The 115,343-nt window shown below is 38.0% G+C and carries 103 protein-coding genes (1 of these 103 running past the window's edge); 49 read left to right on the top strand and 54 right to left on the bottom strand.

The genetic code is table 11. The features are described 5' to 3' along the window. Window positions 1-1,599 carry the 5' portion of a lytic transglycosylase domain-containing protein gene (locus tag ACY10D_RS06380; protein ID WP_486999928.1) on the bottom strand. 327 nt of this gene lie to the left of the window's left edge, so 1,599 of the gene's 1,926 nt are visible here — the first part of the coding sequence; its start codon is at window positions 1,597-1,599; its stop codon lies off the left edge, out of view. 152 nt (window positions 1,600-1,751) lie between these two features. Here ACY10D_RS06380 and ACY10D_RS06375 point away from each other — a divergent pair, with 152 nt between their 5' ends. From ACY10D_RS06375 to ACY10D_RS06350, 6 genes are all read left to right on the top strand, one after another. After that, window positions 1,752-2,531: a sulfite exporter TauE/SafE family protein gene (locus ACY10D_RS06375; RefSeq protein WP_486999927.1), complete on the top strand. Its 780-nt coding sequence runs from the start codon at window positions 1,752-1,754 to the stop codon at window positions 2,529-2,531. 84 nt (window positions 2,532-2,615) lie between these two features. Continuing rightward, complete coding sequence (locus ACY10D_RS06370; protein ID WP_486999926.1) at window positions 2,616-3,926, top strand: sensor histidine kinase; 1,311 nt, start codon at window positions 2,616-2,618, stop codon at window positions 3,924-3,926. 507 nt (window positions 3,927-4,433) lie between these two features. Beyond that, window positions 4,434-6,944 (top strand): phosphoenolpyruvate--protein phosphotransferase, encoded by a 2,511-nt coding sequence (gene ptsP, locus ACY10D_RS06365; RefSeq protein ID WP_486999925.1) that lies wholly within the window; start codon window positions 4,434-4,436, stop codon window positions 6,942-6,944. Next, entirely contained in the window at window positions 6,944-8,683 is a 1,740-nt protein-coding gene (gene nagE, locus ACY10D_RS06360; protein ID WP_486999924.1) for an N-acetylglucosamine-specific PTS transporter subunit IIBC, read from the top strand. The genes ptsP and nagE overlap by 1 nt, the downstream gene beginning before the upstream one ends. 187 nt (window positions 8,684-8,870) lie before the next feature. After that, window positions 8,871-9,584, top strand: coding sequence for a UDP-2,3-diacylglucosamine diphosphatase (locus ACY10D_RS06355; protein ID WP_486999923.1), 714 nt, complete (start codon window positions 8,871-8,873; stop codon window positions 9,582-9,584). A 67-nt stretch (window positions 9,585-9,651) separates the two neighbouring features. Continuing rightward, window positions 9,652-10,140 (top strand): hypothetical protein, encoded by a 489-nt coding sequence (locus ACY10D_RS06350; protein ID WP_486999922.1) that lies wholly within the window; start codon window positions 9,652-9,654, stop codon window positions 10,138-10,140. 155 nt (window positions 10,141-10,295) lie between these two features. Here the strand turns inward: ACY10D_RS06350 and xerD are convergent, their stop codons facing one another. The 5 genes from xerD to rpsP all read right to left on the bottom strand — a co-directional run bounded on the left by xerD (window position 10,296) and on the right by rpsP (window position 13,289). Beyond that, window positions 10,296-11,183 carry a site-specific tyrosine recombinase XerD gene (xerD, locus tag ACY10D_RS06345; RefSeq protein ID WP_486999921.1) on the bottom strand — a complete coding sequence of 296 codons (888 nt, stop codon included), beginning with the start codon at window positions 11,181-11,183 and terminating at the stop codon, window positions 10,296-10,298. 43 nt (window positions 11,184-11,226) lie between these two features. Next, on the bottom strand, window positions 11,227-11,574 hold the full coding sequence (gene rplS, locus ACY10D_RS06340; protein WP_119328117.1) for a 50S ribosomal protein L19: 348 nt from the start codon (window positions 11,572-11,574) through the stop codon (window positions 11,227-11,229). A gap of 36 nt (window positions 11,575-11,610) precedes the next feature. Beyond that, window positions 11,611-12,351, bottom strand: coding sequence for a tRNA (guanosine(37)-N1)-methyltransferase TrmD (gene trmD / locus ACY10D_RS06335; RefSeq protein ID WP_486999950.1), 741 nt, complete (start codon window positions 12,349-12,351; stop codon window positions 11,611-11,613). A gap of 14 nt (window positions 12,352-12,365) precedes the next feature. Then, on the bottom strand, window positions 12,366-12,896 hold the full coding sequence (rimM, locus tag ACY10D_RS06330; protein ID WP_486999920.1) for a ribosome maturation factor RimM: 531 nt from the start codon (window positions 12,894-12,896) through the stop codon (window positions 12,366-12,368). Between the two features lie 135 nt (window positions 12,897-13,031). Continuing rightward, window positions 13,032-13,289 (bottom strand): 30S ribosomal protein S16, encoded by a 258-nt coding sequence (gene rpsP / locus ACY10D_RS06325; protein ID WP_117001349.1) that lies wholly within the window; start codon window positions 13,287-13,289, stop codon window positions 13,032-13,034. Between the two features lie 383 nt (window positions 13,290-13,672). Between rpsP and ACY10D_RS06320 the strand changes: the two genes are divergently transcribed. Next, window positions 13,673-14,848, top strand: coding sequence for a hypothetical protein (locus ACY10D_RS06320; protein WP_486999919.1), 1,176 nt, complete (start codon window positions 13,673-13,675; stop codon window positions 14,846-14,848). Between the two features lie 243 nt (window positions 14,849-15,091). Here the strand turns inward: ACY10D_RS06320 and ACY10D_RS06315 are convergent, their stop codons facing one another. The 4 genes from ACY10D_RS06315 to ACY10D_RS06300 form a co-directional block, all read right to left on the bottom strand. Next, entirely contained in the window at window positions 15,092-16,564 is a 1,473-nt protein-coding gene (locus tag ACY10D_RS06315) for an SGNH/GDSL hydrolase family protein (RefSeq protein WP_486999918.1), read from the bottom strand. Between the two features lie 20 nt (window positions 16,565-16,584). Further along, window positions 16,585-17,019: a hypothetical protein gene (locus tag ACY10D_RS06310; protein ID WP_486999917.1), complete on the bottom strand. Its 435-nt coding sequence runs from the start codon at window positions 17,017-17,019 to the stop codon at window positions 16,585-16,587. 10 nt (window positions 17,020-17,029) lie between these two features. Then, window positions 17,030-18,817 carry a hypothetical protein gene (locus ACY10D_RS06305; RefSeq protein ID WP_486999916.1) on the bottom strand — a complete coding sequence of 596 codons (1,788 nt, stop codon included), beginning with the start codon at window positions 18,815-18,817 and terminating at the stop codon, window positions 17,030-17,032. Window positions 18,818-18,932: 115 nt separating this feature from the next. Then, the gene (locus tag ACY10D_RS06300; protein ID WP_486999915.1) at window positions 18,933-20,396 is read right to left on the bottom strand and encodes a sphingomyelin phosphodiesterase; all 1,464 of its coding nucleotides are present in this window, start codon (window positions 20,394-20,396) and stop codon (window positions 18,933-18,935) included. Between the two features lie 258 nt (window positions 20,397-20,654). On the opposite strand from ACY10D_RS06300, the gene ACY10D_RS06295 reads away from it, so the two are divergent. Beyond that, on the top strand, window positions 20,655-20,804 hold the full coding sequence (locus ACY10D_RS06295) for a hypothetical protein (protein WP_486999914.1): 150 nt from the start codon (window positions 20,655-20,657) through the stop codon (window positions 20,802-20,804). A 64-nt stretch (window positions 20,805-20,868) separates the two neighbouring features. Here ACY10D_RS06295 and ACY10D_RS06290 read toward each other — a convergent pair whose 3' ends face one another. Both ACY10D_RS06290 and ACY10D_RS06285 read right to left on the bottom strand, forming a co-directional pair. Further along, window positions 20,869-29,433 (bottom strand): hypothetical protein, encoded by an 8,565-nt coding sequence (locus ACY10D_RS06290; RefSeq protein ID WP_486999913.1) that lies wholly within the window; start codon window positions 29,431-29,433, stop codon window positions 20,869-20,871. Window positions 29,434-29,443: 10 nt separating this feature from the next. Next, the gene (locus ACY10D_RS06285; protein WP_486999912.1) at window positions 29,444-29,608 is read right to left on the bottom strand and encodes a hypothetical protein; all 165 of its coding nucleotides are present in this window, start codon (window positions 29,606-29,608) and stop codon (window positions 29,444-29,446) included. Between the two features lie 413 nt (window positions 29,609-30,021). Between ACY10D_RS06285 and ACY10D_RS06280 the strand changes: the two genes are divergently transcribed. Continuing rightward, window positions 30,022-32,499: a beta-1,3-glucanase family protein gene (locus tag ACY10D_RS06280; protein ID WP_486999911.1), complete on the top strand. Its 2,478-nt coding sequence runs from the start codon at window positions 30,022-30,024 to the stop codon at window positions 32,497-32,499. Window positions 32,500-32,502: 3 nt separating this feature from the next. On the opposite strand, the gene nadC is transcribed toward ACY10D_RS06280, so the two are convergent. Continuing rightward, window positions 32,503-33,369, bottom strand: a complete 867-nt coding sequence (gene nadC, locus ACY10D_RS06275; RefSeq protein WP_486999910.1) for a carboxylating nicotinate-nucleotide diphosphorylase — start codon at window positions 33,367-33,369, stop codon at window positions 32,503-32,505. Then, on the bottom strand, window positions 33,366-34,403 hold the full coding sequence (gene nadA, locus ACY10D_RS06270) for a quinolinate synthase NadA (protein WP_486999909.1): 1,038 nt from the start codon (window positions 34,401-34,403) through the stop codon (window positions 33,366-33,368). Before nadA ends, nadC begins: the two co-directional genes overlap by 4 nt. Before the next feature lie 313 nt (window positions 34,404-34,716). Here nadA and ACY10D_RS06265 point away from each other — a divergent pair, with 313 nt between their 5' ends. From ACY10D_RS06265 to ACY10D_RS06250, 4 genes are all read left to right on the top strand, one after another. Further along, window positions 34,717-35,604, top strand: coding sequence for an NAD(+) kinase (locus tag ACY10D_RS06265; RefSeq protein WP_486999908.1), 888 nt, complete (start codon window positions 34,717-34,719; stop codon window positions 35,602-35,604). Between the two features lie 120 nt (window positions 35,605-35,724). Beyond that, window positions 35,725-36,183: a protein-export chaperone SecB gene (gene secB, locus ACY10D_RS06260; protein WP_192484056.1), complete on the top strand. Its 459-nt coding sequence runs from the start codon at window positions 35,725-35,727 to the stop codon at window positions 36,181-36,183. A gap of 159 nt (window positions 36,184-36,342) precedes the next feature. Then, the gene (locus ACY10D_RS06255) at window positions 36,343-36,927 is read left to right on the top strand and encodes a 5-formyltetrahydrofolate cyclo-ligase (RefSeq protein WP_486999907.1); all 585 of its coding nucleotides are present in this window, start codon (window positions 36,343-36,345) and stop codon (window positions 36,925-36,927) included. A 4-nt stretch (window positions 36,928-36,931) separates the two neighbouring features. After that, window positions 36,932-37,192: a BolA family protein gene (locus ACY10D_RS06250; RefSeq protein ID WP_486999906.1), complete on the top strand. Its 261-nt coding sequence runs from the start codon at window positions 36,932-36,934 to the stop codon at window positions 37,190-37,192. A gap of 209 nt (window positions 37,193-37,401) precedes the next feature. Here ACY10D_RS06250 and ACY10D_RS06245 read toward each other — a convergent pair whose 3' ends face one another. Beyond that, window positions 37,402-38,748 (bottom strand): alanine/glycine:cation symporter family protein, encoded by a 1,347-nt coding sequence (locus ACY10D_RS06245; RefSeq protein ID WP_486999905.1) that lies wholly within the window; start codon window positions 38,746-38,748, stop codon window positions 37,402-37,404. A 102-nt stretch (window positions 38,749-38,850) separates the two neighbouring features. Between ACY10D_RS06245 and ACY10D_RS06240 the strand changes: the two genes are divergently transcribed. From ACY10D_RS06240 to ACY10D_RS06225, 4 genes are all read left to right on the top strand, one after another. Next, window positions 38,851-39,600 carry a TatD family hydrolase gene (locus tag ACY10D_RS06240; RefSeq protein WP_486999904.1) on the top strand — a complete coding sequence of 250 codons (750 nt, stop codon included), beginning with the start codon at window positions 38,851-38,853 and terminating at the stop codon, window positions 39,598-39,600. Between the two features lie 128 nt (window positions 39,601-39,728). Continuing rightward, window positions 39,729-40,376, top strand: a complete 648-nt coding sequence (locus tag ACY10D_RS06235) for a YfgM family protein (protein WP_486999903.1) — start codon at window positions 39,729-39,731, stop codon at window positions 40,374-40,376. Window positions 40,377-40,390: 14 nt separating this feature from the next. Next, window positions 40,391-41,560 (top strand): outer membrane protein assembly factor BamB, encoded by a 1,170-nt coding sequence (bamB, locus tag ACY10D_RS06230; RefSeq protein ID WP_486999902.1) that lies wholly within the window; start codon window positions 40,391-40,393, stop codon window positions 41,558-41,560. Between the two features lie 19 nt (window positions 41,561-41,579). Continuing rightward, window positions 41,580-42,785, top strand: coding sequence for a multidrug effflux MFS transporter (locus ACY10D_RS06225; RefSeq protein WP_486999901.1), 1,206 nt, complete (start codon window positions 41,580-41,582; stop codon window positions 42,783-42,785). Window positions 42,786-42,795: 10 nt separating this feature from the next. On the opposite strand, the gene ACY10D_RS06220 is transcribed toward ACY10D_RS06225, so the two are convergent. The 6 genes from ACY10D_RS06220 to ACY10D_RS06195 form a co-directional block, all read right to left on the bottom strand. Next, the gene (locus ACY10D_RS06220; RefSeq protein ID WP_486999900.1) at window positions 42,796-44,007 is read right to left on the bottom strand and encodes an MFS transporter; all 1,212 of its coding nucleotides are present in this window, start codon (window positions 44,005-44,007) and stop codon (window positions 42,796-42,798) included. A gap of 51 nt (window positions 44,008-44,058) precedes the next feature. Further along, window positions 44,059-46,038 carry a bifunctional tRNA (5-methylaminomethyl-2-thiouridine)(34)-methyltransferase MnmC2/FAD-dependent 5-carboxymethylaminomethyl-2-thiouridine(34) oxidoreductase MnmC1 gene (gene mnmC / locus ACY10D_RS06215; RefSeq protein WP_486999899.1) on the bottom strand — a complete coding sequence of 660 codons (1,980 nt, stop codon included), beginning with the start codon at window positions 46,036-46,038 and terminating at the stop codon, window positions 44,059-44,061. A 1-nt stretch (window position 46,039) separates the two neighbouring features. Continuing rightward, on the bottom strand, window positions 46,040-46,462 hold the full coding sequence (locus tag ACY10D_RS06210) for a hotdog fold thioesterase (RefSeq protein ID WP_486999898.1): 423 nt from the start codon (window positions 46,460-46,462) through the stop codon (window positions 46,040-46,042). A gap of 83 nt (window positions 46,463-46,545) precedes the next feature. Beyond that, entirely contained in the window at window positions 46,546-47,595 is a 1,050-nt protein-coding gene (locus tag ACY10D_RS06205; RefSeq protein WP_486999897.1) for a PDDEXK nuclease domain-containing protein, read from the bottom strand. A 149-nt stretch (window positions 47,596-47,744) separates the two neighbouring features. Next, window positions 47,745-48,047 (bottom strand): RnfH family protein, encoded by a 303-nt coding sequence (locus ACY10D_RS06200; protein ID WP_486999896.1) that lies wholly within the window; start codon window positions 48,045-48,047, stop codon window positions 47,745-47,747. Further along, complete coding sequence (locus ACY10D_RS06195; protein WP_486999895.1) at window positions 48,044-48,487, bottom strand: type II toxin-antitoxin system RatA family toxin; 444 nt, start codon at window positions 48,485-48,487, stop codon at window positions 48,044-48,046. The genes ACY10D_RS06200 and ACY10D_RS06195 overlap by 4 nt, the downstream gene beginning before the upstream one ends. Before the next feature lie 74 nt (window positions 48,488-48,561). On the opposite strand from ACY10D_RS06195, the gene smpB reads away from it, so the two are divergent. From smpB to ACY10D_RS06175, 4 genes are all read left to right on the top strand, one after another. Next, window positions 48,562-49,056, top strand: coding sequence for an SsrA-binding protein SmpB (gene smpB, locus ACY10D_RS06190; RefSeq protein WP_486999894.1), 495 nt, complete (start codon window positions 48,562-48,564; stop codon window positions 49,054-49,056). A gap of 5 nt (window positions 49,057-49,061) precedes the next feature. Further along, complete coding sequence (ttcA, locus tag ACY10D_RS06185; protein ID WP_486999893.1) at window positions 49,062-49,850, top strand: tRNA 2-thiocytidine(32) synthetase TtcA; 789 nt, start codon at window positions 49,062-49,064, stop codon at window positions 49,848-49,850. A gap of 94 nt (window positions 49,851-49,944) precedes the next feature. Beyond that, window positions 49,945-51,201 carry a C4-dicarboxylate transporter DctA gene (gene dctA, locus ACY10D_RS06180; RefSeq protein ID WP_486999892.1) on the top strand — a complete coding sequence of 419 codons (1,257 nt, stop codon included), beginning with the start codon at window positions 49,945-49,947 and terminating at the stop codon, window positions 51,199-51,201. 139 nt (window positions 51,202-51,340) lie between these two features. Then, window positions 51,341-52,537, top strand: coding sequence for a Bcr/CflA family efflux MFS transporter (locus ACY10D_RS06175; RefSeq protein WP_486999891.1), 1,197 nt, complete (start codon window positions 51,341-51,343; stop codon window positions 52,535-52,537). 65 nt (window positions 52,538-52,602) lie between these two features. On the opposite strand, the gene mpl is transcribed toward ACY10D_RS06175, so the two are convergent. The 5 genes from mpl to ACY10D_RS06150 all read right to left on the bottom strand — a co-directional run bounded on the left by mpl (window position 52,603) and on the right by ACY10D_RS06150 (window position 61,788). Beyond that, the gene (gene mpl, locus ACY10D_RS06170; RefSeq protein WP_486999949.1) at window positions 52,603-53,973 is read right to left on the bottom strand and encodes a UDP-N-acetylmuramate:L-alanyl-gamma-D-glutamyl-meso-diaminopimelate ligase; all 1,371 of its coding nucleotides are present in this window, start codon (window positions 53,971-53,973) and stop codon (window positions 52,603-52,605) included. Between the two features lie 15 nt (window positions 53,974-53,988). After that, window positions 53,989-55,404, bottom strand: coding sequence for a bifunctional D-glycero-beta-D-manno-heptose-7-phosphate kinase/D-glycero-beta-D-manno-heptose 1-phosphate adenylyltransferase HldE (gene hldE, locus ACY10D_RS06165; RefSeq protein WP_486999890.1), 1,416 nt, complete (start codon window positions 55,402-55,404; stop codon window positions 53,989-53,991). A gap of 293 nt (window positions 55,405-55,697) precedes the next feature. After that, a complete protein-coding gene (locus ACY10D_RS06160; protein WP_486999889.1) occupies window positions 55,698-60,536 on the bottom strand; it encodes an NAD-glutamate dehydrogenase in 4,839 nt (1,612 codons plus the stop codon). 337 nt (window positions 60,537-60,873) lie between these two features. Next, window positions 60,874-61,602, bottom strand: a complete 729-nt coding sequence (locus ACY10D_RS06155; RefSeq protein WP_486999888.1) for a glutathione peroxidase — start codon at window positions 61,600-61,602, stop codon at window positions 60,874-60,876. Window positions 61,603-61,632: 30 nt separating this feature from the next. After that, complete coding sequence (locus ACY10D_RS06150; protein ID WP_486999887.1) at window positions 61,633-61,788, bottom strand: hypothetical protein; 156 nt, start codon at window positions 61,786-61,788, stop codon at window positions 61,633-61,635. A gap of 249 nt (window positions 61,789-62,037) precedes the next feature. On the opposite strand from ACY10D_RS06150, the gene ACY10D_RS06145 reads away from it, so the two are divergent. Further along, entirely contained in the window at window positions 62,038-64,203 is a 2,166-nt protein-coding gene (locus ACY10D_RS06145) for an anthranilate synthase component I (RefSeq protein ID WP_486999886.1), read from the top strand. Window positions 64,204-64,275: 72 nt separating this feature from the next. Further along, a complete protein-coding gene (locus ACY10D_RS06140; RefSeq protein ID WP_486999885.1) occupies window positions 64,276-65,631 on the top strand; it encodes a DUF2971 domain-containing protein in 1,356 nt (451 codons plus the stop codon). A 51-nt stretch (window positions 65,632-65,682) separates the two neighbouring features. Here ACY10D_RS06140 and fic read toward each other — a convergent pair whose 3' ends face one another. The 4 genes from fic to ACY10D_RS06120 form a co-directional block, all read right to left on the bottom strand. Then, window positions 65,683-66,297, bottom strand: a complete 615-nt coding sequence (gene fic, locus ACY10D_RS06135; protein WP_486999884.1) for a protein adenylyltransferase Fic — start codon at window positions 66,295-66,297, stop codon at window positions 65,683-65,685. A 43-nt stretch (window positions 66,298-66,340) separates the two neighbouring features. Further along, complete coding sequence (fmt, locus tag ACY10D_RS06130; RefSeq protein WP_486999883.1) at window positions 66,341-67,294, bottom strand: methionyl-tRNA formyltransferase; 954 nt, start codon at window positions 67,292-67,294, stop codon at window positions 66,341-66,343. A gap of 24 nt (window positions 67,295-67,318) precedes the next feature. After that, on the bottom strand, window positions 67,319-67,738 hold the full coding sequence (gene fvfA / locus ACY10D_RS06125) for a Francisella virulence factor A (protein ID WP_486999882.1): 420 nt from the start codon (window positions 67,736-67,738) through the stop codon (window positions 67,319-67,321). Between the two features lie 85 nt (window positions 67,739-67,823). Beyond that, window positions 67,824-68,822, bottom strand: a complete 999-nt coding sequence (locus tag ACY10D_RS06120; RefSeq protein WP_486999881.1) for a FecCD family ABC transporter permease — start codon at window positions 68,820-68,822, stop codon at window positions 67,824-67,826. 195 nt (window positions 68,823-69,017) lie between these two features. Here ACY10D_RS06120 and minC point away from each other — a divergent pair, with 195 nt between their 5' ends. From minC to ACY10D_RS06070, 10 genes are read left to right on the top strand one after another with little or no spacing between them, the layout of a single operon-like run. Next, the gene (gene minC / locus ACY10D_RS06115; RefSeq protein ID WP_486999880.1) at window positions 69,018-69,701 is read left to right on the top strand and encodes a septum site-determining protein MinC; all 684 of its coding nucleotides are present in this window, start codon (window positions 69,018-69,020) and stop codon (window positions 69,699-69,701) included. Between the two features lie 49 nt (window positions 69,702-69,750). Continuing rightward, the gene (gene minD, locus ACY10D_RS06110) at window positions 69,751-70,605 is read left to right on the top strand and encodes a septum site-determining protein MinD (RefSeq protein WP_486999879.1); all 855 of its coding nucleotides are present in this window, start codon (window positions 69,751-69,753) and stop codon (window positions 70,603-70,605) included. A 1-nt stretch (window position 70,606) separates the two neighbouring features. Continuing rightward, a complete protein-coding gene (minE, locus tag ACY10D_RS06105; RefSeq protein WP_486999878.1) occupies window positions 70,607-70,903 on the top strand; it encodes a cell division topological specificity factor MinE in 297 nt (98 codons plus the stop codon). Continuing rightward, window positions 70,903-71,700: an ABC transporter ATP-binding protein gene (locus tag ACY10D_RS06100; RefSeq protein ID WP_486999877.1), complete on the top strand. Its 798-nt coding sequence runs from the start codon at window positions 70,903-70,905 to the stop codon at window positions 71,698-71,700. Before minE ends, ACY10D_RS06100 begins: the two co-directional genes overlap by 1 nt. Window positions 71,701-71,715: 15 nt before the next feature. Next, window positions 71,716-72,486 (top strand): lipid asymmetry maintenance ABC transporter permease subunit MlaE, encoded by a 771-nt coding sequence (gene mlaE, locus ACY10D_RS06095; protein WP_486999876.1) that lies wholly within the window; start codon window positions 71,716-71,718, stop codon window positions 72,484-72,486. 1 nt (window position 72,487) lies between these two features. Beyond that, entirely contained in the window at window positions 72,488-72,985 is a 498-nt protein-coding gene (gene mlaD / locus ACY10D_RS06090) for an outer membrane lipid asymmetry maintenance protein MlaD (protein ID WP_486999875.1), read from the top strand. Continuing rightward, on the top strand, window positions 72,982-73,677 hold the full coding sequence (locus ACY10D_RS06085; protein WP_486999874.1) for an MlaC/ttg2D family ABC transporter substrate-binding protein: 696 nt from the start codon (window positions 72,982-72,984) through the stop codon (window positions 73,675-73,677). Before mlaD ends, ACY10D_RS06085 begins: the two co-directional genes overlap by 4 nt. Next, window positions 73,649-73,954: an STAS domain-containing protein gene (locus ACY10D_RS06080; RefSeq protein WP_486999873.1), complete on the top strand. Its 306-nt coding sequence runs from the start codon at window positions 73,649-73,651 to the stop codon at window positions 73,952-73,954. Before ACY10D_RS06085 ends, ACY10D_RS06080 begins: the two co-directional genes overlap by 29 nt. A 20-nt stretch (window positions 73,955-73,974) precedes the next feature. Further along, complete coding sequence (locus ACY10D_RS06075) at window positions 73,975-74,226, top strand: BolA family protein (protein WP_486999872.1); 252 nt, start codon at window positions 73,975-73,977, stop codon at window positions 74,224-74,226. Between the two features lie 22 nt (window positions 74,227-74,248). Beyond that, complete coding sequence (locus ACY10D_RS06070; RefSeq protein WP_486999871.1) at window positions 74,249-74,683, top strand: MAPEG family protein; 435 nt, start codon at window positions 74,249-74,251, stop codon at window positions 74,681-74,683. Window positions 74,684-74,692: 9 nt separating this feature from the next. Here ACY10D_RS06070 and ACY10D_RS06065 read toward each other — a convergent pair whose 3' ends face one another. Together ACY10D_RS06065 and ACY10D_RS06060 are read right to left on the bottom strand one after the other, a co-directional pair. Beyond that, window positions 74,693-75,019, bottom strand: coding sequence for a helix-turn-helix domain-containing protein (locus ACY10D_RS06065; RefSeq protein WP_486999870.1), 327 nt, complete (start codon window positions 75,017-75,019; stop codon window positions 74,693-74,695). Between the two features lie 200 nt (window positions 75,020-75,219). Further along, on the bottom strand, window positions 75,220-76,143 hold the full coding sequence (locus ACY10D_RS06060) for an ROK family protein (protein WP_486999869.1): 924 nt from the start codon (window positions 76,141-76,143) through the stop codon (window positions 75,220-75,222). 251 nt (window positions 76,144-76,394) lie between these two features. Here ACY10D_RS06060 and rpsA point away from each other — a divergent pair, with 251 nt between their 5' ends. From rpsA to ACY10D_RS06025, 7 genes are all read left to right on the top strand, one after another. Further along, the gene (rpsA, locus tag ACY10D_RS06055; protein ID WP_486999868.1) at window positions 76,395-78,056 is read left to right on the top strand and encodes a 30S ribosomal protein S1; all 1,662 of its coding nucleotides are present in this window, start codon (window positions 76,395-76,397) and stop codon (window positions 78,054-78,056) included. Window positions 78,057-78,148: 92 nt separating this feature from the next. Further along, window positions 78,149-78,697: a hypothetical protein gene (locus ACY10D_RS06050; protein ID WP_486999867.1), complete on the top strand. Its 549-nt coding sequence runs from the start codon at window positions 78,149-78,151 to the stop codon at window positions 78,695-78,697. A gap of 100 nt (window positions 78,698-78,797) precedes the next feature. Continuing rightward, window positions 78,798-79,118, top strand: coding sequence for a TusE/DsrC/DsvC family sulfur relay protein (locus ACY10D_RS06045; RefSeq protein WP_486999866.1), 321 nt, complete (start codon window positions 78,798-78,800; stop codon window positions 79,116-79,118). Continuing rightward, window positions 79,118-80,401, top strand: coding sequence for an MATE family efflux transporter (locus ACY10D_RS06040; protein WP_486999865.1), 1,284 nt, complete (start codon window positions 79,118-79,120; stop codon window positions 80,399-80,401). Before ACY10D_RS06045 ends, ACY10D_RS06040 begins: the two co-directional genes overlap by 1 nt. Before the next feature lie 446 nt (window positions 80,402-80,847). Next, on the top strand, window positions 80,848-81,825 hold the full coding sequence (locus ACY10D_RS06035; RefSeq protein WP_486999864.1) for a calcium/sodium antiporter: 978 nt from the start codon (window positions 80,848-80,850) through the stop codon (window positions 81,823-81,825). 108 nt (window positions 81,826-81,933) lie between these two features. Next, on the top strand, window positions 81,934-82,467 hold the full coding sequence (gene msrB / locus ACY10D_RS06030) for a peptide-methionine (R)-S-oxide reductase MsrB (RefSeq protein ID WP_486999863.1): 534 nt from the start codon (window positions 81,934-81,936) through the stop codon (window positions 82,465-82,467). Between the two features lie 2 nt (window positions 82,468-82,469). After that, entirely contained in the window at window positions 82,470-82,718 is a 249-nt protein-coding gene (locus ACY10D_RS06025; protein WP_486999862.1) for a hypothetical protein, read from the top strand. A gap of 19 nt (window positions 82,719-82,737) precedes the next feature. On the opposite strand, the gene ACY10D_RS06020 is transcribed toward ACY10D_RS06025, so the two are convergent. Together ACY10D_RS06020 and ACY10D_RS06015 are read right to left on the bottom strand one after the other, a co-directional pair. Continuing rightward, a complete protein-coding gene (locus ACY10D_RS06020; RefSeq protein WP_486999861.1) occupies window positions 82,738-83,685 on the bottom strand; it encodes an acetyl-CoA carboxylase carboxyltransferase subunit alpha in 948 nt (315 codons plus the stop codon). Between the two features lie 12 nt (window positions 83,686-83,697). Continuing rightward, a complete protein-coding gene (locus tag ACY10D_RS06015; RefSeq protein WP_486999860.1) occupies window positions 83,698-84,990 on the bottom strand; it encodes an MFS transporter in 1,293 nt (430 codons plus the stop codon). Window positions 84,991-85,164: 174 nt separating this feature from the next. On the opposite strand from ACY10D_RS06015, the gene ACY10D_RS06010 reads away from it, so the two are divergent. From ACY10D_RS06010 to ACY10D_RS05990, 5 genes are all read left to right on the top strand, one after another. Further along, window positions 85,165-85,464: an ArsR/SmtB family transcription factor gene (locus tag ACY10D_RS06010; RefSeq protein WP_486999859.1), complete on the top strand. Its 300-nt coding sequence runs from the start codon at window positions 85,165-85,167 to the stop codon at window positions 85,462-85,464. Window positions 85,465-85,490: 26 nt separating this feature from the next. Next, window positions 85,491-87,677: a heavy metal translocating P-type ATPase gene (locus ACY10D_RS06005; protein ID WP_486999858.1), complete on the top strand. Its 2,187-nt coding sequence runs from the start codon at window positions 85,491-85,493 to the stop codon at window positions 87,675-87,677. A 99-nt stretch (window positions 87,678-87,776) separates the two neighbouring features. Further along, window positions 87,777-90,173, top strand: coding sequence for a family 20 glycosylhydrolase (locus ACY10D_RS06000; protein ID WP_486999857.1), 2,397 nt, complete (start codon window positions 87,777-87,779; stop codon window positions 90,171-90,173). A 97-nt stretch (window positions 90,174-90,270) separates the two neighbouring features. Beyond that, window positions 90,271-91,428 carry an iron-containing alcohol dehydrogenase gene (locus tag ACY10D_RS05995; protein ID WP_486999856.1) on the top strand — a complete coding sequence of 386 codons (1,158 nt, stop codon included), beginning with the start codon at window positions 90,271-90,273 and terminating at the stop codon, window positions 91,426-91,428. Window positions 91,429-91,586: 158 nt separating this feature from the next. Continuing rightward, window positions 91,587-92,042 carry an excinuclease gene (locus ACY10D_RS05990; protein ID WP_486999855.1) on the top strand — a complete coding sequence of 152 codons (456 nt, stop codon included), beginning with the start codon at window positions 91,587-91,589 and terminating at the stop codon, window positions 92,040-92,042. Window positions 92,043-92,046: 4 nt separating this feature from the next. Here ACY10D_RS05990 and ACY10D_RS05985 read toward each other — a convergent pair whose 3' ends face one another. The 3 genes from ACY10D_RS05985 to pyrB form a co-directional block, all read right to left on the bottom strand. Then, window positions 92,047-92,910, bottom strand: a complete 864-nt coding sequence (locus ACY10D_RS05985; protein ID WP_486999854.1) for a class I SAM-dependent methyltransferase — start codon at window positions 92,908-92,910, stop codon at window positions 92,047-92,049. A 78-nt stretch (window positions 92,911-92,988) separates the two neighbouring features. Next, window positions 92,989-94,464 (bottom strand): peptide MFS transporter, encoded by a 1,476-nt coding sequence (locus ACY10D_RS05980; protein WP_486999853.1) that lies wholly within the window; start codon window positions 94,462-94,464, stop codon window positions 92,989-92,991. Between the two features lie 154 nt (window positions 94,465-94,618). Further along, window positions 94,619-95,551, bottom strand: a complete 933-nt coding sequence (gene pyrB, locus ACY10D_RS05975) for an aspartate carbamoyltransferase (RefSeq protein ID WP_486999852.1) — start codon at window positions 95,549-95,551, stop codon at window positions 94,619-94,621. A 97-nt stretch (window positions 95,552-95,648) separates the two neighbouring features. Here pyrB and coaE point away from each other — a divergent pair, with 97 nt between their 5' ends. Beyond that, on the top strand, window positions 95,649-96,254 hold the full coding sequence (gene coaE, locus ACY10D_RS05970) for a dephospho-CoA kinase (protein WP_486999851.1): 606 nt from the start codon (window positions 95,649-95,651) through the stop codon (window positions 96,252-96,254). Here the strand turns inward: coaE and truA are convergent. From truA to ACY10D_RS05945, 5 genes are all read right to left on the bottom strand, one after another. After that, window positions 96,218-97,015 (bottom strand): tRNA pseudouridine(38-40) synthase TruA, encoded by a 798-nt coding sequence (gene truA, locus ACY10D_RS05965; protein ID WP_486999850.1) that lies wholly within the window; start codon window positions 97,013-97,015, stop codon window positions 96,218-96,220. The two genes, coaE and truA, sit on opposite strands and share 37 nt — an antisense overlap. A gap of 45 nt (window positions 97,016-97,060) precedes the next feature. Beyond that, a complete protein-coding gene (locus ACY10D_RS05960; RefSeq protein WP_486999849.1) occupies window positions 97,061-97,591 on the bottom strand; it encodes a M15 family metallopeptidase in 531 nt (176 codons plus the stop codon). Continuing rightward, the gene (locus ACY10D_RS05955) at window positions 97,581-98,090 is read right to left on the bottom strand and encodes a DUF4823 domain-containing protein (protein ID WP_486999848.1); all 510 of its coding nucleotides are present in this window, start codon (window positions 98,088-98,090) and stop codon (window positions 97,581-97,583) included. Before ACY10D_RS05955 ends, ACY10D_RS05960 begins: the two co-directional genes overlap by 11 nt. A 161-nt stretch (window positions 98,091-98,251) precedes the next feature. After that, on the bottom strand, window positions 98,252-98,827 hold the full coding sequence (folE, locus tag ACY10D_RS05950) for a GTP cyclohydrolase I FolE (RefSeq protein WP_486999847.1): 576 nt from the start codon (window positions 98,825-98,827) through the stop codon (window positions 98,252-98,254). A 13-nt stretch (window positions 98,828-98,840) separates the two neighbouring features. Beyond that, on the bottom strand, window positions 98,841-99,617 hold the full coding sequence (locus tag ACY10D_RS05945; RefSeq protein WP_486999846.1) for a type III pantothenate kinase: 777 nt from the start codon (window positions 99,615-99,617) through the stop codon (window positions 98,841-98,843). A gap of 329 nt (window positions 99,618-99,946) precedes the next feature. On the opposite strand from ACY10D_RS05945, the gene ACY10D_RS05940 reads away from it, so the two are divergent. Beyond that, on the top strand, window positions 99,947-101,137 hold the full coding sequence (locus tag ACY10D_RS05940) for a Bcr/CflA family efflux MFS transporter (protein ID WP_486999845.1): 1,191 nt from the start codon (window positions 99,947-99,949) through the stop codon (window positions 101,135-101,137). On the opposite strand, the gene ACY10D_RS05935 is transcribed toward ACY10D_RS05940, so the two are convergent. The 3 genes from ACY10D_RS05935 to ACY10D_RS05925 all read right to left on the bottom strand — a co-directional run bounded on the left by ACY10D_RS05935 (window position 101,134) and on the right by ACY10D_RS05925 (window position 103,031). Next, complete coding sequence (locus tag ACY10D_RS05935) at window positions 101,134-101,766, bottom strand: hypothetical protein (protein WP_486999844.1); 633 nt, start codon at window positions 101,764-101,766, stop codon at window positions 101,134-101,136. The genes ACY10D_RS05940 and ACY10D_RS05935 overlap by 4 nt on opposite strands. 394 nt (window positions 101,767-102,160) lie before the next feature. Further along, the gene (locus tag ACY10D_RS05930) at window positions 102,161-102,691 is read right to left on the bottom strand and encodes a rhodanese-like domain-containing protein (protein ID WP_486999843.1); all 531 of its coding nucleotides are present in this window, start codon (window positions 102,689-102,691) and stop codon (window positions 102,161-102,163) included. Window positions 102,692-102,752: 61 nt separating this feature from the next. Then, window positions 102,753-103,031, bottom strand: coding sequence for an ArsR/SmtB family transcription factor (locus ACY10D_RS05925; protein WP_486999948.1), 279 nt, complete (start codon window positions 103,029-103,031; stop codon window positions 102,753-102,755). A 308-nt stretch (window positions 103,032-103,339) separates the two neighbouring features. Between ACY10D_RS05925 and ACY10D_RS05920 the strand changes: the two genes are divergently transcribed. Beyond that, a complete protein-coding gene (locus ACY10D_RS05920) occupies window positions 103,340-104,074 on the top strand; it encodes an SDR family oxidoreductase (RefSeq protein ID WP_486999842.1) in 735 nt (244 codons plus the stop codon). 56 nt (window positions 104,075-104,130) lie between these two features. Here the strand turns inward: ACY10D_RS05920 and ACY10D_RS05915 are convergent, their stop codons facing one another. From ACY10D_RS05915 to ACY10D_RS05890, 6 genes are all read right to left on the bottom strand, one after another. Then, window positions 104,131-105,297, bottom strand: coding sequence for an acyl-CoA desaturase (locus ACY10D_RS05915; RefSeq protein ID WP_486999841.1), 1,167 nt, complete (start codon window positions 105,295-105,297; stop codon window positions 104,131-104,133). A gap of 108 nt (window positions 105,298-105,405) precedes the next feature. Continuing rightward, entirely contained in the window at window positions 105,406-106,416 is a 1,011-nt protein-coding gene (glk, locus tag ACY10D_RS05910) for a glucokinase (protein ID WP_486999840.1), read from the bottom strand. Between the two features lie 48 nt (window positions 106,417-106,464). Then, complete coding sequence (locus tag ACY10D_RS05905) at window positions 106,465-107,346, bottom strand: SGNH/GDSL hydrolase family protein (RefSeq protein ID WP_486999839.1); 882 nt, start codon at window positions 107,344-107,346, stop codon at window positions 106,465-106,467. Then, a complete protein-coding gene (locus ACY10D_RS05900) occupies window positions 107,333-108,052 on the bottom strand; it encodes a glutamine amidotransferase-related protein (RefSeq protein ID WP_486999838.1) in 720 nt (239 codons plus the stop codon). Before ACY10D_RS05900 ends, ACY10D_RS05905 begins: the two co-directional genes overlap by 14 nt. Window positions 108,053-108,076: 24 nt before the next feature. Beyond that, window positions 108,077-108,985, bottom strand: coding sequence for a ParB/RepB/Spo0J family partition protein (locus tag ACY10D_RS05895; RefSeq protein ID WP_486999837.1), 909 nt, complete (start codon window positions 108,983-108,985; stop codon window positions 108,077-108,079). Beyond that, a complete protein-coding gene (locus ACY10D_RS05890; RefSeq protein WP_486999836.1) occupies window positions 108,982-109,623 on the bottom strand; it encodes an AAA family ATPase in 642 nt (213 codons plus the stop codon). Before ACY10D_RS05890 ends, ACY10D_RS05895 begins: the two co-directional genes overlap by 4 nt. A gap of 182 nt (window positions 109,624-109,805) precedes the next feature. Between ACY10D_RS05890 and ACY10D_RS05885 the strand changes: the two genes are divergently transcribed. Continuing rightward, window positions 109,806-110,408, top strand: a complete 603-nt coding sequence (locus ACY10D_RS05885) for a UPF0149 family protein (protein WP_486999835.1) — start codon at window positions 109,806-109,808, stop codon at window positions 110,406-110,408. Window positions 110,409-110,457: 49 nt separating this feature from the next. Here the strand turns inward: ACY10D_RS05885 and ACY10D_RS05880 are convergent, their stop codons facing one another. Genes ACY10D_RS05880 through ACY10D_RS05870 form a run of 3 tightly spaced genes read right to left on the bottom strand, consistent with a single transcriptional unit; the run spans window position 110,458 to window position 115,282 of the window. Then, complete coding sequence (locus ACY10D_RS05880) at window positions 110,458-113,559, bottom strand: efflux RND transporter permease subunit (RefSeq protein ID WP_486999834.1); 3,102 nt, start codon at window positions 113,557-113,559, stop codon at window positions 110,458-110,460. 14 nt (window positions 113,560-113,573) lie between these two features. Further along, complete coding sequence (locus ACY10D_RS05875) at window positions 113,574-115,112, bottom strand: efflux RND transporter periplasmic adaptor subunit (RefSeq protein ID WP_486999833.1); 1,539 nt, start codon at window positions 115,110-115,112, stop codon at window positions 113,574-113,576. Window positions 115,113-115,138: 26 nt separating this feature from the next. After that, entirely contained in the window at window positions 115,139-115,282 is a 144-nt protein-coding gene (locus ACY10D_RS05870) for a cupredoxin domain-containing protein (protein ID WP_486999947.1), read from the bottom strand. Window positions 115,283-115,343 lie beyond the last annotated feature (61 nt).

Here is a 115,343-nt window from a genome sequence, read left to right as displayed (position 1 = left end):
CATACGATATTTTTTTGCTAGAAATGCCGCTGTTGTTGGCAAAAGCTGCATGAGCCCTGTCGCACTTGCCGAAGATACACCATGCACACGAAAAGCAGACTCTTGACGCATCATTGAAATAATGACGTCCGGTTGTATATGAAACTCTTTACCTGCCTTTTGCACATCCGACCAAAATGCTAGTGGATATAAGCCTTTTATATTATTCCAACTTCCCGCATTAGCATAGGCACTGGTTGATATCTGGTAAATTTTCTGTTTCGCTGCAAGCTCAGCAATGGCTAGCTTCTCCTCGTTAGTGAAGCCATTTCGACTAAAGCGCCATAAGGCAAACGATAAACCATATTCTTTGATCTGATATAAATCAAAGATCTGCAAAACAGTCTGATTATTTGCCATCTCGTCCAAGGTTTTTTGATCCACCTTAACGGGTTTATTATTTAACGCATAAGGCAAACCTAAATCATCGGCAGCTAAAAAACCATAATAACTCGTCTCTTTTGCCAGCGCTGTTAAAATCGGTTTAGCTTTGTCATCTTGCTTTAAGGCTTGATAACTTTTCGCCTGCCAATAACGCCAACCATCTTCTGATTTGAGTGATTGCGGCAACTTGTTATACCAGTTTAAATAAGCATTATAGTCATTCCAATAAATTGCTGTCCGTAAACGCCACTGCCACAATAAGTTTGTGGCATATTCATCTTCGATATCCTTTAGCCATTGAATCGCTTTTTTATTATGCGCTCTGGCATAATCAATCGCAATTTCTGCATTGATTAGATTAATCGTTTTATTATCGAGCAAATGTTTTTGTTTGAAGGCAAGCCAAAAATCTTCAGCATAATGTGTATCTTTAGCCGATAAGTTCGCCATGACACTGATAACAGCTGATGAGAAACCATTAATATGATGGTATTGAACCGTCCAATCATCCATGTATTTTTTAGGGTTTTGTGTAGCCTTTAACCATAATTCATAGAAGCCTTGAAGTTCCTTATTAGTTGTTTTATCAATCCATTTCAGAGCCTCTTTAACACGACCTGAAGAAGCTAGCGCATAGGCTTTGAGCCTAATTTGACGCTCACTTAAATCAGCTTTACTTTCCCAAATAGATTCAAAGTCATCACAAGCTCGGGGCAAATTAGCGCGCGATAGCCACAGATTAGTGAAATCATTAATCGCTTTTTCTTTATCACCAACGTTATACTCGGCAACAACAGCATAACACTTACCCGTAAAGCCCAAGTTATTGTCATAATAATCTAAAAACTTCTGCCAATCTTTTTGCTTAAGGTAGTAATTTGCTAAATCCTGCTTCAATTGACTTGCCCAGAAGCTGCCTTGATTTTGCTTTAAATAAGCGTCGATGGTTTCTTTTTTAAACTTATCAGGATCAACAGAGATCTCTTGATATTGTAAGAAAGGATATAATGGTGTTTTAGTGAGTTTTGCTTTGACTTGATAGTAGTCTTTATAATTTTTTGCCTGAAGCAGGCTTTCCGCTTTATTGAAATTAGCTAGATCTGTTTTATTCATCGCAACACTGCTCAATGACATCAGCATCGATGAAGTCAATAACATTAATTTTCTAAATTGCATCTATATATACCTTTTACATATCTTGAAGAACCACATCAACAATCCATATTAATAAAAAACATGGCATAAACTCAATAATTGCAGTCACCTTTGTATTGCTTTAGCTAAAAAAACTCTACAATAAGTTACTTCAAATAACCATGCTAACATATATGATCATCTTATATTCAGCATTAGTTGGATTTTTTGCAAGCTGCTTATCTAGTATCTTTGGTGGTGGCTTTGGACTGCTATCAGTACCTGCCATTTTCTGGATTATTAGCCATTTCTATGCCGACATGCCCCAAGCGATGCAAATGACTATTGCCACTGGCTCATTATGCTCGATCCCCCTAGGCATTATTGCCAGTTATAAGCAGATCGTAAAATACAAAAATTTTGATGCTGACCTTTACAAAAAGAGTATCATTTTCATGACATCAGGTGCATTAATCGGCGCCTTTATTGCCTCGATCATTCATAGTGATCAAATAAGGTATACCTTTGCCATTGTCGTATTGATCGCTGCTATTTGGTTGTTGTTTTTCAATAAAGAAAAAGGCATTGAACGTAAGGTCCCCCGATCGTTATATCGTGCTCTATCAAGTTTTGTCGGAGGCATCTCAACACTCACAGGCGTCTCGGTATTTACCGTGCCCTTTTTTGTGCTATGTGGCATCAAAATCAAAAAAGCCATCGGCACATCAACCGTTATTGTATTTACCTACTCGTCCATTGCTGGCATTTGGCTTATTTGTCTTGGTATTCCGACAATGGGCATCAGCTGGCATAACTTTGGTTACGCTAATTTAGTGATCTTTGCCTCGGCATTGATTCCCTGCTTAATTGGCGGATTGACGGGCGCTAAGCTTGTGCATATTCTACCGAGTCAGTTTTTACGCAAGATCTTTATTTTAATGATGTTTATCGTTGCGATTTCTATGCTTGTTTAGCCATTTCTGTATTTTTTGCATTATTGCTTTGGCGCTCTATACTTTAGATTCAAAAGGATCTGATATGTAATTGATGGAAAAAGCATGCCGAACCAATTCACACAAAGAATAAATACACACTTCACAACACTTTTTCTAAAGAACTATATCAGCTTCCCCAAACTGATTAGCGTTATGCTGATTCTAGTCATTCTCAACAGCTTTTTTATTACCGCAATTCACCTGCACTATCACTCAAAATATGAGGATTCATTAGTGCAAAACTCACTGTTTAGTTTACTGCGTATTCGTAATCAATTTCTAACGCAAGCTAATGTTGAGCCACGTTTTGTTTACTTTCAAACAGAAGTCGACCGAAGTACACAGCTCAATCAATTTAATATTATCTTTCAAAAAGTTTCTGGCGCCTATGAAGTAAAGAATACCTTTGTTAGCAACGAGTTATTTGATCAAATGCATTCTGATCTATTGACGCATCATGAGTTATTTATCACTAGCCCGATTAATGATGATAAGGGTCATAGAATTGTGACTTTTTATGTTTTTTTAAACCCCGATGATGATTTACCTTATCTTTTAAGTAGTAGTATTGGTATTAGCATTGCGATTATTCTTTTACTATTTTTTATGTGGTATTTAGCACGCTTTGTTCTGCCTAAATTATTATTAAACTCAGCAACTGCTGATAGACAAACCAATAAATTACCAAAATACCTCAATAAAGATGTATCAATTCTTAAACAGCAAATTCAATTATTATTACAAGAAAAAACGATTATGTTATCGTCAATGTCTCACGATATGAAAAACTCGTTGACCAAATTAAAGCTCTTAAAATACGTTATTGATAACGAGAAAGCGCAAGCAATCCTAAGTCAAGAAATCGATGAGATGCAAATGATCATTGACTCCTCTTTGGCCTTTGCTGAACGTGGTAATAACAATACCAAAGTGAATTTTGATTTGTGTGCATTTCTCGATAACGTATATCAGCAACTTAGCCAACGTGGCTATGTCTTCACTTTTGATAATCAGCTAACAGCACATACTTTTTTCTTGGGATACCCTAATTTACTAAAGCGCGCATTACTAAATATCATAAATAACGCGGTAAAGTATGCACCTAATTACACATTGAATGCTTACATCGAAAATGATCATATTGTCATTGATGTTAAAGATAATGGTCCTGGCATTTCAGAGAACGACTTACAAAATATTGCTCGCGCATTTACACGTGCGCAACACGACGCCCATCAAAATATTGATGGTCATGGTTTGGGGCTGGCTATTACTCGAGTGGCTATTGAGTTTAATTCCGGGGAGCTTAGTTTTAAAAACTTACAACCCAATGGATTGCTTGTCCGCATACGTTTAGCAATCAATGAAAGCTAAACAGTACGAAAGGGTTCAGGCTAAGACTAATATTCACCCATTAAGTGCTCTCACCGTACCCTGAGCGTAAATTGAAGCGATGCACTGAGCATCCGTCGAAGTGGTTCACACTTCATAAAGGTTTCGACTGACGCTCAGCCAATGCTTACACAATCGCAAGAATATGGTCATAGCCAGAATTCACATCCATACTTAATACTACACCCATGGTATACATCACAGTAAATAATACATATTTATTGAAAATAAACTACATAAGATGTATTTTATAGCTACTTTTGATTTGGCTAAACATTGTGAAATGTTAGTAATTAAAGTTACGCGCTTTAGAAAAAACTATAATTTTAATAAACACCCTGACAGTCTACGGCTAGCACCTCTCTTTGCAAGAGAGATGCTTAAGCTTGCGAGTCGGGGTGTTGAGGTAGAAAAAATTGCGTAATTCCAGTTAGTACAAAGCCAAGTAAAATTACGGGGTATAAAAAAAATGAGAGTGAGGGATAGACAATGGGATTAACATTATACGCGCCCGTTAATGGGTTTATTGTTGAATTAGATCAAGTACCAGATCCAGTATTTGCACAAAAAATGGTTGGTAATGGCTTTGCAATTGAGCCTTTGGATCAAAATATCTACTCGCCAGTAAAAGGCATTGTTAAAAATATAGCTAAGACCAAGCACGCCATTACCATTGCTACTGAATCAGGCTATGATGTCCTTATTCACTTAGGGCTTGAGAGTGTTGCCCTTAGTGGTCAAGGAATTGATCTACATGTATCAATCAATGATCAAGTTGATATCAACACACTGCTACTTAGCTTTGATCTATCCACCATAAGTAAAAAAGTTAAATCTTTAATTACACCGGTGATTATTACTGATTATCAAGAAGATGATCTTTTATTGAAGATAAAAGGAAGATGCTCGGCTCAAACGCCCATTATTACCTTAGATAGCACAGCACATAATGATAGTAATAAGCCATTACCAAAGACACAAGAGCAGATTTTTGTGACACGTAGTATTATTATCAACAACCCACATGGCCTGCATGCACGCCCCGCGGCATTATTAGCACATACTTTAAAATCATTTGATGCTACTGCAGTGATATATAAAGGTGATATCAGTGCTGATGTTAAAAGTCTTGTCGCTTTGATGGGACTAAATGTGCAATTCAATGACAAAATCACATTGACTGTCAGCGGTGAAGATGCGGAAAAAGCAGCTTGCGCATTAGAACATGCACTTGTTAACTTTGTCGATGATCACATAGCCGAAGTACAACCCACACAATCTGAACTTAATCAGGCTAAAGTTAACGGTAATCAATACCTTGGTATCTCCGCTGCTAAAGGGCTTGTTATTGGTCAGTTACAGCAGATTAATGAAGAGCACTTTAACTATGCCGATGAGACAAATGAGCCAGAATCACAAGAGCTTAAGCGCTTTACATTAGCGAAAGAAACACATGAGAAGCAACTATCAGCACAAATGACTACTTATGCACATGATAAAGCAAAGCATGCAATGCTTGGCGCGCATATAGAACTTTTAAATGATGCAAATATTAATAACAGCGTCACTCAATTTCTAGCTCAAGGCAAAACAGCAGAATATGCATGGGATCATGCAATTTTAGAATCAATCACCATTTTAGAGAAGACACAAAGCACCCTACTGCAAGAACGTGTTGCCGACTTAAAAGATATTCGCAAACAAGTACTCTATCTACTGACCAATAGCTCACCGACTAAAATACACTATACCAAGCCAACCATTCTTATCGCAGATGAGTTTACCTTATCGGATATTTTAGAGGCAGATCAAAATGTCATAGGCTTTATTTCAACTAAAGGCGGACGTACCTCTCATGTTGCAATTATTGCTAATAACAACAACCTGCCTTTGTTAATCCAAGTAGATAGCAGTTTATTTAACCACTGTGCTCAAGACGTTATCTTAAATGCAACGGATGGTTATGCCCTTATTAATCCTGATCTTGATACAGTAACGCAATATCAAGCTAAGATTGCTACTTTAAATGATACCTTAGCAGTAATACGCGCTAAAGCAACAGAACCGGCTAAAACAAAGGATGAACATACAATCCATTGTTATATGAATATCAAATCACCTGAAGGATGTCTCAACTTCGCGCAATCAGGGGCTGAAGGTGTTGGACTCTTTAGAAGCGAATTTATTTTCTATGACCGCGTATCAGCACCAACTGAAGATGAGCAATTAAGTATTTATAATGAAGTATTAGATGCAACCAATGACACACCTATTATTATTCGCACCTTAGACGCAGGTGGCGACAAACAAATCGATTATTTAAATATGCCACATGAGATGAACCCCTTTTTAGGTGTTCGCGGCATACGCTTATGCTTGAAGCACCCCGAGATTCTACGCACACAATTGCGTGCAATCATTCGCACACAAAATCCAAACGCACATATTATGCTGCCAATGATTACAAATATTGCTGAGTTTCGTCAGGTCAAAACCATCTATGAAGAAGAACGTCTGAAACTTGGTATTAGCATAAAGCAGCCCTTGGGCATTATGGTAGAAGTGCCAAGTGTTGTTTTTCAAGCTGAGCTATTTGCCAAAGAAGTTGATTTTATGTCAATTGGCACCAATGACTTGACACAATATCTTTTAGCAATGGATCGCGAGCATGATGCGCTTGCCGCTGAGATTGATCATTTGCATCCTGCTGTTATTCACGCTATTAATATGGTCAATATTGCTGTACAAAAGCACAATACTAAGCTTTCCATTTGCGGCTTAATGGCTGCAGATCAAGAAGCACTTGCGATACTTATTGGCCTAGGCATTGATCATTTATCAATGCGCAGCAATATGCTTGCTGAGAACAAAGCTTTGATTCGTGGACTTAACTTGGCTGATTGCCAAAAGTTAGCGCAACACGCTTTGACACTTGACTCAGCTGAAGCTGTAAGAGCACTTGTGCGTCAACAAATTAGTTTCAATGAGGGGGAAAACTAATGGCTAAGAAATTTAACTTTCAAAATTTGCAACAACTTGGTCGCGCTTTAATGCTGCCAATTGCAGTATTACCTGTTGCCGGTATTTTACTGCGATTTGGACAACCCGATCTACTCAACATCAAAGCCATTGCTGATGCTGGTAATGCAATCTTTGCTCACTTACCACTTTTATTTGCTGTGGGTGTAGCCTTGGGCTTTGCTAAGAAGAACCATGGTGCCGCCGCCCTTGCTGCTGTCGTTGGCTTCTTTATTATGAATAGTGTTATCAATACCATTGATACCGGCGTTAATACCGGTGTGCTTGGTGGTATTGTCATCGGTATTGTTGCTGGTATGCTTTATAACCGCTTTTATGAAATCAAACTCCCCGAATACCTCGCATTTTTTGGTGGTAAACGCTTTGTGCCGATTATTACAGGACTTACTGCAGTATTACTGGGATTTCTCTTTGGGTTTATTTGGCCACCAATTCAAGACGCTATCAATGCCTTTGGTAATTGGTTAATTGGTTCAGGCTCGATTGGTTTGTTTTTATATGGTGTTTTTAACCGTATTTTATTGATGTTTGGTTTGCATCATATCTTAAACAACCTCGTGTGGTTTCAATTTGGTTCATTTCATGGTGCTGCAGGGGTTGTTCATGGTGATATTGCACGCTTTATGGCAGGGGACCCAACAGCGGGTGCGTTTATGGCAGGCTTCTTCCCAATCATGATGTTTGGCTTGCCTGCAGCTTGCTTTGCGATGTATCGCCATGCGCATAGCCATAAGCAAAAGGCTGTTGCTGGTATGTTATTTTCTATCGCCTTAACTGCCTTTTTAACTGGGGTGACCGAGCCGATTGAATATAGCTTTATGTTTTTAGCACCTGTTTTATACCTGATACATGCATTACTCACTGGTATCTCAATGGTTGTTATGTATGTGCTAGGTGTCAAACTCGGGTTTACCTTTTCAGCAGGACTCATTGACTATGTGCTTTTCTTTAAGATGGATACACATCCGTGGTTATTGCTACCTGTGGGTGCGGTGACTGCTGTTGTTTATTACTTCTTATTTAGTTTCTTTATTAAGAAATTTAACCTGCTAACGATCGGTCGCGAGGTCGATGAAGTGGTTGAAGAAGATGAAAAGGAAGCTCCACAGTTAACCGATTCACGTGCGCTTAACTTTATTGGTGCTTTAGGTGGTAAAAACAACTTAGATAATATCGATGCATGTACAACACGCTTACGCTTACAAGTCAAAGACAGTAGTAACATCAATCAAGCATTGCTGAAGAAGCTCGGTGCACGCGGCATTGTTGTGCCTGATAGTAAAACCGTTCAAGTGATCCTAGGACCTGAGGCGGATTTAATCGCAGGTGAGATGAATGAAGCGTTACCTCATTCTGCTGATATCTCATTTATAAGCATATCCCAAGATATACTAGGCAATCACACCGAGACAACTGCAAAAACCGTAAAAACAGTGACCGAAGACACCAAGTACTATGACATCGATGCAATTGTTAACGCACTGGGTGGCAATGATAATATTGTTAATGTCAGCATGTGTTCATTAACGCGCCTTAATATCGAACTAAAAACGGCTGATAAAGTTAATACAAGCACGCTATTTACGCTTGGTATTGATGGTTGTATTACTCTAGATAAACAGTCAGTGCAGCTCTTGGTAATGCAATCCCCTGAAATGCTGCTCAATGAGTTAAACGCAATTTCAAATCATATTTCTTGACTTACCTTGCTATCTGCCATCATGAGGCTTGTGCCGTCAATTAATTTAACCTCTCGACTGTAAAATGGTTTGTGGTGCGTATACACCTTTTTCAAAGTTTCTAAACAAAAATAATGCAAATCTAAAAAAGCACTTACCAAGTGACTCAAGAACCTTTATGATTTGTACATGACTAAGCTTTCGCTTTATGATGATAACGAATTACTACATTATTGCTGACTTGCATTTAAATGAATCACGGCCACAAACTATTGATTTGTTTAAGACGTTTTTAAACAACATTAGCCACGAAGGTAATGCCCTTTTTATCTTGGGTGATTTTTTTGATTACTGGGTTGGTGATGATGTAATAAGCCATATGCAAGAAGCTATTATCAAGGCACTTCTTGATGCGCATGAGAAAGGTTTAACGATTTATTTCATGCATGGCAATCGTGACTTTTTAATTGGCAAAACCTTTGCACAAAAATCAAAAGTCACGCTTATTAACGATCCTTATCTTTTGCAATTAAAACATCAAGACATCGTACTCATGCATGGTGACTTATTATGCACTGATGATAAAAGCTATCAAATTTTTCGCTATATTGCCCGCAATCCATTGGTTAAAAAACTTTATCTGTCTCTATCAGTAAAAACACGCCAACGCATCGCACAAAAAATTCGCGCTAAAAGCAAACAGAAAAACAAAAAATACAAAATAATCGATGTAACGCCAAAAGGCATAAAACGATATTTAGATGATAATAAGTTATTAATTCATGGGCATACCCATTTGTTTAATACGCATCATGAAAAAAACTATACACGTTATGTTTTAGGTGACTGGTTTACTACAGGAAGTTATATTCATATCGATCATAATGAAAATATTAAGCTTTTAAAGCTAGATGCAATTTGAAAAATAGCAAGACTTTGCCATACTTGCAATGCAATAACTATTTAAAAACACATGGAGCTAACATACGATGAGTCAGGAAAGCATTACCAGCATTACTACCCAAACCACTACTTTATCAAGCGATCCACATGCCATTTTAGGCATGGGCATTGCACTACTTATTATGATCGTTGTTTTCTATATTTTTTCGATTGCCTTTTCATGGAGCGTTTATAGGCTCTTAAAAATCATCGATAAGGATAAGCAAGTCACCAAGCCATGGTTTGCTTGGCTTTTTCTTATTCCAATCGTCGGTTATATTTTCCAGTGGATCGTCTTACCCTTTGGTGTTGGCAACGCACTTAAAAAATATCAAGATATGACCATTAAACTACGAGGTGATACTTTATTTATCTTGGGGCTAGCTTTGGTGATACTACCCATTGTTACCTTTATCCCAATCATATCGCCGTTTGCATCTGTGGCTTGCATGGTGATCTATATTATCTATTGGGTTAAAATTGTTAAAGTACGCAAATTACTTGAGGCATCACATCTTAATACAAACGAAGTTTAATAAATGCTTATTATCTACTACGTAAGCGTTGGCTGAGCATAAGTCGAAGCCTTTATACGCACACCCTTCGACTTGCGCTCAGGGTACGTGCTTTTGAGCAAATATAACTGCAGTCCATACATGCTACTTTTCTTTTTCCCAATTATTTAAACAAGTTAAGCACGCGGGTGATGCTCTTTATATAAATTCATTAATCGCACTTGTGAGATATGCGTATAAATCGTCGTTGTCGATACACTACTATGTCCTAACAGCATTTGCACTGAGCGCAAATCCGCACCATGAGTTAACAGGTGTGTCGCAAACGCATGACGCAAGGTATGTGGTGAAATCTCTTTTTTGATGCCGACAAGATCAGCGTAAAACTTAATACGGTGCCAAAAAGTCTGACGGGTAATACCTTTTCGATGATGCGATACAAATAATTTATCAAGCTTTAAGCCCTGTAGCCAACCATCACGCACTTCATCAATGTACTTATGTAAATACTCCAAAGCATATTCACCAGTTGGCACTAATCGCTCTTTTGAGCCTTTACCCATCACGCGCACAACACCTTGGCGTAAATTAACATCATCCAAGGTTAAATTAACCAACTCACTCACGCGCAATCCTGTGGCATAAATAAGCTCTAATAGTGCCTTATCGCGAATGCCGATATCTGTTGTTAAATCAGGTGCATCTAGCAATTTCTCAACATCTTCTTCAGATAGATCTTTAGGTAGACTTTTCGGTAATTTCGGTAATATTAACTTCTGTGTTGGATCTGTTGTAATCTTTTGCTGCGCATAACACCAGCCGTAAAATTTATGTAAGGTTGAAATCATCCGCGCATTAGATCGGGCGCTATAGCCCTCATTTAAACGCTTGGCTAAAAAGACTTGTAGCTCTGAAAGTTTCAGATTAACTACATCATGCTTTTGATAGAATTTAAGCAGATGATTTAAATCCGTTTTATAGGAGGATAAAGTATTTTGGCTTAAGCCTTCACTTAGCCAGATATCATCGATAAATTGATTAATGATGTCAAAATTTGACTGCATAAAATATAAAAACAAAAAAGGTTGGCGATGCCAACCTCGAAAATTATACTTTTTCTTTGATTCTTGCGGCTTTACCAGTCAAGCCACGCATGTAGTAAAGCTTAGCGCGACGAACTTTAGCACGTCTTTCAACAACAACACTGTCAATAATTGGGCTGTGTGTTTGAAATGTACGCTCAACGCCTTCACCAGATGACATTTTACGTACAGTAAAGGCTGAGTTGATACCACGATTTTTAATCGCAAGTACGAAGCCTTTAAACGCCTGAATACGCGCCTTATCACCTTCTTTTACCCATACATTAACCGTTACTGAATCACCAGGATAAAACGTTGGTAAGTCAGTACGTAGTTGTGAATTTTCAACCATTTCTAAGTATTTATTCTTCATTTTTTTCTCCTAATTGTGCATTCTCTATCACATTTATTATTTTTCATCTTGCGCTAATTGCTCAAGATATTGCTTATCTTCATTCGATAGACATAGGCACTCAATCAATTCTTTACGTCGCAAAAAAGTACGTTTTAACTTTTGTTGATGTCGCCATTGATGAATTTTTTGATGATCTCCAGATAACAGTACCGCGGGTACATCACCTGCATCGACATGTGTTGCAGGGCGTGTGTAATGCGGACAATCTAATAAACCATCGTAAAATGAATCCTCAACAGCTGACGCTTGATCATTTAACACACCAGGCAATAAACGCACGATGCTATCAATCAATGCCATCGCCGGTAGCTCGCCACCGCTTAAGACATAATCACCTATTGAAACTTCTTCATCAACATGACGCTTAATCAAACGTTCATCGATACCTTCATAACGACCACAAAGCAAGATTAAAGCATCTTCACAAGCAAACTCTTTAACTAAGTTTTGAGTTAAGGGTTTTCCTTGCGGCGACAAGTATACAACTTTAGCGGGTTTGTTCAATCTTTTTTTGGCTTCAAGAATGGCTTTTTGCAGTGGATCATACATCATTACCATACCTGGCCCACCACCAAAGGGGCGATCATCAATCGTCTGATATCGATTGGTTGCGAACTGACGTGGATTGATGGTCATAAGCCTCGCTTTTTCAAGCTGAAATGCGCGAGCTGAAACACCATACTGGGTAATCGCATCAAACATTTGAGGAAATATCGTAATCGCTGCAAAGTCAATCATTGTGCTTTCTCTTAATAGTCGTATTGCCAATCAACGGTTATTAGCTTCTGATCCTTATTGACCTCAATAACATAGTCATTCACAAAAGGGATTAAATACGATTGATCTTTATGTTTGCAACAAAGCACCTCATTGGCACCTGTATCTAAAATATCATCAACCTTGCCAAATGACTGCCCTTCTTTGTTGACAACCTGCATACCGATTAAGTCTACCCAGTAGTATTCATCGTCTGCTGTCTCTTTTAACACCGATCTTGGCACAGCAATTAAAGCATTGGTATATTTCGCTGCAATCTCTTTAACATTGGCATCAGCAAATTGAATTATAATCTTATCACCGATGCGACTGACAGACTCACCTGTTAACACTGCCCACGTGCGATCACTTGCTTTTTTGATATACCATTGACCATAAGACAACGCCGTTTCAATCGAATCACTTAAGACATATAGCTTTAACTCGCCTTTTAAGCGATATGTTGCACCTACTTTGGCAATGACGATCATCTCATCACTTTGTACATTATCTTGTTGTGACATGTTAACAACCTTATTACGCAATCAGTTTTAAAACAAATAAAATACATAAAACAAAAACGCCAATCAACGATACGAGCGTGATTGGCGTTTCTTAAAAACTTAATTAAACACTTAAGCGTGCTTTGGCTTTTATACTTAAGCTTGTACTGTTGCTTTACGCGCTTCTTTAACGATAGAAGTTACACGATCAGACATCTTAGCACCTGTGCCTAACCAGTAGTCAACACGCTCAAGATCAACACGTACTTTCTCTTCATGTTCTTTTGCCAATGGATTAAAGAAACCAACGCGCTCGATAGGGCGACCATCACGCGCTTTACGGCTGTCTGTTACCACGATTCTATAAAAAGGACGCTTCTTAGCGCCGCCTCTAGCCATACGAATTACGACCATTACTATTCTCCAAATTTTTTATATTAATTATTGTTGCTCTAGAATTTGTGCTAAACACAAAAACGGGCGCATTTTAACTTACTTTTGACGTAGGCACCAGTGATTTTCGAGCTTAGTTTTGATTTTTATGTCATTCGAATTGAATCAAATTAAAAGTTACCGAACTAAAAATTGATCTGTGCAAAAAATGACTCATTAAATCATAATATAATAGAAGTTACCCATGTTTAACAAATGGAGTGTATCAACATCAATCTACAACCTAAAAACATTAGGAAAATCACTAGTTATTATAAAACCAAAAAAGAAGCAAAATATTGATTCTGACTGTTGTCCTGCCACTATAAAACCCGCAGCTTATTTAAATTTTTGAGAGGTTATTTATGCCATTTAATTATAAAAAGATTTCACCGGAATGGCTACACTGCACAGAAGATAAAAAGACTCGTGATGCGTACTACTATCATATTACTCGCTTATCTACATTTAGAGAATTCATAGAACACTCTGGACTTACTACGTCATACAATCGCACTTTCAAACTTCATGAAAATGAAAATGGTGCGTTGGCTGAGGGTAAAACTAGGCGAATTCAAGAAAGCTATAATCGATTATTGAAAGAATGCAGTCAAATGCTTATGGATGCAGATATCCCAACAAATGAGCTAAGTCATAAAGTATCTGAATTTATTAACAACCCTATATTTGATAGGATGGTTAAAAACTATCAAACCTACGACTTAAATCTGCAAAATTTAGCAAAAGATGGGCTATATTGCTCAGACTTTGTAGCAGATCTTAATTGTGCATTTAAAAATGACATTAAACAAACCATTATCAATAAACAAATACATACCAGACAACACAGGAAAAAACCAATTAATTTAACTATTTTTTACCAACTTCCTACTGATTCATTTGAGAACTTTCAATTAGCATTTGACACCCTTTCCATAATTGAAAAAAATAAAATTAAATATGCCAGCATTAGCACCATGGCTTTGTATGAAATGATTCAAGCAAATAAACAGCGCAAAAGTATATTACAAGCCTTAATATTTGATAACCCTACCTCAATGTTTACTTCAGCTTGTATGGTCTTAGCTAAATTAAACTGGAATGCAGAGGTTTATATGTGTTCCTCGCATATATATTTTTTTGATCTATGCGGATTAAAAGATAATTTTTTCACCTATGCAACAAACCATCTTCAAGGTAATGATATTGTGCTGATACGCGTCAAGAAAAAAGATACACTTGTCATTCCTGATCCCCAACAGTTTAATGCCTTTATCTCGAGCCAAAACTTGCCATCTTGCTTACTTGAATATTGTATTTTTAGGGGACAAAACATAGGTAATAACATTGCCAATAACATCCAATGGATTCATACTGCAGCAAGATTAAATAGTGTAAACATGGATTTTGGTGAGGAGCCATCTTATGAACAAGCTCAATTAATTTATAGCCAAATGAAAAAAACTAATAATGATATAAACCCTGTTTTAAAATTTTATCATCAATTCACGCTTAATAAAGCGCGATTCCGACTAATTTAAAGCATGCTCATTAAAACAAATCCATCACATCAAAACCAAAGTAATCATTGATTTTTGATGTGCATTTTTAGCATGATGCCAGTTAAGCTTACTGTGGCTCCATTGCTCAATCTTCTGCTGGTTTGGTTTGCCAAAATTATTATTACTTGAATCGCAATACATTGCTAAATAAAAGGCTAGCTAGCCTTCTTGCTTAGCATTAGGCAAGTATGGATAAAAAGCCTGATAAGCATTATTCTCAAGTTATTTAACCCCAATCTGATGCATTACATACTGATACAGTGCTTTTTGTACCTGATACGTTGGATGAGCATGATCCCAGAAAGCATAGCGCCACGGGTCATTACACATTTGTCCACTGGTTGAAGCCATAATCGCTGCTTTGATATCAGCAGATAACGGTACTTTATTAATGTACTCTAGATTGTTTTCACCTGTTGCATTTTTCATGAGCAGCATTCGATAAAAAGCATTTGGATCCTCAGATTTGGCATTTAAATGTGTTGCAAAATACCCACCTTGCCAACAAGATTGCCCTATCACCTTGGGATCTAGTCGCGTATGATAGGTTTGATTGAACTGCTCTGGGTCTTTTAACATTGATTCAAACATCGCATCAATACCAATAAATTTAACATTGCTTTGAGATGCTGCAAACTGCTTTAATAAAGTGTTGTGTAGGTTGCTCATATAACTTAACACAGCCTCATTGCCCAACTCTTTTGATTCAATGGTTAATGCTAAATTTGGCAATCCAATAATTAATGCATTATCTGCACCAACTTCGCCAATTGAGGAAATAATCTTACCAACAACCTGACTCACCGCATGATCCATTGCTTCTTTGCTCATCGATTTATCAGCTGTAAGATAATCATTGGCACCAATAAAGAAGATTGCCAGTTTATTCTCACCTTGCGGCCAGCTTTGCTTATCTAACTGATACAGTTTAACTTCTGCCGCTAGATTATAAGGTAAGCCAAGGCTCGCCCAGCTTGGTGACAATACAACCGTGGCACCACCAACCGAGTAGTTGCTCACTTCAACGCCATAAGGCTTAAGCATATTTTTAAGCTGCACTGCCCATACATTGCCATTAGAAAACATGCCAGTATAGTAAGGGATAGATTTTGGAATTAATCCGCCTGAGAACTTATAAATATTGCCTTGATCACTTAAACTATCGCCAAAAATTAAGACACGATTGACATGTTCAAGCGCACTTCCCTTGATAGCTAATGCACTTGAGCAAGCGGACACGGTAAAGCTTGGAATATTATAGTTACCTGACAAGGTATAGCTATGCCATGATTTTTGATAATCCTGAGCAAGATTACCATGTTCAACCTCAATCTCACCATTGAGCTTCTTAAAGATTGCATTATTGCTTGTCCAATCATTACTTAACAAGTATTGAACGCTACCGGATCGCGCCTTGGCATCTATAGAAGGCACAAAAGATATATGAATATCTGAAGTCGTATGACTAAACGTATTGCTATTGGTATATCTACCCGCTAAGTAATATTGATTGGGTAAAATTTCTGTACTGAAACTTGATCCGGCATTATCGCCATCTAACTTAAAAGTCACTGGATAAGGGCAATTATTCTCTAAGAATAATTCTGATCTTGCATCTGCATTGCTTAGTGCTGCACATCCGATTAAAGATAATGCCATAACGGCTGATAATGATTTTTCATTTGTACGAAACATATATGACTCCTTCCTAGGTTTTAACAAACATTGATGCGTACTTTTGGCGTGCCACTTGGACGGTTCCACCAAGTTGATGTCTCATTGAGATTTTCTGTCCACCAATCATAAACAGACATCGTCAGCGCACCTTGTAAAGGGGCAACATACATGGTATTAGTCCACAGCCCTGGCGTTAATGTCAAGCGGATTTTGCCGATAATATTGACAATGGAATCCCCTGATTCTTTAACCGTAATTTCTTCATTTAACGGTGGTGAATTATAACTTGCTGTTGCGATCTGCCCTAATGACACCTCACTATCTTGCGCAATAACTTTTTTTAAATGCGTTTCTTTTGCCGTCACCTCAATCGGGTTAACGCAATTGTTTTTAACCGTGACATCAATACCAACATTTGCCAAGGCTGTCACAGGTAACAAACAGCCTAAACTATATATATATTTCATCTTCATTTTGTTCTCCTTAACTAACGATATGCTCGATAATATCCTGATAATCACTATTGTTTTTGATGTAGTGATAATTAAATGATAGCAGTCCTCCATAGCCATAAGTATTGTAAGGATCCCATAAATAAACCGTGGCACTCTTTGTTGGAAGACCATTGATACCCAAGCTTGGCGCCTCAAATTGCAAACCATCTTGTGATAACTGATCAAAGGTTAAATAGTAATAATGACCATTGAAATTAAATTCATCTGCATTCTGCGCATAGAAATCTTGGTTATCATAACGTTTGCCAAGCTTAGCAACAGGTGCGATCCCTTGATAAATATAATTACTCTGTGTACCAAAATCCCCGGATAATAACACTCGTTTTTGAGCACTTGCATCGGCTTGATCAACAGAATTTTTCACGGCCACAATCCAGCTTTGATTACTTGGTAGTAATGATGTCCATGGATAAAGTGCATATTGTTTGAAGTTATTTTTTAACACACCGACATGCTTAAATAGCTCTAGCGCACTAAGGGAGGACTTATCATATGCGGCAAGCTTCACATCTGCATTACAATGATCAAAACCTGATTCACCCATACATTGATTTAAATTGTGCTCAATGGTCGTCATATTAGTTTTGGCAATCTCTTTAAAATGGGTCAATATGCGACGCAGATCACTACCATCCTCTGTGAGATTTGATAAACTTTGTGCTGCCGAATAAATGCTTGCCTGCGCATTGTATAAATCAAAGAGCTTTTTTGATTTCTCATCAAAATACTCTGGTGCTTTGGCATCCTCAACAATACTACTACTGTCAATCTCTGAAGGTAACCCGATATTAACTGCACCAGCTGATTTTAACTGTGAATACGTTTTTGCTTTGTCAATTTGCTGTAACTGATACGAATAACCCGTGGTTGCTTTATCATCAGCAATATACTCCATAATCGCATTGGCAACCCCAATACACTTATCCATGTTATCGGCATTACAATATAAAAATCCGTCTTTAACGCCCGCTTTATTTAGAATCGAATTAATTGATGATGGATTGCCGCCAACTTGCTTAATCGTAATGCTAATGCTCGTCTTAAGACCAAGATTTTTTGATGCTGCTTTAACACTCATCAATGCATCAACAAAGGTGGCATAGCTGATATTAAGTTGCGATTTAAACTCACTCATAGCAACAGAAGATTCCATATCAATATTGATTGACGCTAACAAATATGAACCTAATGACTGCCCAACGACAAGGCTACTACCACAACGCTTTGCAAATAACTGCGGTGTCTGGCGATACATCTGACCATCTTGATTGAGTTTCACGCGTGAATTTAAACGCACTTTGCGATAGGTTTTTGATAAAAAAGTAAGCCTTAATGCATTACTTTTGTTTTGCTGTGAACTCAAATAGGAAGCCTGCAAACTGCCTGATAGTAATCCGTAATTACCTTTAATTGTTGAGTTGATATTAAGCTCCTGGGCAAGCTCTTGTTCTTCTTTTATAAACTTCAAGCTCAGACTCCCCTCAGAAACACCAAAAGAAACCTCATCATCTTTGGGTAACTCGATACAATTAACCGCCGCTAATGCATTATCTAGCGGCATGACACCAACACCAAGCTCAGCATAGTCAATCACCGCCAGTGGGCTGCCCACAAGTGATTTGGACTGCATGATATTAGTTTGATCACCCTCTATATGATGACTGATCGTTTGATATTGTTTAATAAGCTCAGTCGCATTGCTAATACTTATACCTGAGATCATTGCTAATGTAATTAATGCCATATTCCTTATCATTTCCACTCTCCTTTTATAACGATATCTTATTTACTATTACCCCCCTATTGCTCTCTCCTGAGAAATTCTGAGAAACTACTTCTATTAGTCTGATATTTAGGAAATTATAAAATCATTAATAAACAAGCTGGCTTTCTAGGGCAAAGTGATCCGATAAATCAAGCATCCCATAAGGTGCATACGGCACTTTAAGCCCACCATCATACATCGCATTCTCATCTGGCGCCCTTAACACCAAAATTTGTGAGGTTTGTGTTATTGGCTGCTCGTAATCCTTGATTGCTAAAACATAATCCAACATTTCACGGGAGTCATCGGTATTCATCTTATTCTTAGTGAAGTCAGATGAGTAAGGTACTAAGGCTTGATTAATCCAATGTACTGCTTGCAATACATGCGGCATGATATTGCGATTATACTGCACTTTACCTTTTTCCCACCAGTTTATATTTAGGTCTCCTGCCAATAATACTGGATCAGTATTTGGAATATTTCTACTTTGAATAAAGCTATATATTTGTTGAAATTGTCGATCTCGTGCGGCAATCGCCTTTTCATCATTCCATGCTTGAGTATGCGTACCAAAAACATTGTAAAGCTTACCTTTTTTACTGATTTTAACCCACTGAATCGCCTTGTGAGCACCACAATCTGAGCCAGTACAATCACTATAGATCAGTGCATCGTTTTGCACAATTGGCCAACGGCTAAATATAACCACACCACTGGTTAACCTTGGATCAACCTCACTGGGGTAAACTGGACCATAATGGTAAGGATAAGATTTGCTCATTGCGGCAATAAAGTGCTCACGATGTGATTTGTCAAACAACTCCTCAGCAACAACAACATCATAATGCTGGATTTTAGTCGGGATAATCACTGCCCTTTTACTAGCCATATTCATACGTGTATTCCCTACGGCAAAGTAAAAAGGGTTTAACTGCACATTATAGGTTAAAACGTTTAATACATTAGCTTCTTCATTAACTTCAGATGCCAATGCTAGCTGTGGCGCATCAAGCACAAAGAAAATATCATCGGTACTTTGCACACTAGCGCCGTGATGTACAATGCCTACATACAAATTAAAAGCTTGTCCATCATGTGTAAATATCTCTTTTTTGCTGATAAGCTGAGTATTATAAGGGAAATTACTCGGTGTTGGTTTATGATCAAAAAATGTTATTTTGCTACGCCCATCATCTGTGTACACTGCACTATCAGAAGACATAACACTAGAGCCAATCCAATCCCCTCTAACACACAGATTAAAATCAATGCGATTAAATGCTTTTTGATGACTTAGATCCGTTAATGTGCTGACAAAACAATATGTCTGACCATTTTTAATCCCTTTGTTATAGTTGATATCAAACAAAGGTGCATATCCATAAGGTGAGATATCATTACCATATCCCTTGTATGCATTAGTAGAAATTGCTTGTGATGATGCACCTGTATTGAAAGAAGACTGCGCTTTTAATGCTCTATTTGTATTATTAATAAACTCAATATGATATTCCGCATATGACAGACCACTACATAACAAACTAAGCATTAAGATAGATTTTTTCATCATAGTTTCCTTTTATCCTTTTTTATTTTCAACCCATCATTGGTTTAATAAAACTCTAATCACTTAAAAAATTTTAAATAACTAGTAAAAGTACTCAATAGTTATATCTTAGGGTTTTTCCCTGTTAACCATTTATCGGTTTTTGGCTATCTTAGCACTGCCCCCATCAAGCCCATGAATTGCTTATGTGCTTGATGGCATATGCAGCTACAAACAACATATGGCATTTATAAATTAATAAAAAAGGAGAAAAGTGTAATGCACTATTATGCATGGAGTATATTAAGATCAAATAGCGACCTTAATCAAAAAATGACAAAACCTGAGATGAAAGTAATTTGGACTATTGGTGGTATCTGTGCCATATCTGTTATGGCAGTTTCAGCTATTGCTATTTTTTTGTTGTAGTCATCTTGTGTTACCCCTCTTAAAAACCCTCATTCCCAAGCAATAGAAAATCAAGTTATACGCTTTAATTTTGATTGCATTTTCCATCATAACCATAAGAACCTGCACATACATTTAACCATACATTAATAGGATTCCCAAAATTATCACTGCCACTTAATTTGTGTGATTGAGCAGCACCCCAATTTCCACTACCACCTGGTCCATGCCACGTAGCTATATAAAACACACCATTAACTCCTTTGCTATAGAATTTTTCCCCTTTATCATAGATGTGTGCATTATATAAGGTAAGCCAAGAGCTGCTATCATGATATCGTACTTGTGTTTTATCACTCAATGCACCTTCACCATAATTCGTAGAGTTAGTTAAGCCATTATTGACCCCTCCCATTCCTTCAGCAATATTATAATTGGAGCCACCAAGATTCCAATCCATAGCATTTCTTCCTGTCACATCAGTCATTGCATGCAATAAATATCCAGATTTTTGTAACGAATCTATTAATCTAAACTCATTAATGTTATACATCCAACACAATCCAGCGGTCCAACTATAATATGTAGTATAATTCGCCCGAGTAAAGAACTGATCTGATTGATAGTGTTTTGAGGGTATCGCGTTAATATATAAAGGTTTGTTAGTCCCATCCTTACATGTTGATATTACTTTCCCATCAAATTGAGTAATTCTCCCGCAAACAGCATAAGACCCCACTTGCTTTGTCATAAAATAATCTATACCGATCTCACTATCACCATTATTATTTGTTTGATCAGAAGCTCCTTTAAACTCTGGCATCGCTAAATTAAATCCATTATCCACATTCCAATAAAACGCCCCCATATATCCATTGTCAGAGCTTGAACTCTTCCAATACAGTTTGGTGTCCGTATCATAATTATATAACGTAACATGATCTGTTATTTCTTGAGGCGTCAACCTTTTTGAACCAGATTCAAATGTTAGCTTCATATAAATAGGCGCTTCATGTAGCCCATTAGCAAAAATGGGATATCCACTTGCTAAAGCACCATTTGTCGTAATCTCCATATGGGTCACTATTAGTAAATTGCTCTTATCTTTGACTTTATAACTTACAACTGCTGGTTTACTTCTCACACCAGCGCTATCTTCAACTTCTACAGATATACTATAATTGTTGGAGTGGTGAGAGCTATAAGCTGGTGCTGTAAACACTGGATTATAGACATTGCCCGCACTTAAACAATTACCACAGCTCGCACTCCAATAATAATTATTACTCGGGATACTGCGCCCTTTTCCGGCGCTTGCTTGCGCATTTAAACGCGTATCCTGACCTTCAAGAATATCCTGATCTGCGCCCAAAGTAACATTTGGCGCTAGTGCGGGATCTGGTTTAATTGCGATTGAATGCTGTGCATTTGCTTTAAAACCTTCACTATCTGTCACCTCTACAGAGATATTAGCACTTTGCCCTGCTGATTTATATTGAGGTGCTTTAATGGTAACCTGCTCTTGATCAGCACCACTAATGATTTGCCAAGACGAGGGAATATGCCAAGTATAATGGCTTATACTTCGCCCACCTTTAGCTTGTGCGCCAGCATTTAAGGTAAGCTCATGAGACTCTATAATACCGCTCACACCACTAATACTAACTGTCGGTAAAAAATCATCATTAGGGGTTACTTGATAGGTCACCTGCCCAGTTGATGATTTGCCATAAGCATTTGTCACCGTTAAAGTGAATGTATATTGATTGTTACCATTAGCATGATAAGCTGGCACATCAAAGCTTGCGTTTAATTGATTCGCATTATTGATTATGACATGAGCATTTGATGCCTGCCAATGGTAGCTAAGAGTCTGATCTGGTGCGCTTGTATCGCCCTGAACCGTAGCACTTAACGCTTTATTGGTTTGCTCAATGATATTACCATTATCTGGCATTGTAATGCTTGGGGCTTGATATATTATGATGGTTAAAGCCACATCGTATATCAACTGATAACCAAAGTCAGGACCTTTAACACTCATTAATACATGTCCTGTATAACGACCTGAGTGTGCTTGATCATAAGCAGCTGTTTTGACTAACTGAAAAACCATTTGGTTTTTATCTAACATTTGATCAATTACCCTATTTAATGGGAACCAACGACTGCCATCGATAAGACTTCTATAACCTTTAAAATTAAAGCTGACAACTTTGCCTTGCGCATTTTTAAGCTCGGCGCTAAAAGCCGTGTGATCAGGATTACCAGTGGCTTCTTTATCGGTCAACTTACTTGGTAAACCAGATACCTCTGTATTTGTAGTTGCTTGCAAATCCGCTACATTTACATAGGCAAGTAATTGTGCATTATCATTGATAAACTTATCTTTATAGCCCAAAGTAGCACCGGAAAAACGCCTGTCACCTTCTTTTGCAAAGTCCCAATGTAAAGCTTCAACTTCAGTAGCCACAGTACTTCCAGCACTTGCCATCATCTGTGCCTTATTTGTATAAACTACTTTTATCGTAGGCGTATACGCACCTTTAGTCGCTGTTTCAAATACAGCAGTAATCTCACACGAGTTACCGATGCCTAAGTCTTGAGAGCAAGTACTACTACTTTGCTGCAAGCCATCAGAGAAAATAATGCTTCCTAAGCCTTTGGCAATTCGATTGCCTTGATTTATTAAGCGGAACTGCACTTTATAAAGTTGATTAATCATAATATTTTCAGGTAATGGTTTTGTTGCGACTATTTGTAATTGCACATTTTCAAGTACATTAATTATTATCGATTGTTCAGTTTGCACTCCGGTATTATCGGTCACGGTTAATTTAAGCATATAGCTATTTGTACCACCTTGATTAAACATAGGTGCAGTAAACTGTTTATGTGTATCGTCTCCTGTTGTATGCATCATAGCAGTTCCTGACCATTGATAGTCTTCAATATTTCGTCCAACACCTGCATTAACTATTGCATTAATATTTACCTTCTCTCCTTCAATAACACGATGGTTTCCGCCTAATATCACCGTTGGCGCTAGAGCACTATCCGCACCAACTGATATAGTTAATATGACGTGATCACTACTTACCCCTGTGCTGTCTATAACTGTTAATCCTATTTCACCTTGTTGATCTGACCCACTATATGCAGGTGCTTTTAAAGTAATATGCTTTGCGTGTTGATCTCCTATCAACGCCCAACCCTTAGGGATAAGCCAATGATAATTATCCTCTGGAATATTGCGCCCACCCTTTGCTTGTGCATTAGCATTTAAGGTGATCTCTTGGTTTTCTATAACCTGTTTATTTCCTTGGATTGTAACCGTCGGCTTTAAACTGCTATTTGCTTTTACTGTATAATTCACCGTATTAGCAACACTTTTAACCCCTGTATTATCGGTAACAACCAAAGATAAATGATAGCTATCTGAGACGCCATTATATGCGGGTGCTGTAAATACGGGTGTCGCTGTTTCTCTTCCTGATGTTAAATGCTGCGCACCACCACCGCTCCATGTGTAAGATTTAATATATCGATTACCCTTTGGATTCCCTAAGCCTGATACTTGGCGAGATTGACCTTCCTCTATTATTTGGTTACCTCCAGCATTGGCCGTTGGCTTAAGTGCATCATCAGGATCAACGGATATGCTCAAGGTTGTTTGATCACTACTTACCCCTGTATTATCAATAACGGTTAATGCAACCTCACCTTCTTGACCCAGTCCGCTATACGCCGGTGCTTTTAAGGTAATGTGTTTTGCTGTCTTATCTCCGACAACCTCCCATCTCTGTGGGATCAGCCAATGATATTTATTCTCTGGGATATTGCGTCCACCTTTGGCTTGTGCGTTAGCATTTAAGGTGACCTGTTGACTTTCTGTAACCTCTGTAGCGCCTTGGATTGTTACTGTGGGCTTTAGACTGCTATTTGCTTGAATTGTATAAGTCACTGTACTAGCAGCACTGTTAACACCTGTATTATCAGTAACAACCAAAGATAAACGATAGCTATCTGCGCCACCCTTATATGCTGGGGCTGTAAATGTAGGTGTCGCGGTATCTTTCCCTGATGTTAGATACTTTGCACCATTACCACTCCATGTGTAAGATTTAATATATCGATTACCCTTTGCCTTGCTTGATCCTAATACTTGATAAGACTGTCCCTCCTCTATTGTTTGATTACCTCCTGCATTCGCTGTTGGCTTAAGTGTATCATCAGGGTTAACAGATATTGTTAATATTGTTTGATCACTACTTATCCCTGAGCTATCAATAACCGTTAACGCAAGCTTACCTTCTTGACCTAATCCACTGTATGCCGGTGCTTTTAAGGTAATATGCTTTCCTTCTTTATCTCCTACAATTTCCCAGCCCTTAGGAATTATCCAATGATAATTACTCTCTGGAATATTGCGCCCACCTTTGGCTTGTGCATCAGCACTTAAGGTGATCTCTTGATTTTCAGTAACCTCTTTATTGCCTTGAATTGTTACTGTGGGCTTTAGAGCGCTCTTAGCTTCTACAATATATTTAAGTATTTTTGTTGATATCTGCCCTGTTGAGTCAGTCACTGTCAGCTCCAAATGATATTCATTACCGTTTAATTGATAAGCTGGCGCTGTAAAACTGGGACTTAAGGTGTTTGAACCGTTTAACTGAATACCACCGCTAGCTACCCATTTATAGCTGGTAATTTGACGCTGCCCTTTTGCTTGTACCGTAATGTTATCAACATTTACTAACTGCCCCTCTGTTACTTTTCTTAGAGGGTTAACCATGATAATTTCAGGCTTCAATTTTGAATCAGGCATAACAATAATAGTATGACTGACTGTCGCACTTGATTGCTGTGTGTTATCGGTGACAAATAAGCTTACCTCAAGCTCATCTTCAGAGGAACCACTATAAGCAGGAGCTTGTAAATGAAGCTCACTTTTATCACTTTCCCCATCTATTTTCCATGCCTTATTTTTTATTAGCCAATGATAAGCATTGGTAGGAATACTTCTACCATTACTAGCTTGTGCATGCGCTATTAAAGTAATGTCATCACCTTCAATTACCTTACCATCCTTATTGTCACTAATACTATTTATAATCGGATCTTTACTGCTATCAGACGTCACAATGATATGAATAGATGCGGGTTCACTTTGAATTCCGGTATTATCAATTGCGATCACTTGTAATTGATATTTATCGTCACCACCTGAAAAGCTCGGTGCTGTAAAGACCCTTTCTTGGTCTTGTCCTTTCAAATGTGCTACCGCTGAACCAGAAAACTGATATTTACTAATTGATCGGCCATCACCTGCTTGAGCAAGTGCTTTAATAGTAATGCTTTGCCCTTCAATCACCGTGCGATCACTACCTAAACTTACCTTTGGCTTTAAACCTTCATCCGCCATGATTTCAATACTATGATCTGCTTGAGCACTCTTGGCACCTACGCTATCAATCACCGAAACTTTAAAGCTGCTTTTAATACCTTTTGTTGTATATTTAGGCACTTTTACTGTTAATTGTTTATGATTGCGATTGCCTATAACCTCCCAACCTTTGGGTATTATCCAGTGGTAGTTATCCTCAGGGATACTGCGCTGACCTTTTGCGGTTGCTTTTGCTTCTAATGTTATCTTTTGCCCCTCTGTTACCTGTGTATCTGCTATAATCTCAACACTTGGTTCTAATAGCGCATCTGGCGTTACCGTATAAATAACACTACTAGGCTCACTAACAATGCCTGCATTATCTATCACATTCAACGTTAGTTCATACTTATCTTGCAAAGCTCCCTTATAAGCAGGTGCTGTGAAAATTGGTTGTAATACATTGGGATCACTTAAATAATTTGCACCATTGCCATGCCAATGATATGAGCTGATAGACCTACCTTCTCCAGCAATGGCACTAGCAAGTACTTGGTGTATTTTACCTTCCTCTACTGACTGAGCTAAACCGGCATTTGCTGTTGCTTTCTTTTTACTATCAGGCAGCACCTCAAGTGAGGAGAAAACAGTTTGTTTATTGCCTTTGCTATCGGCAACGACTAATTTAAAGTCGTAGGTATTATGATCTTTATGGTATGTCGGTGCTGTTATCTGTACTGTTTTTTGCGCACTATCTACATTATATACCTCTTTTGCAAAGTCCCATTGATAATGCAAACTTTTATCCTCTGGGAAAATAACCGGTGTTAGTGAGTGATTTTGCCCTTCTTGCAATGTGATTTTTTGCGGTAAATAGACTGCATAATCTTGTGTCGAGATGACACTTTTTTTCACTGACTGCATAAACGCAGGGTTATTGCTCAAAGACATCAGTACTTTATTGCTTTTAGTCTTTTGCTCTTGAGCTGGCGATAGTTGACTAATATCATAGGTTCCACCATGGTTTTTGGCGCTATAATAAACCCCTTGGTTTGCCAAGGTCATATGCTGATAATTACTCGCACTTTGATAAACCTCTTTGACACTATTGCCTGCGGTAAAATAAAGTAAATATTTACCAGATTGAGAACGTAAATTACTGATATAAAACGCATCATCAATGCCCGTAATTGCACTTAACAATCCATATGGCAGAATATTGCTGACTTCAATTAAGCGCGATATTAACTCACCTTTTTCTGATAATTGATACCATGTTAACTGCCCCATCAAATTAACAAGAATATTAATCAGCCCATTCTGACTTGATAACGCCATAATATAGCGCGTACTATCAAATAAATGTATCAGTGGCTCTATATGCGTTTTGCTTGCATCCTGCACTATAGTAATGTACCGCACCCCACTGTTACTTGATGTGTTAATCGCAAGTAACGCTTGCTCTTTACCAACTAAAATCAATGATTGAATAGAGCCTGTGAAACTTGCAACTTTGGTAACGCTACTAAAGTCACTGGCAACCTGATAAACATTATTTAACTTAGTCACAGGGTTATAACTTGTAACAAGTATTGCTTGCATACTATCAACATAAAGTAAGTGTTGCAGAAATTGTGGATAGGTTTGGGAGAGTGTTAATGGCAATAATTGCTCATTACTATACTTAAATAGCGTATTACTTATATCGTCACTTGCAAAATAAATATCTCCATGCTCATCTGCTATGGCACTATGTATTGATTTGATCTTAGGATCTAACTTAGCGACATCTATCGTCTGACTGTCTTGCGAGCCTTGTGATAACAACATATGGATTTGACTACCCATATTTGCCAACACACCATGTATAGGGAAAATATAATCTCTGGTGTTAAATAAATTATTTTTGATATCTAACGTTGCCGATTCACTGCCAATTTCTACCTTAAACTGACATACCCCATGACTTGCTAAAGTAACGCTTTGATTTACAAACTCACAGGCATGCCTTTTTAGCTGACTACTCATATCAACGCCCTTACTTAGTATCTTAGTACTAACAGCTGTGTCGCTGCCATTGTAAAGTGTGTACAAATAATCAGTATCGTTTATTTTATGATAAAAGCGCCAAAACTTTTGCCCAATGGGTTTAACATAAACAGGAATCTCAGTATCAGCTTGTAAATTGCTATCAAGCGCATTAATTTTTAGATAATAGGGCTCACTATCTTGCTGCTCTTTTTGCGGTGGTACGTAGCTATAATATATCTTACAGGCTTCGTTTGGTTTAAGTGATGTCAGGTGCAAGCAATCCTGTGGCTGAGAAAGATAAGAAAAGCGCTGATCTTTTACAAACTCACTATCATCAAAATTGACTTGAGAAAATCCCTGCCAAGCAAATGATGAATCATTATATATTGTGAAATAATATGACTTACTATTGCCTGTAAATATTGGTACGTCCGTTTGTAGTTTTATTGGCGCCACCATAATGTTACCCATATATACTTCAGTTTGCTTATCAAACTGTCCTGTTACACTGACAAAGCCTGAACCAAAGCTATCGGTATCAGCAACAAACCATAGACTATAACGTTGATTTGCTTGCAAGATACCACCAACAACTAAAGGGTTATAGCCATCAATCCTCACACCCTTTGGCAGCATGATATTCACAGCACTTACTTTTAAGTCATGCTTAGGGATAATCGTCATTTCATAGCGTTGACTCGGCTGACTAATATAAACATTATTAAACGAAAATGCCTGACTGTTATAAGTTTTCAACTGAATATCATCACGCATATTTGAAGCGCTAATCGTAAATACATCTTGGCTTAATGATGAGCTTAAATGACCTGTATTAAGCGAAATATCTACAGTAGCTAATGCAGGGATGACCTGCTGCCTTGAAACAACTTTACCATTATACGATAAAGCAACATTGTTTAAAGGGATAATACTTGGATTAAATAGTGTCACGCTCTGTGTATCATGACTTAGAAAAATATCATTATTATGTGCAGATAAAAAATTGAGTATTGGTTCATCTAATAGCGCATCACCTTGCGGCTTAACGGTTGTCGAAAAATGCTTATCGAAAACTTGATTTGTTGTCGTGCTGACACTGACATCAAAATTAAGCGCACCTAACTGGCTTGCCGTAACATAAAGAGGGATTGTACACTCATGTGTAAAACGTTCAAAAAAACCTTGATCATTAAAGCAAGTTTCTGCACCTGCCAAATCTTTGGCTAAACTCACTCCTTTATTATTAATAAATATTATTAATAAAAATATTTGTGATTTTAACGTCATGGGTTGCATCTGAATGACTGCCGATAATTAAGGGATCACCATTATCATTGGAGAGTTTCAAGACGACTAGGGCTTTACTATGCTCTTTGATATAGTGTGGCAAACTAACATTCGTACCCATGGACACCCTAGTTTCATCCGTCCCGTCACCTTTTACGCCACACCCAACAATAAGTAAAAGATATGCTGCAAAACATAAATATCGCACATAGTTAAAACAAAACATGTTAAAGGCTACCCCATCGTATCTTTTTTTAATCAAATAGTTTCTTCAAACAGATTATATCGGGCTAAATATTTGATCATACCTAGGTTTTTTACTAATGCTGCTATGATGAATATTTCAATCAAAAGATATATAAAGTTAGTCATTTTTAGTCATTTTAGTTTCATTGTCTTAGTATCTTTCTGAACATAAGATAACCATCAATGAACTTCTGGTTTGTAAACAGCAGCTAGTGATTCATTAATAATCAGCAGAATAAATAAGACACTGCTCCCCCTTGACAACCATCTTATAAAGAAGGATAAGTTATGAAATATAAAACTTTAAGCATTCTTGCCAGTTCATTACTACTTTGTTCAACAAGCTTTGCGCTTACACAAACATCAACCACCCCTGCTATTTCTACTAAACTACAAACACTGGTTAACACACCTGTTACTGCCGATAACGGCTATTTTCCTTTACAAATTGTCAATAATCTAAAAGATAGCAGTAACATCAATCATGCTTATCTCCTAATGGTTGCACAAACATTTAGTGATCCAGCAAATACTTGTGTGATGCAATTCTCAAGTAAAACAATTGGCTCAGGTTTAGATGCTCATACGATCACTGTTGGAAAGTGTGAAGTACCGACCGCCGGAGAAAACATTGGTGATATGGCACAGAGTATCCAATCACTCCCAGGCTATAATGCAGCAACAAACAGTGTTGTTGTTTATATCCCGCATGTTCAAAGTGGGCGTGCTTTTGTATCACTTAATCATAAATTAAGCATGATGAGTTTAAAGCAACCCAATGGCACGATGACATACCAAGCACCAAATGATAGCAATGTAAATGATCCAAGTTATGATATTATTTATGATAAATTTGAATTTACCTATGATCAAAAAAATACCTTTTGGATCAACCCTACTTCAGTAGACTTTTTCTCCTTACCAATTAGCTTAGTTAAATATGGCACATCAGCTAATCAAGATGGACTGATTGAACCTTATTCTGGTGCTCCTTTGTATCAATTAAATAATGGCAGCTATACAGGTATTACACGCACTGAGATTATGAATAAAATTTCACACACGTTACAAACTGCTGAAACCAGCGATAATGACTGGAATAAGCTTATTCACAACTATCAGAATACACTGATTCGTATTGCCGCCCCTCATATCGCACCTGATTTTCCAAAAGGAACTTACCTTGATAATTTTGTAAAATTCATCACAACCTATTATAAAACACATGCCATTACCATTGATGCACGTGAGCTTGTTGGTGATGCTAAAAACCCTATGCCATTAGGTGAAAAATATGGTTATATTCAAGACGGTCCTGCTAAAGGACAGGCTAAATATCCTGTAAACACATATCCTGAGCTTTATCAATTTACTGGCAAAGTTAATAGTGATAATCAGTTTATATTTAGCAATCAGTTAGGTGTTGATGCAGTGAATGCAACATTATCAACTCATCTACAAGCCATTACTTATTCAATTAATATGACTGATACCGCAGCTATTGCTAAAGGTTTCTTTGAGCCCGGAGAAGCAAATACACCTTTTGCCACACCCAACAAAACCTTGCAAAGTGTTTTAATTAAAAATCTTGCAGCTGCGTGGTCGGTTGGCTTATTACCAGCCTATGGTAGCTCTTATACCGAAACACCAGATGGTAGTGATAAAGATGGTGTTAGTTGCACAGCCACTCAAACAACAAGTGGCGTAGGCACATTATTAAATATTTGCTATTTCAAAATGAATAAGGCAAATAGCAATTTTTACAACCCAACCAATCCAAGTATCTCAAGCAATCATAACAATCCATGGTATGATGTTTATGCTGCAGCCATTCACAACATTATGCCTAATACCTATGCGTATGCCTATGATGATGTTGCCAAACAAGACGGAACATTGACAGGTAGCAACAATACCCAACCAGTGACTGTTGTTCTTGGTGATATGAGTGGCGTTAATATTCCAACACCTCCAGTGCCAACACAATTTCAACCAGCATCCATAACAGGTGTTAATAATAGCCAATCACAAGCTAATGCCTTATATTGCGATGGTACAAATTGCACAGCAACCGTCTCATTTACAGCACCTGCACAAGCTGGTGTCAGCTATTATGCGATGCCTAATAACTTATACAGTGGCATTTCAGCTTCAGATTTGGCTCAGACTCAAAGTATTGTTGCAGGAACTAGCAACGGTAATGGCACACAAAACTACACTGCAACCATCACGATACCACAAATAGACGTAACAACAGCACCAGCTCAAACAGGTAATGTTGATGGTTTACAAGTGCAAGTTTTTGCCTGTTCAAATGTTGCAGGTGGTAACTGCCCAGGACAAGATAATTATGAAACAACACCACCAACAGGATCAGCAATCTATCCTCAACCTACAGTCAATGTATTGCCTGCAACAATTACATCACATTCAGGTTATACCTGTTCAGGCAATACTTGCAATGTAACACTTAACTGGAGTATTCCACAAGGTCAAGGGCAAGGTGTACAATACTATGTTGGGCTACAAGGTTATACTTTAGGCACTCAAGCGGGTTTCCAAAATGATGTTTACTCGCTAACAAGTGCTGATGCCACAACTCAAACAATTACTGTTGCTAAGACCAACTTAAAAGATACTTTACTTCAAGCACAAGTCTTTGCCTGCTCAACAGCTACTAATAACTGCCCAACATCTGACAATGATTACAACCCAGAAAATCCAGCGCCTGGTAGTACACCAGTTGACCTAACTAAGCCAAACTAAGGCTTATAAAAATCGCATCGACAAATCAATCGCTTGAATGTTTTTAGTCAATGCACCAATCGAGATAAAATCAACGCCGGTTTGTGCAACTGCATAAATCATATCAAGCGACATATTACCAGAGGCCTCAAGTTGCGCTTTACCCTTAGCAATACTGACGGCCTTTTGCATATCTCTTAATGAGAAATTATCAAGCATAATCACATCAGCATGTGCTTTAAGTGCTTCATTAAGCTCATCAAAGTTTTCAACCTCGACTTCAACCATTTTCTGTGGCGCGATTTCTCGCGCTTTTTCAATCGCCTTGGTAATGGAGTGATCACAAGCTGCAATATGGTTTTCTTTGATTAAAAAGGCATCAAATAAACCAATGCGGTGATTCATTCCTCCACCACAGGTGACGGCATATTTTTGCGCCAAGCGAAACCCTGGAATCGTTTTGCGTGTATCAAGTATTGCGCACTCAGTGCCTTTAATCACTTTGACATATTCACGCGTTTTTGTAGCAACAGCTGAGAGCATCTGTAAGAAATTAAGCGCATTGCGCTCAGCAGATAAGATACTGCGTGCTAAACCCTCAACTTCAAAAAGTGTTTTATTGGCAAGAACTTCATCACCATCATGATGATACCAATGGATTTTTAAATTAGGATCAACTTGTCTGAAGACTTCATTAACCCAATCATAGCCGCACATCACCATCGGTTCACGTGTGATCACACGTGCACAAGCTTGTTCATCTTCATTGATCAATAATGCATTAATATCACCTTGATCAATATCCTCAGCCAATGCTTGTGTTACCATGGTTGTCACAAGCGCTTTTGGGACTTCGGTAATTTGTTCGGTTTGTAAGTGTGTATGACTCATTTATTGTTAAACTCCACCATTCGCGTTAATGGCACCATTGCACGCTCACGCACATCATCTGGCACGATAATCTCATTATCCCCACTCTCTAAAACTTCAGCGAGATTCTTTAAGGTATTCATCCCCATCCACGGACAATGCGCACAGGATTTACATGTCGCACTATTTCCCATAGTTGGCGCTTCAATAAATACCTTATGCGGTGAGGCTTGCTTCATCTTATAGAAAATACCGGCTTCCGTTGCCACGATAAAAATAGGATTTGCTAAGTTTTTTGATGCTTCCAATAATTGTGAAGTAGAGCCCACCGCATCAGCTAATGCAACAATCTCTTGAGGTGACTCTGGATGCACTAACACAGCAGCTTCTGGATATTGCGTTTTTAAATCAAGGAGTGCACGCGCCTTAAACTCTTCATGTACAACACACGCACCATTGTAATGCACCATATCCGCCCCAGTTTGCTTCTCAATCCAGCGCCCTAAGTATTTATCTGGTGCCCATAGAATCTTTTGATCTTGTTCATCCAAATACTCACAAATTTGCAAAGCATTAGATGAGGTAACCGTCCAATCAGCCAAGGCCTTAATACGCGCTGAGGTATTAACATAAACAACAACTGTGCGATCAGGATGCTTAGCAATAAATGCTTTAAACTCTTCTTCCTGGCAACTTACATCAAGTGAACACTCGGCCTCTAATGTCGGCATAATAACTTTTTTATGAGGTGACAAAATCTTTGCACTCTCGCCCATAAAGCGCACACCTGCAACGACAAGTGTATCTGCTGAATGATCCTTTCCAAAGCGCGCCATAGCTAATGAATCGCCTAGCATACCACCGGTTTCTTCAGCCAATGCTTGAATATCTGCATCAACATAGTAGTGCGCAATTAAACAGGCATTTTTTTCTTTTAATAATCGTTTTATTTTCTCACGATAAAAGGTTTTTTCTTGTTCATCCGTTACCTGTAAGCTTTCGGTTTTTGGCCAAGCTTGAGCAACACGCGATTGAAATTCGACATCACTGATCATACTAATATGACTTTAATATACTAATAAAAGGTTTTCGGAGTGTACCACAGACCATCAAAAATAAGAAAAAATAGCAGCACTTTTCTTATTTTTCACGCTTTCTTAGCACCTTAAAATATTTAACAATGCCATTTATATAGATGACACATACAATTTTAGATAAAAGCATTTGGTAAAGAATACTTAACTGATATATGATACGTAACAACTTTTAGTGACAATAAACCAATCAATTAACAATGATAATGCGCTTTAGTTTGTAGCGTTGGTGTATCATTTTGTGGTTTAAAAAATTAAGGACAATCTATATAGTATGGGTTTTATTTTTAAAAAAATTGCCATTATTGGCACACACGATAACCCAGCGGTTTCTGAGACCGTTGAATATCTAGCACATACATTGATTGAGCACTCAGCACGTATTTATCTTGAAGCTGAAACAGCGGAGAGTTTAGATCATCGTTTTGGTGAAGGTTATGACTTAAAAGCAATTGCTAAGCACTGCGATGTTGCTGTGGTTGTTGGCGGGGATGGTAATTTCTTAAATGCGGCAAGAAGCTTATCTTTGCTAAGTAGTATCCCCATTGTCGGGATTAACCGTGGCAAATTGGGATTTTTAACCGATGTTAATCCCGATGAACTAAATACACGTTTGTTTGATGTGCTTGAGGGGAATTACCAACAAGAACAACGCTTTATGTTACAAGCATCAATCAAAAGCGACATCTGCCCACCTGAAAAAACCGTTGCATTAAATGATATTGTCATTGCCGCAGGTCAACATAGTCGTTTATTTCAGATGCATGTCCACATCGATGGTCGCTACGCTTTTGACCAACGTGCTGATGGTATGATTATTGCAACCCCTACCGGTTCAACCGCGCATGCACTATCGGCAGGAGGCCCTATTATGCATCCTGGACTTGACGCCATCGTTATGGTGCCGATGTTCTCGCACTCCTTAAATAGCCGCCCGATTGTTTTAAATGCTAATTGTGATATTCAAATTACTGTTGGCGAGTATAATAATCCAGAACCAAGCTTAAGTTTTGATGGCCATATGAAATTACAACTCTCGCCAGGGGATACTATTAAGCTTAGTCGCTGCCCAAAATCAGTAACGATATTGCACCCTCTGGATTATGACTATTTTCACTCATTACGTTCAAAACTTCATTGGGGCAAAATGCTCTTTCCTTAAATTCTAATCAATGCCTTTGTTTGCCAGTAAAACTATTGTATTTGGGCTTTGATCGGGCATAATAACGGCTTAAATTTGACAAGAAATGATAATGAAAACAGTAAAATAATAGGATTAAACATGGAAAACACGCAAAACAATCAACCTAACTTCGTTATTCAAAAAATTTATACCAAAGACATTTCATTTGAAGCGCCAAGTACACCTGATGTTTTCAAAGCACAATGGCAACCTGAGGCTAATGTTAACGTCGATACGACATCATCAAAGCTTGATAATGATGTATACGAAGTTGAATTAAGCTTAACTGTTACCGTTAAAAATAGTGACAACAATGCTTATTTAATTGAAGTTTCACAAGCAGGTATTTTCACTTTACAAAATATGCCAGAAGATCAAATTGCCCCAATGCTAGGTGCTTTCTGCCCAACCACACTATTCCCATATGCCAAAGAAACCATTGATAGCCTAATTAATCGTGGTGGATTCCCACAGATTAATCTAGCACCTATTAACTTTGATGCACTTTATATGCAACGACTTGCGCAACAGCAATCAGGTGAGCAAACACAACACTAAATCTGAAAAACAGCATATGCCGTTTTGCTGATATTGAAAATATTTTTAAGCAGATTTTATACACGCGGCTAAATTTATTTTTACAACCTGCAATTTTGCATCGACTTATTTGTATTTTTTCTCATACAATGAGCTTTATTTCTAATAGTTATATTTGCTATGCAACAAAGTATTCGTAAAACTTTACGCCGACAACGGCAAGCAATTCCTAAGACACAAAAAATAGCATATTCTCAAGAGCTGCAAAGGATTTTTTTTAACTATTACGAGTCTTTATTAACTTCAAGTCCGAAAAAAATAGCAAGCTATTATGCGTCTGATGAAGAAGTCTCACCACGATGGATTGATGAGGTTTTAAGTGAAACTCACGCGCTTTACTATCCGGTATTGCACCCATTTAAAAAGCGTCAACTTTTTTTTGCTCGACAAACAAAGAACAAACGACTTAATAAATATCACTTAGAAGAACCATTATTTATTGCTGAAGACATTTTAGCCCCATGGGAACTTGATATGATTATCGTGCCACTGGTTGGATTTGATTCACATAAAAATCGCATTGGCATGGGTGGTGGATTTTATGATAGCGCATTAGCATTATGCAAAGCTTGTAATAATACTGAGTTTGTTGGTATTGCCTTTGATGAACAACAATTTGACAAATTTGAACATACGCCCATTGCAATGAATGATTGGGATATTAAAATGGACACCATTATTACACCAACACGAATCATTCGCTGATTATATGAATATATTAGAGAAAGAAATTATTGATAAACTTGAGAAAGCGTTCTCACCTTCTAGATTAGAGCTTATTGACGAGACCCATAAACACCATAAACATAAACAGTTTCAAGCTGGGAAATTGCATTTTAAACTGCGCATTGCCAGTGACAAGCTTAATCCATTTAGCACACTCAAAGCACATCAAGCAATCTATGCTTGTTTAGGTGAGCTCATGCAAACTCAAATCCATGCGCTATCGATTCAGATTGATAAAAGCTAAATGAGTGATTTACGAGTAATATAACGTATTGGCTAAGACTAAATATTCACCCACAAGTACTCACCGTACCCTGAGCATTAGCCGAAGCGATGCACTGAACATTAGTCGAAGTGTGTAAGCTTAGGAAAATCATACTTCATAGAGGCTTTGACTTACGCTCAGCCAACGTTTACGCAATCAAAGTGAGCGGAAATATGGTCATAGCCGACTTATTTTTTACGAAAATAGGCATAAGATAACTTAAATACCACTGGGCTTAATAGCAACAATGCAATCAAGTTAGGTAGCGCCATTAAGCCATTTAAGGTATCTGCTAATAACCAGACAAAATCAAGCTTTAGCACTGCACCAATTGGAATTGCAATCACCCAAATTATCCGAAAAGGAATAATCGCTTTCACACCGAATAAAAACTCAACACAGCGCTCACCATAGTAACTCCACCCTAGAATGGTCGTAAATGCAAATAAAATCAAACCAAAGGTAATTACCCAAGCGCCAAAATTTGGCATTAAGGTATTCATCGCCTCTGACGAGAGACTTGCACCATTTAAGCCACCACTCCACTGCCCAGATAGGATAATAACAAGACCTGTCATCGTGCAAATAACAATCGTATCGATAAATGTGCCAAGCATCGCAATTGTGCCCTGCTTGACGGGGCTATTGGTTTTAGCTGCAGCATGGGCAATAGGGGCAGATCCCAAACCCGCTTCATTAGAAAATATGCCTCGGGCAACACCCATTTGGATAGCAAGCATCACACCCGCACCTGCAAAGCCACCAGTAGCAGCAATGGGATTAAATGCATGGTTTAAAATCAAAGCAAAAGCATCTGGCAAAGCGCTGATATTTAAGATAATCGCAGTAAGACAACTAACAAAATAGACCACTGCCATAAAAGGGACAATCTTACTGGCAACCTCAGCAATTCGCTTGATACCTCCAAGCAATACTAAGGCAACTAATAATGCGACAAATGTGCCAGTGATATAACTGGGAATATATAAGTTTTGACTCATGACATCTGCCATTGAGTTAATTTGCACCATATTACCAATACCAAATCCTGCAACAGAACCGAATATAGCAAAAAGTATACCAAGCCAGACAAAACGTTTACCTAAGCCATTTTTGATGTAATACATAGGACCGCCAACATAGGCGCCCTTTTGATCTACCTCACGAAAATTCACCGCTAATACCGCTTCGGAGTATTTCGTTGCCATGCCGACTAATGCCGTGCACCACATCCAGAATATTGCACCTGGCCCACCAATGGCAATGGCAGTTGCAACTCCTGCAATATTACCTGTTCCAATCGTTGCCGAGAGTGCTGTCATTAATGCTTGAAAAGGTGAGATCTCTCCTGCTTTTTCTTTACTATCACTTCTTTTACGCCCAAATAATAGTTTAAAACCAAACCCTAGTTTTCTTAATGGCAAGAACGCCAATCCCAACATCAAAAACAAGCCAACGCCTAAGATAAGCACCAACATGTATGGACCCCATACATAGCCATTGATTGATGCTACTATACTATGAATAAACTCCATTATTCTTTCCTCCACTGAACATCCAAACACTATTGACTATAGCAATAAAACATTTATTTGCATTACAATATTGCACATGATTTGTAAATAACACTGACTTTTATGCTTATAGATAGTCATTGCCATCTTGATTTCCCTTGTTTTGATGGCATGCGCAACACGCTTTTAGATAATTGTGTTGAAAAAAATATTACTCACTTTATCAATCCGGCTATAGCGTTTAGTAACTGGCAAAGAGTGATTGATTTAAGTATACAATACCTATCAATTACATCGGCATTGGGCTTACATCCATGCTTTGTTGAACAGCATCAGAAGGAACACCTTAGTACGCTGAAACCGTGGCTTCTAACACATCATATTCCACTGATTGGTGAAATCGGTTTAGACAAGCGCTATTTAGAAAGTTTCGATCAGCAACTGTTCTTTTTTAATGAACAACTAGCGATTGCTCAAGATTTACAAAAGCCTGTGATTATTCATAGCGTTAAAGCACATAATGAAGTCATCGCCACATTAAAACATCATCATTTTACACACGGTGGTATTATTCATGCATTCTCTGGTAGTTTTAATATTGCAAAAGCCTATTGCGATTTTGGTTTTAAACTAGGTATTGGCAGCATTTTGCATTACCCTAATAGCAAATTACCGAATGTCTTAAAACGCATAGGCATTGAAAATATCTTACTGGAAACCGATTCACCTGATATGCCAATACCAAATAGTGAAAACAAAATAAACACACCATTATCTCTATTGCAAACACGCGATCTTTTGGTTGACATTTTTAATCTTTCTAAAGATCAAATACATCGTATACTGCTACAAAATGCACAACAGATTATTTAGAGCAACCGATATCACTTATCCCAAATATTTTGCCGTTTTTATCTAGCAAAAGCCAATAATACACTACTGTGACACCACGCTTTGTGATATATTGCCACACAATGTTTTGATCAAGACGAACAATAAATATGGCTGAACAATTGGATAATAATGAGTTAGATAAAATAAAGCTTTTATGGAAAAAATATGGCTCAAAGCTAGTAACACTAATTTGCGTTATTTTAATACTTATCATCGCTTGGCAATATTGGCAGAAAAGAAAGCTTGAAAACAATGTGCAAGCAGCTGAGCTTTACCAAAATTTAGCCCTTATTGCTGATAATGCATCAAGCAATTCAGAGGCAATTTTAAATCAAGCACAAAACCTGATTACGCTTTACCCTAAATCAATTTATGCTGATTTCGCGCGTTTGGAAATTGCTAAACAGTCCGTTTTAAAAAATCAATTAGACCAAGCAGTAGTGAGTCTTAAGCAGGTTGCTGATAGTACGCTTAATCCAAATCTGCAAGCAATTGCCAAGCTTCGCCTTGCACGCGTTGAATTAGCACAAAACAAAACAGCTGATGCCATTGCAACACTTAATAGCATCACATTGGCGGGCTTCGCTCTCTCAAGCAATATGCTATTAGGTGATGCTTATTTTGCCAACAAAGACTATGCCAAAGCGAAAACATACTGGCAAAGCGCATTATCTGAAGCCGACAAGCCAGAGTTAGCAAATATTAAAAGCTTATTACAAATGAAAATCGATAATCTTGCTGCATTAAGCAAATGATAACGGATAAACATATGACAAAGTTAACAATCAAAAATACTAAAAAAATTATTTTAAGCACCGCATTGATTACTGTATTTGGTGGTGCTTTAGTTGCTTGTGGTAATAAAAGTAATGACACACCACCTAAGCCACTTGTAGAGTTTAAATCAAGTTTAAATGCTAAATACGTCTGGGATACCAATATTGGCAATGGCAATGATGGACAAATCGATGTAACCCTAACACCTGCGATTGAAAATGGTGTGATTTACACATCAAGTTATGACGGATACATTTCAGCAGTAAATGCAACAACAGGCAAACGTTTATGGTCAGCCGATACTAAATTGCAGTTAAGCTCAGCGGTTGCGGTTAGTGGTAATGTTGTCGTTGCCGGTAGCCTGCGTGGTACATTAGTGGCAGTAGATACTAGCTCTGGCAAAGTACTATGGCAAAGCGCATTACCAAGCAGCTTATTCTCAGCACCCACTATTGTTGACAATATCATCTACACACAAACACATGATGGCAGTATCTCAGCATATAATCTCAAAGACGGCAAGCAGCTATGGACACAAAGCATTGCTACGCCTGATTTAATGTTAGTTGGCAACAGCTCACCTATCGTTTATCAAGGCCTAGTAATTGCTGGCACTTCATCTGGGAGTTTATGGGGCTTAAAAACAGCCACGGGTGAAAAACAATGGGATAACCCGATTGCCTTACCTCAATCTGGATCACCTGCGCAACAAATGGTTGACATTACTGCCACACCACTTATAGATAATGACACACTTTATGTCGCGACATTCCAAGGAAACTTGATTAGTTTCAACACCAAACTAGGCAGTATGAACTGGCAGAAAAAAGCGTCCATTTATCGCAATATAGCATTGGGACAAAAGGCTATTTTCACAACTGATACTAAAGGTGACATTACCGCTTATAATCTCAAAACAGGTGATAAGCTCTGGCAAGCCACTGAACTTGAAGGACGTAAGCCATCAGCGCCTTTATATATTAACGGCATGATTGCCGTGGGTGATTATGAAGGCTATGTGCATATTTTCAATGCCGACACAGGTAAATATCTCACTCGTGTTGAAATTGGTGGTGATGGTATTAGTGCCACACCTATTGCTGCAGGCAAATCAATTATTGTCCAAACCAACAGTGGCACACTTGCTGCTATCCAACTATAAAAACATATTGTAAATGTAAATGTCTAGCACAAACACTTCACAGAAAATTGCGGCATTTATTGCCCCTTCTTTGTTTATTCTGGTGCTAATGATTTCAGTGGGTCCTTTTGGCGATACGATTTATGCACCCTCTTTGCCAAGCATTGCTGAAGCCTTTAATACACCTTATCATAATGTTCAACTAACCATTACCTTTTATCTCTTAGGTTACTCTATTAGCCAGATACTGTATGGCCCTTTTTCTGATCGATTTGGACGTAAACCGATTATGATTATTGGTGCAGTTATTTTTCTTATCGGCTCAATTGTGTGCCTCATCAGCCCAAATATCACCCTACTGATTTTCGCACGCTTCTTACAAGGGTTTGGCGCCTGTGCTGGTGCTGTTATCTCAAGTGCCGCCGTACGTGATGCATTTTCCTTAAAAGATCAAGGCAAAGTATTTGCCAAGATGAATGCCGCTTTTGCTATTGCCCCAGGTGCTGGTGCGATTGTCGGCACCTTTATCTCATGGCAGACAAATTTTATTGTGTTATTTGTATTAGCCATTATATTGCTGATTGCAGTGATTTTTCTCTTCCCTGAGACACTGCGCCAAAAGAACTATGGTGCAACACGTCCCAAGAAGCTAGTTATTAACTATTTTAAGTTATATCAAGCACGCGGTTATTTTGTTTATCTATGCTTATTAGGGCTTAATATCGGTATGGTTTATGCCTGTTTGGTTGAAACGCCAGGCATTGTCATTAATATACTACACTTAGACAAAATCTGGTTTATTGTGATTGCTGCAGGGATTGTATTGGCATTTATGATTGGTTCGGTGTTATGCACCTACTTGGTACATAAGATGAGCCAAAACGGGATCTTACTCATTGGCATGATTATTAGTCTCATAGGTGCGATTATGCTCTTGTGTTTTATGTCGCTTAATATCGTTCATTTATACAGCTTATTAACACCAGTGATCATCCTCTTTACTGGGATATCCTTTGTGATTCCAATCGCCACCGCCAAGGCACTTGCTCCTTTTACCCTAACAGCGGGATCTGCTTCAGCAATGATGGGCTTTTTTCAAATGGGGGCTGCTTCACTCATTACAGCGATTGTGACGGTATTACCCTTTAGCGATATACTGTCAATGCCGATTGCTTTCACCTTTCTATCGACTTTAAGTATTGTGGTTTTAATTATTTATATGCTTTGGCTTAAGCGAGTAGCTTAAATAACCAATGTTACCGTAAGCAACGCTCAACAATGATCAAACAAATTAAAGCTAATACGATCCCAAGCATGCCTGTCACACCAAGCTCATAAACCGTATCCAAAATATGCCAAGCACCCAGCGCGGTAAATACAAAACCACCAATAATTTGAATGAAACTGAATATAGCAATTGTTGTGCCTCTATATTCTGGATAAACCGATGTTGCAATGGCAATCATATTAGGATAAACCCAAAGATAGAGCAGCCAAAATATAGATAGACATATAATATCAGTAATATAAGTACTAGTATTTGACGATAAGGTCACACCGACCATGCTAATAAACATGACAATAAGTGCTACTTTAACCAACGTCATCATTGTATATTTCTTAAGAAGCATGCTATTTAACCATGCGCCTATAAGCATACATACAATGACTAATGCAACCACCCAACCAAATGCCGATACGGGCATATGATACTCTTGGACAAAAATATATGGGTAGGTTAAAAGCACACTAGCTGCGACACCATAAACGAAAAACATCACCAACGTAGCACTTAAAAAACGTAAGTTAAACATGATTTTTATTACTTGAGCGATATTTATTTTTACATGTGACGTATTTGATTTAATGGTGCTTCTACCAACAATCAAGCCAAAACCGACGATTAACGCAATAATTAAAGCATACCAGAACATAAAGCTAACAACACTATGCCACCCTTGGTATTGCATTAAATAGCCTGAAACTACTGGCGAAATTGATACGGTGAATACTGAAAACGCAGTAAGTAATGCATAAATTTTTGAAAACGCCTTCCCTTGGAAAGAATCCGCAACGATAACACGCGCTAATACTGCCGCCATCCCAGCACCAATGCCTTGAAAGATACGCCCAACAAGCATCCACTCGATTGTGTGCTCGACATGACACAAAGCACTACCTAACATCGTAATAAGTAAGCCTAATATTAATATGCGCACACGCCCAAAGCGATCAGATAGCACACCTGAAATAAGTTGTGAAATCGCACTACCCAATAGAAAAAGTGCCACTGTATATTGCACCATTTCTCTTGATGTATTTAATGCCTTATCCAGATACGGCAATACTGGCAAATAAATATCCATCATTGCTTGTGGGTAAGCCAAGACAAATCCTGCGGCAATAAATAGAATAACCGATATTACTTTACTTGGTTTAATTATCTTTGACGGTTTCACTATTGCCATGATCTTTTAATATCCATTTCCTGTCCCTACATTATCAACCGTTATTATAGATTAAAACTCACAAAAATCAGCTCTCTTTTTAAACTTTCTGACGTTAAACCTCAATGGATGAAGTCCTTCAAATAAATGATTTAATATTGGCGCTTGGCATCCATTGCTCATCAATTGACTTAAGAGTTTAGCACCATATATCATTGAGCATAATCCTTTTGAACCAAAACCTGTTAATAAATAAATTCCCGACAAGTATTCTGCTTGAGGTAATGCCTTTAAAATAACGCCGTTTTGTAACCGTTGGTAATACTGCTCAATGAACTTTACGTTATCAGCAATTGTCCCTATCATTGGCACATGATCCGCAGTGACACAGCGCAATGATACACGTCCTAAGATGATTTTAACATCTACTGACGGATCAATAATATGACCTAGCTGTGCTAAGTTAACATTGTGATCACTCTTACGCACTTCAGCCATTAAATCATTATTATCACGAAATGTCGCACCAATAAGCTGCTTGCCATTAACGCTTGGCAAAATATAGCCTTTATCAAGTAGGATTGTTTTATTATTTAATAAGGTTTGCACTTGAGTGATTTGTCCATATGACGGATAAACCGCTATATGTTTAAATGCCTCAAGGTCTTTTGCAAGCGAAGCGTTGCCCGCAAAAACCACCACATCGTATGCTAACGATTTTTGATTGTTTTTGTTATCAGTGAAGCTCAACTGCCAAGTATTATTTGATCTGACAAACTCATCTAAGCGATGTGATAACAACAAATTCATACTTTTGCTATTACGAATGAGGCTCTGACATAACGAATAAGGATTAACCATCATTGCCGTTGGATAATAAGCACAGCTTGATGAAATCTCACAATCTGCTATGTCAGAAGCTGTTGCTGCATCAACGATTTGCAGCAAAGCATCAAGAGAACCACGTTTTTTAATAATATTATCAAAACGTAACTGTGTTTTTTTATCACTTAATAACTCCAAAGCACCACATTCTCTAAAATCAATCTCGCTTTTATGCTTCAGAATATAGTCTCTGGTATGTACAAAGCCTTGGGTATGAAAGCTATCAGAGATATTAGCATCGGCTGTAATATAAGGTTTTAATATCCCATAAGGATTACCTGAGGCACCTTGCGCAATATCATCATATTGATCAAATAGATCAATCTCAAAGCCTAATTGGCTTAGCTCATAGGCTAGCGCGCACCCCGCCATTCCGCCACCAATAATTGCAACTTTCTGTTTCTTATCAAGTGTTAATTGCGGCTTAGCAAAATACGGTTTAATCTTGGTTTGCGCTAATTTTTTTGTGTCTTTAACAACAGCACAAATCATTTCCCGCTTATGACCAAAGCCTTTTCGTTTTTCCACTGCAAAACCTTGAGCTTCTAGCGCCCGTTTAACAAAACCCGCCGCAGTAAAGGTAGACAAGCTTGTTTTGCCATGACTTAAACGATAAATTTCTTTAAATAAATCATCCGACCACATATCTGGATTTTTAGCAGGCGCAAAACCATCCAAGAACCAAGCATCTACACTGATATCGATTGTTGACAAAACATTTGCTGCATCATCGATTAATAAGGTTAAATTGATATTTTCAGCAATATTTAAAGATGTTGCACCAATATAAAAGCTATTTGGATAAGTCTGAAGTAATTGATCAGCGTGGGGTTTAAGCTCATGCCATATCGATAATGCTTTCTCTAAATCACCATAAGTTAATGGATATTTCTCACAACTAATAAAGCTTAATTTGGCCGTTTTTGGTGCATATTTATCCCAAATTTTCAGTGTCGCAAGGAAGTTCAGCCCCGTACCAAAACCTGTCTCAGCAATCACAAAATGCGCATTTTCATCAAGATTTTCAAGTCTTTGCTTCAGTTGATTGCCATCTAGAAAAACATATTCACTCTCGGCAAGCCCATTCTGTTTTGAGAAATAAACATCAGCAAATTCATCTGAAAATGGTTCACCTGTGTCTTGCCATTTGAGTTTTGCATGTTGCAATTTAGCGATCCTTGACAGCCATGGTTAAACGGTTGATTGAAATCAAACGCCCTTTTTCATCCACAACTTCAATTGCCCACACTTGTGTGGTGCGTCCAATATGATGCGGATAGGCTTTAGCCGTCAAAACCCCTTCTGATGCTGGACGAATATGGTTGGTATTGATATCTAAACCAACACAATATTGTTTTGTCAAATCAACGGCATAATTCGCGGCAGTGCTACCAACAGTTTCAGCAATACCACAAGAAACGCCACCATTCATTATCCCTAATGGCTGCTTGTGTTTTTTTTGCAATGGCATTTCTGCTAACAAATAATCATCGCCTAACTCAGTAAAGCGAATACCCAAGGTATCCGAGAATAAACCAGCTCCTCGCTCATTCATTTGATCTAGTGTTACAGATGTTTTCCAAATGCTCATGTTTTTCTCCAATGTTTAATTGTTAATTTTCTCTCAAAAATATTTAGTGAAAAGCCTTTTAAGCAGTCTTTTGCAATAATTCTTTATTCGCTGGTGTTTCCTCTTATTTGGCTCAGCTTTATCAGCGCTTGTACCCGTTCGCGCTCAAGCTCTCTTATCAGCTCTTCCTCTGTCGGTAAGTAAGGCAAATATTTTGCAGCAAATAGCTGCTTTTGATCGGACAATATCGAGTATTTAACAACTGCTTCACTTTTTTCACTGCATAACACTAAACCGATGGTTGGGTTATCATCTTTGCCTTTTTTTTGCTCATCATACAAACGCACATAAGTATCCATTTGTCCAATATCTTGATGCTTAAGTTTACCTAGCTTTAAATCAACCAATAAAAAACACTTAAGCTTAAAATTGTAAAACACTAAATCAATATAAAAATCTTCATCTTCAAAGCGAATACGTTGCTGACGTTCTACAAAAGCAAAGCCTTTGCCTAGTTCCAGTAAGAATTGTTGTAAATTACTAATAATAGCTTCCTCAAGATCACTTTCTTGATAAGTCTTATCTTGAAGGTTAAGAAAGTCTAGAATATAAGGATCTCGTAAAAAGTCTTTAGCATCTTCTGCCAAAGGTTTTGTTGCTTGTGTCGCCTCTGACTCCACGAGCTCTTTGTCTTTACTTGATAACAATCGTTCATAATATAATTTACTGATCTGACGTTCTAATGCTCTGGCACTCCAGTTGTGTATAATTGCTTCTTGCAAATACCACTCGCGAGCAGCCAAACTATCTATTCGCATAAGAATACGATAATGTGTCCAACTCAATTCACTACGCACTGCGTAGCGAATTGGAAAAGTAATATAAAATTGGCGCATATTACGTAGATTCCCTGCATCAAAGCCCTTTCCCAAGCGCTCAGTCAATTCTTTGGAAAGTAACTGTAACTGCTGCTTACCATAAGCGGCTCGACTTTCGCCTTTTTGTTCATGTTCAACTATTAGCCGACCAATTTCCCAATAGCTTTGAACCATCGCATGGTTGACCGTTTGACGTACTTGTTGCCTACTGCTTTCAATAATAATAGCAATATCATTAATTAGGCTCATAAATTGAGTATTTTTAGGAAGGCTCATTTACTTGTTCTCTCAATAATATTTATAAAGATACCCATTGCTTGCAAACATCCTACAAAATAACAGTTCATACTTAACTGTAGCTCATCACAACTTGCCCATAGGGATGAATATAACTGAGATTTTTTAATTGCCATCTTTATTCTCTTTTAAGCCCCAAACAGTTTTAATCCATCTTTCTTGCGTTTCTCTTCAGCGCGAATTCTTCTGGCATCTTTGGGGTCAATGGTGAGTTTTCGATAAATTTCAATACGATCATCAGGTTTTACAATATGATCAAGTGTTACAACTTCACTATAAATGCCCACTGATTGCACATTTAAATCAATCTCAGGAAAATCACTTAACACCCCGCTTTGTGTAATCACATCATTGACAGTTGTATTTTCATTACACTCCAGTTGATATAGCTTTTGCGCTTGAGGATTAGCATAAATCACTTCTACTTTCATACAGCTTCTGCTCCATACACGGTTTTTGCACGTTTACAAAAAGCATCAAGCATCGTATTAGCCAGTGTATTAAAGACAACACCTAATGCTAATGCCATGACTTTAGAGGAGAATTCAAACTCTAAATCAAGTGTCACTTTACAGGCTTTTTCATTTAAAGGAATAAAATGCCATACACCCAATAGACGTTTAAAGGGGCCTTTAATTAATCGTATCTTAATCTCTTTGCCTGGGATCATGTCATTGTGCGTACCAAAATCAATCTTAACACCACCTTTAGCAATTTTGAGTGTCGCTTCAGCTTCGGTTTCGGTATGCATGTGCACCTCTACTGCTTGGCACATGGGTAAAAATTGAGGATATTTATCAATATCATTTACAAGGTCATACATCTCTTTAGCACTGTATTCAACCAATGCCGTTCGATGAATTGTTGTCATAGTGTTTCTCTTATGTCATAAGTTCATGTTAGAATCTTGGCTATTGTAACGCTTATGCACTATTTTGCAAAACAATGGCAAAGACAAAAAATACCAAAAATACAAAATCAACGGCAAACAGTAGTACGATTGCCAAAAACAAAAAAGCTTTTCATGAGTACCTAATCGAAGAGCGCTTTGAAGCAGGTATTGTGCTTCAAGGTTGGGAAATCAAAAGCATCCGCGCAGGTCGTGTGCAATTGACTGACAGTCACATTCATGTAAAAAATAATGAAGCTTGGCTTTTTAATGCATTAATTACACCTTTGCACTCTGCATCAACTCATGTTGTACCTGTTCCTGCAGGCACACGTAAGTTATTATTACACCGTAGAGAAATCAATAAACTCTTAGGTAAAGTCGATATCAAAGGCTATACAATTGTGCCATTGGCAATGTACTGGAAAGGCTCACGCGTTAAAGTGGAAATTGCAATTGCCAAAGGCAAACAACTACACGACAAACGCCAGGCCTCTAAAGAGCATGATTGGAAACGTGAAAAAGAGCGTTTATTTAAAAAGAGTCTATAAACACGATGACGCAAACAGAAAAGAAACTTCATTTTTATATCACCAAAGCAATCGCCGATTATAAAATGCTGCAAAAAAATGACAAGGTGATGATTTGCCTTTCAGGTGGTAAAGACTCTTTCACACTGGTTAAAGTCATGCACGATTTAGTCGCTAATGGCACTTATGAGCTTGATTTAATTGTCTACACTTTAGATCAAACCCAACCAGGTTGGGATGACTCTGGATTAAGACAATATCTTGAAGATCAAAACATTACATATATTATTGAAAAGCGTGATACTTATTCTGTCGTGATTGATAAAGTGCCTGAAAATAAAACCTATTGTTCATTATGCTCGCGCTTACGTCGCGGTAATATCTATCGTTTCGCACGCGATAATAACATCGATAAAATCATGTTAGGACATCATCGGGATGATGTAATTGAGTCGGCATTAATGTCGATGTTTTATCAAGGCAAAATTAAATCAATGCCTGCCAAGCTATTAACTGAAGATAAGCAAAATGTGGTGATCAGACCGATGATTTATTGCCAAGAGCGTGATATCGCCCGCTTTGCCAAAGAGCAAAACTTTCCAATCATCCCGTGCAACCTATGTGGCACACAGGAAAACCTAAAGCGTCAGCAGGTAAAAAATCTCATTCACGAGCTGGCTCAAAAAAATCCAATTATTCCACAGAATATCTTTGCCTCACTTAGTAATGTTGTGCCTGGCCATTTATATGATCAAAACCTGTTTGATACGCGTGAATGTGATCAACCTCGAATCGACACTAGCATCATCACCTAATAAAGCTACGAAATCACAATAAAAGAATTTAAGTTGACTTTCGCTACTCCATGATACATCTTGTCACATAAATTTATAGTAATGGAAAGAAGGTATGCGCCTATTTAAACACTTGTATGCACAAGTTATTTTAGGGATTATTATTGGAATTATTTTGGGTGCAGTATCTCCTGAGTTTGCTGTTAGTTTGAAACCATTTGCAGACATATTTATTAAGCTCATTAAAGTTTTAATTGCACCAATTATATTTTTAACAATTGTTTCAGGCATTGCCGCAATGAAAAGCTTAAAAGCTGTCGGCAAAATAGGTGGTGCGGCTTTACTTTATTTTATTCTTACCACACTTATCGCATTAACCATAGGTCTTGTCGTGGCGAATTTTATTCCTATGGGGCAAGGTATGCATATCAACCCTCACTCTTTAGATATCAAGAGTGCACAAGCATATATTGGCAAAGCAGAACAGATGGATAGCATTTCTGGATTCATTTTAAATATTATACCGCACACATTTGTGAGCGCTTTTAGTGATGGTGAAATATTACAAGTTTTGTTTATTGCTATTTTTTTTGCAACGGGACTTTTAATGTATGGTGAGAAAGGTCAGCCAATCGTTGAAGCAATACAACACTTATCTAAAGTTTTCTTTAAAATCATTCATAGCATTATGTATTACGCGCCATTGGCTGCATGTGCCGCAATGGCATTTACAATAGGTAAATATGGACTTAATACCTTAGCAGGACTTATCGGGCTTCTGCTGTGCTTTTATCTTACCTGTATTATATTTATCATTGTCATACTTGGTTTAGTTTTGCGACTATACTGCAAAATTAGTATTTTCGATGTGATCCGTTACATTAAAACCGAAATCTTAATTGTCCTTGGCACCTCATCTTCTGAAACCGTTTTACCAAATCTTATTGAAAAACTCGGCAGATTAGGCTGTGACAAATCAGTTGTCGGATTGGTTATTCCAACGGGATATTCATTTAACCTTGATGGCACAGCAATTTATCTATCCTTAGCGGCTATTTTTATTTCACAAGCATTAGATGTTCCTTTAACCTTAGAGCAACAACTCTTCATGCTTGGTGTAATGCTTATTAGCTCAAAAGGAGCAGCTGGAGTCACCGGCAGTGGTTTTATTATCTTAGCAAGTACATTAGCTGCGATTGGTACCGTGCCTGTTGCTGGCATCGTTATTATTCTTGGTATTGATCGTTTTATGTCTGAAGGACGCGCCATAACCAATATGATTGGCAATACTGTTGCTACTATTATCATTGCAAAATGGCAAAGAAAATTGGATTTGACAGTTGCTAAAACAAACTTGAGAAAAATCAAGTAATTACAACTGGTGTATTTTATTTATTACAATTTCACTACAAACTTTCCCTGAATCCGGCTAGCACAAAAAAACGTATTACTTTATACTGAACTGGCGTTCATTTTACAAAGCAACAATATACATTTTTTGGGCAAAGTTCATGTTACATATTAAAGCATCTACATCGGCGAAGGTTATTTTCGTTTTTATTATTATGGTTACCTCGATGCTAGGTATTTTTGTCTCTGATATTTACGTGCCTTCTTTACCAAGTATTAGTGAAGACTTTGGTACAGGCGCTCATTTATTAGCATTTAGTGTTACCTATTATTTTATTGTTTTTGCCTGTGCGCAGCTTATTTATGGTCCGCTATCTGAGCGCTTTGGGCGACGCAAGATTTTTCTTACAGGTCTTGCTATTAGTATTGTTGGCACACTGATTACCGTGTTTAGTCTAAACTTTAGCATGCTGATGGTTGGGCGTACACTTGAAGCCATTGGCATGGCAGCACCGATGTCATTAGGTCGCGTCATCTTGCGTGATGTTATTCCTGATAAGGTTAAATATGCGCGTTTTATGTCATTTATGGGTATTGGCACTTTAATGGCGCCGGTAATTGCACCAATCGTTGGTGCGTTCTTAGCACACGTTTATCATTGGCGTGCAGACTTTATATTCATCTTAATTTTAAGTGTGATCTGCTACATTGGTGCTTATATTTATCTGGTTGAGACTTTACTGAACCCCAAAAAGCGCCTATCGGCCAAACTATCCGTTAAAACCTATCTATGGGTTATGAAGAATAAAACGTTTATCAAAAACATGATAATCTCAAGCACCATTATGGGTGCTATCATTGCCTATTTATCCATAAGTGCTTTCTTGTTTCAACAATATTTTGGTCTAAGCGAAATCCACTACGCCATTGTGTTTGGCATTGGTGAAATCTTTATTGCCGTAGGCATGTTTGCCAATGGTATGGCACTTAAATATATTTCTATTGAACGCTCTCAAGTTATTGCTGTGATGCTTTTCTTGCTTTCAGGCATTCTCATTACCATTCAAGCTGTGTTCTTTAGCCATAGCCTTGAATTTATCATGTTGGCAGTGATTGTCTTTAAGTTTGTCGCAGGTGTCATTTTCCCAACCAGCAGCACATTGGCTATTGTCACCTTTAAAGCACGTTTGGGTGCAGTGGGCAGTTTATATGGCTGCATTAGCATGCTTGCGGCGGGCCTTATCAGTGGCTTTGCTTTATCTTTACCTTTAGCGCCTAACTTGCTGATTGCCTTATTAATACTTGTTATGGCGATTATTGCTGCTATTGTTTTAGTTGGCATTAAAGACAAAGCATGATTTCAAGTGATTATAATAGTTTTGCATCTATGGGCTTAAGCCTGCCCAAGGATACCAGATTAAATTCATGATCTGACTTGATTTCGCCTCGCAAGTGCACCTAACTCTTGATGCAACCCATCAAAAGCACCATTGCTCATAATGACATAATGGGTAAAACACCTTGGCTGTGATTGTTTAAAATGCTCAATAATATCGGTAACCTGATCAAATACTAGAAAATTGTCTTTGGCATACGATGCTGCTTGCCATTGCATCACACTGTTTTGATAAAACCAGATTTCATCGGCGATATTAAGCGCATTAATTAATGCTGATTCTTGCGCACCCATTTTCATTGTGTTTGAGCGCGGTTCCAAAATTGCGATGACTCTTTCCTTATCTGTCGCACGTGCTTTTATGGCTTTGAGTGTTTGCGCTACTGCCGTTGGATGATGAGCAAAATCATCATAAATGGCATAGTGATCGTTTTGCACAATGCATTCAAGGCGGCGCTTAACCCCTTTGAAGTTTTTAAAGCTCTCTGTTACTTTGTCCAACGAAACACCTAGTGTTTTTAAAACTGCATACGCTGATAATGCATTTTTGGCATTATGCTCACCTAATAGTGCCCAGTTAATCTTAAGTGTTTTATTGTGATCTATGATCTCAAACTGGCTATAGTCTTCAAGTATAGGCTTGATATCAAGCGCCTGCTCATCACCTTGAAGCGGACAACGTTCAGACCAACAACCTATCGTTAGTAGCTTATCAATATGTTTATCCGGCTTGGGATAAATCACCATTGCTTTACCAGGTAACAGGCGCATAAGATAGTGAAACTGGCGATAAATATCCTCGATTGAGTTAAAAATATCGGCATGATCAAACTCAAGGTTATTAATAACCAATATGTCTGGATGATAATGCATAAACTTCGAGCGCTTATCAAAAAATGCCGTATCATATTCGTCGGCTTCAATCACAAAGTACTCTGAGTTTGTTAAACGCGATGACACGCCAAAGTCCTGAGTAATCCCACCAACCAAAAAACTTGGATTTAACCCCACATCATCCATCAGTTTAATCACCATTGAGGTAGTGGTTGTTTTGCCATGTGTTCCGGCAATCGCAATAACCTTTTTATCTTTGAGAATTTCTTGATAAAGCCACTCAGGACCCGAAAAATACTTAAGCTCGCTATTTAACAAATACTCAACAATCGCCATGCCACGGCGCATCGTATTGCCAACAATCACCTGATCCGGCTTAAGTGATTCAATATCGTACTCATAACCGGATATCAGCTTTATGCCTTGAGACTCAAGATAGCTGCTCATCGGTGGGTAAACATTTTGATCACTGCCTGTAACCTTATAACCTTTTTCACGCGCTAGTAACGCTAAAGCACCCATAAAAGTGCCACAAATCCCTAATATATGAATGTGTTTCATAATCTACTTTTGATTTTTTTACTTTTGATTTTTTATTTTTTCAATAATCGACGTACTTGAGTGACTTGGCTTTAAGGTAATGGTTTTAACCTCACCACCTGCGGCTAACACCTCTTTGGCTCCTGCAATTTGCGCGATTTCATAATCAGCACCCTTAACCAGAATATCCGGTAATAGCTCACTGATAATCCTCTTAGGGGTATCTTCATCAAAGGCTACCACCCAATCAACACAGCCTAATGCTGCAAGCACTTCCATCCGCGATTGCAAATTGACATATGGTCGAGACTCACCCTTTAAGCGCTTAACTGACTCATCGGTATTGACAGCGACAATCAAGCGATCACCCAAAGCGCGCGCTTTTTGTAAATACTCAACGTGCCCAGCATGCAAAATGTCAAAGCAACCATTGGTCATAACGACTTTTTCACCTTGTAAATGGACTTCGCTCATTGCTTTTTTAAGCTCAGTTTGACTTAAAATTCCTTTGTGCACTATAGCTTGTGCATGGAGTGAATCATGCAACTCTTGAGCATTTAGTGTTGCCGTGCCGACCTTACCAACGACAACTCCTGCAGCAGCATTTGCCAGACGCATCGCTGAGATATAATCATAGCCACATGAAATCGCCATCGCCATCACGGCAATGACCGTGTCACCTGCACCTGTAACATCAAAGACTTCTTTGGCAACAGTAGGAATCGTTGTTACCTCACCGCTTTTTAATATCAAAGTCATCCCTTCTTCGCTACGAGTAATTAACAGTCCACCTAAATGGCAGTTTGCTATTAATTGATGTGCTTTCGCAATTAGCTCATCTTCAGTGTGACATTTACCAACTACTGCTTCGAATTCCTTGCGATTAGGTGTTATTAAAGTCGCGCCTTGATAAATACTAAAGTCATTTCCTTTGGGATCAACTAATGTTGCAACCTTTTGCTTATTCGCAAGCTTTATGAGTTTTTGCACATCATGTAATGTCCCCTTACCGTAATCTGATAATACCATCACATTATAGCATTTAAGCACTGCCTCAACACTGTTGAAAAGTACACCTTCATCAACTTGCGCAAAACCTTCTTCAAAATCAAGACGCAATAATTGCTGTTTTTGCGATAGAACGCGCAACTTCGTAATCGTTGGCAAATGTGTTTCAATCAAATGACTATGAATTGATTGATCCGCTAAAAAGTTTTTTAAAATATGTGCTGGTTCATCCTGCCCAATCATCGCACATATTCCTGCCTCTCCTGCGAGGGATGTAATATTTAAAGCGACGTTACCTGCGCCACCTGCACGATCTTGGATATTTTTAACATGCACTACAGGAACCGGTGCTTCAGGTGAGATACGCTCGGTTGAACCGTAGTAATAGCGATCTAACATCACATCACCCACAACTAAAACGCGTGCTTTTTGTAAATTGCTTTGCATTGTCTGTCTTATTAACCCTGATAAGAATGGGCACAATACTACACTAAAGCTTAATAAAATTACAGTTTGTCGTTAGTGGTATTTGTAAGATAAATATTAGAGAGAATAGGGTATGACCATATTCCTGCTCACTTTGATTGTGTAAGCGTTGGCTGAGCGTAAGTCGAAGCCGCTATGAAGTGTGATTACCCTTCGACTTACGCTCAGGGTACGGTGAGCGCTTGTGGCTGAATATTTAGTCTTAGCTAGAAAATATAAGACTTGATAGCGTTGAACGCTATCAAGCGTAAAGGTTAATGAGAACGTGCCAAATCACTTAAGCTTCTAAAGGCGATATTGACTGATTCAAAGTTTGGCTCGTCTGTACGCATATCTTCAATAAGTCCATTCCAGCGCGCTAAATAACTACTGTTGGTACTCAACCAATACTCGACTTTGTCATTGACGTCATCGATATCTTTGGTGAATTCAATGACACGTCTGACTAAGCGGTATTGCAATTTATCAAGATCATCACGTAAGGCCGATGTTGATAAGGTACCCCAGTATGACTGCTTACCACCTAAGTGATTAATGCAACTTCTAAACCAAGATAACCATAGCTTTTGATTAAGCAGTATAGCAATCTTTTCAAATGACTTACTTTCTTTGGAGACCTCTATACTATGCGCTAAGTCCATCACGGATGTTGCCATCTTAAATGATAACACCTGATCAACAATTGTTTTTGGCACACCGGCATTAATTAAAGCTGTCGCTTTATCTTCAATTTTTTGCTTCTCTGATAGAATTAAAAGTCTTGGAAATACCTTTAATGCACTAGGCGCTGTATGTCGATACTTAGCAATCACCTCAGCAATTGGGAAACCTTTAGGCTCATTACGTAAAATCCAACGACAATTGCGACGCACGAATCTGAATAAGATCTGTAAACATTTCTGAATGCTTTCAGCGCTTATTTGCCCGCTTAATTTCTCAACCTTTTGCCATAGCTTATCCAAAGAGAAAATCTCAACCACAGCAATAAATGCTTTGATAATATCAGCAACTGATGCCCCTGTTTCATCGTATAGACGCTGAATAAAGGTAACGCCCATATGCAACGTAACCGCGTTAGTGATCTGTGTGGCGATAATCTCACGTTTTAACTTATGCCCTTGCATTAAATCCGCGTATTTCTCACGTAGTACTGTTGGAAACTCCCACAATAAGAAAAAGTTAAAGTGAGGATCATCTGGTAAGTCAGATTTCAAAATCTGCTGTTTAATCATCGTCTTGGTATACGCCATAATCACAGAGAATTCTGGTGCTGTTAAGCTTTTGCCCGATAACGCACGTGATTGTAGCATCTTGTCGGTTGGTAAATACTCAACTTCACGATCAAGCTGCATCTTACGCTCAAGCTCACGCATCAAACGTGCATATGATTCGACAAAATAGCGTTCTTGTGACTGCAACTCATTAGCAATCGTGCGGTTTTGACCATAGTTATTTTGTAACACCAAATGCGCGACATCATCCGACATCTCAGCCAACAATTTATTGCGGCTACTTTCGGATAATTCACCGTTTTCAATCGCCATATTTAGTAGAATTTTGATGTTTACCTCATGATCTGAACAGTCAACACCTGCGGCATTATCAATCGCATCAGTGTTGATTGAGCCACCTTTTAAGGCATACTCAATACGCCCTAACTGTGTACAACCTAAATTACCGCCTTCACCAACAACCAAGCAGTTTAAATCACGCCCATTAATACGCACTGGATCATTGGCACGATCACCAACGGCTTCATTACTTTCAGTATGCGCTTTGACATAAGTACCAATACCACCATTCCACAGTAATTCATAATCTGCTTTCAATAATAACTGAATTAATTTGTTTGGTTCCAATTCATTCGCATTAGTCTTCAACAGTGCTTTCATTTCAGGACTTAATTGAATGCTCTTAGAGTGACGGCTAAATATACCACCTCCTTGTGAAATAAGCTTTTGATTGTAATCTTCCCAGCTTGAACGCGGCAAATCAAACATGCGTTTTCTTTCTTTATAGCTTGAAGCGGCATCTGGGTTTGGGTCAATAAAGATATGCATATGGTTAAATGCACCCACTAAGCGAATATGCTTGGATAATAGCATACCATTACCAAATACATCACCAGCCATATCCCCTATACCGACGACCGTAAAGTCTTCAGTTTGGGTATCTTTGCCTCTTTCTCTGAAGTGACGTTTCACTGATTCCCAAGCACCGCGCGCGGTAATACCCATTTTCTTGTGATCATAACCATTAGAGCCACCTGAAGCAAAGGCATCTCCTAACCAAAAATCATACTCCATCGCCACACTATTAGCGATATCAGAGAAGGTGGCCGTACCTTTATCTGCCGCAACCACTAAATATGGATCATCTTCATCATAGCAAACGACACTTTGTGGTTTAATGATTTCATTATTTTTAATGTTATCGGTAATATCTAACAATGAGCCAATAAACATACGATAGCAGCTAATCGCTTCTTCCATCACCGCTTCACGCCCTTCTAGAATGGGCAATCTTTTTGGTAAAAAGCCACCTTTGGCACCCAATGGTACAATAACCGCATTTTTAACTTGCTGTGCTTTAACTAATCCTAATACTTCGGTACGGTAATCTTCTTTCCTGTCTGACCATCTTAGTCCACCACGCGCGACTTTAGCACCACGCAAGTGAACCCCTTCGACACGTGGAGAGTACATGAAGATCTCAAACATTGGTACAGGTTTTGGCATTTCGGAGATTTTCGATGGAATCAACTTAAACGAGATATATTCCTTATGCTGATTATGCGCATCTTTTTGATAAAAGTTCGTTCTTTGTGTTGCTTCAATCGTCTCTTGTAAACGACGTAATAGCTTATCTTGATCAAGGCTTGCAACATTAATGAGTTTTGCAGCCAATATCTCACGAACATCTTTTGCTATAGCCTCACGCTTTTTTTGTTCATAAACAGGGTTAAAGCGTGCATCAAATAACGACACCATCAAGCGAACAATCTCGGCATATTCGATATAAGTATCTTCAATATACTGCTGGCTCAAGCGTACACCAATCTGTGTCATATAACGCGTATAAGCGCGCACAATCGCCACTTCACGCCAATCAAGACCTGCATAAACAATGAGTGAATTAAATCGATCATTCTCAGCGACACCTGCCCACGTAACCGCAAATGCTTCTTTCAACTTATCGGTTACTTCAGCAATTTCAACGGGCTTACTGGTCAATAAGGCAAAATCCGATAACCAAACAAAACCACCAGATTTAGGCTTAATCTTATAAGGACGCTCTTCAGCTACGGATAATCCAAAGTTTTCTAAAATCGGCATCACCTGACTTAATTGTACTGCCTGATCTTTTAAGAATAACTTGAAGTGCAAACGGTCACCAGATTCTTCAAGCACTTGATACAAACTCATCGATAAGCTATTTTTGCGCGCCTGTTCAAAATGCACAATATCAGACACCGCTTTACGTGGAATGTAATCATCTTTATAAGCTGAAGAAAAAGCTTGTGCATATTCTTGGGCATAAGATCGCCCTTTGTTCTCGCCAAACTCTTCAATTAAGTCATCAAATAGATAATCGCTCCATTGACGCTCAACATTCTTGATTTCATCTTCCAGTAATTCTAAATCAACCTGCTCTACTGGATCATTACCGTCAAGATAAACCGTAAAGTCAATTCGGCACAATACACTTTCTAAGAAGTTTGTTTTAAACGTCGTACGTTGACCATTTAATGTTTTTAACAAAATACGCTCAACACGTTCTCTAACTTCTGAGTTATAACGATCTCTTGGCATGTATAACATACAGAAATAATAACGGCTAAACTGATCCTTGCGTACAAACAACTTCATGACTTGACGTTCGCGAATATGATAAATACCAAGAGCCGTGTTAAACAACTCCTCATCTGAGCTCAAAAACAACTCGTCACGCGGGTAGGTATCGATGATATTACTTAATGCCTTATAAGCATGACCAAACTGCCTAAAACCCGATTGCTTTAACACCATTTCTTTACGCAAACGCAAAAAAGGAATATGTTGCGGTGATGAATGATATGCCGTTGATGTATACAAACCAAGTAAGCGTTTATAACCAGTAATTTCACCTTTTTTGTTATAAATTGCCACTGAAATAATATCCATATACGCAGGACGGTGAATCGGAGAAACCTCATCAGATTTAGCAACCGTTAAAATAGCATCAACATTCTTATTGATATTTAGATTCTTCTCATAGATATCATTTAATGCGGTAATATAATCATCATTGACTGAAAACAAACCCAGTGCCGAAGGTTTCTCAGCAACAAATGCCTTTTCACCTTTTACCGTTTTTGCATTAAATGCGCAATAGCCCAAAAAGATAAAATGATCTTTCTTTAAGAACTCTAAAAAATCGATCGCTTCTTCATAATAGTTTTGCGCGACTTTATCTTTAGGTTGATGTACCTCTTTGATCATCGTTTGCAACTCTGCCTTCATTGGCTCGAAATCGCGAACAATTGCTTGAAGTTTTTCATAGTTTTCAGCAATTTTTTGCTCAATCGCCTTAAGTGTAACTTTATCGTCTGTTTGACGATCCACTTCCATGATGACCAAACAGGTTTTATCCTTATTGACCACACTCTTATCATCTGCCACATTATCCGTCAATGCGACCAAATTGCCCTTGGCATCACGCTTTAAGTCAATACCACCAATATTCATCATAAAATGGATACCAAGCCCCATGGATGACATCAACATCATTAACGTATCTACGATAAATGGAGAATCCTGACAACTTAGCTCGATAACCGTATGACGTGACACCCAGCCATTTTGCTCATATACTGGGTTATATGCACGAATCAGTGCTTTTCCTTCGGAATTTTTGTAGATAAATTTCCAAAAAGAAATAATCGAACCATATAAATCTAATAGCTCACGCTGATGAAGCTCATCTTCTGATATCACGCGTATATAAGCTTTTAATAGGGATTCGAGTATTGAGGCATCCTGCGTTGAAAATTTCTCCTTGAACATGCTTGTTAACTTCTGAATAACCGCTTGCGTTCTCTCGTTGTAGTGCATTTTTAACCTACTGTTTTGTTTTGACAAAATACGCATGCATGATAAGCCAGTTTTGCCTGTCCCTCAACAGTAAGTTCTGCCTAAAATAGAGTTTTTTTACCTATCTGTTATATATACCCATCACAAACCATTTTACAGAATTTTTTGCTTTGTATTTTGCGTGCTTTTTGCAAGTTAAGCTTTGATAATAATTCTAGCTATTACCTGCAATTTAACTTGCAAAAAATCTTCACAAACTACGTTACAACCAAACACCGCAAAATGATTTACGATGGGTATATTTTAAATTTACTTGACTGTTAGGGAAAACTCAGGGTAATGACACGCTCAATACAGGTTAACTATAATATTTCTCCAAATCATCGGCACCACCGATATGCTGACCATCAATATAAATTTGCGGTACAGTTTGGCGATTAGTTAACGCCTTGACGGTACGTATTGATGCGCCATGACCCAACACGACTTCTTCATAGCCTTGATTATGATCATTAAGTAGCTTTTTGGCACGTTTACAATGTGGACATCCAGGCTTAGTGAAAATTGTCACCTCTTTCGGCAATTGTGCATTAGGTGCAACAAACTTAAGCATCGTATCCGCATCAGAGACTTCAAACGGGTCACCTGCCTTATTTGGCTCAATAAACATCTTGGCAATCACGCCATCTTTTACAAGCATTGAATAACGCCATGAGCGCTTACCAAAACCTAAAGCTTCTTTATCAACTAAAAGTCCCATTTTTTCGGTAAATTCACCATTGCCATCAGGGATAAACTCGATATTCTCAGCCTTTTGTTCTTTCTTCCATGCATTCATCACAAAAGTATCATTGACTGATATACAAACAATGCGATCAATACCATGCTCTTTAAATACTGGAAATAGCTCATTAAAACGCGGTACATGTGCTGATGAGCACGTTGGCGTGAAAGCACCTGGTAATGAGAACACAATAACATTTTTACCTTTAAAAATATCATCTGTTGTCACATCTTGCCATTGACCATCTTGCATGGTTTTAAACGTAACATTGGGTACTTGTTGATTTTCTAAATTTGGGAACATTTATTGACTCCTGTTTTATTGATTGTTTCGTTATTCGTTAATATTAATTGATGCATTTAGACTATGTATTTGTGTCTTATGCACTTGTTTTGCCATGGTTGATGTTGAATAAAAATCTGTTCCTGCTAAAGCAAGATTACTACCTAACAACATAACACTGATTGCGATGCTTATACTCTTTTTCATGCTCTTTTTCCTTAGTGCTCTTTGTGATGTCAACACTATAACAAACGTTCAAGCATGTGATAAATATATTATATTTTAATTATTGATCAGTTTTATTTATCAACCCACCCTTTACTAACTGAAGTTACTAAAACAACGATCATCAACAATATCAATAAAAATACACAATAAACTATCGACAGCATCAATATACTCATGTATCGTTACAAAAATACAAAGTTAAGACAGTTTAACATTTAAAGGATGACTATGGATACCCAAAACTTTACGAGCAAGCATGGCATTGAAGTACAATATCAAAAAATACCGTGCCAATATACAACCTTGAATCATATTACTGAAGCCTTGCATCAATACAAAGGCATGATGCTTTCTTCAGGGATTGAATATCCAGGGCGTTATAATCGTTGGGAGCTTGGGTTTTATAATCCACCTGTTGAAATTATTGCCTATAGCGATCATGTTGTCTTTAATGCACTTAATCCGCGCGGTGTTATCTTATTACAGCTTTTAAAGCCAATTTTTGCGGGTAACACACATGTCAGCTTAGAAAAGCACAATGAACTCACCTTGACATTATCAATCCATCTATCCAACGAAACATTCAGCGAAGAAAACCGCAGCTTACAACCTTCTGTAGCTTCCGTGTTACGTATTATTAATCAAGAATTTGCACCATTAAAAGATAATATGCTTGGACTTTTTGGCGCATTTGCTTATGACCTTATTTTTGCGTTTGAAGCAATGCCTCTAACGCAAACACGTGCTCAGAACAGTAAGATTTATCACTTATTTTTCGCTGATCACGTTTATGCTATTGATAAACAGAAGGATCAAGCTTTTGAGTTAACCTTAGAGTTTAGTCAGCATCAATTGACCACAAAAAACAGCTCAACTGATGCTTTTAAACTGTTAACTACTGATCAAGCAGACTTCAGCGCACAATCAACAATTGAGACCTCAATCTCTGATGAAGAGTATGCCCAACTTGTTGAAAATGCCAAAGAAGAAATGAAAAAAGGCAATATCTTTGAAGTCGTCTATAGCCGCCTATTTAAAGCGCGTGTGTCAGGCTCGCCTGCGCAATTATATACACGCTTAAAACAAATGAATCCAAGCCCTTATGAGTTTTTCTGTCAATTAGGCGACGAGCAAATTGTCGGCACCTCTCCTGAGATGTTTGTACGCTGTGAAGGCAAAGATGTTGAATCTTGCCCAATTTCTGGTACCATCCGTCGCGGGAATAACGCAATGGAAGATGAGCTTAAAATTCGTGAACTCCTGAATTCCTATAAAGATGAAGTCGAGCTAACGATGTGTACCGATGTTGATCGCAATGACAAGGCGCGTATTTGTGATCCTGATAGTATTGATCTGATATCAAGGCGCACGATTGAACGTTATGTCGGACTTTTCCACACCGTTGATCATGTAAAAGGCGTCTTACGCGATGGTTATAATGGTCTTGATGCTTTCTTAAGTCACATGTGGGCAGTCACCTTGACTGGTGCGCCTAAAAAGCGCGCGGTAAGTCTAATTGAACACAATGAAAAGCAACCGCGCAATTGGTATGGAGGCGCAATTGGCTGTTTGGGGTTTAATGGTGATATTAACTCAACTATCACTATTCGCACCGTACACTTAAAAGATAATATGGCATATTATCAATCAGGCGCTACTTTAGTATGGGATTCAAATCCGCAGGAAGAAGCACAAGAGACAATCACCAAAGCCACGACTTTTTATAAGGCTCTAGGGCAGTTTAATCCCAAAGCAAGTCAAGACACATGGCAAGCGCAACGCTTTGATCACATCAAAGCGATTATGATCGATCATGAGGATTCTTTTGTGCACACATTGGCAAGCTATTTTCGTAAACTGGGTGTTAAGCTTACCACCTATCGCGCGGGTGCCATTACTGCTGATGAGATCATCAAACAAAAACCTGATTTAGTGATTTACTCACCAGGCCCTGGCACACCAGATGATTTTAAGCTGCCGCAAATGATTAGAGCCATCACCAAAGCAGGCATCCCACAATTTGGCGTGTGCCTAGGCTTACAAGGCATGTTTCAAGCCTTTGGCGGCAAACTTAGCTATCTTGATAATCCACATCATGGCAAAACTTGGAAACTCACACATCACAGTGATGTTTTTAAAGGCGTACCACAACATGCTGAGGTCGCTGCTTATCACTCAATCATCGCTGATCCAGCTACCACACCAGATTGCTTGAACGTCATTGCCAGCAATGAGCATCAACATATCATGGCAATACAGCATAAAACCCATCCTGCTATTGCTGTGCAGTTTCATCCTGAATCAATATTGACTTTAAAGGATAATAGCGGAATTAAGATTGTGCAGAATGTGTTGCAGTGTTTAACAAGCACTAATCAACTGCTACTCCCATAAAATATTCTTATAACCAGCTTTTAGTTTATGGTATAGTGAGTTTTATCACTATGACAAACTATCAAATATAAAATGAGTGACTTAGTAATAAAATTTTTTCCTAATCAAGACTATGTTGTTAATTTTTTTGAAAATTATGAAGTAGCCTTTTCCGCTCCTTTTGTTTTCAATGACTGCTTTGAGTCCTACATTCTACCAAGCAAAGAAAATCGAATCATAAGCTCTGACCTGCAAATACTAGCCCAATCCAAAGAGTCTGCTTTATGCTTTTGTTGCTCTAGGCTAAACGATATAAATGAACTTGTAGGTGATCATTTTGAGCTTATGTGGGCACACTACGCATCTAGTCACTGCGGTATTGGTGTTATTTTCAAAGGAGAAAGTGCATTCTCTTACTTAGAAAAAGATGCCGTCAACGCTAGCGAAACAACCAATAACCCAATGCGCTATGCTGCTGCAAAATACTCATATTGTTATAGCGGAATAGAAATCCAATATGTCAATAGCGATCAAATAGATCATAATCCCAGCGACAACTTTAAAGAAAGTAGTCGGTTCACAAATAATGGTAGATTCGGTGAACTCGTTGCTAACCCAGTAGAGTTTAGCATAAATGCTGAAAACACCATTAACAAAAGGCAACCTGTCAATTGGTCAGCTATATTTGCCAAGAATAGCATTTGGTCATATGAGCAAGAAACCAGGTTTATTATTCAGCGAAATCCAAATTTTAAACCAGTTAGTAATACACAAAAGTTTCTGGTAAAACTCAATAAAGACTCCATAAACGGCATTGTTTTTGCCAATAGATTTTATAATGATGAAGATCTATGCTTTGCCTGCCAGATAATTAAAGCAATACTTAAAAATCCCGACACTATTAACTGGGGATTTTATCACTTAAGAAAGTCAATCAAATACAAAAAATTAGAACAAATAGACATAAGTGACTTAATTCATAAAATAGTCCAATATTACCACGCTAATACAAAAGAGCTTGAAGAAATAACTCAAGATTTAATGGCTTTTTTTAAAGAGCAGAACGAGAGTTACTTTGAGTCAACCAGTGATCCACAACATGCTTTTAAGCAAGCAAAGAGAGAGCTAGGTGCTGATGCAGTATTAAATATTTCAAACGCTCGCCAAAATATAGGATGCAGTTTAAATATTGACTCGAGCTTTAACCCAATTCCTGATTCATTACCTGAATCAACAATATCCAAAATTATTTCAGACCCTATCATCGATAAATACCCTTTAGCTTTTTTTAGAATTCTAAAGGAAATTGATCCAACGAATAAATTAACCTATGAAACCAGATCGAAAAATAAACTAGAACTCAAGAATTTTGGTATTGAACTAAGATATGCTAAAGAAGATGCAAAATGGAATACAGTTTTTACAAAAGTGCCAACTTTTCAAAACTAATACCCATTTTGCTGAATGCTTAAATTCTGCCAAACGGATAGTTATGCCCCTTTACAAATCCTCAGTCTTAAACTCGCTATACCCCTCATAATAGTAGCTAATATCGATACCTTTCATAAAGAGCACCCTATCATTTATTTGCGTGGTTAATGCTTGTTTGAGCAAAACTTTGATTTCAATATCCTTAACCACACTGCGTTCCATTGCCGATAGATACTCGTCTTTTTCTACTTGATTCCAATCAATCACATGCTGAATTTCGTTTTTTAGGATCATATCTAGCCAAATGCGTGTTGCACGACCATTGCCCTCTCTAAATGGGTGTGCAATATTCATTTCAACATATTTTTCGATAATCTCATCAAAATTGGTTTGTGGCATGTCATCGATATATTCTAATGATTGCTCAAGATACATCAAAGGTGCAAAACGAAAGTTACCTTTGGCAATATTCACCTCACGAACTTTTCCAGCAAAATCATAGATCTCTGCAAAAAGATAAGCATGGATGTATGATAATCCCGCGAACTTGCCAACTTCAACTTGATCAATATCACCACTGATAAATAACTGTTTGGCCTTCTGCTTACTTATTTTCTCTTCTGCTTTAGCCAATTCTAATTGATTGGTGATATTCAATTTATTTGCCTTATTTGACAAAATCATTTTTGAATTTCTCCAAGTTAATCACCTCAGTCTAAGCATCCTGTTAAACTATTTTCCCTATAAGATAACTTAAATCTTTACCATTAAGAATACTTGCTACAGACAGCATTTTTTTGCCTGGGAATTGTAACGAACCAATATTGACAATACCATCTTGTGCCTGAATTTTAAGTCCCTCTTTATCTACGCCAATAATAGTGCCCACCGCCGAATTTGACATCTGATGCATAATATCAATATCAGCAAACTTGACTGCTTCGTTGTCAATCATCATATAAGCACTTGGCCAAGGACTAAAGGCACGAACTTTGCAATCAATTACGTGACAAGGATTATTAAAGTTAATCAACCCTTCTTCTTTAGTCAGCTTATGAGCATAGGTCGCACCCTCAGGCTGCACTTGTGGGTTTAATGTATGCTCTGCCATTTCTTTAAGCACAGTGCAAACAGCAGGGACTGATAACTCTGCCAAGCGATTATGTAAGCTCAAACTAGTGTCATCAGCCAAAATAGGCGTTTCTAGCACATGTAAGATATCACCAGTATCTAAACCTTCATCCATCTTCATAATGGTAATACCACTCTTCTTGTCCCCTGCTTCAATCGCGCGCTGAATGGGCGCGGCACCTCGCCATTTTGGTAAAAGCGATACATGAATATTAATGCATCCCTGCTTAGGGGTTTCCAGCACCACCTTTGGCAATAATAAGCCATAAGCAATTACCATCATCACATCGGCATTTAAATCCGCTAGTTGCTTAATTGCCTCTGGCTCTTTTTTGAATGACAGCGGTTGAAATACAGGGATTTCATGCGCCAAAGCGCAAGTTTTAACTGGTGAGTATTCCAATTTCTTACCGCGCCCTTTGGCACGATCTGGTTGCGTGAAAACGCCAACAATATTGTAATTTTCTTCAAGTAAGGCACTTAGTACATGTGCGGAGATATCTGGCGTGCCAGCAAAGACGATACGCAACGATTTAGGATTATTTGACATATATTTTGAAAAGGCTCAATAAGATTAATGATAAGCGTAAGCGTAAAGGTTAGCACCATCCAACGGTCCAGTATTACCCGAAGCCACACAATTGCCAATCACTTTGGTCGCACCATACTGCGCTGCTACTTCTTTGGCTTTTTGCACATTTTGCTCACACGCTGCTTGGATTTCTTTTTTGCTGGTATAATGCGTATCAACGCGGATAATACCAATTGGAGATTCATTAAGCCCGTTAACCACAGGTACCGCCTTTCTTAAATTCATATCTTCTGAGGCATAAAACTGCACATTCTGAAGCTTCACCGGCGAGTAGATTTCTTTGGTTTGCGGCAAATACACTGCATGCGCTTCGTATTTTGTTTTAGGGACAATCGCCCAAAAAAAGCCAATCACGGCAATTAAAATCCCTGCATAAATAATATTTTGTTGAAAACGACTCATAGCAATCAATAAATCAATACTCTAGGTTTTAGTTAGCGGGTATCATAGCACAGTCAGCTTATGATAAGCTATACCACTTACTGCGCTATTTGCCTGCCAATGCGCGAATCACTAAAAAGATTAAAAATGGTGCACCAATTAAAGCAGTAATTACACCAACAGGAATAATCATTGGATAAAGCAAAGTTTGTGATAAAAACTGGCTGATTAGCATTAAAATCGCACCACACAAAAAGCTGCTTGTCAGCAAATACTTCATTTTATTCGTGCCAATACACATTCTGGCAATATGGGGTGCAACAAGCCCTAAAAAGGCAATAGGACCGGCAACTGAGACAATGGCAGCAATTAAGAATGCCAATAATACAACCAATTGAATCAGTAATCTTTTGACATCAAGCCCCATCATCATTGCTTCAGATTCACCCAAACTCAATAAATCAAATGCCTGATGTCTATAATAGGCAAAACTGCAAAATACCAAGGTAATAACAGTTAATAATATCACCTGTTGCCACGTTATGTTGACAAAGCCGCCAAACTGCCACAAGGTGATTTGCTGCAAAGTTTGCGCTTGGCTAAAACTCATAATTAATGCCGTTAACGCGCTAAAAATCGCTGAAACACCAACACCAAGCAAAATCACTATGGCGATATTAGCAAGGCGATCTTGGAAGCTAATCACCAACAAAAACACAATAAGCACAATAAATGCACCAAACACACACGCAAGGAAAAAAAGCAAATACGAATAATGTGTCAATGTCACAAAATAAGCAGGCAAGATAAATAACAGCATCAACCCAACAAATTGACTTCCCGAGGAGACGCCTAAAATACTGGCATCAGCTAAGGGATTACGCAATACCAATTGCAAAATAGCGCCACTGACACCCAAGCCACCACCCACAAGCGTTGCTGCAACCCAAATAATTAACTGATATTGCCAAAACAACTGACTCGCCAACGAACTATTTAAACGCACATTATGACGATAAGATAGTGAGCTTACGATAACAAACAGTACGAGCAACAATAAGCCCAACATGATATTAAAGCCAACAACTCTACTTGCCTGTTTCATTTTTTTGTTTTTCTCATTTTATTTATCTGTGTTTGCATCTTTTTCGCCCTTTCATCATAATTTACCACCTAAAGGCATAATTAGCCTTGCCAATTATCATGATATTCGTTATAAAATCGATATATTTTAACGATGCAATAATGCATTTGCGCTACCATTATTGGTAAAGTGCGACAAAATAACAAGGGAAACAAAATGCCGGCAGCTTTTCAAATCAAGGGAAGTCTCTTTACGTTGAGCGTATTACAGATATTGAGCACGGATCTTGAAGATATTGAAAAACAAATCACGACCAAGATAAAGCAAGCGCCGCAATTCTTTAATAACACCCCGATGGTCATTGAGTTAACTGCTTTAACAAGCGGGCTCACAATCGAATTTATCGAAAGCTTAACTGAAATGTTAAGAAAACACACACTACTTACCGTAGGCTTTAGATTACCCGATCAGACGCTAACCGACGCCTTACAAGCGAAAGGGTTTCCAATCTTCAAAGAAGGTAAAAACATTCCCGCGCCGACAGTTTCCTTTAATAAGGTTTCAACGTCACAACACAAAATTATCAGCTCACGCGTGCGCTCAGGTCAGCAAGTGATCTCACAAAATGGTGATTTGATTATTTTATCGTCCGTAAGCTCAGGCGCTGAACTGTTAGCCAGTGGCAATATTCATGTATATGGCACATTACGTGGACGTGCCATTGCTGGATTAGATGGTGATACCAATGCGCGCATTTTTTGTCACAAATTAGAAGCAGATCTTGTATCAATTGCTGGCCAGTATAAAATTTTTGAAGAGCCTGTTGAGCCGCTTGGAAATGACAATAATGGCTATCAAATACAGCTAAAAGACGGTACAATCATGATCAGCCAAATTTAGGCTCCCCCATTTTTTAAGAAAATAACAATTGAATCAAGGATTAAATACTGTGAGCACAGATTCCAAACAAACCAAACAAAATGCCAAGCCGCGCGCCACAACCGTGGTCATCACCTCAGGTAAAGGTGGTGTTGGCAAAACTACAACAAGTGCCGCGATATCATTAGCATTGGCCATGAAGGGCTTTAAAACCGTTGTTATTGATTTTGATGTCGGTCTTAGAAATCTTGATCTTGTCATGGGCTGCGAACGCCGCGTTGTCTATGATCTAATCAGCCTTATCAATAAAGAAGCGAATATCAATCAAACATTGATTAAAGATAAGCGCTCTGAGAACCTTTATATTCTACCTGCGTCACAAACGCGCGATAAAGATGCGTTAACCGAAGCTGGCTTAGAAGGCATTATGCAAGAACTCAAAGAGAGTTTTGACTATATCATTTGTGACTCTCCTGCAGGTATTGAAAAAGGCGCATTAATGGCAATGCTTCATGCTGATAAAGCGATTGTTGTTACCAATCCAGAGGTTTCCTCTGTTCGCGACTCAGACCGCATTATTGGTGTGCTATCCAGTAAAACACGTAAAGCCAAAGAAAATGGTCAAGCCGTTGATACTAAGCTTTTGATCACACGCTATGACCCAACACGTGTTTTACAAGGTGAAATGTTGTCTCTTGATGATGTCAAAGATGTATTATCTATCCCATTATTAGGTGTTATTCCAGAATCCAAAATGGTATTACAAGCATCAAACTCAGGCGTGCCCGTAACCGCTTATCAAGACAGTGAAGCCGGTCAAGCTTATATTGATGCTGTTGAGCGCTTTTTAGGTCATGATAAACCTCTACGCTTTATCACCGCAGAAAAACCTAGTCTTTTAAAGCGACTATTTGGAGGAAAGTAACATGGGATTGTTTAATTTTTTTAAAAAGCCTGTCGCGAAAAATAGCGCGCACATTGCTAAAGAACGCCTACAGATCATCGTATCACATCAGAGAAATGAAGCTCACTCTGGCATTAAAAAACCAGACTTTATCAATAAGTTGCAAGATGACATTCTTGAAGTTGTCAAAAAATACGTCCACATTGGGCATAATGACATTAAAATTGACATCGATAGCCAAGGTGACAGATCCGTTCTTGAGCTTAATGTCACCATTCCTGAAGAGTCAAACCAAGCCAAGAAAGCATTAAACGCCTAATGTCTCACGATCACCTTGCTGTAAGTTTTGATAAAGTCGCCTTTTTCCGCGGTGAAAAGTGCATTTATAAAAACCTAACATGCAGCATCCCCAAGGGAAAAATCACCGCAATATTAGGTCCATCAGGCACTGGCAAAACCACCCTTTTGCACCTAATTGGTAGACTAATAAAAGCTAAAAGCGGTGATATTCGTGTACTTGATCACAAGCTTAATTCATTAGATAAGAAAGCATTACTCGATTTACGTAAGAAAATGGGGGCTTTATTCCAATCAGGCGCCCTTTTCACACAATTATCAGTATTTGATAACGTTGCCTTCCCTTTGCGTCAAAACAGTAACCTAAGTGAACGCCTCATTCATAACTTAGTATTAATGAAGCTGCAATCTGTTGGCCTGCGCGGCACAGCCGACATGTTGCCTAGTGAGCTATCAGGCGGCATGGCTCGACGCGTAGCCCTTGCCCGCGCCATTGCATTAGACCCTGATCTTATGCTTTATGATGAACCATTTACCGGTCAAGATCCTATTTCTTTAAAGGTAATTTTAACCTTAATCAAAGCACTTAATGACGCACTACATATGACATCCGTAATTGTCTCTCACGATATCGATGAGGTAATGAGCATTGCAGATCATGTCATTATCATTGCCAATCAACAAGTGATGCTTGAAGGATCACCTGAATTTATTAAAAACAGTAAAGATCCATTTGTTTCACAGTTTCTATCCGGTAGCGCAGACGGTCCTGTAGCATTTGATTATCCTGCGCCTAACTTCTTAAGCACATTGCAATAAATGAGGAAGTGATTCATGCTAAAAATAATCCAAGTGCTTGGTCGCAACACCTTAAATACAATAACTAATCTCGGTGAGTCTATATTACTGGCATTTGAGATGACGTTTGGTCGCTGCAATCCACGTAGCATTATTACGCAAACCTATCACGTTGGCATCAACTCGGTTTTGATCATTCTGGTTTCAGGTTTATTCATTGGTTTTGTCTTAGCACTACAAGGCTTTTATACACTTGCTAAATTTAGTGCTGAATCAGCATTAGGCCCAATGGTTGCCTTAAGTATTATTCGTGAGCTTGGACCTGTCGTTACTGCTTTATTATTTGCTGGACGCGCAGGCAGCGCACTAACCTCTGAAGTGGGATTAATGAAAGCCACTGAACAACTTGCCAGCCTTAATATGATGGGCGTTGACCCCGTGCGTTTTATCTTAGCACCCAGATTCTGGGCATGTGTTTTAAGTGTGCCTATTTTAAATTTGTTTTTCTCAACCATATCCATTTGGGGTGGATATCTTATTGGTGTCAAACTATTGGGTCTTTTTAGTGGTACATTCTGGGGAAACATGCAAGCTTCAGTATTATTTTATGATGATGTGATGAATGGTATTTTAAAAAGCTTGGTATTTGGTATTGCCGTGGCGATTGTCTCGCTTTATCAAGGCTATAATTGTCGCGCCAATTCGGCAGGTATTGCCCAAGCAACAACAAAGACCGTTGTCTATTCCTCTTTAGCAATTTTAGGTCTAGACTTTCTAATGACCGCCTTAATGTTCAAAGGAGTTTAAAATGTATAAGAAATCTTACGAGCTATTAGTAGGTGTTTTTGTCCTTCTTGGCATTGCTGCACTTATTTTTATGGCGTTAAAAGTCAGTGGACTATCACTTTCTGGCTTTGATAATAGCTCTTATCAAGTCAAAGCGCAGTTTCAAAACATTGGCAGCTTACGCCCAGGTGCTGCAGTACGCATTGCTGGTGTTGAAATCGGCAAAGTAAACAGTATCACGTTAACACCAAATTATAATGGTTTTATTGCTGATGTGACTTTAAACATCAATAAACGCTATAACAATATACCAAGCAGCTATGGTGCAGCTATTGATACAAGCGGCATTTTAGGTGATAGTTTTATTGCCTTGCACCCATCCAATATGGACATACCTGGGTTATATAACAGTAAATACTTAGCAAATGGTAGCACGATAGAGTTGTCAAACACCTCTTCAGCCATTAACCTAAACTCACTTATCAATACCTTTGTATCAGGTTCTGGAGACAAAAAATGATCCACAAAACCAAGAAAATAATAACCTTTGCAAGCGCCACTTTAATGCTTGGCAGCATGCCACTAAACTTTGCAACTGCAAGCACAAAACCGGCAGCCAAGATTAGCAATGCTTCAACAAAAACTGATCCGGTCACATTGTTGCAACAATCCATTGTTGAAACACAAAAAACGCTAATTAAATCAAAAAATGAGTTAAGTAAAAACCCCAAAGAACTTATCCAATTAATTGACACGCATGTGATGCCACTTTTAGCGACAAATATTATCGCTCAACTATTGGTTGGTAAGGAGCGTTGGCAAACTGCTGATAAAAAAGAACACCGACAATTTATCGCTGAAATTACACAAATGTTAGCTTACTCATATGCTGAGAATATTGCTCAAGCGGGTAATTATGATATTCAAATATTTCCTTTGAGTAATAACTCATGGCAAGGGCAACGTCTTATTGTAGTAACTGGCAAAATCATTAATTTGCAAAACCAATCCTCTTCTGACTTGAGTATTAAAATGTTAAATGAAGCAGGAAAAGATGCTGTAGCTAAGTGGAAAATCTGTGATCTAGCGGTTGCTGGGGTCAGCATATTAGACAACTTCAGAGCACAGTTTAAAAACTATAAAACCCTTAAAGATATTAACCTTGCCATTGAGAAAAAAAACAATGAGCTTATCAATAAAAAATCCAAATAGTTTTGCCCTACAAGGTAACCTTAATTTTAGCAATGCTTCAAGCATTGAGAAAGAGCTAGGTCATGCGCTTGAATCCGTAACATCAACACTAGAAATTGATCTTAATGATACTCAAGAGATTGACAGCGCTGGCATCTCCCTTCTTATGCATATCATCCATCACTGTCAAAATAATAACATTGATCTGCGACTTATGGGTCTCGTTTCAGAAAATGCTAAATCATTGATTAACATCCACGGTTTGGATAACCTATTTTCACCTTTTATTAAACAGTAACAAATAAGAGATTATAAATCATGAATACAATCGAATTAAAAACCTTAATCGAAACCAAACTAGGAGCTAACACCACCGCATTAATCAAAAGCGATGATAATGTACACTTTAATGCAACGATTATCAGTGATGTTTTTAATGGGGTTTTAAGTAAAGTCAAACAACAACAGATGGTTTATGCCGCAATCAATGAGCACATTGCTTCAGGTGAGCTACATGCTATCGCTATGAAAACATATACACCTGAAAAATGGCAAGCATTAGCTAAGTAAACTTAATAATTGGAGTATCACAATGTCAACAACCGCTTGGTCAATACCGATTATTGTGATGATGATTCTTACCATCATCAGTGTTTTTATTACCCTATTTAGTCGCATTCAAGCCATTCGTAAAAGCAAGATTACATTAAATGACTTACGGACAATGGATTTCTGTAAAAAAGAACATCCTTGGCTTGAAATCACATCAAGGCACCTTGATAATTTATTTCAAATGCCGGTACTTTTTTATATCTGCTTTATCATTATCTTGCTTAATCCAGAGCTCATGCACATCAATTACTTTCTCATCCTTGGTTGGCTATTTGTCAGCTTTAGAATCATCAACTCAATTATTCATCTAACAACGAATAATTTAAGTTTAAGGCTTTGCGCGTTTCTATTATCAACGGCTTTCTTATTTACAATAATTCTAATGCTACTGATCGAGTTGATTAAGCTGCATTAATCATCGAGCTTAATTTTTTCTATCAACCGCAAAGTATTGGTGATCAATTGACCAAGAGCGATACAGAACGTTATAAGTATTGACAGAAACAGCATTAAGACTGGATTGATAAAGCGTTTCATAAGCCTTTGCAGCATTACCATCTGTAGGACCCAAGAGCTCAATGTTGTATTTGCGACACCATTTACGCACAGTAGTGGTTTTAAACCCAAATTTACCTGCAACGTCCTCATAACTTAAGCCTTCGCTTGAGTAACCCTTTAGCACTTCCTCTGCCGGTCGCCCATACTTCTTTGATAGAATGATTTCAAAGCTCTGAGAATATTGATTTGCCATTATTTTACTACTCCTTCCTCCATCTAAACATCGTGTTCATTTTTAGCTTCATGCTGATAGTCACCTTAAGACGTTTAAATTTCTGTTTACTCTGGTTACTTCTGTTTGTTTTCGTTTTTAATTACTTTATGTAATTTAACTTCGGCTATCATTGATAACCAAAGTTACGGCATCCGTCAAGCATTTCACGCAAATATTCATTAACACTCCCTTGATTTGCTCAATAAACAAGCAACCCCATGCACTCCAGCATGATTACCGAAATGCGCTGGCATAATTTTGACCCCTTTATAAAAAGGTAATACGCTCTCATGAAAACGCTGCCTTAGTGCTTCGATAAAAAATGACTCCTCTGAGATCGCCCCACCAATAATAATCAATTCCGGTGCTAATACATGTGTCAATGAAACAAGTCCGGCAACAACCTGATGCAAATACGCTTCAAAGACCTGTAATGCAATAGGGTTTTTATTAAATAACTGTTCTTTAAAATGTGCTATGCTTACCTCCTTACTTTGTGTTGCAGCGCAATATTTTTCTAATAAAGCTTTGGCTGAAGCATAACCTTCCCACGCTCCTGGCAGCATATTTTTTGCTTTGTCATTATTTTGTTGATTACCTTGTGCATTTGTCAGCAGATAGCCAAACTCACCTGCCGCATTATTAAACCCACGATACAATTGACCATTAATAATAATCGCACCGCCAATACTGGTACCCAATGTTAAAAAGAGATAATTCTGACAGTGATTATTCCGCCAATAGGTTGCTTCACCGATAGCCGCAGCATTAACATCATTTTCAATCACGACAAGCTCAACACCTGCTTCTTGTTTAAAGCGCTCAACTAACGGGTAATTTTCTAGCGCTTTGACATAAGGCGAACCAAAGGCAACACAACCTCTTTGAGGGTCTACAATTCCATGACACGAAAAGCCAACACCTATGATGTGATATGTCTTCTTTAATTCTATAAAACGCAGCATAAATTGCTGAAGCAGCGCCTCAGGATCGATGATTTTTCCTGTGTGATATTTATCTGATACAACGATATTCCCTGCTAAGTCAATCAATGCATATTTAGTATAAGTACCCCCTAGGTCAAAACATAAATAACTCTTCATACTATTAGTGATCTTTACTTAAGAATTTATGGCATTAGCATATACCGCTTCAACTATTTCAGCCAATAGAAAGCAGAGAAACCATTTAACTTTTGACTTTTTTGCACAAAACAGCAACAACTGATTGAAAACACCAAGACAATCCTTTAAAATCTTGCCACCTTTTAGGCTGAGTTTATGCAGTTTTCCAGTGAATGCAGTAAACTCAATGTATAACTAACCACTGGCTTAAGATATATTGGAACTAAACCATGACTGAAAATTTTAAAGACCTCTTTGAAGCTTCACTAAAAGAAACTGAAATGCGTGTTGGCAAGATCATTAAAGCAACTATCGTTGCCATTGATCGTGAATTTGCTTGGATTGACGCAGGTTTAAAATCAGAATCTATTGTTTCTCTTGATCAATTCAGAAATGATCAAGGCGAAATTGAAGTTGAAATTGGTGACCAAGTAGATGTTGTACTTGACGCATTAGACAACAGCAACGGTGAAACACGCCTATCTCGCGAGAAAGCAAAACGCATTGAAGTTTGGGGTGCGCTTGAGAAAGCATGTGATGACCAAGAAACTGTATTGGGTCGAATTACAAACCACGTTCGTGGCGGCTACACAGTTGAAGTGAAAGGCTTACGTGCGTTCTTACCAGGATCTCTTGTTGATGTTCGTCCATTACGCGATATCTCTCACCTAGAAGACAAAGATATCGAGCTTAAGATCGTTAAGCTTGACACTAAGCGTAACAATATCGTTGTTTCTCGTCGCGCGGTTATCGAAGCTGAGACGCAAGAAGATCGTGAAGCATTGTTTGAGAAATTAAGCGAAGGTTCAGTTGTTAAAGGTATTGTTAAAAACATTACTGACTTTGGTGCATTTATCGACCTTGGTGGCGTTGATGGTTTATTACACATTACTGATATGTCTTGGAGCCGCATCAAGCACCCAAGTGATATGTTAGCACTTGGTGATGAAATCGATGTTAAAATCATCAAATTTGATAACGACAAAGGTCGTATTTCTCTTGGTATCAAGCAATTGGGCGAAGATCCTTGGGCGAGTGTTGCTGAAGAGCTTGCTGTTGGTACTAAGCTTATGGGCAAAATCACTAATATTACTGACTACGGTTGTTTTGTTAAGCTTAAAGAAGGCATTGAAGGTCTTGTTCATACATCTGAAATGGATTGGACAAACAAAAATGCTAACCCACACAAACTAGTTTCTTTAGGTCAAGAAGTTGAAGTGATGGTATTAGAAGTTGATGCTTCACGTCACCGTATTTCTCTTGGCATGAAGCAATGCATCATCAACCCATGGCAAGCATTCGCCGATGCACACAAACCAGGTGATAAAGTTAATGGTAAGATCCGCTCTATTACTGATTTTGGTATCTTCATCGGCTTAGATGGTAATATCGATGGTCTGGTACACATTTCTGATGTTGCTTGGAACAAAGCTGAAGATGTTGTAAGCCAATTGAAGAAAGGTGAGGAAATCGAAGCAGTTATGCTTTCTGTTGATATCGAGCGTGAGCGTATTGCCCTTGGTATAAAGCAGCTTTCTGATGATCCATTTACACAATACACCTCTGCAAATGACAAAGGTGCTAAAGTAACTGGTGTTATCACTGCGGTTCAACAAAACGGTGCTAACGTTGAGCTTGCACCTGAAGTAGAAGGCTTCATCCGTGTTGCTGATATTTCACGTGAGCACGTTGAAGATGCCCGTCATGTTCTTAAAGTAGGTCAAGAAATTGAAGCGCGCGTTAGCAATATTGATACTAAGCGTCGTAGCATCAATCTTTCTATCAAAGGCCTAGATGAAGATATGGAAAAAACAGCTAAAACAAATTACAAAGCTGAACAAATGGCGCCAACAACCATTGGTGACTTAATCAAAGAAAAATTGAATAAATAAGAATAAGTAATACCTTAAGGCAATGACTACATTGCCTTTCTCTTTTTACTTACTTTACATTGAATTAAAGGACTTAATTTATTTTGCGAATCATGTCGACACTTTTACCCAAAAAATTTGCAACACCTAGAAAAGCGTCAAGATGGTTTGTACTACTTCCTACTCTTTTTATTTTATTAATCACTACATTATCATTAGGTTCTTGTACACATCATTCCTGTAAAGAAAATGATAACTCTACACGCTATATTTCACTGCTATTAAATCAATACATTAACAGCAACTATCTTGAGCTATTAGAAGAAATTCGCCATAAAAAAGGCATTACAGCAATTTATTTTGCCTCACGCAACAGAGTTACCCTACCTTCACAAACAAAAATTCAACAGTGTTGGGTCTCAACAAATAATTCAGAGCATTCACAACCTGCTTTTAAAACAATGTCTGATAACTCATTTTACACCTTAAGCAATAACAGTAACGCACCTTGCTATTTAAACATGGTTATTGACTACAATCCTTCAAATAAGCTATGGGATGTTCATGTTTACAACTTCAACCCTGATCAATTACCGTTTTCTTGGGTGTACAAACAGGTGCTAGGCAATATTGAAGTCGGGTTATATAACCTAACCGTTTAACTTGATTCAATTCGCTTTACAACCAAACACCGCAAAATGATTTACGATAGGTATAAATTCCTCTACTATATGGCGATTGCAAATTCCCTTTTCTGCATTAATGACTCAATTTACTATACTGCTTGATGAGCACGGCTTTTTAAAAGACCACACACATTGGTCAGCTGATATTGCTTATGCTTTTGCCAAAGAAGAAAATATTATACTAACCGAGGCACACTGGCAGGTTATTAATTTCTTGCGTGAATACTATGAGATACATACAACAGCACCAGCGATTCGTCTTTTGGTTAAATCACTCAAAGAGAAATATGGTCATGAGATTGGTAATAGTCTTTATCTACAGACTTTATTTCCTGTTTCCCCTGCACGGCAAGCCGCCAAAATCGCAGGATTACCTAAACCTAAAAGATGCATTTAATGATGTTAACCGTAAAAATTAAAAAATTACTTCACAATGAAATTCTCATTAAGTCTCTGGGCACCATGTTTGTACAAGGCTTAGGACAAATGACTGCTTTTGCCTCGGCCATTTTATTGGCACACTATCTAACTGTTTCTGAATATGGGCAATATATGTTTGGTGTGACCATTGCCACTATTTCTGCAGTGATTGCCACATTAGGCGCTGATGGGATTTTAGCTCGCAGCTGGGGCTGGTCTAGCAACAATGGAATTACACGCACTAAAGAGGTTTTCCAATTGCACAACTGGTTTTGGCGTCGTGGAATAATTATTCTGATCTTTGCTTGTATTGGCTGTTTTAGTTATATCTATTTATTTGATCCTAATGCCAGTTTTATTGAGGTTTTTGCTTTCTTATTTGCATTGCCTTTTTTTATTGCTAATCTTTTGCAGTCTTTTTATGTTGCCAATAGAAAAGTGATTTATGCCAACTTAATCCAATTTATCATGCGCCTGATGATGTTACTGATCATTGGCATCTATATTATAATCGAAATTCATAATGCCCCCTTACTTGTGGGCTCAATGTTTGCTGCGATTACCCTTTATATGCTTATATTATGGTTGAAAATTAGCATTAAATACGGATTTAAAAGTCATAAACCACACGGTAGCAATCTCTCTTTTATGCTACTAAAATGGGGGAATTTATTACTAAGTCAAATCGACATTGTTTTACTGAAAATATTCTCTAGCAATGAAAGTATTGCTTATTACGCCGTAGCACTGCAATTAAGCGCTTTAGTTGTCTTTGTTTTAAATGCCGTTAGCGCCAATATTATGGCGCAAGTAGCCAATGACTATAAAATGCTGTCACGTGATGCATTTCAGACCAAAATCACTGAATATACACGTATTATCTGCGGGCTTTCAGCGCTTGGTATGGTGGTTCTGATTATTGCAGGCTACTGGATCACTATGCTTTATGGTCAGGCGTATACCCAAGCTTATTCATTGTTTTGTGTCTTGATGATTGGCCAAGCGGTTAACGTGCTCTGTGGTAGTGTCTTTACTATCCTAAATATGGCAGGATTTGAGAAAACAACATGTCGTGTCTTTTACATTGCACTTGTTATTAATATTGCCCTAGGCATTGCACTTATTCCAAGCTTACATGCTTTTGGTATCGCGATTGCCTCAGCAATTGCAATGATTTTCTGGAATCTGGTATTAACTTATTTAGTGATCAAGAAACTTGGTATTAACCCAACCATCTTTACTTTTTTCCATAAATCATAATAGTTGTGGTTATAAATACAATTGCGACTGAGCTTGTAATGAACAAAACTTGATATATTCTTTTTTGATTTTTTGCCAAGTTGATGCTTTTTGTTGTGTTTCTTTTGTTACGGTCATTTTCTGCTCCTATTACTTGAATTTCAAAATATTATTTCTCATGATCATGCGATCGAATTGAGTGCATTATACTCAGTTGAGTGTAAAAAAACCGTTTCAAGCAAGTATTGCAATGTAAAAAAACTGTTACATATAGCCTACCCTTTTATGCTTTATAGTAATTGCTCTATTAACATCACTCAACACCTCAACTGTTACATCCAATTTTCTATGGCATATACCCACCCAAACTCACCAAAAATTATAATCTATCACACGCTAACCTATTAGAGAGATACAAAATCAGCTAGATTATTCTATGAATTTTTCAGAAATCATAGATACTATCAATGATAAAAAGCCTAACCAATAGAAGTAAGTATATGCTACTAAATACTTTCATTGTCATTATCAGTTTGATAGTGGTTATCTATAGTGCCGAGAGACTTGTGCATCGCACCGCTGAAATTGCAAACTATTTCAATATATCACCATTGATTATTGGGATGGTTATCTTAGGCTTTGGCACATCAAGTCCTGAAATAGTGGTTGCCATTGTTGCTTCTTTAAATGATCAAAGTACATTAGCAATTGGTAATGCTATTGGCTCTAATGTTGCTAACATGGGCTTGATTCTTGGATGTGTACTGTTAATCAGACCAATCAAAACACCTCAAGATAATACATTTATAAAGGAATCTGCAATATTATTAATAATTACTATCTTTTTGCTAGCAATTATCTATAACCTATATTTATCAAGATTTGATGGCATCATGCTTTTGATTATCTTACTGTTGTTATTTGCTATAAAAATATTTAACACAAAACAACCATCTAATAGCACAGTAATCAAAGAGAGAAATCATTCCATCAAACCATTCAAATCAGGTTTATGGATTGTCTTTTATTTGCTATTACTTATTCTTGGATCAAAACTACTTGTTTTTGGGGCAACTCATTTAGGTCAGCTTTTGGGAATGTCAGATTTTGTTATTGGACTGATTATTATCGCAATTGGGACATCAATACCCGAGTTAGCAGCCTCTGCTGCTGCAGTTCTTAAAAATCAAGGAGATCTAGCTATTGGCAATATCATTGGTTCTAATATATTTAACATACTTGCTGTAATTGGTATTGCAACGCTTATTAGACCCACTGCAGTAAGTAGCACCATTATTTATCGAGATATGTCTTATATGGCTTTATTGACTATTTTTCTAACCTACCTACTTCTTGTTAAAAAAGGCAGGGTTATAACACGACCTTATGGTGCAATACTGATTATATCTTATGTCCTTTATATCGGCACGATTGGCTTGCTGTAGCTATTTAATATTAACCAAAGGTGAAACAAAATCCATCTGACTTTATTTATCACTTCACAGCAATTGCCCTGCTAGAATATACTCATCACAATAAATAGGAGAATTTCGATGCATCTACGCAATATTGGCATGGGTCTTATCTTAATGTGCACAGGAGGTATAGCAATGGCAACTGATTATCAACATTTTAATGCAGATATAAAACAGCAAAAGCTAAGCACATTATCGACATTGCAATATCAGGTAACACAAGAAGAAGCCACAGAAAAACCCTTTGACAACAGCTATTGGAATAATAAAAGCGAAGGTATTTATGTTGATATAGTTTCTGGCGAGCCGCTGTTTAGTTCAACAGATAAATTTGAGTCAGGCACTGGTTGGCCAAGCTTTACAAAACCGATAGACACCAAATATATTCAGGAAAAAGAAGATCGTAAGTTCTTTTTTATCGTGCGCACGGAAGTCCGATCTTTGGTAGCTGACTCACATTTAGGACATGTTTTTAATGATGGGCCAGAACCTACAGGACTTCGCTATTGTGTTAACTCAGCAGCACTTAAGTTTATCCCAAAAGATGAAATGGCTAAAAGCGGCTATGGTGCCTACCTTTATCTATTCAATGATAACAATCCATCAAAATAATCATGCGCGTTATCTTTAAAAAAACCTTACTCATCGTCATTGTCATCATTTTATTTGCATTGGCATTACTTGGTGCGATTCTGCCAATCATTCCGGGATTTATATTCTTTTTCGCTGGAGTGATTGTACTTTCGTGGATTGTCCCACCCGTACGAAGATGGCTTCACAAACTATTGCATCGCTTTCCAAAATTAGAGAAACATGTGTTAAAAGCAGAAGATAAATTGAAGAAATGGTTTGGGCATTCTTAATGGCTACCCTTTAAAATGATTACCCCTCAAATGCACCAAAAGACATTAATTTGTCATAGCGTTTTGCTAAGCGATCATCATTAGATAAGGCATTTAAATCACTCAATAAACGCTGCAGCGTCAGTTTGATTTCTTTTGCAGCTTCAGTAATATTGCGATGCGCGCCACCTAAAGGCTCTTTAATGACTTCATCAACAATATCATGTTCTTTTAAACGCTTAGCAGTAATACCCATAATCTCAGCAGCATCAGCAGCTTTTTCGGCTGTCTTCCATAAGATTGAAGCACACCCTTCTGGTGAAATTGTCGCAAAATAACTGTACTCGAGCATTACCAACTTATCGCCCACACCAATGCCCAAAGCACCACCTGAGCAACCTTCGCCAATAACAACACAAATCACAGGTACATTTAACTTAGACATCTCAAGCAAATTGCGCGCAATCGCCTCACTTTGTCCGCGTTCTTCAGCTTTAACACCTGGATAAGCGCCTGGTGTATCGATAAACGTAATAACAGGCACATTAAATTTCTCAGCAAGCTTCATCAAACGCAATGCTTTGCGATATCCTTCCGGATGCATCATGCCAAAGTTATGGCGCAGTTTATCTTTTGTTTTGCGCCCCTTTTCCTGACCAATCACCATTACTGCTTGATCGCCTAATTTAGCTAAACCACCAATAACCGCCTTATCATCCGCAAAAGCACGATCACCATGCAATTCTTGGAAATCAGTAAAAATCTTATTAAGTAAATCTAAAAAATATGGGCGTTCAGGATGGCGTGCTAATTGAATTATCTGCCAATCGCTTAATGAGTTATAGATCTTCTTCATTAAATCGGTCGTTTTACCTTGTAACTTCTCGATTTCCTGTTGAACATCTTCACTATGCGCATTTGACTTAGCTAGCGCTTCAATCTTTGCTTCTAATTCGGCAATTGGTTTTTCAAATTCAAGAAATTGCATATTTTCCCTTACTTAGTCCACTTGACGCTTACAATACGTCTCTTTAATAAATAAAGCAAATATAATACTAATGATAAAGCCAATTAGCAAAATCCCCATGCCAAAATTAAGCCCAGGCGCTGCCATATCATCCAAACCTTTGCTGTGATTAAACCATGTTGTCATCACGCCAAATAGTGGCATAGCGATCACACCACCCCATAATAATGAGTTCATGGATACAATGCTTGTTGCAATTGCATTATTTTTCATCGGATTGGTTTCACCCACAAATGGATAAGCGACGGTTTGCGCGCTGGTGACAAACCCTAATAAGAAAAATAGTACTGATAATTGTGCGACACTCACCGTGCAAAACATAATAATCGCAATAATGATAACCGATGTAACACCACCTAGGATTAAAGGTTGTTTGCGGCGACGCATACGCTCAGTCAACCACCCCCAAAACGGATAAGCAAAAATCATACCTAAAAAGATATACCCTGTAATCGAACGTGCTTCTAACATACTCACATCATGGGTTTTCATCAGATATTCATTTGACCACATCCCACCCAACATCCATGTGCCAATATTAATCAAACCAACATAAATACCAGCACACCAGTTTTGCGGCTTAGATAAAACTAACTTTAACGTTGCTAAGATAGACTCCGATCTTAAGGCTTTAGTTTGCATCGTGCGCGCTTCTGTTAAAGCTTTTGGTGCATTACGCACAACAATAAAAATAAGTGCTGCTAAAACCAAACCAAACAAGCTAATGACATGTAATGTATGCTCTAAGCCAAATGCATCAAGCAAATAACCAACGGGCGCTTGTGCTGCATAGCCACCCAACATACCAATGGCAATAATAATACCAATAACAAAACCTAAGCGGTTTGCTGGAAACCAATTTGTTGCAATGCGGATACAACCAACAAGACTAAAGCTTGCACCCATCCCCATAAGTAAGCGAGAAACGCCCATCACATAAACACTTGTTGTTAATGTCATTGCAAAAATACTCAACGCACAGACTAATAAAGCTATTGATATGGCTAGACGCGGTGAGAACCTATCTAGAATATACGCAGCAGGAATCAAGCACGCAATATTCGTATAAAAGTATAAGCTGGCAATGAAACTCACACTCACTGGTGTCAAGTCTGGATAAGCCTTTAAAATGGCAGGTGTTAATGTATTAAAAGCATTGCCTAAGCCAAATTCAAAGAAAAAGAAAAATGAAATTAAAATTACGACTGCCCAAGATTTTGCCAATGGCACTTGGGCTAGTTTTTCCTGATACGAGGAGGAAGTCATAACACTCCGAATTGCGAACTGTATTTTCAAGGGCGACAAATATAACAAAAAAATAATTTTTTTACAGTAAAATTTTAATTACAGGCATCAATGAAGTATTAACCACTTTACATCATTGATCTTTTGATCTAAATTATATAAAGTATTTTTTATATAAAAATTTATGGATTTGTAATGAGCGATATTGATGAACTTATTTTGACGAGAATTGCTGATGTGTGCCAGATCATGGGTGATGCTAACCGTATGCGTATTTTATTCTTATGTGCTAAAGAAGTAACGCCGGTTAATCACTTTGTCGAACAACTTGGAATCTCTCAACCTCTGGTTAGTCACCATTTGAAATTAATGAAACAACAGCGTCTGATTAAAGGTGAACGCCAAGGAAAACAAGTGCTCTATTCCTTATACGATGAGCATGTGCATTGTATTTTACAAGATATGTATAAACACTGGTCGGATGAAACTCATTAATCAAACAAAGGAAAAAGGCAAACAAAATGTTTGAATATAAAATTTATGGCATGGACTGTTTGGATGAAGTTTCCGTGGTAAAACGAGAGCTTCTACCTTATGTCAAAGATGAGAACCTTTTACAGTTCAATCTATTGAAAGGCAAGCTCATGATCCACAGTCAAACACAACAATTTACACAAGCTGAAATTGAAAAAAGACTCAAAGCAACGGGCTATCAATTTATCAGTTGGCAACAATATGAAATTAAAAAACAAACCAATAGTGAAAGCTTTTGGCAAAAGCATATACGCAGCCTATTAACAGTGATCTGCGCATTGTTTTTAATCATAGGTTTTGCCATCCATGGCAGTCATCATGGCTTTTTAGATGCCCTTATTGGTGAGCATGGAGCAGCAACTGCCCAGCCTGTTAGCTCGATTGTTTTCTATGTTTTGGCATTAATCGTTGGTGGCTTTTTTATTTATCCTAAAGCATGGGCAGCATTAAAACGTATACGTCCTGATATTAATCTTTTGATGAGCATTGCTGTAATTGGTGCGATATGTTTAGGTCAGTGGCTAGAAGCAGGTATGATTGTCTTTTTATTCTCGATCGCTTCATTGTTGGAATCATGGAGTGTTGGCAAAGCAAGAAAAGCGATTCAATCATTACTAGAAATAGCACCCGATACGGCTAATGTTTATTGTCCACATCACAAAGATATCGATATTAAAAAAGTTGAGGAAGTTAATATCGGCGCCACAATCGTCATCAAACCTGGTGAGCGAGTCCCTTTAGATGGCGTTGTTAAAGAAGGTGAAAGCTTTATTAATCAAGCACCTATTACCGGTGAGTCATTGCCTATTGAGAAAAAGCAAGGTGATCCTGTATTTGCTGGCAGTTTAAATGAAGATGGTCTTTTGTATGTCAAAGTAACAAAACTTGCTACTGAATCAACACTATCAAACATTATCCGTCAAGTGGAACTAGCGCAAGCGAATAAGGCAAAGTCGGAGATGTGGGTTGAGCAATTTGCCAAATACTACACGCCTTTGATGATGCTATTTGCTTTGCTAGTTGCGATTATCCCGCCATTATTATTTGCTGGCAGTTGGTACAACTGGATTTATGAGGCTCTGGTTATTCTTGTTATTGCCTGCCCTTGCGCTTTAGTTATTTCAACACCTGTGAGCATTGTCTCAGGCTTAAGTGCTGCGGCTAATCATGGCATTTTAATCAAAGGTGGCAGCTTTCTTGAGTTACCGGCAAAGCTTAATGCGATTGCTTTTGACAAAACAGGGACGATTACCCAAGGTAAACCCATCATTCAGTCAATTATTAATATCTCAAAAGAGTATAGTGATCACGAGTTACTACAACTTGCTGCTACACTTGAAGAAGGTAATAACCATCCCTTGGCACATGCTATTTTTGATAAAATGGCTGCACTCCAATTAGCAAAAACCTTTAATGCTTCTGATGTTCAAGTTGTTAAAGGCAAAGCGATTACAGGACGAATTAATGAGCGCAATTACTGGATTGGCAGTCATAAATATCTACATGAGAAAACTGAAATTACAGCACATTTAAATGCCTTTCATGATCAAATTCTTGAATTAGAAAAAACAGGACACTCACTATTAATCTTCGCTAATAGCAATCATATTCTTGGCTTATTTGCTGTTGCTGATAGCATCAAAGACAATGCCAAAGAAACCTTAGCCAAACTCAACGCCCTTGGCATAAAAACCGCGTTATTAACTGGTGATAATAAAGGAGCCGCACAGTTTATTGCACAACAAGCTGGACTTGATGAAGTTTACTCTGAGCTTTTACCTGAAGATAAAGTAGCAAAAATCAAAGCCTTACAAGCTCAATATCAAACAGTTGCGATGGTTGGTGATGGTATTAATGACGCCCCTGCTTTGGCAACAGCTGACTTAAGTCTTGCTATGGGTGATGCAGGTAGTGATGTTGCGATTGAAACGGCTGATATTGCATTGATGTCCGATGATCTAGCTAAATTACCATGGTTAATTAAACATGCCAAACGTGTTAAAACCATTATTCAGCAAAATATCACCTTTGCTTTAGGGCTTAAAGTAATCTTCATGGCATTGGCCTTACTTGAACTTGCCAATATTTGGATGGCCATTGGTGCTGATATGGGTGCGTCCTTACTTGTAGTATTTAATAGTTTGCGCTTATTAAAAAGCAAGAATCAAGGTTGATTTTGTAACAAAACTGAAACGTCGGTTTCTTTTGACTTTATTGGCTTTTCATGTACAACTATATTGCTTTATTTACACCTCTGATGGAGAGCTCACTTTATGATATTTAACCTACGCAAAGCGTCTATTGCGACTGGATTACTAACAACAGCCGTTTTAGTCAATGCCACATTTGCTCATTCCACTAATATTAATATCAACAGCATTCAAACCATTATTAAATCTGAAAACACTCAAGTTTTTGACACGATTATCCAATTTAAAGCATCTGCCGATTTACTTAACTGGTCAATCGGGTTTTATATGCCACGCACGTTTAATGCATTAACTGTTGCCGCAACAGGTACGGATATTAACCCGAACCTTCACATGCAAATTTGCGATGATCAAACAGATACTTGCAGTAAACTAGTTTATGTAAAAGAGGACAGCAGACAATATGTTTATGCCGATGGCTATACCAATGTATTAGCACCTGAATCAGTCTTTCCATTAAAGGCTCACCATAGCTACACCATTAAATTGATTAATAATAACCAATGGGTTCCGGCTAATATTAACTCGATGCCGCAATCATTCTTTGTGACAGACCAAGACAATAACCTTATCACGCCAATTAATGTATCACTCTCTGCTTATAACGCTCACAATGACTTTAGTCACATTGGTGGCTATGATGCGAATAAAACACACCAGCTCATTGAGCAACACATTACACGAAATTGGCAAAACTCTACAGCCAATAACGACATAATCAATAAGCTTGGCTTAATTCCATCGCCTAAAAGGATACTAGACTTTAATGCCAAACAAACCATCAATTTGCAAAAAGTAACATTTGATTATACGAGTGACTTTGATAGCCCATTTGATCAAAACTATGTAAACAAAATACTTGGCATTAAATTTAATCATGCACTGAAAGATAGTTATTCGTTTGCTATTAAACAAGTGCCATTAAGTAAACTTAATCATAATCCAGAAGCCTACACATTACGCATTAAGGCTCATACAATTACCATTAGTGCAGCAACTGAGGCTGGCGTATTTTATGCACTTGAATCCTTGCGCCAATTGGCTTTTTTACATCACAATAAATTGCCCAGCGTATATATTAACGACGCACCACAATTTAAATATCGCGGCTTATTAATCGATGTTTCAAGGCATTATTTTACAATCGATGAGTTAAAGACAATGATTGATGCAATGGCTGCTTTGAAGCTTAATAGTTTGCATCTACATTTTGCAGATGATGAAGCATGGCGCCTTGAGCTACCATCTATCACAGGTGATATTATTAAAAAGGCAGCTTTTCGTGGTTATGTCAAAAACAGCACAAACCCTGCATCAATGATGTTGCAAGCCAATCAAGATCTAACCAATTATAAGGATTTTGACTCTACTAAAAAAATGCTGACCAAAAATTTCCCTAACGCAACAACCAATTATGGTCTGTATTACTCAATGGCGGATATAAGAGAATTAATTCAATATGCCAATGAACGTCAAATAACCATTATTCCTGAGATTGACCTACCAGGACATGCCAGAGCACTAGTGCATGCAATGCCTGATATTTTTATCAATCCTTTAGATCATAGCGATTATATTAGTGTTCAGGGTTATTATAATGATGTGATCCCTGTGTGCTTATATAATCAAAAATCAGCACAAGCCAAACAATTTACAGCCAAGATCAATCAAATCATTCATGATATTGGCGCCCTCTTTGCAGGACAAACAACGGTTTATGCTGACAATGAAGTCAGTGTCGGTGGTGATGAAGTTTCCAAAGATGCATGGTCAAATGATAGTAGCTGTCAAGACAATCTCACCGCTTTGGATCGCTCTCAGAAATTCTTTAAGGATCTGCAAGCTGCAAACCCTCAAATTAAACTCTCTGGTTGGCAGCAGTTCGTACAAACCGATCATGGCGATATTGGTAATTATTCAATGACTTCTGATAAGACAGCACATACATGGGTTTGGGATCCTTCCACCCCCGGCATTAAGCATGCCAACGTGCTAGCATCACATGGCTATCCAACAGTATTAGCCTACTCAGATCACTTATATTTTGATTTGACCTATACTCCAGATGCGTGGGAGCCTGGTCTATATTGGGCGGGTAGTTTTTTAGATACGCAAGCGGCTCTTTCTAGTGCAATAACCGCGTTGCAAACGATCAACTCACTTAATCCGAGAGATTACGATAATATTCTTGGACTAGAAGGCACACTATGGACAGAAAACACCACCAATGCACGTCACTTACAATATAAAACATTCCCTAAAATCACAGGACTTGCTGAAGCAAGTTGGAGTCCTTTTGCAACGACAACAGGTTTAACGGACAAACCTAACTGGCAAAGTCTTGCAACACGTTTAGGAATGAATGATCAAAGTGGCGTTCTTGGCTATCTAAACAGCGAGTTTGGCGTTGTTTATCGCGGAATGCCTTATGGCATTGCCAAGGAGGTCCCTGCTCATTAACCGCAAACTGCTACAAAGCCATTAAAGGATATGCTACACTTTGACTCCGTTAATGCCATTAAATCAATAATGGCATAGATCTAAAATGGAGCATCTTATGGAAAACTTTATTTATTACAACCCTACACGCATTTACTTTGGTCAAGGACAAATCACGCAATTAAGTCATGCAATTGCCAAAGATCAAAAAGTACTATTAATTTACGGTGGTGGCAGCATTAAACAAAATGGTGTTTATGACCAAGTAAAAACAGCATTAGCTGACCATCAAGTGACTGAATTCTCAGGTATTGAACCAAACCCTGAATATGAAACCTGCCTTAAAGCAGTTGAGCTCATCAAGCAAAATAATATTGATTTTGTCTTAGCTGTTGGTGGCGGCTCAGTCATTGATGCCACTAAATTTATCGTTGCAGCCGCTAAGTTCAAAGGAGATGCATGGGATATTTTAGCCAAACATGCTGACATTACTGAAGCGGTACCTTTTGGTTGTGTGTTAACACTGCCTGCGACAGGCTCTGAAATGAACTCAGGATCAGTTATCTCGCGCCGCGCGTTGAATAAAAAGCTTGCCTTTATGCATGAGAAAGTATTCCCTGTTTTTTCAATTCTTGATCCAGAGACAACTTACACACTGCCGGCAAGACAAGTTGCCAATGGTGTTGTCGATGCCTTTGTCCACGTGATGGAGCAGTATTTAACTTATCCGCAAAATGCTCAATTGCAAGATCGTTTTGCTGAAGGCATTCTCAGCACGTTAATTGAAGAAGGTGAAAAAGTACTAACTCACCCTCATGACTATGATGTGCGTGCTAACATTATGTGGGCAGCAACACTTGCATTAAATACACTGATCGCTCAGGGTGTTAAAACTGATTGGGCAACACATATGATTGGGCATGAGTTAACTGCCTTTTACGGCTTGGATCATGCACAAACCCTCGCAATTATTCTGCCAAGCATTATGGAGTACAAAAAGGATAAAAAACAAGCCAAGCTGATTCAATACGCTGAACGTGTTTGGCAGGTTGATAAAGCGCTTGATGCTGAAACAAAAGTACAAATCGCTATTGAGAAAACACGCGCCTTTTTTGAAAAAATGGGCAACCCAACCAAAATTAGCGCTTACCAACTGTCTCAAGATAAATTTGATGACATTATTAATAATCTCAAAGATAACGGTCTTATCGCATTGGGGGAACATGCTGACATCACGCCTAAAGACAGTTTAAAAATCTTGCAAATGAGTTACTAAATAATAGTAACGAATCTTCACCTCTGACCTTGAGGGATTGCTCGTGCAGCATAGGCTGCGCGGGTGAGAGGTAATTGAATTTATTTTCTTTCACTTATCAACACATCCTGCTAAAATTCGCCCACTAATATCATACTTATTTATCAAAAAATCAAAAAATGAAAAGATCTAAACTAATCAATACAGCTTTATCTATACTCGTTGCAACAACAGCTGTGGCAATAAGCGCTTGCTCATCAAATACTGGATTAGGCAATTACAATATTAATCAAGCGATGAGCTCAATGCCTACAAAGGTCAAAACACAAACGACAGACTTTAAATTTTACTTTGGTAAAAACTCAGCTCCTGCAGGCGCTAAAGACTTAGGTGAGATTACAACAAGCCGTCGTTCTAATGCTTTTGCTAAAGACCCTGTCGCTTCTTGTAACTGGGTATTCTACTCAGCACTTCTAAGCTTAGAAATCCAAGCCAAAGAAATGGGTGGCAATGGTGTTGCTAATATTCAATCAAATTGGAAAAATAACACGACATCAAGCACAGATACTTACGTGTGTGAAAATGGCTTATGGATGTCAGGTGTCGCTTTAAAAGGTAACGCCATCAAGCAGTAAATCGTTATCGCTTTCTGACACAAATAAACCGATGTGGCATCTCTTTTTGATCCTCTAATACATCAAATCCTGCTTCAATAAATAATTGATGTAAATCCAGCTGATGAAACGCTTTAACAAAGGGTTCATTCAGCTTGCGCGCTAACAATTTGAAATAAACACCTTTCACCCCGTGGTCTTTACATAATTGCCATGTTTTATCTTGATATTGCACCGGTGATGGTTCAGCAATGACAAACACTCCACCCTTTTTAAGCACACGTGAAGCTTCTGCGATAAGTTGTTTGATATATCTTGGTGGAATTTCATGTAACACATAGCATCCACTTAATCCATCAAAGCGTCCATCAGCAAATGGCAATGCCTCAGCAACCCCTTGAATAAATTTGATATGTGGATAGTCTAACGCAGCATGTTTTAATAAATAGGGACTTGGATCAATCCCCCAAATATCGTGAGCACCTTGTTGATAAATCACATCGGCAGTTTTGCCACCACCACAACCGATATCCAAGACTGCGTGACAGTCTTTTATATAATGTGCTATTTTTTTACGTATGGGATCAACTTGATTAAGCATCGCAATATCAAAGCCTTTGATATAACCACGAGTTAATAGCTTTGAATAATTTCCACAAGGAATATTATGAAACTCCTGTAAAACATACTTAGGAATAGGCATTTCCTGCAATAGTTTTTCATCTAAACGCACAGATCTATTTTTTGGATAAAAAACTGCCTTTACCAAGGTGAGCCAAGCCATTGGTGATTTAAAATTTAACTCATCAACCCAGCTTTTAGGTAAATCCAACTCATCCCAATTTTGGATATCAGGATCTAGGGAAGCTTTATTATCAATTTGTTGCATGGTTAAAAAATTAGAAAATCATATTTTTTGACAGACTATATAGCGCTATGCGTGTTTTCACAATATTTTTAATCAGCTTTACGTTTTTTGCGGAATATCCGCTAACTTTCTTAGCATTGGCACTAGGAAATATAAAATAATACCTGCAATCACCGCGATCACTGTTAACCAGCTGAATAAGGATAGATACGAGTGATTGGTTTGTAATGGTGTCGCATTATCCGTTGCAGGAGCAACCATAATTGATAATAAACTGGCAATGACGCCTGATGTGCTACCAACGACAACCATCCAAGCACCCATCATTAAACCTTGTAATCTTGCTGATGCGAGTTTTCCAATCATCGCATATCCCGTAGGTCCAATCAAAAGCTCACCAATTGACTGGAAAAAATAGCTTAAAATAAGCCATATCATCGCGCTATAGCCACCTTTGCTAGCCGTTATAATGCCAATCGGCAACATTAAAAAACCAAGGGCGACAAAAAAGATGCTAAATGCAAACTGCATTGGGAAAGAAAAAACAAATTTTTTGCGTATCTTGATCAATATCAATGGCAGCAGTGGACCACCAATGGCTAAAACTAAGGTGTTTATATTCTGAAACCATTGTGTTGGTACTGTGAAGTGGAAAACAGCTCGATTGACATTGTATTCAGTAAACATCGTTAATGCCATTGGCGCTAAAGAATAAGGCACCCAAAACGCCAAGCCAAAGATTGATAAAATGATATAAGCATACACTTTCTTTTTTTGTAATAATTCACTTTGTGACTGTGCAATGGGAATAAAGATTAAAATAAGAACAATACCAATTGCTAGGGCAACATAATCGGTATTTAACGGATATTGCAGCGCAATCATTAATGCAATCGCCACCAATACAATGACTGCAAAGCCCATGATGTTTTTGGTATACAAAACCTTTGTGCCCTTCTTTTTAACCATTTCAGCAAGTGGTGTTGTAATATCTTCAACATTTTTCCAACCCAACAACAGAATAATAAACGCAAGGATATTGGTTATTGTTGTAATCATAAATAGCGTACTATAGGCATGCCCTGTTTGGAAAATACCCGCAACCGTAAAGCCCAAGAAAAACCCAACATTCATCCCAGCATAATTCCAGAAAAATGCGGTTTCTCGCCCAGCATCCTCTGCTGTAAACTGTTGTGTTAGCATCATGTTAATACACGGGACATTCAACCAAGAACCCGTAAGAAATAATGCTAGTGCAATATATAAATGCTCAGTTGTCGGTGTAGTTAAAATAATGCACGCAATGACCTGTAAGACCATTCCTATTAAAAACAAGACACGATAGCTAACAAGTCGCCCTCCCATATAGCCACCTAATAGATGTAAACCAAAATTAAATGCAGCAAAAACACCCATTACTGCACTTGCTTTAGTGGCAGAAAATCCCAGCGCTTGGGTCATAAACAGTACTAATGTCGAATAAAGTACCGCATAACTAACTGTTGAGAATAGTTGTGTTACTAAGAGGTTTTGACTTGGATTTTTAAACGAGAATACCATTTTTTTATTTTCCATACTTGATGTGGCTATTTTACAAAGATTTACTGTAAAGACACAAATACAGCAACAAATTGCTTGTGACCACTATTATTTAAAATCGCATCAAAAGAATTGATAGAAGACGCTAAAAAAGATCACAAAGAAATCACATTGATCAAACTTTTCTAAATTAACCTAACAATCGGTAAAGAATCGCTTGACGCATAAATACGCCATTTTTAGCCTGCTGAAAATACCACGCGTATTGAGTTGCATCAACTGAGTTGCAAATCTCTTGCACTCGCGGCAGTGGATGCATCACAATCAAATCATCATGTGCGCCATTGATCAACATATCTGCCGTAAGCACATAATCCATCGTATGCCCATCTTCTTCAGGGAAACGTTCTTTTTGCAAACGCGTCATATACAATACATCAACCACACCAATGACATCAGCTAAGTTCTCAACACAGTGTACGGCTATGTTTTTATTTTTAAGTTGAGCTAAAATCTCTTCTGGAATTTGCAATGCCTTTGGTGCTACATAATAAATCGTAATATCGTGATAGTTTAATAACGCATAGCTTAATGAATGCACAGTACGGCCATAACGCAAATCACCAATCATTGCGATTTTAATACCATCAATTTGCCCAAATTTTTGTTCTATCGTAAATAAGTCAAGCAAGGTTTGTGAAGGATGTTCATTCGCACCGTCTCCGGCATTCACTACAGGGATATGTGAAATATCTGCAGCGATGTTAGCACTTCCTGATTCAAAATGACGCATAACAATCGCATCAGCATAGCCATTAAGCATTTGAATGGTATCGTTTAAGCTCTCGCCTTTCTTACCAAAAGAGGTATTATGCGCATCCGCAAAACCAATGACTTTAGCACCTAAGCGATGAATCGCTGCTTCAAAGGATAAACGTGTACGCGTTGAAGCTTCGAAAAAACAGCTGGCAATAATCTTATCATTTAAACTATTTATGAGTTTGCCATGCTCGGCATCATGCGCAAGTTTCATCAGTCGATCAAAATCATCCCGTTTTAAATCTTTGATACTGACAAGGTGTTTTGTTGTGTTATTGGCTGTAGATAATATCGTTTCAAGCATATTATGTCCCTTAAGGTGTTAATTACTTTAATTACTCTATGCATATCAGGTAAACAGCGCTATCCTATCAAGAAAAAATAACAAGGTATATTAAAACATGTTTCCCGTTGCATTGACTGGCGGTATTGGTAGCGGTAAAACAACAGTTGCTAATCTTTTTCATGAGCTTTATAACATTGATATTATCTGTGCGGATCAAGTCGCCAGAAACGTTATCCTCTTACCTGAAGTCATTGAAGCGATTATTAATGAGTTTGGCGATACAGTGATAACTAACGGTATGATTGATAGAAAAGTCTTACGCAGTATTATCAGTCAAGACACATCAGCACGGACTTGGTTAAACAATCTTATGCATCCGATTATTCGTCAACAGATCGAATTAAAACTCTCAAAAAGCCAATCCATCTATACAATCATAGATATTCCACTTTTGACAACGGCAACACTTACTAACTACCCTTATCTTAAGAAAATTATCTCGATATGCGCATCTATGGACACCAAGCTTGATCGTATTACAGCGCGTGATAAGCAAACAAAGTCACAAGCTTTATTGATGATTCAAAGCCAGATTAGTGATGATGAACGTCGCACATTTAGTGACTTTATAATTAAAAACGATGGTGATATTTCTGATCTTATACCACAGATTAATGCTATTCATCACAGCATATTGTTATTCTTAAACGGCACTTCTTGACAGGCAATAATATCTAATTCTCGTGGATAACCTACCTCAATTAAATACAAACCTTGAGGGGGTGCCGTAACACCTGCTTGTGTGCGATCTTTTGCACCTATCAATGCGTTGATCCAATCGGGTGACTTTTTGTTTAAACCCACCTCTAGCATTGATCCGACAATATTTCTGACCATATGGTGCAAAAAGGCATTTCCTTGAATATCAAAAATAATAAACTGACCATACTCAGTAAAATGTGCATGATGAATATTACGCTTGGCACTTACCGATTGGCATTGTGATGAACGAAAAGAGCTAAAATCCTGCTCACCGAGCAAGTACGCACAAGCTGCATTCATCTTGATTATATCCAATGACTGATTAATCCAAGTAACTCGCTCATGCCATAATGCACTGGAGGTTTTATTCTGATAGATCACATATTGATAGCGTCGATATAATGCACTAAAGCGCGCACTAAAATCCGCGTCAACCTCATAGATAGCAGAGACATTAATATCATTGGGCAAATGCGCATTAACACCTAACACCCATGCCTTTGATTGCCTGATTGCTGACGTTGAAAAATTTACCACTTGTGCCATGGCATGTACGCCAGTATCCGTTCTACCTGCGCAGACTACTTCAATCGGTTCATTGGCAATAATGGATAATGCTTTTTCTAAACGCTCTTGTACACTACCACTATGATTTTGGCGCTGCCAACCACAGTAATTGGTGCCCGCATATTCAAGTATCAACGCATAATGTCTTAACATATTCTAAACATCAATATTCAATAAGATCGCTGATCATAGCACAACTTAAGATGTTTTATAACACCAATGCCAAGGTTCATAAATAAACCCGTACACATTGTCTCGTGGATAGCTTAAAGTGAATTGGAACTCATGGGCATGCTTTGATAACCATTTAAAAGCTTTAGTTTGCTCAAAGCTTTCTGTTAGCACTTCACTCTCCTCATCTGAGGTAAAATCCAAAGCACATCCTGTGTGATGCTCACTAAATCCAGGTAAGGCTGAGACTTTTAAAATATCCTCTAGCAATAAACCTTTATTTAACTTATTTAAAATAATGTTAGCCTGATACAAATAGCTACGAAACGCTGAAACAACCATCAATTTAACACCCTCTTGCAAAGCGCTTTTCTGCATTTTCAGCCATGCATGATATGCCGCATGTTGCATATAATAATCTCGATCAAACACATCCTTACCGCCACAGATGAGTGTAGATTCTGGACATTCTTTAAAAAATGGTTGATTTGTATTATCGGCAAATGCTATTGGCAAAATCGCATAAGCACTATCAAGCTTGTGATTGTTATGAGGCATCAGCTGGCTTTCCTTGCATAAATAAATTCTCGGCAATTGCAGTTAATGGTTCATGCAATAGCTCAAGTGGTGTTTTTTCAAAGCCTGGTATTTTTGAGCTTGTGCTATTAATATGCACTTCATCAATAAGCTGGTTCGTTCTTAGATCATATATTTTTATACTTAGCCCAACTTGATCAGCGACACCAGTTAATAATGTATAACTTTCTGTCCATTTACTGATTCTCGGTAAAATAAAATAGTCATACTTCTTATCACGTGCTGCTAGATATTCAAACTGTGCCGACTGGAAGTGTGATGCCAGCGTCAGTGTTTTAAAATGATCTTTTAGCGCATCGTTTAGCGCTAATAACGTTTCTTTCGCACTTTCTGGATAACTATGCAAGTCATCATAACCATTATTAGGATACGCCATATAAGCGGTGGAGCCATTAGGCAACTTCACCAAGCCATCATGAAAGTGAATATCATTACGCTGTGCTGCAACTGTCTTTTGCATCGAGTTTGCAACAATTTCATGGGTGCTTGCACAACCTGTCATTAAAAAGCAAAGACCTAAAAAAAGCTTTTTCATTCTTGTTAAAAACAAAACTAACGATACAAATATTATACAGACTATAATACTAAGACCAAGTAAACGCAGCGATTTTTTTACTTTTCCTACAATCCTGAAATCAGTGACATCAGCTCACTGCGGCTTTTCTCATCTTTTCTAAAGATTCCACGCATACAACTTGTCACTGTTGATGTTTCAGACTTGTGCACGCCTCGTGTGGTCATGCACTGATGCATTGAATCAATAATCACGGCGACACCTTTGGGTGCTAACGCTTTTTCAATTGCCAAGGCAATTTGCATAGTTAAGCGCTCTTGTGTTTGTAAGCGTTTGGCAAACACATCTAACACACGCGCTATTTTACTTATGCCTACGACTTTACCATTAGGCAAATAAGCAACATGCGCTTTACCAATAATTGGTACCATGTGATGCTCACAATAGGACTCTAAACGCATATCCTTTAAAAGCACAATCTCATCATAGCCTTCAACATCTTCAAATGTCTTTGATAGGATTTCATCAGGGTCTTCCTCGTATCCCTTGAAAAACTCAGCATATGATTTAATAACACGCTTGGGTGTTTCAATTAACCCTTCACGATTAGGATCTTCGCCGATATACTCTAATAGCGTTTTAATTGCTTCTTCAGCTTGTTGTACGTTTGGTTTTTTTATCATGATTTTTGCTTCATTATTTATTTTTATCAAATGCTATTTTAATACCCTGCAATACCAAATCTGGCACAATGGCATCAAATAACCCAGGGACATTAAATAATTGCGAAAATCCACCGGTTGCAATCGTTATCACCGTATTTGGATCTGTTTTTAACTCCTGAATCATTGCTGATTTAAGCTCTTTTAATGCACCTAAATGTCCATAGTAAATACCTGATTGCAGATTAGTATCAGTATCCTTGCCTATTGCCATCATTGGTTTGACAATACTCACTGATGACAGCTGGGCGGCATTACTACTTAATGCTTCAAGTGAAATACGAACTCCCGGCAAAATAGCACCACTTAAATAGGCTTTATCTTTACGCACCACATCAAAAACTGTCGCTGTACCCAAATCAATCACCAAAATATCTTTGTTGGCAAATAGCTCAACAGCGGCAATGCACCCTGCAATTCGATCAGCACCAACCTCTTTGGGTGTTGCCACTTGCATCTTTAAGCCTGTTTTGACACCAGGTTGCAAGAAAAATGGTTCAAAATCAAAATACTTTAAAATGGCAGAACGCAGTGAATAATTAATGGCTGGCACCACAGAGGCAATAGCGACACCCGTTATTTTATTTGGATCAAGACTATTCTCACTTAGTGCTTGCCTTAGAAAAATACCTATTTGATCTGAGCTGCCATGCGCTGAAGCTGTGTTATAACGAAACTGTAATATCAACTCATCATCATCAAAAACACCCGCATGAATATGCGAGTTGCCAACATCTAAAGTAAGTAACATTTATCTTTTAAATATTTCCGCTTAGTTTGAGTCGCAGTATATACCTAACACAAACCATTTTACAATCCTTCTGCCATTGAATTTCTTGTTCTTTTGAATCATTTAATATTGCTAATAGCCCTTGCTATTACCTGCAATCCAATAACTCAAAACTATCAAAAACTTCTTTGACATTAAGCACTCCAAAATGGTTTGCGCTAGGTATATACCCATCATTAATTCATTTACAGCATTAATCGATGTTTTTTAAGTGTCTGAGACTATTATTTTTTACGGTTTGCGTTATGATGGCGACAAGTTTATTCGACACTACATATTGAAGTATAAACATGGCTAATTTTGATCGTCATTTTTATCGCATTTTATTGCTTATTATTTTGCTGACTGCCGCAGGGCAAATGACCAATACCATTTATGTGCCTGCACTTACACAAATGGCGCATGAGTTTTCCGTTAGCGTTGGTCGTATGCAAGCCGTGATTGCTTGCTATCTATTTCCTTATGGTTTGCTCCAATTCTTTTATGGTCCTTACTCCGATCGCTTTGGTCGCAAACCAATGATTTTAATCGGTATTGTCTTTTTCACACTGGGATCTATCTTAGCTATTTTTGCAACGCACTTTATAACCCTTTTAATTGCAAGCTTCCTACAAGGAAGTGGCATTGCTGTTGCCGGTGTTATGGCGCGAACTGTTATGCGTGATTTATATTCTGGCACGAAGCTGCATAGTGCTAATAGCATTATGGCAATTGCACTTATCTTTGCACCCTTACTTGCGCCTTTGTTGGGAGGTTTTTTTACTGATCTTCATAGTTGGCGTGCTATCTTTATCTTTCTTACGGTTTACGGCATTCTGCTTCTTATTATTCAATGGATTTTCTTCCCTGAAACTAACCAGCAGAAATCAAACAAAGGTAACCTCTTAGCCAAATATAAAACCGTATTAACCAATGGTAACTTTATCATCAACCTTATTTTATTGATCGTTGCCAATGGAGGCATTGCTGTATTTGAGGTCAGTTCAGGCGCCTTGTTTACTTCTGTTTTAAAGCTTTCGCCAGCAATTGCTAGCTTATTGTTTATTATCCCTCTGCCTTGTTATATGTTTGGCAGTTTTCTCTCAGCACGCCTTGCACGACGCTATAGCCTTGATCGCTTATTACTCATTGGTTGTTTTACCCTTTTGATTAGCGGTATTGCACTTGGTTTGTCTTATTATATATTTGGTGTAACAAGCCTGAGCATTATTTTGCCTGGCTGTTTGTACTTCTTAGGGTGCGGGCTAATCTTCCCTACCGCAACCACCAAAGCATTAGAAGAGTTTCCAAGTATTGCCGGAACAGCAGGAGCTGTTTTGGGTGGTGCGCAAAACTTCGGTGCTGGATTATTAACGGCATTAGCTGCCTTTATTCCTTTAAAGAATCAACTACCTTTGGCAATTATATTATCCACTTTGTCTGTATGCGCTTTAGTTAGCATAATGATGAGTCAGCGCTCACGCATTGTGAGAGTAAATTAGAAGTTCAAAGACATCTTTTGTAATTCGCTTACTGGCACTTTTTTTACTTCTTTTTGCACTTTGCCATCTTTACCTAACCATTCTCTCGTTACCGTAGCAGTCTTGCCATCTTGATTAGTTTGAATACTTACGGAGTTAAATGAGCGCTGCATCTGATTAGCATTAGCATTCGGACTTGCATTTGGTGCTAGCGTTTTTTGTACAGACTTTGGCGCTGCTTGCGCTGGTGCATTTTGTGATTGCGCTTGACTCATTTGCTGCTTTAACTGCTGCATTTGCTGTTGAAGATTCTGGGCAGCTCTTTGATATCTTTGCTCAAATGCTTGGCGTTCAGCTTCTAACTGTTTTTGCTGCATATTAAGTGCATTAACCGCTTGTTGGTATTGTGTTTGCATTTGCGCATGCCTAACTTGTCCTGTATTCACCCACCCCACTTGTCCTGTTTGTGTGTCCGCAACTTTAATCCAGTTACCTTTTTGGAAGAATTGAATATATTGATTTTGATTCTGATCAGTTAGCTCAGATACTACTTTAGCATTAGTATTTGGCTCATTATAAACTTGATAAGTCGCGGCAAAAGCAGCACTAGAAGCGGCAATTAACCCCAAAGATAATAATAGTTTTTTCATGTTAATTCCTTAAGTGTTAAGTTAATTTAAATCGTCAATCAAAAGATTGATTATGCTTAAAAACACAACAAAATTAAAAGGGAAATCTTAAGAAAAACTTAAGGGATCAAATAAATAATAATCATTTATCTAATCCGCACCTGAGATTCGCAGGGGCAGCAATATTCATATATTTTGAATTAAGTAGATTTAAATTTGCCATAAGATAAGATTAGCATGAATATGAGTATCAATAGCTACAACTAACTTCAAATCTAACTCATTAATTAACTTTTCATACCCATGCTCATGGCCTTTTACTGGATCAATAATCACGCCTTCACGCCCAATACCTGATGCAAGTAAATAGGTATAAGATAGGTATCAAAATCGAATAATTGTTTTAAAATCATGATTATCCTTCCTTGTTTTTTATTTTGTTAAACGGTAGAAACATTAATACGTTTGCAAGCGCACAAGTACCAGATAACCCTGCAAATAATAATCCAGCACCGAAAAAAGCGCTTAAGATATTGAACCAAGGTGAAACGGTATAAGAAAGCATAATACCTAGTATCACCATAAAACCAACGATGATTTGCACTTGACGCATAATGGGAAAAGGTGCTTTAGTCTTAATAATGGTTTGCAGATTTGCTTTTTTCCATGCATTGATTCCTCCTTTCAGGATATATACCTTTTTAAAGGGGAGTTGTGCAAAAAAACCTTCTGCTTGAAGCGTTCTATTACCAGATTGGCAATGAAATACAACAACCTCATCTTCTGAAAAAACATAAGAATTCAACTCATCTAAGGTTTTGTTTATAGCACCTTTTATATGCTCATTTATATATTCACTAGGTGTTCTGATATCAATTAATTTAACACGTTGATTTTGGCAAAGATCATTATATTCATTGATTGAGATATTTTGACAATGGTTCATTCGTTTCTCCTTTCTGTAGATTACTCTAAATTAGAATACCCTAATATTTATGCTAAATTTTTTATTTACAGTAAATCTCATAAAGTGTATCAATAATCTTTTTAATATTTTGATCTTTAAGCTGATAATAAACTGTTTGTGATTCTTTTCTTGTAGTGACAAGTTTCTCTTTGCGTAGCACCGATAAATGTTGTGAAAATGCAGATTGACTTAGGGTTGAATATTCCGCAAGCTCACTCACAGAAAGCTCTCCTTGTGTTAAAAGACAGAGAATCATCAGCCTTGACTCATGTGAAATAGCTTTTATCAAGCTGGCAGCTTTTTGCGCATTCTCACGCATCACGATTAAATTAGTCACACTATAAAATCAATTATCCAGTTATATTAGGATATTCTACATTAGACTTTATCAATATATCAAGCTATTTTTATTCAACACGATTCTCTGATGGGTGAAACACTAATTCACTTGGAAATTTTGTTTTTTGTGAAAACGCCCAAAACCTTAATATTAAAGCGGTTGTGAAAAGTATACTTTCTAAGTTTGACTGAACACATCTGAAAAAAACTAATGCCATCTGGAATTAGCTCCTACTAATCTATATACTTTCTTCTTCAGATATCACTAACCTAAAGAGAAATACAAACATGAGTAAGCAAGAAAACAAAAAACTAGTTGTGATCACTGGTGCTAGCTCTGGCTTTGGTGCAGCGATTGCTAAAAAGTTAAGTGCTGATGGTTTTTCATTACTACTAATTGCAAGACGTTTAGATAAACTTGAAGCACTTAAGCTACCTAATACCATTTGCGCTAAAGTTGACATTACTGATCGCAACGCTTTTGAAAAAGCCGTAAGAGATGCTGAGCAAAAGTTTGGGAAAACCGACTGTCTAATTAATAATGCAGGCGTCATGCTACTTGGTCAGATTGACAGTCAACATGCAAGCGAGTTCTCCAAAATGCTTGATGTTAATGTCAACGCTCTACTTAATGGCATGCAGATTGTTCTTTCTGATATGAAACAGCGTAACGAAGGGACAATCATTAATATAAGCTCAATTGCCGGAAGAAAAACCTTTCCTAATCACGCTGCTTATTGTGGTACTAAGTTTGCCGTGCATGCAATTAGCGAAAATGTTCGAGAAGAAGTTGCCGAACATAATGTCCGTGTAATCACTATCGCACCAGGTGCTGCTGAAACTGAATTATTAAGCCATACTTCATCATCAGAGATAAAAGCTGGTTATGAAGCATGGAAAGATGATATGGGTGGCGTTTTATCTGCTGATGATGTTGCTAATGCCGCTATCTATGCTTATATGCAACCACAAAATGTTTGCATTCGCGAAATTGTCATTGCGGCAACAAAACAACAACCTTAATTGATATATACCCACCACAAAGTGATTCGTGGTGGGATAGTTATCTGACTTTAACCTTAAGCCGCACGTCCATTTTGTGACTTGGCAAGTTTAGCTGAGGAATATGCCATCACACGCCATACCTTACGTTCAGTTTTAAATTTACGCTTTAGTTCCTTATAGCGCTCTTTAAGTTGAATGGTTTGTGTTGACGATAGTTTATCTTTCTTTGCTTGCAAACAAGCTTGTTTGGCTTTTGCCCAATCTTTAATGCTATCAAAAAGTAGTTTATATTGCGTCTCTAAGCGCTGTTCAAAATCAACAACTAGCTTGATATAACGCTTATCTTTAAGCTTGTTTTGTGCATGTTTCAATTGCATCGACGCGCGTGCTGCTTCAATCACGGGCTTTGGTGTCGTTTTTAGATCATATGCCCAACCAATTTTTGACGCACTGAAAATAATCCATTTAGAAGGATCAAAGTCATACCATTTAACACCATTACGATAATCTCCAGCATATTTGTGATGATAGTTATGGTAGCCCTCACCATAAGTGACCAATGACAAAATAGGATTATCACGTGCGGTATTCTCGTCTGAGTATTTTTGTTTACCCCAAACATGCGCCAGTGAATTGATAAAGAATGTAAAATGATGATTAAGGACTAAACGTAGTAAGCCCGCTAATAATAAACAACCACCAATACTGCCATAGGTAGCTCCAATAAGCATTGGCAATAATACACACATAAAAATAGCTAATGGCACATAATATTTATGTTGAAAAGCAACAATCTTATCTTTCTCATGATCATTTACGTTTTCAATTTTGCCCACTTTTCTTGGCAATTCTCTTAGCATCCAAGTGAAATGGCTATACCAAAAGCCTTTAGTGGCTGCATAAGGGTCAAGCTCCTTATCATCAACATGACGATGATGCTTACGATGATCCGATGACCATTTGATAATACTGTTTTGCAAAGCCGCTGCACCAAATAGCATAAAAAAGATCTTAAGGGGTGCTTTTGCCTTGTAGGCGCGATGCGACCATAAGCGATGATAGCCTGCGGTGATTGACAAACCCGTTGCTATCATAAAAAAGGCGAACCAAAGCCAGTCAGCTAAGGAAAAGCCATAAGTCACAGCATAATATGGAATAAATATTAATGCTGCAATCGGTGTTAATGTTAAAATCAGCACACTTTTCATATCAAGTGGCCGTTTTTCTGCATTGTTTTGCATACGTATCCTTTTCTAAGTTAATTCAGCAAAAAACAAAAATGCGAAAACGCAAAGAGAAAAATAAATTTCCACTGCCCATCTTATCGCAAATATCTAAAAATACTAGGATTATTTTTCGCACAATGACAAGGCAAAAGCACTCGCCCCTTTAATACCAACATCAGTATCCATCACGACAAAAACCGGAATCTCTTTCATTAGCCCCGTCATGCGTCCTTTATCATGGAAGTTTTTCATAAAGCGACCATCTTGCATTTGCTTAATAAGCTTGGGCGCAATACCGCCAACAATATAAAGCCCGCGTTTTGGTAAAGTGGCTAGTGCCATATTTCCAGCAACTGCACCATAAACCCGAATAAAAATATCTACTGCTCTTAATGACATCGGATCACCCTTCTCAACGGCATATTGCGTAATCAGTTGCGCTTGATCGCCACCTTTGTGCATATCGCGTCTTAATTCAGGTGACTCTGGTTGATTATATAAAGGGTTAGCTACGACATATTTATAAATATTAACAAGACCAGGACCGCAACAAATACGCTCAATGGACACACGATGAAGCTTCTTCTTTAAAAATTGAAACAAACCAATCTGCTCATCATCAACAGGTGCAAAATCTTGATGCCCCCCTTCGCTTGGGTAAACAAAGGTCTTGTTATCATGTTTAGTAACGATTCCCATACCAATGCCAGTTCCCGCTCCAACCATTGCAACAGGTGCATTTTGATCAATTGGCGCTTGCTGTAGACACACTAAATCTTTGGTTTCCACGGAGTCTAAACCATAACCGATAGATGCAAAATCATTAATCAATTTAACCTTACTAATATCAAGTATTAATACTTCAGCTAATTCAGTTTCGGTAAGTCCCCACGGTAGATTGGTAAACTCAATCGCACCATTTTTAACAGGGCCTGCCACAGCAATACAAGCTGCTTTAATCAGCGACTTATCAACCGACGATTCTGCAAGAAATTTCCCAATAATGGCAGATAAGCTTTTAAAATCAACGGCTAAATATTTTTTAGCAAATAATACTTTTGACTTTTTATCTTTACATTCAGTCAACTGCAAACGTGTATTGGTTCCACCAACATCACCAGCTAATACAATCATCTATTTTATCCTTGTTGTTTAACAAATTAAATCATGGTTAATAACTCACTACAGCGGATGTAGTAAGTCAAATATTTTCTCAGCAAGCATCTTTTGTGCTTTGGTTGTTGGGTGAACATAATCCCAAAATAAATGTGTCTTTGGATCATGTTCAATGGGAATATCTGTTTGGATTTCACCATTAGCATCAACACCACCAAAGCTTCTAATACAGGCTTCCGTCGCATTATCAAACCCAAATGCCATAGGGGTTTCTAATGCTTCGTGCAATAAAGCATAGGCATCAAATAAATGAATCTGTACGAAAGGATATTTCTCTTTAAGCCTATTAACCCCAGTTTCAAGCTGCTTATTTTGCTTGATAATGTTGCGCTTGATATATTTCTTAAGCCAAATAACTATTGGTTTTGGAAAAGGTGTCACCTCATAAGCAGGTGCGACAGTCACATCTGGCACATTCCAAACAACGACCCTCTTAGCGCCAAGCTTAATCACGCGATCAATACTAGAAAGTAAATCACTGGCAACGCGATAAACCGCAGGAAAATTTAAGAAAGGTTTTTCATTATGCACAGCAAATAAAAAGTTATTACCACCACCATTTAGCATAATAAGCGCATCATCAGCAAAGCGCCCTTGTCGTGCAACATAACGATCAATCTGATTTTGCACTGAAAAAGAGTGCGCTGTTAACAATGATTTTGGATTTTTACCTGAGGTGCATGCGCCACCTATGGCATAATTATTTACTTTAATATCTGCTGTTGTTTGCTGCCTTTCTTTGAACATCTTACCAAGATACTCACAAGCAACTAATCCATCACTAAAGCGTCCACGGTCATAAGGTACTCCTGGAATTTCCAGTGTTTTAATTAGATTGCCATTATCTTGCAGGCTATCGCCAAATACTACAATACTACCAACAGTCATCGTTAGCTCCTTCAAAAAAATTAACCATCCACTGCGCAACCACTCTACCGTGATCACGCATTCTCAAGCTATCCATGCCTGACTCAAAGCAATGTGATAATGCTTCTTTTTGCTCTTTTATTAACAAATGATTATGCGCACGCAACATTTCAGGGTGAGCTTGCATTCCCCATACTAAATTATCAATGACAAACATTTGTACAGGACAAAAGGTGTTTGTGGCAATTAAAGTGGCGTTTTGCGGCAGATCAACCACTTGATCCTGATGATAAAAAGCTAAACTCAAATGATCGTGAAACGGACACATCCAAGCTTGTCTTTCAAGTATTTTAATGCACTGCACACCAACACCCCACCCCTTAACGGAACGCTCAACGCGTCCACCTAAGGCCTGTGCTAGGATTTGATGACCAAAACAAATACCAATCATCTTTTTGTGTAAACCAAACAGTGTCTTTATGTAATTTTCTAGAACACAAATCCATGGTAGACGTTCAAATGATGTCGCTTTACTGCCGGTAATAATAAACTTGTCATAATGATTAATATCCTTTGGATATTGACCAACAGTCACATCAAACACATCAATATCGACAATGGTTGAGACTTTCAAAAAAAGATTGGCGAACATATCAGGGTAATTGCCTCCTGAGACACAGTGGCGATATTCCGGAATATGATCAGCTTGCAGTAAGGCTATCTTCATTAAGACCTCTTAAACCTCAACTCTTTAAATCATCTCTTTGAGCTGCATTAACGCTGCTTTTGATAACTTGAATGTATAGAGTTTACTGGCGTGTTCCTTATCTGCTTTAAAGCCAATTACCCCATCATCTAAATTCAAGATCTCTTCAATCTGAATTGAGCTTTCTTTGTCGTCAAGCTTATCTTGTTTCTTATACCATGTTTCTTTAGCACGTTTGATTGCTTGGCGATAAGCGCCATGAATTTTATTCTCTCGCACTTTTTGCACAAATTGATTGGCAACTTGCGGTAGTTCATCTTCAAGCTTTTTTAATTCATACAGTGTGCGCACATCATCGATCAAACCATCTTGACTTAACAGGCGAATTGCTTGTGACGATTTGGCAAGTTTTAAGCGCATCGACACCCAGCTTGGTTCACGCCCTAAAGATTCAGCAACTTCTGCTTTATTGACTTTACGCTTCATCACAAGTTCAGTTAAAGCATCGGCCTCTTCAAATGGGGAGACTTTTTCACGTTGTTCATTCTCAAGCAATTGAATAATTAAAATATCATTGTCCGCTTCATCACGTAAAATACATGGCACACTTTCAAGCGTAAGCTCTTTTGCCGCTCTAAACCTACGCTCACCAGCGATAATATGATAAAAACCATCATCCTTTTTAGGCGTTACAATAATCGGTTGGATAATGCCCTTTTGCGCGATACTCTGCGCTAAAGTATCAATATTTCTAAAGATTTTACGCGGCTGATTTGGATCAGGCATTAATTCATTTAAATTGATATTAAGCAACCCACCTGATTGTGCTGCATGTTCGTTTAAAGTTTTAAGCTTAAGTGCCAATAGCGCTTCCTTTTTATTATCAGCACTGCCATCAGTGCTCCCCAATTCATGCACCCTTTTTCTATTGGCTAAGGATATTTTTGCACTCATGCAGTCACCCTTGAGAATGAAGCCACGATTTCCTTAGCTAATCTTCTGACTTGAACATGGACATTACTCTCAGGCGCGTAATCACCGATATACATACCAGAGGCCTCAGCTTCGACAAACTTAACACTTTGTGGAATAAACGTACTGAAAGATTTACCTTCTTCTTCTAGCACATTAAGCAAGCTGCGCGACATGTTTGAGCCTTTAACAACGCGATTAGCAAGTAGCTTATAAGGGCGATCAGCAGTTAAGGCTAAATCTTTTGCCTCAAGAAGGCCTGATAAATCCATGCCACTGGGCGCTGCTGGAATAATCACTAAATCTGCCAATAAAGCAGCCTTTAAGGCAGCCGTTTGGAAATTCGGTGGTGTATCAATAACGATATAGTTCACCTTTGATTTGACCTCTGCAATTGCCTCTCTGGCATGTTTCTCATCCACTTGAATAACATTATCAGCCGAGTCTTCATTTTTAGCTGCCCATGACCAAGCATCTGGCTTGTCTTTATCCATATCAATAACTAATACAGAATGACCTAATTCCCTAAGTCCGCCATAAATATTCATTGCGGTTGTTGTCTTACCAGAGCCACCTTTTTGTTGTAAAAGGGCAATTACTTTTGCTGTCTTCATCTTCAACTGATTAAGTTACGTTTAATGCTTGTGTCAGTATATAACACTCATCAAGCATTTTACAGCCTTTCTGCCATGGCTTTTTTGCTTTATTCTGTATGAAGCTTAGTGTTTATTTTGATTCAATCATTAAGTTTGATTATACTCTCAAATGAATTTCAGAGAATGATAACAAACAAGGATGCATTATGCATAACAAAGCCTCAAGCAAAACCACTAAATTCGATTCAAATAAAGCTAATGAGCTCGATGATCTGCTTCTTAATTTATATCCGGAGCCTGCCGATAATTTTGATAAAGATGAACATATTTTCTCGCTATCCATGTTAGATGGATATCTCACAGCCGTATTGCTTTGCCCTGATATGATAGACCTTGAAGATTGGTTAGAAGGTGTTTGGCAAGAAGATGCACTACCTCAATTTAAATCTCAAGCTGAACAAGAAAAACTGACTAAGCTATTAATTGCTGAACACAATCGTGTCAAAAAAGCATTTGCCAATGAATTAACTGAGTTTGAACCGCTTGTTTATCACGAGATGCATAATGATCAAGCATTGCCTGCGATTGATCTATGGCTTGATGGTTTTGAACGTGGCTTTGAGTACTTTGTAGATGCTTGGATATTAAATCCGCAAATCGAAGCCGTTATTGATGATATTTTAGGGTTTGATGATGATTGCGACTTTGAACATCTGTCATTAGATCAACGCAATAAGTCATTAGAAAGACTCACTGATTTGATTATTCAGTTATATGCTTTAATTTGCAGCAATCCAAATGCAAAGTAGTAACTAATAAACGTCTCTCTTGTCACATTAAATCAACGAGACAGGCGTCTTATTTCAACAAACGCCTTTTTTGATAAACATAATATACAGCTGGCAGCAGCAGTAGCGCTAAAATAGTTGCACTAATCATGCCACCGACCATCGGTGTTGCAATGCGCTGCATAACCTCTGATCCAGTTCCTGTTGCAAACATAATAGGAATCAAACCAATAATAATCGTTGCCACTGTCATTGTAATTGGGCGCACCCGCAATAATGCTCCCTCAATAATCGCGCGTTTAATATCATCTTCAGACAATGTTTCCCTATTAAGAGACTGTATTGTTTGGTTCATATAAACCAGCATCAACACACCAATTTCAACGGCAACACCAGCTAATGCTATAAAACCAACACCCACAGCTACTGACAAATTATAATTCAAAAGATAAATCAACCAAATACCACCAACGATAGATAATGGCAAAGTCAATACAATCATCAATACATCAGCAACTCGTCGGAAACTTAAATACAATAATAATAAAATAATTGCCACCGCGATGGGGACAACTTTTAAAAGTTGTTGATTAGCGCGCTGCATATATTCATATTGACCTGAGAAGCTCAGTGAATATCCAGTTGGTAACGGTAGTTTTTGATCCAATAGCGCTTGTGCTTGATGGATATAACTGCCAACATCGCCCTTGATATCAACCAACACAAGTCCTGTTAAACGTCCATTCTCACTTTTAATCATCGGTGCACCTTTGTCGATATAAATATTAGCGACTTCCGATAAAGCAATATGTGCACCTGTTGGTGTCACAATCGGTAATGCTTTGAGTTTTTCTAAAGAATCTCGATCGTATTGTGGAAATCTTAAGTTAACAGGATAACGTTCCAACCCTTCGACAGTTTCGGTGATATTCATCCCTCCCACTGCCATTGAGATGAGCGACTGAATTTCAGCAATGGAAAGTCCATAGTTCGCCGCCTTTTTGCGATTGATATCAATATTGATATAACGTCCACCTTCCGAACGATCAGCATAAACTGAGGTTGTGTTAGGCAATTGATTTAACAGCTTTTCAATCTTGCTACCTAAAACTTGAATCTCTGCTAAATTATCACCTGAGATTTTGATACCAATCGGTGTTTTAATCCCCGTTGATAACATATCAATACGTGTACGAATCGGCATCACCCAAGCATTGGTGACACCTGGAACTTTAACTACTTGATCAAACTCTTGTTTGATCTTTTCAAATGTTATGCCTTTGCGCCATTGTGACTTAGGCTTAAACTGAATCACTGTTTCAATCATGGTTAAAGGGGCGGGATCGGTTGCCGTTTGCGCGCGTCCAATCTTGCCAAAAACCGTTTTAACCTCGGGAACTGTCTTAATCAAACGATCTGTTTGCTGCAACACCTGCTGCGCTTTTCCAATGGAAATACCTGGCACAAGTGTCGGCATATACATCAAGTCCCCTTCGTTCATATCAGGCATAAACTCATAGCCAATATGCTTTAACGGATAAAGCGTTATTGCCACAATAATTAAGCATGCCAATATCGTTGTTTTTGGAAACTTAAGTACCCCATTTAAAAATGGCTTATAAGCTGCCATTAGAATACGATTTATTGGGTTTTTATGCTCAGGCATGATCTTACCACGGATTAAATAGCCCATCAGTACCGGCACTAGTGTAATTGAAAGACCAGCTGCCGCTGCCATGGCATAAGTTTTAGTATAGGCTAAAGGCGAGAAAAGCTTGCCTTCTTGAGCTTGCAAAGCAAATACGGGCAAGAAGCTTAAAGTAATAATTAATAATGAAAAGAAAATAGGCGGACCGACTTCAGCAGTAGCTTTGACGATTAGCTGCCAACGATTATCTTTGGTCACCATATTCTTTTCAAAGTGTTTATGCACATTCTCAATCATCACAATAGCAGCATCCACCATTGCACCAATAGCAATGGCAATCCCTCCAAGGGACATAATATTGGCATTGATTCCTTGAAGACGCATAATAATAAATGCACATAATATGCCAATTGGTAAGCTAATTAACACCACGAGTGAAGAACGAATATGAAACAAAAACACCAAACAAACCAATAATACGATGATCAATTCTTCGATCAATTTATCACTTAAATTATCAATCGCATTATGAATGAGCGTGGAACGATCATAGGTTTCAACAACTTCAACTCCAGCAGGTAGGCTTTTTTGTAAAGATTGTAGCTTAGCTTTAACCGCCTTAATGGTTGCCAATGCATTTTCACCATCACGCATCACAATGATGCCGCCAACACTATCACCCTCCCCGTTTAAGTCAGCAACACCTCGGCGCATTTCAGGGCCAATATTAATCGTTGCAATATCTTTAAGCAGTATCGCTGTGCCATTTTGCATGACACCAACAGGAATGTCTTTGATCGATTGTAGGTTTTTCAGATAACCATTGGTTCTAACCATATATTCAGCTTCTGCCATCTCAAGCACTGAACCACCTACTTCCTGATTAGCCTCAATAATGGCTTGCTTGATTTTATTTAAATTCAAGTTATAAGCGCGAATGGCATCAGGGTTTAAGGTAATTTGATATTGTTTAACCATCCCACCAACGGTTGCAACTTCTGAGACGCCAGGGACAGTTTGTAACTCATACTTTAAAAACCAATTTTGCAAGCTGGTTAGCTTTGAAATATCCATACTATTTGATCGATCAACTAAAGCATATTGATAAATCCAGCCAACCCCTGTGGCATCTGGGCCCAATGCGCTCTTTGCAGATGCCGGTAGTTTATTTGAAATCTGGCTTAAAACTTCTAAAACACGCGAGCGCGCCCAATAAGGGTCTGTGCCATCTTTGAAAATAATATAGACATATGAATCTCCAAAGAATGAATAGCCTCGCACGCTCTGGGCACCCGGTACTGATAACATTGCCGTTGACAATGGATAGGTTACTTGGTCTTCAACAACTTGCGGCGCTTGTCCTGGGTAATTGGTTTTGACAATGACTTGCACATCAGAGAGATCCGGAATGGCATCAACAGAGGTTGTTTTGATGGCGTAAATGCCTGCAACAATTAATGCAATTGTTGCGACTATCACTAAAAATCTATTCTTGATTGACCAATAAATGATATTTTTTATCATAGCCCACCTCTTCCTTAGTGTATTGAGATTTTAGTAATCACATAGTCATTGGCTTGTTTCTCAAACTCAAAATGAATACGTTCAGAGGGTTTTAATGTCTCCAAATTAATCTTATTTGAAACATTAAAAGGCATTGTCATGGCAGGCCACTTAAGTGCCTTTATTGGCTCATGTGATAAGATGATAATATGCTTTTCTTTATCTATTTTTTGCACTACCCCCATTCCTTGATAAAGACTAGATTTTGATTGTTTTGATATCTTATCCATTTTTATTTGAGGCGGATGATTAGCATTAAGGCGTTTTAAGCTTGCTTGAACATTGGATTCTGAGTCGATTAAAAATAGACTTGAGGTAACGATATTATCATTTTCTGTTAATCCTGCCAAAATTTGCGTATAGCCATTTGCTTCAAGCCCTAATTTTACTTCTTGCGCACTAAATTGACCTTGCCCATTTTCTAAAATCACATAATTAAGATCTTTCAAACGAATAATTGCCGAGCTTGGTACCGTTAAAGACTTAGCTAATTTTTTCGATAAAATATTAACATCCATATAAAGATTTGGCTTAAGCAATTGATCTTTATTATCAAGTGTTGCCCGAATTGTCACGGTTCGCGTCACTGGATCAATTGTTGGTGAGATAAATGTAAGTTTGCCTTTGAAAATTTCATTAATGCCATTGATCTTGCCACTGATTTGATCACCGATATTAAGATACTGCACCTGACTAGGGAAAACTTCTGCATTTAACCATACGGTGCTTAAATCAACAATAGACATCATGTTTTTATCTGGTGTGATATACATACCTTCTTTGGCTTCAAGCTCAGAAACTACGCCCGAAATTGGCGCATAAATATCAATTAGCACATCGGCTTTTTTGTTTTTTTCAATACGCGCTATCTGCTCATCTGAGATCCCTAGTGCGCTAAGTTTAAGCTTAGCAGCATTGATATAATCTACCTGATCAGTATATTGAGAGGTCTCTGAGCTAGTCGCAATAGCTTTGCTTTGTAACGCAAGTACAAATTCTTGTTCAGCCTCTAATAATTTTGGCGAGTAGATCTGGGCTATTAGCTGCCCTTTTGTTACTTCTTTGCCAACTTCGGCTACTTGAAGTTTACGTATCCAGCCATTTTCATAGGTATGGACATGTTCAACATAATTATCGTTTTCTTTAATAACACCTAATGCATCAATATTAATCCGCAAGCTTCGGTATTTTACAGGTTCAACTTGCACACCAATATTATTCATCACATCAGGTGAGATTTTCACACCATTTGCTGTAGATGACTCAGCATAAACAGGCACTAAATCCATCCCCATTGGCGACTTTCCAGGTTGATCCCTTTTGTAGTTTGGATCCATGGGAGCCACCCAATATAGTGGTTTTTTAGCTTTCTGATCCACATTGTCTTTATTGCTTTGCTTATTTTGATCTAAAGGTAATGCATAAAAAATGGCAAAACCAATCACACCGCCTAAAACCATTAGCCCCAGATTTTTAAGTTTTACATGCTTATTTTTTGTGATTTCTTCCTGCATTTATCCGCCTCCAAATACCCTATTAACTACGTTACAACGACTGTGCCTTGATACATATTCATCTGGCAACTAAAGTAATATACCCCTTTGGGGAGCTTACCAAGTTTGATATGAAAAGATTCTTGCAATGGTAATGTGTATTGTTTATTCAGCTCTTTAATGCGAATCAAGGGTTGAATAATAATCAAAAATAAAGTTTACGAGTTGCCAATCCATAATTTATTGTGTTAA

Source organism: Cysteiniphilum sp., assembly GCF_057495195.1.
This window is presented reverse-complemented; position numbering and strand designations above follow the sequence as displayed.

Bases quoted from the DNA above. Each gene is read 5' to 3' on its own strand.
- nadC (WP_486999910.1), bottom strand. From the start codon at position 33,369: ATGAGTCATACACACTTACAAACCGAACAAATTACCGAAGTCCCAAAA.
- ACY10D_RS05885 (WP_486999835.1), top strand. From the start codon at position 109,806: ATGCATAACAAAGCCTCAAGCAAAACCACTAAATTCGATTCAAATAAA.
- ACY10D_RS06210 (WP_486999898.1), bottom strand. From the start codon at position 46,462: ATGAGCATTTGGAAAACATCTGTAACACTAGATCAAATGAATGAGCGA.
- mlaD (WP_486999875.1), top strand. From the start codon at position 72,488: ATGTATAAGAAATCTTACGAGCTATTAGTAGGTGTTTTTGTCCTTCTT.
- ACY10D_RS06295 (WP_486999914.1), top strand. From the start codon at position 20,655: ATGCACTATTATGCATGGAGTATATTAAGATCAAATAGCGACCTTAAT.
- ACY10D_RS06235 (WP_486999903.1), top strand. From the start codon at position 39,729: ATGGCTGAACAATTGGATAATAATGAGTTAGATAAAATAAAGCTTTTA.
- ACY10D_RS06265 (WP_486999908.1), top strand. From the start codon at position 34,717: ATGGGTTTTATTTTTAAAAAAATTGCCATTATTGGCACACACGATAAC.
- mlaE (WP_486999876.1), top strand. From the start codon at position 71,716: ATGCTAAAAATAATCCAAGTGCTTGGTCGCAACACCTTAAATACAATA.
- folE (WP_486999847.1), bottom strand. From the start codon at position 98,827: ATGATAAAAAAACCAAACGTACAACAAGCTGAAGAAGCAATTAAAACG.
- msrB (WP_486999863.1), top strand. From the start codon at position 81,934: ATGCATCTACGCAATATTGGCATGGGTCTTATCTTAATGTGCACAGGA.
- ACY10D_RS06120 (WP_486999881.1), bottom strand. From the start codon at position 68,822: ATGAAACAGGCAAGTAGAGTTGTTGGCTTTAATATCATGTTGGGCTTA.
- ACY10D_RS05920 (WP_486999842.1), top strand. From the start codon at position 103,340: ATGAGTAAGCAAGAAAACAAAAAACTAGTTGTGATCACTGGTGCTAGC.
- fvfA (WP_486999882.1), bottom strand. From the start codon at position 67,738: ATGAGTCGTTTTCAACAAAATATTATTTATGCAGGGATTTTAATTGCC.
- ACY10D_RS06075 (WP_486999872.1), top strand. From the start codon at position 73,975: ATGAATACAATCGAATTAAAAACCTTAATCGAAACCAAACTAGGAGCT.
- ACY10D_RS05915 (WP_486999841.1), bottom strand. From the start codon at position 105,297: ATGCAAAACAATGCAGAAAAACGGCCACTTGATATGAAAAGTGTGCTG.
- minC (WP_486999880.1), top strand. From the start codon at position 69,018: ATGCCGGCAGCTTTTCAAATCAAGGGAAGTCTCTTTACGTTGAGCGTA.
- ACY10D_RS06140 (WP_486999885.1), top strand. From the start codon at position 64,276: ATGAGTGACTTAGTAATAAAATTTTTTCCTAATCAAGACTATGTTGTT.
- ACY10D_RS06220 (WP_486999900.1), bottom strand. From the start codon at position 44,007: ATGGCAATAGTGAAACCGTCAAAGATAATTAAACCAAGTAAAGTAATA.
- ACY10D_RS06370 (WP_486999926.1), top strand. From the start codon at position 2,616: ATGCCGAACCAATTCACACAAAGAATAAATACACACTTCACAACACTT.
- nadA (WP_486999909.1), bottom strand. From the start codon at position 34,403: ATGATCAGTGATGTCGAATTTCAATCGCGTGTTGCTCAAGCTTGGCCA.
- coaE (WP_486999851.1), top strand. From the start codon at position 95,649: ATGTTTCCCGTTGCATTGACTGGCGGTATTGGTAGCGGTAAAACAACA.
- ACY10D_RS06375 (WP_486999927.1), top strand. From the start codon at position 1,752: ATGATCATCTTATATTCAGCATTAGTTGGATTTTTTGCAAGCTGCTTA.
- ACY10D_RS05935 (WP_486999844.1), bottom strand. From the start codon at position 101,766: ATGAAAAAACTATTATTATCTTTGGGGTTAATTGCCGCTTCTAGTGCT.
- minE (WP_486999878.1), top strand. From the start codon at position 70,607: ATGGGATTGTTTAATTTTTTTAAAAAGCCTGTCGCGAAAAATAGCGCG.
- ACY10D_RS05905 (WP_486999839.1), bottom strand. From the start codon at position 107,346: ATGACTGTTGGTAGTATTGTAGTATTTGGCGATAGCCTGCAAGATAAT.
- ACY10D_RS06010 (WP_486999859.1), top strand. From the start codon at position 85,165: ATGAGCGATATTGATGAACTTATTTTGACGAGAATTGCTGATGTGTGC.
- ACY10D_RS06060 (WP_486999869.1), bottom strand. From the start codon at position 76,143: ATGAAGAGTTATTTATGTTTTGACCTAGGGGGTACTTATACTAAATAT.
- ACY10D_RS05985 (WP_486999854.1), bottom strand. From the start codon at position 92,910: ATGCAACAAATTGATAATAAAGCTTCCCTAGATCCTGATATCCAAAAT.
- smpB (WP_486999894.1), top strand. From the start codon at position 48,562: ATGGCAAAGACAAAAAATACCAAAAATACAAAATCAACGGCAAACAGT.
- ACY10D_RS06025 (WP_486999862.1), top strand. From the start codon at position 82,470: ATGCGCGTTATCTTTAAAAAAACCTTACTCATCGTCATTGTCATCATT.
- ACY10D_RS06240 (WP_486999904.1), top strand. From the start codon at position 38,851: ATGCTTATAGATAGTCATTGCCATCTTGATTTCCCTTGTTTTGATGGC.
- ACY10D_RS06305 (WP_486999916.1), bottom strand. From the start codon at position 18,817: ATGATAAGGAATATGGCATTAATTACATTAGCAATGATCTCAGGTATA.
- rpsA (WP_486999868.1), top strand. From the start codon at position 76,395: ATGACTGAAAATTTTAAAGACCTCTTTGAAGCTTCACTAAAAGAAACT.
- ACY10D_RS05990 (WP_486999855.1), top strand. From the start codon at position 91,587: ATGAAAAGATCTAAACTAATCAATACAGCTTTATCTATACTCGTTGCA.
- ACY10D_RS05925 (WP_486999948.1), bottom strand. From the start codon at position 103,031: ATGCGTGAGAATGCGCAAAAAGCTGCCAGCTTGATAAAAGCTATTTCA.
- ACY10D_RS06045 (WP_486999866.1), top strand. From the start codon at position 78,798: ATGACTCAATTTACTATACTGCTTGATGAGCACGGCTTTTTAAAAGAC.
- ACY10D_RS06315 (WP_486999918.1), bottom strand. From the start codon at position 16,564: ATGTTTCGTACAAATGAAAAATCATTATCAGCCGTTATGGCATTATCT.
- ACY10D_RS05995 (WP_486999856.1), top strand. From the start codon at position 90,271: ATGGAAAACTTTATTTATTACAACCCTACACGCATTTACTTTGGTCAA.
- dctA (WP_486999892.1), top strand. From the start codon at position 49,945: ATGCGCCTATTTAAACACTTGTATGCACAAGTTATTTTAGGGATTATT.
- ACY10D_RS06065 (WP_486999870.1), bottom strand. From the start codon at position 75,019: ATGGCAAATCAATATTCTCAGAGCTTTGAAATCATTCTATCAAAGAAG.
- ACY10D_RS06085 (WP_486999874.1), top strand. From the start codon at position 72,982: ATGATCCACAAAACCAAGAAAATAATAACCTTTGCAAGCGCCACTTTA.
- ACY10D_RS06320 (WP_486999919.1), top strand. From the start codon at position 13,673: ATGCCATTTAATTATAAAAAGATTTCACCGGAATGGCTACACTGCACA.
- nagE (WP_486999924.1), top strand. From the start codon at position 6,944: ATGGCTAAGAAATTTAACTTTCAAAATTTGCAACAACTTGGTCGCGCT.
- ACY10D_RS05895 (WP_486999837.1), bottom strand. From the start codon at position 108,985: ATGAGTGCAAAAATATCCTTAGCCAATAGAAAAAGGGTGCATGAATTG.
- ACY10D_RS06080 (WP_486999873.1), top strand. From the start codon at position 73,649: ATGAGCTTATCAATAAAAAATCCAAATAGTTTTGCCCTACAAGGTAAC.
- ACY10D_RS06285 (WP_486999912.1), bottom strand. From the start codon at position 29,608: ATGGGTACGAATGTTAGTTTGCCACACTATATCAAAGAGCATAGTAAA.
- ACY10D_RS06310 (WP_486999917.1), bottom strand. From the start codon at position 17,019: ATGAAGATGAAATATATATATAGTTTAGGCTGTTTGTTACCTGTGACA.
- fic (WP_486999884.1), bottom strand. From the start codon at position 66,297: ATGATTTTGTCAAATAAGGCAAATAAATTGAATATCACCAATCAATTA.
- ACY10D_RS06195 (WP_486999895.1), bottom strand. From the start codon at position 48,487: ATGACAACAATTCATCGAACGGCATTGGTTGAATACAGTGCTAAAGAG.
- ACY10D_RS06005 (WP_486999858.1), top strand. From the start codon at position 85,491: ATGTTTGAATATAAAATTTATGGCATGGACTGTTTGGATGAAGTTTCC.
- xerD (WP_486999921.1), bottom strand. From the start codon at position 11,183: ATGCAGTCAAATTTTGACATCATTAATCAATTTATCGATGATATCTGG.
- ACY10D_RS05940 (WP_486999845.1), top strand. From the start codon at position 99,947: ATGGCTAATTTTGATCGTCATTTTTATCGCATTTTATTGCTTATTATT.
- ACY10D_RS06000 (WP_486999857.1), top strand. From the start codon at position 87,777: ATGATATTTAACCTACGCAAAGCGTCTATTGCGACTGGATTACTAACA.
- ACY10D_RS05955 (WP_486999848.1), bottom strand. From the start codon at position 98,090: ATGCAAAAGACAGTTGCAGCACAGCGTAATGATATTCACTTTCATGAT.
- ACY10D_RS06250 (WP_486999906.1), top strand. From the start codon at position 36,932: ATGAATATATTAGAGAAAGAAATTATTGATAAACTTGAGAAAGCGTTC.
- ACY10D_RS05875 (WP_486999833.1), bottom strand. From the start codon at position 115,112: ATGCAGGAAGAAATCACAAAAAATAAGCATGTAAAACTTAAAAATCTG.
- hldE (WP_486999890.1), bottom strand. From the start codon at position 55,404: ATGCAAAGCAATTTACAAAAAGCACGCGTTTTAGTTGTGGGTGATGTG.
- truA (WP_486999850.1), bottom strand. From the start codon at position 97,015: ATGTTAAGACATTATGCGTTGATACTTGAATATGCGGGCACCAATTAC.
- ptsP (WP_486999925.1), top strand. From the start codon at position 4,434: ATGGGATTAACATTATACGCGCCCGTTAATGGGTTTATTGTTGAATTA.
- ACY10D_RS06200 (WP_486999896.1), bottom strand. From the start codon at position 48,047: ATGAAAGTAGAAGTGATTTATGCTAATCCTCAAGCGCAAAAGCTATAT.
- ttcA (WP_486999893.1), top strand. From the start codon at position 49,062: ATGACGCAAACAGAAAAGAAACTTCATTTTTATATCACCAAAGCAATC.
- ACY10D_RS06050 (WP_486999867.1), top strand. From the start codon at position 78,149: ATGTCGACACTTTTACCCAAAAAATTTGCAACACCTAGAAAAGCGTCA.
- ACY10D_RS05880 (WP_486999834.1), bottom strand. From the start codon at position 113,559: ATGATAAAAAATATCATTTATTGGTCAATCAAGAATAGATTTTTAGTG.
- ACY10D_RS06015 (WP_486999860.1), bottom strand. From the start codon at position 84,990: ATGACTTCCTCCTCGTATCAGGAAAAACTAGCCCAAGTGCCATTGGCA.
- ACY10D_RS06070 (WP_486999871.1), top strand. From the start codon at position 74,249: ATGTCAACAACCGCTTGGTCAATACCGATTATTGTGATGATGATTCTT.
- ACY10D_RS06205 (WP_486999897.1), bottom strand. From the start codon at position 47,595: ATGAGCCTTCCTAAAAATACTCAATTTATGAGCCTAATTAATGATATT.
- ACY10D_RS06155 (WP_486999888.1), bottom strand. From the start codon at position 61,602: ATGTTCCCAAATTTAGAAAATCAACAAGTACCCAATGTTACGTTTAAA.
- rimM (WP_486999920.1), bottom strand. From the start codon at position 12,896: ATGTCACAACAAGATAATGTACAAAGTGATGAGATGATCGTCATTGCC.
- ACY10D_RS06255 (WP_486999907.1), top strand. From the start codon at position 36,343: ATGCAACAAAGTATTCGTAAAACTTTACGCCGACAACGGCAAGCAATT.
- bamB (WP_486999902.1), top strand. From the start codon at position 40,391: ATGACAAAGTTAACAATCAAAAATACTAAAAAAATTATTTTAAGCACC.
- ACY10D_RS06300 (WP_486999915.1), bottom strand. From the start codon at position 20,396: ATGAAAAAATCTATCTTAATGCTTAGTTTGTTATGTAGTGGTCTGTCA.
- ACY10D_RS06035 (WP_486999864.1), top strand. From the start codon at position 80,848: ATGATAAAAAGCCTAACCAATAGAAGTAAGTATATGCTACTAAATACT.
- ACY10D_RS06175 (WP_486999891.1), top strand. From the start codon at position 51,341: ATGTTACATATTAAAGCATCTACATCGGCGAAGGTTATTTTCGTTTTT.
- ACY10D_RS05980 (WP_486999853.1), bottom strand. From the start codon at position 94,464: ATGGAAAATAAAAAAATGGTATTCTCGTTTAAAAATCCAAGTCAAAAC.
- ACY10D_RS05930 (WP_486999843.1), bottom strand. From the start codon at position 102,691: ATGAACCATTGTCAAAATATCTCAATCAATGAATATAATGATCTTTGC.
- ACY10D_RS06355 (WP_486999923.1), top strand. From the start codon at position 8,871: ATGATGATAACGAATTACTACATTATTGCTGACTTGCATTTAAATGAA.
- glk (WP_486999840.1), bottom strand. From the start codon at position 106,416: ATGATTGTATTAGCTGGTGATGTTGGTGGAACCAATACACGTTTGCAG.
- ACY10D_RS06145 (WP_486999886.1), top strand. From the start codon at position 62,038: ATGGATACCCAAAACTTTACGAGCAAGCATGGCATTGAAGTACAATAT.
- fmt (WP_486999883.1), bottom strand. From the start codon at position 67,294: ATGTCAAATAATCCTAAATCGTTGCGTATCGTCTTTGCTGGCACGCCA.
- ACY10D_RS05945 (WP_486999846.1), bottom strand. From the start codon at position 99,617: ATGTTACTTACTTTAGATGTTGGCAACTCGCATATTCATGCGGGTGTT.
- ACY10D_RS06100 (WP_486999877.1), top strand. From the start codon at position 70,903: ATGTCTCACGATCACCTTGCTGTAAGTTTTGATAAAGTCGCCTTTTTC.
- ACY10D_RS06020 (WP_486999861.1), bottom strand. From the start codon at position 83,685: ATGCAATTTCTTGAATTTGAAAAACCAATTGCCGAATTAGAAGCAAAG.
- secB (WP_192484056.1), top strand. From the start codon at position 35,725: ATGGAAAACACGCAAAACAATCAACCTAACTTCGTTATTCAAAAAATT.
- rplS (WP_119328117.1), bottom strand. From the start codon at position 11,574: ATGAAGAATAAATACTTAGAAATGGTTGAAAATTCACAACTACGTACT.
- ACY10D_RS06150 (WP_486999887.1), bottom strand. From the start codon at position 61,788: ATGAAAAAGAGTATAAGCATCGCAATCAGTGTTATGTTGTTAGGTAGT.
- ACY10D_RS05900 (WP_486999838.1), bottom strand. From the start codon at position 108,052: ATGAAGATAGCCTTACTGCAAGCTGATCATATTCCGGAATATCGCCAC.
- rpsP (WP_117001349.1), bottom strand. From the start codon at position 13,289: ATGGTCGTAATTCGTATGGCTAGAGGCGGCGCTAAGAAGCGTCCTTTT.
- ACY10D_RS05960 (WP_486999849.1), bottom strand. From the start codon at position 97,591: ATGCCTCATAACAATCACAAGCTTGATAGTGCTTATGCGATTTTGCCA.
- ACY10D_RS06350 (WP_486999922.1), top strand. From the start codon at position 9,652: ATGAGTCAGGAAAGCATTACCAGCATTACTACCCAAACCACTACTTTA.
- ACY10D_RS06225 (WP_486999901.1), top strand. From the start codon at position 41,580: ATGTCTAGCACAAACACTTCACAGAAAATTGCGGCATTTATTGCCCCT.
- ACY10D_RS06160 (WP_486999889.1), bottom strand. From the start codon at position 60,536: ATGCACTACAACGAGAGAACGCAAGCGGTTATTCAGAAGTTAACAAGC.
- ACY10D_RS06040 (WP_486999865.1), top strand. From the start codon at position 79,118: ATGATGTTAACCGTAAAAATTAAAAAATTACTTCACAATGAAATTCTC.
- pyrB (WP_486999852.1), bottom strand. From the start codon at position 95,551: ATGCTTGAAACGATATTATCTACAGCCAATAACACAACAAAACACCTT.
- ACY10D_RS06280 (WP_486999911.1), top strand. From the start codon at position 30,022: ATGAAATATAAAACTTTAAGCATTCTTGCCAGTTCATTACTACTTTGT.
- ACY10D_RS06245 (WP_486999905.1), bottom strand. From the start codon at position 38,748: ATGGAGTTTATTCATAGTATAGTAGCATCAATCAATGGCTATGTATGG.